Annotated in this window: 104 protein-coding genes, 1 tRNA gene, 1 CRISPR repeat array and 1 riboswitch (1 of these 107 cut by a window edge); of the genes, 41 read left to right on the top strand and 64 right to left on the bottom strand. The window is 64.1% G+C overall.

Translation table 11 applies throughout. From position 1 onward, the window contains the following. Window positions 1-190: hypothetical protein (locus tag L2I41_RS09000; protein ID WP_237153210.1), on the top strand; the 190-nt coding region annotated here is incomplete at its 5' end. Between the two features lie 147 nt (window positions 191-337). Beyond that, window positions 338-2,023, top strand: a complete 1,686-nt coding sequence (locus L2I41_RS09005) for a DNA recombination protein RmuC (protein WP_237153211.1) — start codon at window positions 338-340, stop codon at window positions 2,021-2,023. Here L2I41_RS09005 and L2I41_RS09010 read toward each other — a convergent pair. Both L2I41_RS09010 and arfB read right to left on the bottom strand, forming a co-directional pair. Then, on the bottom strand, window positions 2,005-2,421 hold the full coding sequence (locus L2I41_RS09010) for a GFA family protein (RefSeq protein ID WP_237153212.1): 417 nt from the start codon (window positions 2,419-2,421) through the stop codon (window positions 2,005-2,007). The genes L2I41_RS09005 and L2I41_RS09010 overlap by 19 nt on opposite strands. Then, window positions 2,421-2,843: an alternative ribosome rescue aminoacyl-tRNA hydrolase ArfB gene (gene arfB, locus L2I41_RS09015; RefSeq protein WP_237153213.1), complete on the bottom strand. Its 423-nt coding sequence runs from the start codon at window positions 2,841-2,843 to the stop codon at window positions 2,421-2,423. Before arfB ends, L2I41_RS09010 begins: the two co-directional genes overlap by 1 nt. A gap of 261 nt (window positions 2,844-3,104) precedes the next feature. Between arfB and L2I41_RS09020 the strand changes: the two genes are divergently transcribed. Further along, window positions 3,105-4,196 (top strand): CehA/McbA family metallohydrolase, encoded by a 1,092-nt coding sequence (locus L2I41_RS09020; protein WP_237153214.1) that lies wholly within the window; start codon window positions 3,105-3,107, stop codon window positions 4,194-4,196. Window positions 4,197-4,476: 280 nt separating this feature from the next. On the opposite strand, the gene L2I41_RS09025 is transcribed toward L2I41_RS09020, so the two are convergent. Then, window positions 4,477-4,698, bottom strand: a complete 222-nt coding sequence (locus L2I41_RS09025; RefSeq protein WP_237153215.1) for a hypothetical protein — start codon at window positions 4,696-4,698, stop codon at window positions 4,477-4,479. Window positions 4,699-4,755: 57 nt separating this feature from the next. After that, the gene (gene rpsU / locus L2I41_RS09030) at window positions 4,756-5,031 is read right to left on the bottom strand and encodes a 30S ribosomal protein S21 (protein ID WP_237153216.1); all 276 of its coding nucleotides are present in this window, start codon (window positions 5,029-5,031) and stop codon (window positions 4,756-4,758) included. Window positions 5,032-5,708: 677 nt separating this feature from the next. On the opposite strand from rpsU, the gene L2I41_RS21525 reads away from it, so the two are divergent. Further along, on the top strand, window positions 5,709-8,096 hold the full coding sequence (locus L2I41_RS21525) for a HAMP domain-containing methyl-accepting chemotaxis protein (protein WP_304610549.1): 2,388 nt from the start codon (window positions 5,709-5,711) through the stop codon (window positions 8,094-8,096). Between the two features lie 107 nt (window positions 8,097-8,203). Here the strand turns inward: L2I41_RS21525 and L2I41_RS09040 are convergent, their stop codons facing one another. From L2I41_RS09040 to L2I41_RS09080, 9 genes are all read right to left on the bottom strand, one after another. After that, a complete protein-coding gene (locus L2I41_RS09040) occupies window positions 8,204-8,371 on the bottom strand; it encodes a hypothetical protein (RefSeq protein WP_237153217.1) in 168 nt (55 codons plus the stop codon). 77 nt (window positions 8,372-8,448) lie between these two features. Further along, window positions 8,449-11,046 (bottom strand): ATP-dependent chaperone ClpB, encoded by a 2,598-nt coding sequence (gene clpB / locus L2I41_RS09045; protein ID WP_237153218.1) that lies wholly within the window; start codon window positions 11,044-11,046, stop codon window positions 8,449-8,451. Between the two features lie 195 nt (window positions 11,047-11,241). Next, window positions 11,242-11,634, bottom strand: coding sequence for a DUF2147 domain-containing protein (locus tag L2I41_RS09050; RefSeq protein WP_237153219.1), 393 nt, complete (start codon window positions 11,632-11,634; stop codon window positions 11,242-11,244). Window positions 11,635-11,682: 48 nt separating this feature from the next. Further along, complete coding sequence (locus tag L2I41_RS09055) at window positions 11,683-12,771, bottom strand: DUF4167 domain-containing protein (protein ID WP_237153220.1); 1,089 nt, start codon at window positions 12,769-12,771, stop codon at window positions 11,683-11,685. Window positions 12,772-13,384: 613 nt separating this feature from the next. After that, the gene (prmC, locus tag L2I41_RS09060; RefSeq protein WP_237153221.1) at window positions 13,385-14,275 is read right to left on the bottom strand and encodes a peptide chain release factor N(5)-glutamine methyltransferase; all 891 of its coding nucleotides are present in this window, start codon (window positions 14,273-14,275) and stop codon (window positions 13,385-13,387) included. After that, a complete protein-coding gene (prfA, locus tag L2I41_RS09065) occupies window positions 14,272-15,345 on the bottom strand; it encodes a peptide chain release factor 1 (protein WP_237153222.1) in 1,074 nt (357 codons plus the stop codon). Before prfA ends, prmC begins: the two co-directional genes overlap by 4 nt. A 9-nt stretch (window positions 15,346-15,354) precedes the next feature. Next, window positions 15,355-17,625, bottom strand: coding sequence for a phosphoenolpyruvate--protein phosphotransferase (gene ptsP / locus L2I41_RS09070; RefSeq protein WP_237153223.1), 2,271 nt, complete (start codon window positions 17,623-17,625; stop codon window positions 15,355-15,357). 121 nt (window positions 17,626-17,746) lie between these two features. Next, complete coding sequence (locus L2I41_RS09075; RefSeq protein ID WP_237153224.1) at window positions 17,747-19,000, bottom strand: aspartate kinase; 1,254 nt, start codon at window positions 18,998-19,000, stop codon at window positions 17,747-17,749. Between the two features lie 172 nt (window positions 19,001-19,172). Beyond that, window positions 19,173-20,102, bottom strand: coding sequence for an alpha/beta hydrolase (locus L2I41_RS09080; protein ID WP_237153225.1), 930 nt, complete (start codon window positions 20,100-20,102; stop codon window positions 19,173-19,175). A gap of 312 nt (window positions 20,103-20,414) precedes the next feature. On the opposite strand from L2I41_RS09080, the gene ubiG reads away from it, so the two are divergent. Further along, on the top strand, window positions 20,415-21,161 hold the full coding sequence (gene ubiG, locus L2I41_RS09085) for a bifunctional 2-polyprenyl-6-hydroxyphenol methylase/3-demethylubiquinol 3-O-methyltransferase UbiG (protein WP_237153226.1): 747 nt from the start codon (window positions 20,415-20,417) through the stop codon (window positions 21,159-21,161). 44 nt (window positions 21,162-21,205) lie between these two features. Here ubiG and L2I41_RS09090 read toward each other — a convergent pair whose 3' ends face one another. The 4 genes from L2I41_RS09090 to L2I41_RS09105 all read right to left on the bottom strand — a co-directional run bounded on the left by L2I41_RS09090 (window position 21,206) and on the right by L2I41_RS09105 (window position 23,724). Next, complete coding sequence (locus L2I41_RS09090) at window positions 21,206-21,676, bottom strand: DUF1178 family protein (RefSeq protein ID WP_237153227.1); 471 nt, start codon at window positions 21,674-21,676, stop codon at window positions 21,206-21,208. A 78-nt stretch (window positions 21,677-21,754) separates the two neighbouring features. Beyond that, on the bottom strand, window positions 21,755-22,597 hold the full coding sequence (locus L2I41_RS09095) for a carbon-nitrogen hydrolase family protein (protein WP_237153228.1): 843 nt from the start codon (window positions 22,595-22,597) through the stop codon (window positions 21,755-21,757). A 30-nt stretch (window positions 22,598-22,627) separates the two neighbouring features. After that, complete coding sequence (gene grxC, locus L2I41_RS09100) at window positions 22,628-22,882, bottom strand: glutaredoxin 3 (protein WP_237153229.1); 255 nt, start codon at window positions 22,880-22,882, stop codon at window positions 22,628-22,630. A gap of 74 nt (window positions 22,883-22,956) precedes the next feature. Further along, on the bottom strand, window positions 22,957-23,724 hold the full coding sequence (locus tag L2I41_RS09105; protein ID WP_237153230.1) for a ComF family protein: 768 nt from the start codon (window positions 23,722-23,724) through the stop codon (window positions 22,957-22,959). A 265-nt stretch (window positions 23,725-23,989) separates the two neighbouring features. On the opposite strand from L2I41_RS09105, the gene L2I41_RS09110 reads away from it, so the two are divergent. Beyond that, complete coding sequence (locus L2I41_RS09110) at window positions 23,990-24,877, top strand: methyltransferase domain-containing protein (protein ID WP_237153231.1); 888 nt, start codon at window positions 23,990-23,992, stop codon at window positions 24,875-24,877. Between the two features lie 19 nt (window positions 24,878-24,896). Here the strand turns inward: L2I41_RS09110 and L2I41_RS09115 are convergent, their stop codons facing one another. The 5 genes from L2I41_RS09115 to L2I41_RS09135 form a co-directional block, all read right to left on the bottom strand. Next, window positions 24,897-25,094, bottom strand: coding sequence for a Flp family type IVb pilin (locus tag L2I41_RS09115; RefSeq protein ID WP_237153232.1), 198 nt, complete (start codon window positions 25,092-25,094; stop codon window positions 24,897-24,899). A 161-nt stretch (window positions 25,095-25,255) separates the two neighbouring features. After that, the gene (locus L2I41_RS09120) at window positions 25,256-25,507 is read right to left on the bottom strand and encodes a hypothetical protein (protein WP_237153233.1); all 252 of its coding nucleotides are present in this window, start codon (window positions 25,505-25,507) and stop codon (window positions 25,256-25,258) included. 163 nt (window positions 25,508-25,670) lie between these two features. Beyond that, entirely contained in the window at window positions 25,671-26,075 is a 405-nt protein-coding gene (locus L2I41_RS09125) for a (deoxy)nucleoside triphosphate pyrophosphohydrolase (protein ID WP_237153234.1), read from the bottom strand. Window positions 26,076-26,085: 10 nt separating this feature from the next. Beyond that, a complete protein-coding gene (gene argJ, locus L2I41_RS09130) occupies window positions 26,086-27,318 on the bottom strand; it encodes a bifunctional glutamate N-acetyltransferase/amino-acid acetyltransferase ArgJ (RefSeq protein WP_237153235.1) in 1,233 nt (410 codons plus the stop codon). 117 nt (window positions 27,319-27,435) lie between these two features. Further along, on the bottom strand, window positions 27,436-28,326 hold the full coding sequence (locus tag L2I41_RS09135) for a peptidylprolyl isomerase (RefSeq protein ID WP_237153236.1): 891 nt from the start codon (window positions 28,324-28,326) through the stop codon (window positions 27,436-27,438). A gap of 226 nt (window positions 28,327-28,552) precedes the next feature. On the opposite strand from L2I41_RS09135, the gene secA reads away from it, so the two are divergent. Together secA and rirA are read left to right on the top strand one after the other, a co-directional pair. Then, window positions 28,553-31,318 carry a preprotein translocase subunit SecA gene (secA, locus tag L2I41_RS09140; protein WP_237153417.1) on the top strand — a complete coding sequence of 922 codons (2,766 nt, stop codon included), beginning with the start codon at window positions 28,553-28,555 and terminating at the stop codon, window positions 31,316-31,318. 264 nt (window positions 31,319-31,582) lie between these two features. After that, window positions 31,583-32,050, top strand: coding sequence for an iron-responsive transcriptional regulator RirA (gene rirA / locus L2I41_RS09145; protein WP_237153418.1), 468 nt, complete (start codon window positions 31,583-31,585; stop codon window positions 32,048-32,050). A 97-nt stretch (window positions 32,051-32,147) separates the two neighbouring features. Here the strand turns inward: rirA and L2I41_RS09150 are convergent, their stop codons facing one another. The 3 genes from L2I41_RS09150 to typA form a co-directional block, all read right to left on the bottom strand. Then, window positions 32,148-33,818: a methyl-accepting chemotaxis protein gene (locus tag L2I41_RS09150; protein WP_237153237.1), complete on the bottom strand. Its 1,671-nt coding sequence runs from the start codon at window positions 33,816-33,818 to the stop codon at window positions 32,148-32,150. Between the two features lie 405 nt (window positions 33,819-34,223). Further along, window positions 34,224-34,904 carry a DUF1868 domain-containing protein gene (locus L2I41_RS09155; RefSeq protein ID WP_237153238.1) on the bottom strand — a complete coding sequence of 227 codons (681 nt, stop codon included), beginning with the start codon at window positions 34,902-34,904 and terminating at the stop codon, window positions 34,224-34,226. A 193-nt stretch (window positions 34,905-35,097) separates the two neighbouring features. After that, on the bottom strand, window positions 35,098-36,924 hold the full coding sequence (gene typA, locus L2I41_RS09160; RefSeq protein WP_237153239.1) for a translational GTPase TypA: 1,827 nt from the start codon (window positions 36,922-36,924) through the stop codon (window positions 35,098-35,100). 221 nt (window positions 36,925-37,145) lie between these two features. On the opposite strand from typA, the gene L2I41_RS09165 reads away from it, so the two are divergent. Beyond that, complete coding sequence (locus tag L2I41_RS09165) at window positions 37,146-38,330, top strand: multidrug effflux MFS transporter (RefSeq protein ID WP_237153240.1); 1,185 nt, start codon at window positions 37,146-37,148, stop codon at window positions 38,328-38,330. Here the strand turns inward: L2I41_RS09165 and L2I41_RS09170 are convergent, their stop codons facing one another. Beyond that, window positions 38,331-38,972 (bottom strand): LysE family translocator, encoded by a 642-nt coding sequence (locus tag L2I41_RS09170; RefSeq protein WP_237153241.1) that lies wholly within the window; start codon window positions 38,970-38,972, stop codon window positions 38,331-38,333. 214 nt (window positions 38,973-39,186) lie between these two features. On the opposite strand from L2I41_RS09170, the gene L2I41_RS09175 reads away from it, so the two are divergent. Next, a complete protein-coding gene (locus L2I41_RS09175) occupies window positions 39,187-39,666 on the top strand; it encodes a nuclear transport factor 2 family protein (protein ID WP_237153242.1) in 480 nt (159 codons plus the stop codon). 84 nt (window positions 39,667-39,750) lie between these two features. On the opposite strand, the gene L2I41_RS09180 is transcribed toward L2I41_RS09175, so the two are convergent. Further along, window positions 39,751-40,971 carry an argininosuccinate synthase gene (locus L2I41_RS09180; protein ID WP_237153243.1) on the bottom strand — a complete coding sequence of 407 codons (1,221 nt, stop codon included), beginning with the start codon at window positions 40,969-40,971 and terminating at the stop codon, window positions 39,751-39,753. Window positions 40,972-41,152: 181 nt separating this feature from the next. Here L2I41_RS09180 and L2I41_RS09185 point away from each other — a divergent pair, with 181 nt between their 5' ends. Then, the gene (locus L2I41_RS09185) at window positions 41,153-42,634 is read left to right on the top strand and encodes an ArnT family glycosyltransferase (RefSeq protein WP_237153244.1); all 1,482 of its coding nucleotides are present in this window, start codon (window positions 41,153-41,155) and stop codon (window positions 42,632-42,634) included. 34 nt (window positions 42,635-42,668) lie between these two features. Here L2I41_RS09185 and L2I41_RS09190 read toward each other — a convergent pair whose 3' ends face one another. Beyond that, window positions 42,669-43,478: a phosphatase PAP2 family protein gene (locus tag L2I41_RS09190; RefSeq protein WP_237153245.1), complete on the bottom strand. Its 810-nt coding sequence runs from the start codon at window positions 43,476-43,478 to the stop codon at window positions 42,669-42,671. A 150-nt stretch (window positions 43,479-43,628) separates the two neighbouring features. Between L2I41_RS09190 and L2I41_RS09195 the strand changes: the two genes are divergently transcribed. The 6 genes from L2I41_RS09195 to L2I41_RS09220 all read left to right on the top strand — a co-directional run bounded on the left by L2I41_RS09195 (window position 43,629) and on the right by L2I41_RS09220 (window position 47,749). Next, window positions 43,629-44,012, top strand: a complete 384-nt coding sequence (locus L2I41_RS09195) for a YkvA family protein (RefSeq protein ID WP_237153246.1) — start codon at window positions 43,629-43,631, stop codon at window positions 44,010-44,012. 229 nt (window positions 44,013-44,241) lie between these two features. Next, complete coding sequence (locus L2I41_RS09200; protein ID WP_237153247.1) at window positions 44,242-44,757, top strand: invasion associated locus B family protein; 516 nt, start codon at window positions 44,242-44,244, stop codon at window positions 44,755-44,757. Window positions 44,758-44,910: 153 nt separating this feature from the next. Then, entirely contained in the window at window positions 44,911-46,170 is a 1,260-nt protein-coding gene (gene rlmN / locus L2I41_RS09205; RefSeq protein WP_237153248.1) for a dual-specificity RNA methyltransferase RlmN, read from the top strand. Next, a complete protein-coding gene (locus L2I41_RS09210; RefSeq protein WP_237153249.1) occupies window positions 46,170-46,646 on the top strand; it encodes a hypothetical protein in 477 nt (158 codons plus the stop codon). Before rlmN ends, L2I41_RS09210 begins: the two co-directional genes overlap by 1 nt. A gap of 100 nt (window positions 46,647-46,746) precedes the next feature. Next, the gene (locus L2I41_RS09215) at window positions 46,747-47,124 is read left to right on the top strand and encodes a hypothetical protein (RefSeq protein ID WP_237153250.1); all 378 of its coding nucleotides are present in this window, start codon (window positions 46,747-46,749) and stop codon (window positions 47,122-47,124) included. Window positions 47,125-47,242: 118 nt separating this feature from the next. Beyond that, window positions 47,243-47,749: a DUF6803 family protein gene (locus tag L2I41_RS09220; RefSeq protein ID WP_237153251.1), complete on the top strand. Its 507-nt coding sequence runs from the start codon at window positions 47,243-47,245 to the stop codon at window positions 47,747-47,749. Between the two features lie 49 nt (window positions 47,750-47,798). On the opposite strand, the gene L2I41_RS09225 is transcribed toward L2I41_RS09220, so the two are convergent. Next, complete coding sequence (locus L2I41_RS09225) at window positions 47,799-48,440, bottom strand: LysE family translocator (RefSeq protein WP_237153252.1); 642 nt, start codon at window positions 48,438-48,440, stop codon at window positions 47,799-47,801. Beyond that, entirely contained in the window at window positions 48,440-49,033 is a 594-nt protein-coding gene (locus L2I41_RS09230; RefSeq protein ID WP_237153253.1) for a TMEM175 family protein, read from the bottom strand. The genes L2I41_RS09225 and L2I41_RS09230 overlap by 1 nt, the downstream gene beginning before the upstream one ends. An 82-nt stretch (window positions 49,034-49,115) precedes the next feature. Here L2I41_RS09230 and L2I41_RS09235 point away from each other — a divergent pair, with 82 nt between their 5' ends. Continuing rightward, complete coding sequence (locus tag L2I41_RS09235) at window positions 49,116-49,577, top strand: low molecular weight protein-tyrosine-phosphatase (protein WP_237153254.1); 462 nt, start codon at window positions 49,116-49,118, stop codon at window positions 49,575-49,577. A gap of 6 nt (window positions 49,578-49,583) precedes the next feature. Here L2I41_RS09235 and thpR read toward each other — a convergent pair whose 3' ends face one another. Beyond that, a complete protein-coding gene (thpR, locus tag L2I41_RS09240; protein ID WP_237153255.1) occupies window positions 49,584-50,123 on the bottom strand; it encodes an RNA 2',3'-cyclic phosphodiesterase in 540 nt (179 codons plus the stop codon). A gap of 171 nt (window positions 50,124-50,294) precedes the next feature. Here thpR and L2I41_RS09245 point away from each other — a divergent pair, with 171 nt between their 5' ends. The 5 genes from L2I41_RS09245 to L2I41_RS09265 all read left to right on the top strand — a co-directional run bounded on the left by L2I41_RS09245 (window position 50,295) and on the right by L2I41_RS09265 (window position 53,655). Continuing rightward, the gene (locus tag L2I41_RS09245; protein WP_237153256.1) at window positions 50,295-50,432 is read left to right on the top strand and encodes a hypothetical protein; all 138 of its coding nucleotides are present in this window, start codon (window positions 50,295-50,297) and stop codon (window positions 50,430-50,432) included. A gap of 147 nt (window positions 50,433-50,579) precedes the next feature. Beyond that, window positions 50,580-51,530 carry an N-acetyl-gamma-glutamyl-phosphate reductase gene (gene argC, locus L2I41_RS09250; RefSeq protein ID WP_237153257.1) on the top strand — a complete coding sequence of 317 codons (951 nt, stop codon included), beginning with the start codon at window positions 50,580-50,582 and terminating at the stop codon, window positions 51,528-51,530. A 22-nt stretch (window positions 51,531-51,552) separates the two neighbouring features. Further along, a complete protein-coding gene (gene leuD, locus L2I41_RS09255; protein WP_237153258.1) occupies window positions 51,553-52,158 on the top strand; it encodes a 3-isopropylmalate dehydratase small subunit in 606 nt (201 codons plus the stop codon). Window positions 52,159-52,287: 129 nt separating this feature from the next. Continuing rightward, window positions 52,288-52,674, top strand: a complete 387-nt coding sequence (locus L2I41_RS09260) for a RidA family protein (protein WP_237153259.1) — start codon at window positions 52,288-52,290, stop codon at window positions 52,672-52,674. 228 nt (window positions 52,675-52,902) lie between these two features. Further along, window positions 52,903-53,655, top strand: coding sequence for a DUF1223 domain-containing protein (locus tag L2I41_RS09265; RefSeq protein WP_237153260.1), 753 nt, complete (start codon window positions 52,903-52,905; stop codon window positions 53,653-53,655). A 63-nt stretch (window positions 53,656-53,718) separates the two neighbouring features. Here L2I41_RS09265 and ribH read toward each other — a convergent pair whose 3' ends face one another. The 4 genes from ribH to L2I41_RS09285 all read right to left on the bottom strand — a co-directional run bounded on the left by ribH (window position 53,719) and on the right by L2I41_RS09285 (window position 56,576). Beyond that, entirely contained in the window at window positions 53,719-54,171 is a 453-nt protein-coding gene (ribH, locus tag L2I41_RS09270; protein ID WP_237153261.1) for a 6,7-dimethyl-8-ribityllumazine synthase, read from the bottom strand. A 14-nt stretch (window positions 54,172-54,185) separates the two neighbouring features. Further along, window positions 54,186-55,388: a 3,4-dihydroxy-2-butanone-4-phosphate synthase gene (gene ribB / locus L2I41_RS09275; protein WP_237153262.1), complete on the bottom strand. Its 1,203-nt coding sequence runs from the start codon at window positions 55,386-55,388 to the stop codon at window positions 54,186-54,188. Next, window positions 55,364-55,975, bottom strand: a complete 612-nt coding sequence (locus L2I41_RS09280; protein WP_237153263.1) for a riboflavin synthase — start codon at window positions 55,973-55,975, stop codon at window positions 55,364-55,366. The genes ribB and L2I41_RS09280 overlap by 25 nt, the downstream gene beginning before the upstream one ends. 194 nt (window positions 55,976-56,169) lie before the next feature. Further along, window positions 56,170-56,322, bottom strand: a riboswitch (FMN riboswitch). Window positions 56,323-56,499: 177 nt separating this feature from the next. Next, a tRNA-Arg gene (locus L2I41_RS09285) sits at window positions 56,500-56,576 on the bottom strand. A gap of 262 nt (window positions 56,577-56,838) precedes the next feature. On the opposite strand from L2I41_RS09285, the gene L2I41_RS09290 reads away from it, so the two are divergent. From L2I41_RS09290 to L2I41_RS09300, 3 genes are all read left to right on the top strand, one after another. Beyond that, complete coding sequence (locus L2I41_RS09290) at window positions 56,839-57,681, top strand: thermonuclease family protein (RefSeq protein ID WP_237153264.1); 843 nt, start codon at window positions 56,839-56,841, stop codon at window positions 57,679-57,681. A 92-nt stretch (window positions 57,682-57,773) separates the two neighbouring features. Then, complete coding sequence (locus tag L2I41_RS09295) at window positions 57,774-59,264, top strand: M48 family metalloprotease (protein ID WP_237153265.1); 1,491 nt, start codon at window positions 57,774-57,776, stop codon at window positions 59,262-59,264. A 207-nt stretch (window positions 59,265-59,471) separates the two neighbouring features. Then, the gene (locus tag L2I41_RS09300) at window positions 59,472-60,176 is read left to right on the top strand and encodes a pirin family protein (protein WP_237153266.1); all 705 of its coding nucleotides are present in this window, start codon (window positions 59,472-59,474) and stop codon (window positions 60,174-60,176) included. A 194-nt stretch (window positions 60,177-60,370) separates the two neighbouring features. On the opposite strand, the gene L2I41_RS09305 is transcribed toward L2I41_RS09300, so the two are convergent. From L2I41_RS09305 to L2I41_RS09325, 5 genes are all read right to left on the bottom strand, one after another. Next, window positions 60,371-61,015: a hypothetical protein gene (locus L2I41_RS09305; protein ID WP_237153268.1), complete on the bottom strand. Its 645-nt coding sequence runs from the start codon at window positions 61,013-61,015 to the stop codon at window positions 60,371-60,373. A 115-nt stretch (window positions 61,016-61,130) separates the two neighbouring features. After that, window positions 61,131-61,727 carry a CarD family transcriptional regulator gene (locus L2I41_RS09310; RefSeq protein ID WP_237153269.1) on the bottom strand — a complete coding sequence of 199 codons (597 nt, stop codon included), beginning with the start codon at window positions 61,725-61,727 and terminating at the stop codon, window positions 61,131-61,133. A gap of 430 nt (window positions 61,728-62,157) precedes the next feature. Continuing rightward, the gene (gene fdxA / locus L2I41_RS09315; RefSeq protein ID WP_237153270.1) at window positions 62,158-62,496 is read right to left on the bottom strand and encodes a ferredoxin FdxA; all 339 of its coding nucleotides are present in this window, start codon (window positions 62,494-62,496) and stop codon (window positions 62,158-62,160) included. Between the two features lie 267 nt (window positions 62,497-62,763). Beyond that, window positions 62,764-63,138, bottom strand: a complete 375-nt coding sequence (locus tag L2I41_RS09320) for an RNA-binding S4 domain-containing protein (protein ID WP_390634053.1) — start codon at window positions 63,136-63,138, stop codon at window positions 62,764-62,766. 15 nt (window positions 63,139-63,153) lie between these two features. Beyond that, the gene (locus L2I41_RS09325; RefSeq protein ID WP_237153272.1) at window positions 63,154-66,192 is read right to left on the bottom strand and encodes a DEAD/DEAH box helicase; all 3,039 of its coding nucleotides are present in this window, start codon (window positions 66,190-66,192) and stop codon (window positions 63,154-63,156) included. 16 nt (window positions 66,193-66,208) lie between these two features. Between L2I41_RS09325 and L2I41_RS09330 the strand changes: the two genes are divergently transcribed. Further along, the gene (locus L2I41_RS09330; protein ID WP_237153273.1) at window positions 66,209-66,370 is read left to right on the top strand and encodes a hypothetical protein; all 162 of its coding nucleotides are present in this window, start codon (window positions 66,209-66,211) and stop codon (window positions 66,368-66,370) included. 656 nt (window positions 66,371-67,026) lie between these two features. On the opposite strand, the gene L2I41_RS09335 is transcribed toward L2I41_RS09330, so the two are convergent. Beyond that, entirely contained in the window at window positions 67,027-67,836 is an 810-nt protein-coding gene (locus L2I41_RS09335) for a DUF3108 domain-containing protein (protein ID WP_237153274.1), read from the bottom strand. A 487-nt stretch (window positions 67,837-68,323) separates the two neighbouring features. On the opposite strand from L2I41_RS09335, the gene rpmB reads away from it, so the two are divergent. Then, entirely contained in the window at window positions 68,324-68,620 is a 297-nt protein-coding gene (gene rpmB, locus L2I41_RS09340) for a 50S ribosomal protein L28 (protein WP_237153275.1), read from the top strand. A 93-nt stretch (window positions 68,621-68,713) separates the two neighbouring features. Beyond that, complete coding sequence (locus L2I41_RS09345) at window positions 68,714-69,262, top strand: queuosine precursor transporter (RefSeq protein WP_237153276.1); 549 nt, start codon at window positions 68,714-68,716, stop codon at window positions 69,260-69,262. Window positions 69,263-69,290: 28 nt separating this feature from the next. Here the strand turns inward: L2I41_RS09345 and L2I41_RS09350 are convergent, their stop codons facing one another. Genes L2I41_RS09350 through L2I41_RS09370 form a run of 5 tightly spaced genes read right to left on the bottom strand, consistent with a single transcriptional unit; the run spans window position 69,291 to window position 74,951 of the window. Continuing rightward, window positions 69,291-70,301 carry a small ribosomal subunit Rsm22 family protein gene (locus L2I41_RS09350; protein ID WP_237153277.1) on the bottom strand — a complete coding sequence of 337 codons (1,011 nt, stop codon included), beginning with the start codon at window positions 70,299-70,301 and terminating at the stop codon, window positions 69,291-69,293. Then, the gene (locus tag L2I41_RS09355; protein WP_237153278.1) at window positions 70,301-71,305 is read right to left on the bottom strand and encodes an esterase-like activity of phytase family protein; all 1,005 of its coding nucleotides are present in this window, start codon (window positions 71,303-71,305) and stop codon (window positions 70,301-70,303) included. The genes L2I41_RS09350 and L2I41_RS09355 overlap by 1 nt, the downstream gene beginning before the upstream one ends. Further along, window positions 71,302-73,233: a cobaltochelatase subunit CobT gene (gene cobT / locus L2I41_RS09360; protein ID WP_237153279.1), complete on the bottom strand. Its 1,932-nt coding sequence runs from the start codon at window positions 73,231-73,233 to the stop codon at window positions 71,302-71,304. The genes L2I41_RS09355 and cobT overlap by 4 nt, the downstream gene beginning before the upstream one ends. A 50-nt stretch (window positions 73,234-73,283) precedes the next feature. Then, complete coding sequence (gene cobS, locus L2I41_RS09365) at window positions 73,284-74,270, bottom strand: cobaltochelatase subunit CobS (protein ID WP_237153280.1); 987 nt, start codon at window positions 74,268-74,270, stop codon at window positions 73,284-73,286. A gap of 60 nt (window positions 74,271-74,330) precedes the next feature. Continuing rightward, window positions 74,331-74,951: a J domain-containing protein gene (locus tag L2I41_RS09370; protein WP_237153281.1), complete on the bottom strand. Its 621-nt coding sequence runs from the start codon at window positions 74,949-74,951 to the stop codon at window positions 74,331-74,333. Window positions 74,952-75,055: 104 nt separating this feature from the next. Between L2I41_RS09370 and L2I41_RS09375 the strand changes: the two genes are divergently transcribed. Continuing rightward, window positions 75,056-75,322 (top strand): BolA family protein, encoded by a 267-nt coding sequence (locus tag L2I41_RS09375; RefSeq protein ID WP_237153282.1) that lies wholly within the window; start codon window positions 75,056-75,058, stop codon window positions 75,320-75,322. 141 nt (window positions 75,323-75,463) lie between these two features. Here the strand turns inward: L2I41_RS09375 and L2I41_RS09380 are convergent, their stop codons facing one another. From L2I41_RS09380 to L2I41_RS09390, 3 genes are read right to left on the bottom strand one after another with little or no spacing between them, the layout of a single operon-like run. Further along, window positions 75,464-76,759: an HlyC/CorC family transporter gene (locus L2I41_RS09380; RefSeq protein ID WP_237153283.1), complete on the bottom strand. Its 1,296-nt coding sequence runs from the start codon at window positions 76,757-76,759 to the stop codon at window positions 75,464-75,466. Continuing rightward, complete coding sequence (aroB, locus tag L2I41_RS09385) at window positions 76,756-77,904, bottom strand: 3-dehydroquinate synthase (RefSeq protein WP_237153284.1); 1,149 nt, start codon at window positions 77,902-77,904, stop codon at window positions 76,756-76,758. The genes L2I41_RS09380 and aroB overlap by 4 nt, the downstream gene beginning before the upstream one ends. A gap of 3 nt (window positions 77,905-77,907) precedes the next feature. Beyond that, window positions 77,908-78,522 (bottom strand): shikimate kinase, encoded by a 615-nt coding sequence (locus L2I41_RS09390; RefSeq protein ID WP_237153285.1) that lies wholly within the window; start codon window positions 78,520-78,522, stop codon window positions 77,908-77,910. A gap of 152 nt (window positions 78,523-78,674) precedes the next feature. Here L2I41_RS09390 and L2I41_RS09395 point away from each other — a divergent pair, with 152 nt between their 5' ends. From L2I41_RS09395 to ppa, 6 genes are all read left to right on the top strand, one after another. Beyond that, on the top strand, window positions 78,675-78,857 hold the full coding sequence (locus L2I41_RS09395) for a hypothetical protein (RefSeq protein ID WP_237153286.1): 183 nt from the start codon (window positions 78,675-78,677) through the stop codon (window positions 78,855-78,857). Between the two features lie 4 nt (window positions 78,858-78,861). Next, window positions 78,862-79,794 (top strand): site-specific tyrosine recombinase XerD, encoded by a 933-nt coding sequence (locus L2I41_RS09400; protein ID WP_237153287.1) that lies wholly within the window; start codon window positions 78,862-78,864, stop codon window positions 79,792-79,794. A gap of 202 nt (window positions 79,795-79,996) precedes the next feature. Next, window positions 79,997-80,956 (top strand): acetyl-CoA carboxylase carboxyltransferase subunit alpha, encoded by a 960-nt coding sequence (locus L2I41_RS09405; protein WP_237153288.1) that lies wholly within the window; start codon window positions 79,997-79,999, stop codon window positions 80,954-80,956. 279 nt (window positions 80,957-81,235) lie between these two features. Then, window positions 81,236-82,771, top strand: coding sequence for a L,D-transpeptidase family protein (locus tag L2I41_RS09410; protein WP_237153289.1), 1,536 nt, complete (start codon window positions 81,236-81,238; stop codon window positions 82,769-82,771). 58 nt (window positions 82,772-82,829) lie between these two features. Beyond that, window positions 82,830-83,351: a GNAT family N-acetyltransferase gene (locus tag L2I41_RS09415; RefSeq protein WP_237153290.1), complete on the top strand. Its 522-nt coding sequence runs from the start codon at window positions 82,830-82,832 to the stop codon at window positions 83,349-83,351. Between the two features lie 108 nt (window positions 83,352-83,459). Then, window positions 83,460-83,993: an inorganic diphosphatase gene (gene ppa / locus L2I41_RS09420; RefSeq protein WP_237153291.1), complete on the top strand. Its 534-nt coding sequence runs from the start codon at window positions 83,460-83,462 to the stop codon at window positions 83,991-83,993. A gap of 74 nt (window positions 83,994-84,067) precedes the next feature. Here the strand turns inward: ppa and msrB are convergent, their stop codons facing one another. After that, window positions 84,068-84,472 (bottom strand): peptide-methionine (R)-S-oxide reductase MsrB, encoded by a 405-nt coding sequence (msrB, locus tag L2I41_RS09425; protein ID WP_237153292.1) that lies wholly within the window; start codon window positions 84,470-84,472, stop codon window positions 84,068-84,070. Window positions 84,473-84,736: 264 nt separating this feature from the next. Between msrB and L2I41_RS09430 the strand changes: the two genes are divergently transcribed. After that, complete coding sequence (locus tag L2I41_RS09430; protein ID WP_237153293.1) at window positions 84,737-85,918, top strand: acetyl-CoA C-acetyltransferase; 1,182 nt, start codon at window positions 84,737-84,739, stop codon at window positions 85,916-85,918. A 151-nt stretch (window positions 85,919-86,069) separates the two neighbouring features. After that, entirely contained in the window at window positions 86,070-86,798 is a 729-nt protein-coding gene (gene phbB / locus L2I41_RS09435; protein ID WP_237153294.1) for an acetoacetyl-CoA reductase, read from the top strand. A 102-nt stretch (window positions 86,799-86,900) separates the two neighbouring features. Here phbB and L2I41_RS09440 read toward each other — a convergent pair whose 3' ends face one another. Beyond that, window positions 86,901-87,593: a response regulator transcription factor gene (locus L2I41_RS09440; RefSeq protein WP_237153295.1), complete on the bottom strand. Its 693-nt coding sequence runs from the start codon at window positions 87,591-87,593 to the stop codon at window positions 86,901-86,903. A 120-nt stretch (window positions 87,594-87,713) separates the two neighbouring features. On the opposite strand from L2I41_RS09440, the gene L2I41_RS09445 reads away from it, so the two are divergent. Continuing rightward, entirely contained in the window at window positions 87,714-90,032 is a 2,319-nt protein-coding gene (locus tag L2I41_RS09445) for a sensor histidine kinase (protein WP_237153296.1), read from the top strand. Between the two features lie 30 nt (window positions 90,033-90,062). On the opposite strand, the gene L2I41_RS09450 is transcribed toward L2I41_RS09445, so the two are convergent. Next, window positions 90,063-90,278 carry a DUF3329 domain-containing protein gene (locus L2I41_RS09450; protein ID WP_237153297.1) on the bottom strand — a complete coding sequence of 72 codons (216 nt, stop codon included), beginning with the start codon at window positions 90,276-90,278 and terminating at the stop codon, window positions 90,063-90,065. Window positions 90,279-90,737: 459 nt separating this feature from the next. Between L2I41_RS09450 and L2I41_RS09455 the strand changes: the two genes are divergently transcribed. Beyond that, window positions 90,738-91,664: an HNH endonuclease gene (locus L2I41_RS09455; RefSeq protein ID WP_237153299.1), complete on the top strand. Its 927-nt coding sequence runs from the start codon at window positions 90,738-90,740 to the stop codon at window positions 91,662-91,664. Window positions 91,665-91,787: 123 nt separating this feature from the next. Here L2I41_RS09455 and L2I41_RS09460 read toward each other — a convergent pair whose 3' ends face one another. After that, on the bottom strand, window positions 91,788-93,281 hold the full coding sequence (locus tag L2I41_RS09460) for an ADP-ribosylglycohydrolase family protein (protein WP_237153300.1): 1,494 nt from the start codon (window positions 93,279-93,281) through the stop codon (window positions 91,788-91,790). A gap of 81 nt (window positions 93,282-93,362) precedes the next feature. Between L2I41_RS09460 and L2I41_RS09465 the strand changes: the two genes are divergently transcribed. After that, window positions 93,363-94,007: an NUDIX hydrolase gene (locus tag L2I41_RS09465; protein WP_237153301.1), complete on the top strand. Its 645-nt coding sequence runs from the start codon at window positions 93,363-93,365 to the stop codon at window positions 94,005-94,007. A 115-nt stretch (window positions 94,008-94,122) separates the two neighbouring features. Beyond that, window positions 94,123-102,202: a CRISPR direct-repeat array (repeat unit 29 nt; unit sequence CGGTTCATCCCCGCGTCTGCGGGGAACAC). Between the two features lie 92 nt (window positions 102,203-102,294). Here the strand turns inward: L2I41_RS09465 and cas2e are convergent. The 11 genes from cas2e to L2I41_RS09520 form a co-directional block, all read right to left on the bottom strand. Beyond that, window positions 102,295-102,588, bottom strand: a complete 294-nt coding sequence (gene cas2e / locus L2I41_RS09470; protein WP_237153302.1) for a type I-E CRISPR-associated endoribonuclease Cas2e — start codon at window positions 102,586-102,588, stop codon at window positions 102,295-102,297. A 4-nt stretch (window positions 102,589-102,592) separates the two neighbouring features. Then, window positions 102,593-103,555, bottom strand: a complete 963-nt coding sequence (gene cas1e / locus L2I41_RS09475) for a type I-E CRISPR-associated endonuclease Cas1e (protein ID WP_237153303.1) — start codon at window positions 103,553-103,555, stop codon at window positions 102,593-102,595. Beyond that, on the bottom strand, window positions 103,552-104,286 hold the full coding sequence (cas6e, locus tag L2I41_RS09480) for a type I-E CRISPR-associated protein Cas6/Cse3/CasE (RefSeq protein ID WP_237153304.1): 735 nt from the start codon (window positions 104,284-104,286) through the stop codon (window positions 103,552-103,554). Before cas6e ends, cas1e begins: the two co-directional genes overlap by 4 nt. Beyond that, complete coding sequence (gene cas5e, locus L2I41_RS09485; protein ID WP_237153305.1) at window positions 104,283-105,038, bottom strand: type I-E CRISPR-associated protein Cas5/CasD; 756 nt, start codon at window positions 105,036-105,038, stop codon at window positions 104,283-104,285. Before cas5e ends, cas6e begins: the two co-directional genes overlap by 4 nt. A 3-nt stretch (window positions 105,039-105,041) precedes the next feature. Beyond that, window positions 105,042-106,103 carry a type I-E CRISPR-associated protein Cas7/Cse4/CasC gene (gene cas7e, locus L2I41_RS09490; RefSeq protein WP_237153306.1) on the bottom strand — a complete coding sequence of 354 codons (1,062 nt, stop codon included), beginning with the start codon at window positions 106,101-106,103 and terminating at the stop codon, window positions 105,042-105,044. A gap of 28 nt (window positions 106,104-106,131) precedes the next feature. Next, window positions 106,132-106,689 (bottom strand): type I-E CRISPR-associated protein Cse2/CasB, encoded by a 558-nt coding sequence (casB, locus tag L2I41_RS09495; protein WP_237153307.1) that lies wholly within the window; start codon window positions 106,687-106,689, stop codon window positions 106,132-106,134. After that, window positions 106,682-108,334, bottom strand: coding sequence for a type I-E CRISPR-associated protein Cse1/CasA (gene casA / locus L2I41_RS09500; protein ID WP_237153308.1), 1,653 nt, complete (start codon window positions 108,332-108,334; stop codon window positions 106,682-106,684). Before casA ends, casB begins: the two co-directional genes overlap by 8 nt. 703 nt (window positions 108,335-109,037) lie before the next feature. After that, entirely contained in the window at window positions 109,038-111,740 is a 2,703-nt protein-coding gene (cas3, locus tag L2I41_RS09505) for a CRISPR-associated helicase Cas3' (RefSeq protein WP_237153309.1), read from the bottom strand. A 173-nt stretch (window positions 111,741-111,913) separates the two neighbouring features. Next, window positions 111,914-112,507: a hypothetical protein gene (locus L2I41_RS09510; protein WP_237153310.1), complete on the bottom strand. Its 594-nt coding sequence runs from the start codon at window positions 112,505-112,507 to the stop codon at window positions 111,914-111,916. Between the two features lie 293 nt (window positions 112,508-112,800). Next, complete coding sequence (locus L2I41_RS09515) at window positions 112,801-112,989, bottom strand: MerR family transcriptional regulator (protein WP_237153311.1); 189 nt, start codon at window positions 112,987-112,989, stop codon at window positions 112,801-112,803. Window positions 112,990-113,259: 270 nt separating this feature from the next. Beyond that, on the bottom strand, window positions 113,260-114,052 hold the 3' portion of the coding sequence (locus L2I41_RS09520; protein ID WP_237153312.1) for a tyrosine-type recombinase/integrase. It continues 440 nt past the right edge of the window; the window shows 793 of its 1,233 coding nt (coding positions 441-1,233); the start codon falls outside the window, past its right edge; it ends in the stop codon at window positions 113,260-113,262.

The following is a 114,052-nucleotide window of genomic DNA, read 5'->3' on the forward strand; positions in this document are numbered from 1 at the left end:
GCAAACCAACCGATCAACTCATCGTCAATCACCGGTCAACAGCTCTCCGTCAGCGCTCCGTCGCCGCAGCGCCGCCGTCGATGAACGTGCTTATAGAAGGCACACTCAGAACTGTCAACGAGGTTTTGTAAAAAAAAGCGCGTTCCGTGCATTTCTTTTGAAAAGCCCGGAAATCCGCCTGTTTTTCTGAGGGAAAATGCGAATGTCAGATAAGGCAGCTTAGGAAAAGGCGGTTTTCCCGGCCCGAGCCGCAGGCGATGCCGGCAAAAAATCCGCAAGCAAATGCCGCGGCAGCCGGTTATGGTGAACAAACCGTAAATATGAGTGGATTCGCAGCTTGCTTGAGACCCTGAACGCCGCCTTCGCCACCAGCGAACCCCGCCTTCTCCTATCTTATGCCGTCATCTTCGGCCTGATCATGCTCCTAGTGGGCGCCACGATCTGGCTGAGGGGGCATAATGCAACGCGCGAGGCTCTGGATGCCGCCGCAAGGGAAGAGCTGGCCCGCCTGCAGGAGCAAGTCGGACGCCTTGAGAAGACCGAACGCGATCTCTCCGAACGCACCGAGCGGCTCTATGCCCTGCAATCGGAACAGGCCGCACTCAGGGCGACCTTGTCAGAGCGGGACAATGAAGCGCGGCGGCTGGAGCAGGATCTGGGAGAGGCGCGGGTCGGGCTCACCGATTTTCGCAGCCGCATGGAGCAGGAGGTCAATGACCTCAAGGCCAGCCAGGCGGAACTGAGGGAAAGGCTAGCCTCGTCGACGGCCGACCATAGAGCCAAGGCGGACGAGGCCGAGCAACTGCGGGCCGATCTCAAGCAGGTCCGCGACCAGCGCGATGACCTGCAGCGCGTGCTGGGCGAGGCGCGGGTGGCAATGACCGATCTCAAGTCCCGCGCCGAGGAGGAGCGCCGCAGCCACGCCGAGAAGCTGGCCATGCTGCAGGAAGCCAAGGTGCAGCTGTCCGACCAGTTCAAGGCGCTGGCCAACGACATACTCGAGGAGAAGTCCAAGAGCTTTGCCGAGACCAATCGGGCGGCGCTGGGCGGCTTGCTGGAACCGCTGAAGACCCAGCTCGCCGATTTCAAGGGCAAGGTCGAGGAGGTCTATGTCAATGAAACCAAGGAGAGATCGGCGCTGGGCGAGCAGGTGCGCAATCTCATCAACCTCAATCAGCAGCTTTCCAAGGACGCCCATAACCTGACCTCAGCCCTGCGCGGACAGGCAAAGACGCAGGGAAACTGGGGCGAACTCATCCTGGAGCGGGTACTGGAAGCGGCCGGCCTGACCAAGGGGCTGCATTACGAAACCCAGGAAAGCCACGCCCGCGAGGACGGCAGCCGCATCCAGCCCGACGTCGTCGTCAAGTTGCCGGGCGAGCGATTCCTGGTGATCGACTCCAAGGTGTCGCTGAACGCCTATGAGGATTTTGCCAACGAAGACAGCACGGAAGCCGAGAAGGAGGCCGCGCTTCGGCGGCATGTGGAGAGCCTCAAAGGCCATATCCGCGATCTCTCGGCCAAGAATTATCACGACATCCACGGCGTCTCCTCGCTGGACTTCGTGATCCTCTTCGTGCCGATCGAACCGGCCTTTCTCGTTGCAATCACACGGGAAACCGAGCTCTGGTACCAGGCCTGGACCAAGAACATCCTGCTGGTCAGCCCCTCCTCGCTCCTCTTCGTCGTGCGGACGGTCGCCCATCTGTGGCAGAAGGAACAGCAGACCCGCAATGCGCAGGATATCGCCCGGCGCGGGGCGGAACTCTATGACAAGCTGGTGGGATTCGTCGAAGATCTCGACAAGCTCGGGCGCGGCCTGCAGCTGGCCCAGGACAGCTACGAGAAGGCCTACTCCAAGTTCACCTCCGGCCGAGGCAATCTGATTCGCCAGGCGGAAATGCTGAAATCACTGGGACTTAAGCCCTCCAAGCAGCTGGACCAGAGCCTTGTGGCCGAGGCCATGGAGGACGGCGAGATCGCCCTGCCCCCACCCGAGGACAGTCAATCCACCTCGTCGTAAGGGGGATCGGCGGGATAGCGGGGCAGGTCGTCGGAAAGGCAAAGCCAGCGCGGCCGCGAGCCATCCCAGCCATGGGCTGACAGGGTGACGGCGTCGGCATCGTCGAGACTGCCAACCGTGACACCGATGCTGTGACCGGCCGGATCGCTCATGAACAGCTGACCGCCGCAGCGGCCGCAAAAATGCCGCCAACCCTTTGACGACGATTGATATTTTGCCGGAACCCCACGCGTGAGGGCAAAGGCGGACGGCTTGACCTGCGCCCAGGCGACCGTGGCGCCGCCGGTGGATTTGCGACATGTGGCGCAATGACAGAGATCGACAACGGCTTCGCTCGCGTCAAACTCATAGCGGATGCTACCACACAGACAGCCGCCGGTGAGAACATGGCCCGTCATCAGTCGTCCATTCCCGGCGAGCGCCGGTCCTTCTTGACCGCGCCACGGCGCGACTTGGCGTCGACCCGGCGCACCTGGCTCGCCCGGGTGGGGCGGGTGGCGATGCGCGGACGCGGTGGCTCGACGGCGGCCTTGAGGATGCCGATCAACCGCTCAAGCGCGTCGGCGCGATTGCGCTCCTGCGTTCTATGTCGTTGGGCCTGAATGACAATTTCGCCAGCCTGCGTCAGGCGCGAACCGGCGATCCGGCTGGCGCGGACCTTGACCTCCCAGGGAATCCCCGAGGCATTGAGCAGGTCGTAGCGCAAGAGCACGGCACTGGCGACCTTGTTGACATTCTGCCCGCCGGGGCCGGAAGCCTGGATGAAGCTCTCGGAAATCTCCCGTTCGTCGAGATGGATATGCGGCGCGATTTCAATCATGACCAGAGGATAATGCGCCAAATCGCCCAAGGAAAGGCCCGGCGCCAATGTCACGGATATGGAACTTCAGCGCCGATCAGCCTGGCGCCAATGTCGCCCCTTCGTCGCAGCCCGCTTGAAAGCCCCGTAACCTTGCCCAAAACGGCAGCTCGCACTTTTGAATCCGGAGTGACTTCTTTCCAATCAGGTGATTCCACCTGATTGGAAAGCGCTCTAGAAGAGGGGCCGACGACCATACCGATGCATCAGACGGAAACGAGAATGCCTGATACGACTCCCGCCCTCGCCGCTCCAGATCGTGAAGGCCTCTGGCTGAAGGGCGACTGGCACATGCACTCGCGCCACTCCACCGATTCGTCCAACAACCCGATCGGCAAGATCATCGGCTTCGCCGAACGGGTGGGCTTCGACTATCTGGTGGTCACCGACCATGACATTCACGTCTGGGGCGACGTGGCGCACCACACCTGGGCCGACCCCGACTATCGTTCGGACAAGCTGCTGCTGTTCTATGGTGCCGAACTCACGGCGGCGCGCGGCCATATCAACATCATGGCGACCGCGCCCTATGACCATCAGGCCGTCTTCGATGCGCGCGACGCCCGCGACTGGGACCTGCTGGCGCTGAAGCGGCGGCTCGGGGTGCATTTCTCGGCCAACCACCCGAGCACCAAGAACCATTATGGCTATTCCTTCGATCTCGCCGATTCGGTGGAGATCTGGAACAGCTGCGTGTGGAGCAAGAATGTCCCTGGCCTCAGGATCTGGGACGACATGCTGCTGTCGGGCCGCATGCTCGGAGCCCGGGGCGGTTCTGATTCCCACCATGGCCTGCCGGACCGGCCGGAGCTGACAACACCGCAGTCGGTGGAAGCGAGCGCCAACTATGTGGGCACCCCGACCACCTGGGTGTTTGCCCGCGAGCGGACCGCCGCCGCCGCGCTCGAGGCTCTGGAGCGGGGCCGCGCCTCGGTGAGCGCCAATCCCTACAATCCGCGCGTCGAGCTTTGGGCGGACGCCGATGGCGACGGGGTGATGGAACTGATGATGGGCGACAACGCCCTTGCCACCGGCAAGCCGGTCACCTTCGAGGTGCGCCTTGTGGGCGGCTATCGGGGCATGCGCTACAAGGTGAAGGTGGTGAAGAACCGGGACGCCTTCGCGAGCTTCGAAATCGAAGGCGACAGCCTCCGCTTCTCGGACACGCCCGAGGCCGGCGGGCGAAGCTATTACCGCGTCGAGATCGAAGGACCGCAGACGCCCTATCCCGAGGTGCCCTACTCCATGGCCCAGAGCGGCAACATGGTGGCCCTCAGCAACCCGATCTATTTCGGCTACGACGAGAGCTTCTGAGGCGATAGGCAGACAGCAAGAAGGCCAACCGTGGCATTTGCGGCCCAAATATACGCGATTGGTCGGTCCGAAGGCTCTTGTCCGGCAGGGCGCGCGCGGCCGGTGGCTGCCCTGACGGCGAGGCCGGAGAAGCTGCCATCCCGTCCGGAGGCAAGCTGACGTGCGATGGCCGCCGGCGAGGACGTGACAGGACCGCCCATGCGGAACCGGTCACAGTCCCTCGACGGGGCTGCCGTGTCGTGCTGATGGGTGTGCTGGCGATGCCGAGAAGGGCGTCAGGTCACACCGGCGAGCGGCGAATGGTCTTGATCTCGCCCATGGGGCGGCCAGACTGTTCGGCGATCTGCCGGTCCTGAGCTTCCAGCGCTGCGCGAGCCGGTTCGTCGCCATCGAGTCCATCAAGGATCTCGCGGGGGACGCGGCGGTTCGACCGCTGGCTGCCGTCGTCATAGACGACATCGAAGAGCACAAATTCGCTTTTCGCCGAGGGTTTGCGGGCCACGATGTAGCTCTCCAAAAAGGCTGCGGCGCGCGGAGATCACCGCGCGCCTGCAGAAGATCACGCTTCGCTTTCGACCGCCACGGCGGCAGGACGCTGGCGAACCGGACCCTGCTTACGCTTGGGCATCGGCAGCAGGCCTTCGCGCTGCGCCTTCTTGCGCGCCATCTTGCGGGCGCGGCTGACAGCCTCGGCCTTCTCGCGAACGCGCTTTTCCGACGGCTTCTCATAAGCGCGACGCTGCTTCATTTCGCGGAAGACGCCTTCACGCTGCAATTTCTTCTTGAGGGCGCGAAGCGCCTGTTCGACGTTGTTGTCGCGAACCAATACCTGCACGGGATGTCCGATCAGCTGCCGATAAAGTGGGCGCACCGCGCCGGCAAGCGCGGTAACGAAGGGTGACGGCCCTGTTCCTGCAACGTCGGCACTACGCTGCGGGAACGAAAACCAATTGGGGCGGCAAACCCAAGCCTGCCGCCTCGCGGCGCCTCCTATAGGGCAAAATGACCGCGATGACCAGTATCACCATGCAAAATGCCGACGATTTTATCGGGACCAGCGGATTTTGGCGCAAAGGCGGCCGGTTTGGCCTCGACGGCCCGCGCAGGAACCTAGCAATAGCTCCGAGTGCAGGAACCTCTCAAGAGTTGCACATCTCAGGATGAGTATTAAAAACACCCGGCAAATCAATCGATTGAAGTTCCCGCCTCCGCATTGCGGCCCCCGACGGCCAAAACAGCATCCACAAATGCCGCGGAGAGGAAATGATGTAATCAAGTCAAAATGATAGCATGGTGCGCTGCAAAACGAAATTTGTTCAAATTCTACCCGTAGAATTCGCAATATCCATCATTTGTTAAGCATGCAATCGCACCTTCCTCCCAGACCTTGCGGCTTGCGGCATCATTTTGCCGCGGGGCCGGATGGCAACACGCTCCTCTCGACGAGGCTGCACCGGGATCATTGCCCCGAACGACCATCGGGGACGAACAGCACAAAGAATAGGGTTGGGAATGAAGCTCAAGGCCTTTGCCCCCAAGGGATCGATCTCCTTCAAGATCAGTGCCGGCCTGTTCTCGCTGGCAATGCTTGCAGCTGTTGTCGGAGGTGTCGGCTATTACGGCCTGAACCGACTGGGCGTCGCCGTGAGCCTGACAGGTCAGTCCGCCGGCATTCTCTCGGAGGTCAATGACGCCGTCGACGCGGTCAACGAGTTCATCCAATGGCGCGAGGACGCATCCATCGAGCGGGCGGAGAAGAGCCTCAATGTGGTCGAGGACGATCTCAAGCGCCTGGGACAATCCGACGGCACCTCGCTTGAGCAAGCCCAGCGGGCCATCGCCTCCTTCCATCAGGCAATCTCGGCGTTGAAGGCAGGTTCCGACAAGATCACCCAGGCCGCCGCCGACATGGACAAGACCGGCGCGGCGCTGCTGGACACGGCGGGAAAGCTGCAGACGGATGCCAAGTCGAAGGCCTCTGACCAGAGTTCGGTAGCCGAGACGCAGCAGACCAACGCGCTGGAAGCCGCGCAATTCCAGTCACTGGCCTTCCAGGCGCAGGGGCTGGCCGCGCAGGCGTCATCGCAGCTGGCCGCCTATGCCAACAGCAAGGCCCCCGCGACGCTGGCCGCCGCCCGCGCCAATGCCACAAAGGCCGGCACCACCGTGGCGCAGATCAGCGGCTTTGGCAGTTCCTATGTGCTGACGACGCAGTTGCAGGACGTCTCGACCAAGGTCAGCAAGCTGACCAATATCCTGGCGCAGCTCGACAAGGCCTCGGACCAGGCGGAGATCGACCGCCTGCGCACGGACGCCCTCGGCGCCATCGACACCTTTGTTGCGGCCACCGACACCATCGTCAAGGCCTCCGCCGAGCTGGTAACCACCGCCGGCAAGCAGGCCGAGGACGCCAGCAACGCCGCACGCAGTGCCAACAAGCTGTTCGCGGCGGGCATCACGCTCGGCGACAATGTCGACGCCCTGACCATCAAGGCCGATCGCTACCGCATGGACCCCAGTGACGAGACCGCCAAGGTCGTGCAGGATCTGGTCGCCGCCGCCGAGAAGACCGCCCAGAAGATCGTCAAGCTGGGAGCCCCCGACCCGACTGCCGACATCGAGAGCTTCAAGACCGCCTTCAGCACCCTGATGTCCGGCACCCGCGCCTTCCTGATGGCGCGCGACTCGGCCGTGGCCCAGGCCAAGGCCGTGGTTGCCGCTGTGAGTTCCATCAGCAAGCTGCAGTCCGATCTGGCGTCGAAGAGCCACGATTCGGCGTCGCTGGCCATGGTGGCCGCCATCGTTCTGGCGCTGGCCTTTGCCTTCGTCGTCGGCTTCGGCCTCACCCATCTGATCACCCGGCCGATCGTGTCGCTGACCGACGCCATGCGCCGCCTCGCCAATGGCGACACGGAAGTGCACCTGGGCGGCCATGGCCGCAGCGACGAGATCGGCGACATGCTGGGCGCCGTGCGCGTCTTCCGCGACAATGCCATCGAGCGGCGGCGCCTTACCAGCGAGAGCGAAGCCGAACAGCAGAAGCGCATCGCCCGCCAGCAGGCGATCGAGGGCCTGATCGAACGGTTCCGCAGCGACATCGCCGGCACGATCACCGCCGTCGCCGGCAATGCCGGGCAGATGGAGAAGACCGCCCAATCGCTGGCCACCATTGCCGAGGAAGCCAATCGCCGCTCGGTGGTGGCAGCCGACGCCTCCGGCCAGGCGAGCAGCAGCGTTCAGACGGTGGCCGTTGCCGCCGAGGAGCTGACGGCCTCCATCTCGGAGATCACCCGCCAGACAGAGAACGCCACCAAGGTGGCGCGGCAGGCGACCGTGGAAGCGCACAAGACCGACACCACCATTTCCAGCCTCTCCACGTCGGCCGAGCGCATCGGCGACGTGATCTCGCTGATCCGCGCCATTGCCGAGCAGACCAACCTGCTCGCGCTCAACGCCACCATCGAGGCGGCGCGTGCCGGCGAGGCGGGCAAGGGTTTTGCGGTGGTCGCCGGCGAGGTGAAGAGTCTGGCCAGCCAGACGGCCAGGGCGACGGAAGAGATCGCCTCGCAGATCGCCGAGATCCAGCGCGCCACCGATCTTGCCGTCGGCGCCATCCGCTCGATCGCCTCGACCATGGAACAGGTGGATCACACCACCAACGTCATCTCGACAGCCGTCAGCCATCAGGGCGCGGCCACGGCCGACATTTCCGCCAACGCGCACAGAGCCGCCAACGGCACGCGCTCGGCCGCCGAGGAATCCGACGCGCTGACCCGCGTCGTCGGCGACACCCGGCAATCGGCCATCCACGTGCTCTCGGTCTCCAACGACCTCAACGATCAGGCCGCCCGCCTGCGCGAGACGGTGGAACGCTTCATCGGCTCCGTCATGGCGGCGTGAGGGAGAGGACAGACACGACAAGGGGCTCGCCGGCGAACAGGCCGACGAGCCCCTGCCCTTTTTATGAGCCGGATGAAGCAAAGGCGGAGGGTACTCAGCCGCTGCGTTCAGTGATCGGTCCACCAGACCGAGCCGCCCTCGCAGGCCACCGTCATGAAATGCCAGCGCCCGGGCTGGTCGACGCAGCCGCGCGCATTGAGGCCATTGAACACTGCGGCAAGGACAATGCCGGCAATGACGACGCCAGCGACCACAAGGCCGTCTCGTACGCGCATGCCGTCACCCCCTCACCACGTTTGCGCCGGAGGCACCTTGCCAGGCGCCTCCTTGCGCATGCCACTCCAAAGGACGATCACGCCGCGCTCGGCACGTCCCGGATTTCAGAGAACAGCAGCCGGTCGCTGCCGCCGGTCACCGCCACCGTATCGCCGTCGAGCACATGGCCGGCGAGGATGCGTTCGGCCAGCGGATCCTGCACATGGCGCTGGATCACCCGCTTGAGCGGGCGGGCGCCATAGACGGGGTCATAGCCCTTTTCGGCCAGCCAATGGCGGGCGCTGTCGTCGAGCGACAGGGTGATCTTGCGATCCTCCAGCAAGGCTTCGAGCCGCTTGAGCTGGATGGTCACGATGGCCCCCATCTCCGAGCGCTTCAGGCGATGGAACAGCACGATCTCGTCGAGACGGTTGAGGAACTCCGGCCGGAAGTGGCCGCGCACCACGCCCATCACCAGATCGCGCACCGCGCTCACGTCCTCGCCTTCCTTCTGGTTCGACAGGAACTCCGAACCGAGGTTGGAGGTGAGGATGATCAGCGTGTTCTTGAAGTCCACCGTGCGGCCCTGGCCGTCGGTGAGACGGCCGTCGTCGAGCACCTGCAGCAGCACGTTGAACACGTCCGGATGCGCCTTCTCGATCTCGTCGAACAGCACCACCTGATAGGGCCGGCGGCGGACGGCTTCCGTGAGCGCGCCGCCCTCGTCATAACCGACATAGCCCGGAGGTGCGCCGATCAGCCTAGAGACCGAGTGCTTCTCCATGTATTCGGACATGTCGATGCGCACCATGGCGTGCTCGTCGTCGAACAGATAGGACGCCAGCGCCTTGGTGAGCTCGGTCTTGCCGACGCCGGTGGGGCCGAGGAACATGAACGAGCCGATGGGACGGTTGGGATCCTGCAGACCCGCGCGGGCTCGACGCACGGCGGTCGACACCGCGTGCACCGCCTCCGCCTGGCCGACGACGCGCTTGGCCAGCTCGTCTTCCATGCGCAGGAGCTTCTCGCGCTCGCCCTCCAGCATGCGGTCGACGGGAACGCCGGTCCAGCGCGACACCACATGCGCCACGTGATCGGGCGTCACCGCCTCTTCGAGCATGGACTCGACCGCACCGGCAGCCTCGACGGCCTTCAACTCGGCTTCGAGACCGGGGATCACCGCATAGGTGAGCTCGCCGGCCCGCTGATACTCGCCCTTGCGCTGGGCGACGGCCAGATCGTTGCGCGCCTCGTCGAGCTTGCGCTTGAGATCGGCGGCCTGGCCGAGCTTGTTCTTCTCGGCCTGCCAGCGGGTGGTGAGCTCGGTGGACCGCTGTTCGAATTCGGCCAGATCGCGCTCGAGCTTGACGAGGCGATCCTTGGAGGCCGTGTCGGTTTCCTTCTTGAGCGCTTCCTGCTCGATCCTGAGCTGGATCACCCGGCGATCGATCTCGTCGAGTTCTTCGGGCTTGGAATCCACCTGCATGCGCAGGCGCGACGCCGCCTCGTCGACAAGGTCGATGGCCTTGTCGGGCAGGAATCGGTCGGTGATATATCGGTTGGACAGCGTCGCCGCCGCCACCAGCGCCGCATCGGTGATGCGCACCTTGTGATGCTGCTCGTATTTCTCCTTGATGCCGCGCAGGATGGAGATGGTGTCTTCCACCGTCGGCTCGCTGACGAACACCGGCTGGAACCGGCGCGCCAGAGCGGCGTCCTTCTCCACATACTTGCGATATTCGTTGAGCGTGGTGGCGCCGACGCAGTGCAGTTCACCGCGCGCCAGCGCCGGCTTCAGCAGGTTGGACGCGTCCATGGCGCCGTCGGACTTGCCGGCGCCAACCAGCGTGTGCATCTCGTCGATGAACAGGATGACGCCGCCTTCGGCCGCCGTCACTTCCGACAGCACGGCCTTCAGGCGCTCCTCGAACTCGCCGCGATATTTGGCACCGGCGATCAGCGAGCCCATGTCGAGGGCGAGCAGTTCCTTGTCCCTCAGCGATTCGGGTACGTCGCCGTTGACGATGCGAAGCGCCAGGCCTTCGGCGATGGCGGTCTTGCCGACGCCGGGTTCGCCGATCAGCACGGGATTGTTCTTGGTACGCCGCGACAGCACCTGGATGGTGCGGCGGATCTCCTCGTCGCGGCCGATCACCGGGTCGAGCTTGCCCTCGCGCGCCGCGCGGGTCAGGTCGCGGGCATATTTCTTGAGCGCGTCATAGCCGCTCTCGGCCGAGGCCGAATCGGCCGTGCGCCCCTTGCGGATCTCGTTGATGGCCGTGTTGAGCGCGTTGGGCGTCGCGCCGGCATCCTTGAGGATCTTCGACGTGGCGGCATCGGGCTCGATGGCCAGCGCCACCAGCAGCCGCTCGACGGTGACGAAGCTGTCGCCGGCCTTTTCGGCCAGCTTCTCGGCCTGGGTAAACACCTTGGCAGTGGGCGCGGCGAGATAGAGCTGGCCCGAGCCGCCCGAGACTTTCGGCAGACCGTTCAACGCCTTGTCGACGGCGGCAAGCGCCGCCTCGGGACGGCCGCCGGCGGCCGTGATCAGGCCGGACGCCATGCCCTCGGCATCGTCGAGCAGGACTTTCAGCAGATGCTCGGGCAGAAACTGCTGATGGCCGGCGCCAAGCGCGCCGGTCTGGGCCGACTGGATGAAACCGCGAGCCCGTTCGGTGTATTTCTCGATATTCATGGGTCTGACATCCTTTTCCGCAGCCCGTCTCCCGCCGTCCGAAGCCCGGAGGAAAACGTCCTGGACATCAGGGGATAATCCCCGTCGGCCCCAATATGGGGGCGACGGGCCCGAAGGAAAAGAGGCGCCTTCCGACGAATTCCACCACACGGTCCAATGTGCAGGGACGAGGACCGCATGACGTTGAGATTGCGCCTATTTCAGGCGCGTCCAGTGCTGGGTGCCGCAGAAGATCGTGTAGGCACAACCGCGCAGGGTCAACCGATCGGCGCCGTCGAGCGACGCCAGTCCGCGATAGACACGGCCGCTGACCGGGTCCTTGAGCGACCCCGCATAACCACCGCTGCCAGGTGAAAGATCGTCGGCAATCACCGTGCCGGCAAAGGGACTGTCGATCAGGCGAATGCAGAACACGCGGCCGCAGGCATAGAGCGCCGCCGAAGCCCCCGATTCGGTCTTCCACACACCCTCGATCGGCGCCGCCCGAACAGGGCCACTCCACCATAGCGCCGTCAACAGAAGGACAGGCGCGAAAAACCTTGAGACCACTTCCCCCAAAGCCTCCAGCTCCTGCATGCCCTCCAACATGCAAAAGCCCCCGCCGGTCTCCCGGCGGGGGCTGAAACAACGATCGAATTATTCGTCCGACGGGGCCTTCTCGGCGCTCACGCGTGGCCGACGGGCGGCACGCGGACGCGGCGGCACCACATCGGCGTCAGGCGAGACGCCAACCGTGGTCGCGCGGCGACGCGGGGTGCGCTTGCGCTCACCGGCGCCTTCGCCCTCGGCCGACGCAGCTTCTGGAGCCGCTTCACGCACGGGCGCGGGAGCCGGAGCGGCCTCAGCGACGGGGGCCGGGGCAGGAGCCGGAGCAACCGCCGGCGCCGGCACATGCGGCGTGGTCGACGCCACATGAACCACCGGACGGTCCTTCACCAGCACCGGCTGCGGCACATCGGGGAAGCTCACGTCGGGCTGCGGCGCGTCGGCAAAGCTCGGCTGGATCATCGGCGCGGCACGCTCCGGACGATCCTGGCGCTCGGGACGCTGGTCCGGCTGGCCATTGCGATCGCCACGGTCGCGGTCGCGACCGAAGCGGTCGAAGCGCTGACGGCGGCCGTCGCGGCGATAGTCGCGATTGTCCTGCCGTTCGCCATTGTTGCGATCGCCGTTGTTACGGTCGCCGTTGCTACGGTCGCCGTTGGTGTTGTTCCGCTCGCCACGGTCGCCGTTGTTGCGATCCTGCTGGTAGCGTTCGTTGCGCTCGCCGCGCTCGGGACGATCGCCCTGCTCGCGCGGTTCACGCGGCTGGTAGCCGCCTTCGCGCTCGGGACGGACTTCAGACGGCTGGCGATTGCCTTCGAACTGACCGGGAGTCTTGATCTCGATCTGGCGCGGCTCGAAGCGATCCGACCCCATCGGCTCGAAATCGTCATCGGTCTCCTCGTCCTCGCGACCGAGCGCGGCTGCCGTCTGGGCAGCCTGGGCGGAGGCGATGATCCGGTAGTAGTGCTCAGCGTGCTGCAGATAGTTCTCCGCCATCACGCGATCACCGGAGGAAGACGCGTCGCGCGCCAACTGCGTGTATTTCTCGGCGATGTGCAGCGCCGTCCCACGGATCTTGATGTCGGGACCGTTGCTGTCGAAGGACCGGGTCAACGGGTTGGGAACCTTGCGGTTCTGGCGACCGCGCATCCGCTGCTTGTTCTGCTGATTCTGTCTCATATATCCGCTATCTCTTGTATCCGCGGGTTAACCGAACAGCCGCACCCTTTCGACGCCCCAGGCGGACCCAGCTTCGGGTCAGGGGCTGATACCATCGGAACTGTTCGCTTGATCTCATCTGTTCGCGTCTGCCCGCCGTTCGCGTTTCTTGCGACCACGGCCGGCGCGCCAAGCTTCACCCTCAACGATCTGTCAGTACGAGAACGGGTTCAGGCCTGATCGGAACCTCAACTGCCGTGGGCATCTGCCGCACCGCAGCGAATTTCGTGTCAGACTATCAGAGGATACGACGGGCATGAACGACCAAGCCTTTCCGGCAACGGTCTCAACTGTCCATCAGCGACAATCTGCCGTGTCGCAGATCGTTCCTCTTGAAAACGGCTTCGCAACGCTAGAGGCGTAACACGCAAAAATGAAGACACTTTTGCGGAAATGCTGGCCTGAGCCCTTTTTTAATGGGGCCTGAGACCTGTGCGCAAAATCGCGTCCCTTTTTGCGCACGACGCTTCTTGCGTCCGAACTATCCAATTTTCGAGCTGAAACTACCGGTTCCCTCGCCATTTTCCAAGGACATTTTTTACATCCGCGTAGAAATGCTGCAAAAAATGCACTGTTATCCGCAAGCACGCACTCCCAAAACCACACGATCAAGCCCACCAAGGTCGGAAAGGACTTCGATTTCACGCAAATCTGCCGCTTCGAAGAGGGCTTTCACCGTCTCACCCTGGTCAAAACCGATTTCGACCACAAGCATCCCCCGCGGCACAAGCAGAGCCGTAGCGCCGTCCGTCAGCGCCCGATAGGCCGTGAGGCCGTCGGCGCCGCCGTCGAGCGCCAGACGCGGGTCATGGTCGCGCACCTCCGGCGACAGGGTGTCGACCACGGCGCTCGCAATATAGGGCGGATTGGACAGGATCATCCCGAAGCGACCATCGAGCGGTTCGAGATAGGAGCCAGGACGAAAATCCAGCCGCTCGGCAACACCATGGCGGGCCGCATTGCGCTGGGCCACCTCGATGGCGCCGGGTGCGAGATCGGTGGCAACCGCCTGAGCCCCCGGCAGTTCCGTGAGCAGCGTGACCGCGATGGCCCCGGTGCCCGTGCCGATGTCGGCAAAGCGCAGGCCGGTGCCGTCGGCGGCAACGCCCGGAACAGCCCCGCTTCGCACGCGCCTGACAACGACGTCCACAAGCGTCTCGGTATCCGGACGCGGCTCGAGCGTATCCGGGCCAAGTTCGAAGTCGAGGCCGTAGAACTCGCGCGAACCGATGATGCGCCCGACCGGCTCTCCGGCAAGGCGGCGCGCAAGATACCCTTGCGCGCGAGCAACCACATCGGCTGTGGCCGGCGAGCCGCCCTCGACAACCAGACGCACGCGATCAAGCCCGGCCGCCGCCTCCAGCAACATGCGCGCTTCAAGTGCGGCCATTGCCAGACCGGCATCCTGCAGCGACAGGCGCAGGCGCAGAAGCAGCTGGTCGAGCGTGATCGGCGTCTCGCTCATGCTTCGGCTTCGGCCAGAAGGCGCGACTGATGATCGGTGATGAGACCGTCGATGACTTCGTCGAGATCGCCCTCCATCACCGCCGGCAGCTTGTAGAGCGTGAGGTTGATGCGATGGTCGGTGACGCGGCCCTGTCCGTAATTATAGGTGCGGATGCGCTCCGAACGATCGCCCGAGCCCACCTGACCGCGCCGCTCCGCCGCCCGCTCGCTGTCGGCCCGCTCGCGCTCCTGCTCGTAGACGCGAGCGCGCAGCAGCTTCATGGCCTTGGCGCGGTTCTTGTGCTGCGAGCGCTCGTCCTGACAGGCGACCACGATGCCGGTGGGCACATGGGTGATGCGAATGGCGCTGTCGGTGGTGTTGACATGCTGGCCGCCGGCGCCCGACGCACGGAAGGTGTCGACCCTGAGATCGCCTTCGTCGATGGCGATATCCACCTCTTCGGCCTCGGGCAGCACCGCCACGGTGGCGGCCGAAGTGTGGATGCGGCCCGAAGATTCGGTGGCCGGCACGCGCTGCACCCGGTGCACGCCGGATTCGAATTTCATGCGCGCAAACACGCCCTGCCCCGTCAGCGAGGCAATGATTTCCTTGTAGCCGCCGAGTTCGGCTTCCGACGCCGAGAGGACTTCCACGCGCCAGCCGCGTGCTTCCGCATAGCGCTGGTACATGCGGAAGAGATCGCCGGCGAACAGCGCCGCCTCGTCGCCGCCGGTGCCGGCGCGCACTTCCATGATGGCGCCGAGGTCGTCGGCGCGATCCTTCGGCAGGAGGGCGAGACGGATGGCGTGCCGCATCTCCCCGAGCCGCGCCTCGACCTCGGGCCGCTCCTCGCTGGCCATGGCGCGCATTTCGGCGTCGGTCTCGGCGTCGTCAAGGAGGTGGTCGAGGTCATTGAGTTCGCTCTCGACCGCGCGCAAGGCCCGGATGCGCGCCACCAGCGGCTCAAGCTCGGCATAATCGCGCGACAGCCGGACAAAGGTCTCCGAATCGGGGCCGCCGGACAGGCGCGCTTCGATGATCGCGAAGCGGTCGAGGAGCGCTTCCAGCCGGGAATCAAAACTGTTCATCACGTGAATCTAGTTGAGCGGGATGTCGTTGGCTTCGGCGAAATCCTGCAGCAGCTTGCGCAGCGGCAGTCCCTCGCGCCCGGCGAGCGCCGGCTCGATCACAGCCCTCAGTTCGCCAAGGTTGACCGAACGGATCATGTCCTTGACCGGGCCGATCGAGGTCGCGGCCATGGATATGGAGCGGAACCCGATCGCCATCAAGGCCATGGCTGACAGGGGGGTGCCCGCCAGTTCGCCGCAGAGCGTCGCCGGCTTGCCATATTCCGCCGACTTGGAGGCAATGACGCGCAGGGCGCGCATGAAGGGCGCCGACAGCGGATCGAAGCGCGAGGAGACCTTGGCGTTGCCCCGGTCCACCGCCAGCATGAACTGGAACAGATCGTTGGAGCCGACCGACACGAAGTCCACCTCGCCCATCAGTTCGTCGATCTCGAACAACAGCGAGGGCACTTCGATCATCGCGCCGAGCTTCAGCTGCGAGGGCGGCGTGTAATTGTGTTTGGCGAGGAAAGCGAGCTCGCGATGCACCATTTCGCGCGCACGGCGATATTCGTCGACGGTGCTGACCATCGGGAACATGATCTTGGCCTCGCGCCCGGCAGCGGCCTTGAGGATGGCGCGCACCTGCGTGCGGAGGATCACCGGCCGGTCGAGCCCGAGGCGCAGGGCACGCCAGCCCATGGCCGGGTTCTCTTCCTGCACCGAGCGGGTAAGATAGGGCAGCACCTTGTCGCCGCCGATGTCCAGCGTGCGGAAGGTGACGGGCCGGCCACCGGCGCCATCGAGAATGCGCGAATAGAGTTCCGTCTGCTGGCCGAGCTTGGGGAAGGCCGAGGCGATCATGAACTGCAGCTCGGTGCGGAACAGACCGATGCCATCGGCTCCGGACTCGTCGAAATGCGGCAGGTCGAACAGCAGGCCGGCGTTGATGTTGAGCGCGATGCGCGTGCCATCAAGCGTCACCGGCTCCTTGAAGCGCAGCTGGCGATAGCGTTCCTGCCGGCGGGCGCGGAAGCGCACCTTGGTGACATAGGCCTGCTCCACGTCGCCCGGCGGGCGCAGGTGCACGAAGCCGGACTCGCCGTCGACGATGATGGAATCGCCGTTTTCGGCCAGCGACACCACATTGGGCACCTGACCGACGGTGGCGATCGACAGGGCGCGCGCGACGATGGCCACATGGCTGGTGGCCGCGCCTTCTTCCAGCACCAGGCCGCGCAGGCGCGTGCGGTCGTAATCGAGCAGCTCGGCCGCGCCCATGGTGCGGGCGACGATGATGGCGTTGTCCGGCAGGGCCTTGTCCTTGCCGGTCTTGCCCATCAGCTCGCGCAGCAGGCGATAGGTGAGATCGTCGAAGTCGTGCAGGCGCTCGAGGAGGTAAGGGTCGGTCTGCCGTTGCATGCGGGCGCGCGTGTCGGACTGCACGCGCTCGACCGCCGCCTCGGCGCTGAGGCCGGAGCGCAGGATCGCCTCTTCCATGCGCCGGGCCCAGCCGCGGTCATAGGCGAACATGCGATAGGCTTCCAGCACATCGCGATGCTCGCCGTGATGGGCCACCTCGCCGCGCTCGATCATGTCGTCGATCGACAGGCGCAGGTTGGCGATGGCCGAGTTGAGGCGCTGGACTTCCTTGTCGGGATCCTCGGCGATGAAATTGGTCACCACCACGCGCGGCTCGTGCAGCACCACATGGCCGAGGCCGACGCCGTCCGACAGCGCCGAGCCCTCAAGATGCATGGGCCGCGCCAGATCGAGCACCGTCTGCTGCGCCGAGGCGAGGCCCGACACCTGACCGGAGGCGATGATCTCGGCGATGATCATGCCCGTGGTCTGGAGCGCCTCTTCCTCTTCATCGGAATAGCTCTTGCGGGCCCGGTTCTGCACGACGAGCACGCCGAGCGTGCGGCCGGCGCGCAGGATCGGCACGCCGAGGAAGGAGTGGTAGGCCTCTTCGTCGGTGCCGGGAATGTAGGAGAAGGCGGGATGTTCCTGCGCATCCGGCAGGTTGAGCACGCTGGCTTCGGCGGCGATCATGCCGACGAGGCCCTGGCCGAGCTTCAGGCTGGCCTTGTGCACGGCCTCGCGGTTGAGGCCTTCGGTGGCGAAGAGTTCGAGGACGCCATCGGCGCGCAGGACGTAAAGGGAGCACACCTCCGCGACCATGTTGGCCGCGATGGTCTGAACGATCTTGTCGAGCCGACCTTGCGCACTGATCGGCTCCGCCATCACTTCGCGGAGGCGGCGCAACAGCACGCGCGGTCCAGACAGTGCCCCCCGCATCATCCGCATCCTGAGTGGTCGCCGCCCGGCGGCCTCATGCCGCCGGATCAGCATCTTCGAGAATCAGGCCATCGAGCTGACCTGCCCGACGACCTTAGTGAATTGGCTTCACTCTACAAAATCAAGCCTTGTCGAGGCCATACTCCGAATGGAGGGTGCGAACCGCCAGTTCGGTATAGGCTTCGTCGATCAGCACGGAGATCTTGATCTCCGAGGTGGTGATCGCACGGATGTTGATGCCCTTGCTCGACAGCGAGCGGAAGGCCCGCGCGGCGACACCTGCGTGGCTGCGCATGCCGACGCCGATCACCGACACCTTGCACATGCCGGTGGTGCCTTCAAAGCTCTCGTAGCCGATCTCGGCCTTCTTGGCCGTCAGCACCGCCACGGCGCGCTCGTAGTCGATCGCCGGCAGCGTGAAGGTGATGTCGGTCTCGGTCCCGTTGGGCGAGATGTTCTGGACGATCATGTCCACGTTGATGTTGGCTTCGGCCAGCGGCACGAAGACCGCAGCCGCCACGCCCGGCTTGTCGGGAACGCGGCGAATGGAAATCTGCGCCTCGTCCTTGGAATAAGCGATACCCGTGACGACTTCCTGTTCCACGATCTCGTCCTCGTCGCAAATGAGCGTTCCGAACGGGTCGCCGTTCGGTTGGGTCTTGGGATTGTTGGGGTCTTCGAAGGAAGACCGAACGAAGGTGCGCACCTTGTGCACCATGGCGAGCTCGACCGAGCGTACCTGCAGCACCTTGGAGCCGAGGGACGCCATCTCGAGCATCTCCTCAAACGACACCTTGGCAAGCCGGCGGGCCTTGGGCACCACGCGCGGATCGGTGGTGTAGACACCGTCGACGTCGGTGTAGATGTCGCAACGGTCGGCCTGGATGGCCGCGGCAATCGCCACTGCCGACGTGTCCGAACCGCCACGGCCCAGCGTCGAGATGCGGCCATCCGGCGCCATGCCCTGGAAGCCGGCGATCACGGCGACGCGCCCCTCTTCCATCTGCGCGATGACGCGGCTGCCGTCGATCGACTGGATGCGGGCGGCGCCATGGGCCTGATCGGTGAGGATCGGCAGCTGCCAGCCCTGCCAGGATCGGGCATCGATGCCCATGGCCTGCAGCGTGATCGCGAGCAAGCCCGACGTCACCTGTTCGCCGGAAGCCACCACAGCGTCATATTCGCGGGCGTCATGCAGCGAAGAGGCGCCACGGCACAGCGCCACCAGTTCATTCGTCTTGCCAGCCATGGCGGAAACCACCACGGCCACCTGATGGCCGGCGTCCACCTCGCGCTTGACATGGGCCGCCACGTTGCGGATGCGGTCCAGGTCGGCGACCGAAGTCCCGCCGAATTTCATCACCAACCGAGCCATTTTCAGACGTCGTGCCTTGCGGGGCCAGGCCCCTTCTGGAGAAACGAAAATGCGGATGCCGGAAAGCCTCCGCAAGCGCGCCCTCCATACAGGAAGCCTCGCCCCGTCGCAACGTCGGAACTTCACGCGCCAGGAAATTAAGTCGGCGAGGCAGGAGACGCAAAAATGCGGCTCAAAGCGCGGCCACCGCCCGAAGCCAGCTCACGATCGCATCCTGCATCGGCGCCACGCAACGCACCTGACCATTCAGCCCGAGGCAACCATGGTGGAGACCGTTGAACCGCTGGAAATGCACCGGCACGCCGGCGTCGCTGAGCCGGGCAGCATAGGCCTCGCCCTCATCGCGCAGCACGTCGCATTCCGACGTCAGCACGCAGGCCGGCGGCAGACCGGAAAGGTCGTCGGCGCGCAAGGGCGAAACCCAAGGATTGCCCGCCTGTGCGGCGTCGGGAAGAAAGTGATCCCAGAACCAGACCATGTCGCTTCTGGTCAGGCCATAGCCCTCGGCAAACTCAGAATAGGACGCGTGCCCCGACGAGTAATGATCGGTTACCGGATAGACCAGGAGCTGGCCCGATACCAGATCATCGCCGCACTCATGGAGACGCAGCGCAGCCACCGCCGCAAGATGGGCTCCGGCACTGTCGCCGGCAACGATCACCCGACCGCCATTGCCGCCAAAGCTCGGTGACTTGCGCACCGCCCAGCGGACGGCCGACACCATGTCGTCGGAGGCGGCCGGAAAGGGATGTTCGGGGGCCAGGCGATAATCGACGGAGACAACCACCACGCCGGCGTCGGCCGCAATGTTGCGGCAGATGTTGTCATGGGTGTCGAGGTCGCAAATGACGAAGCCGCCACCGTGCGCATAGACCACCACTTGCGAGGCCCCGGAACCGAAGGGGCGGTAGATCCGTCCGCCGATCGACCCGCGATCGCCGGGAATGGACACGGCCTCGATCGAGGCAACCGGCTTGCCCTGCGGCCGGGCCCTGAGCCGTGCTCCCGCCCGCGCTTCGGCAACGCTGAGGCTGTCGAGAGACGGCAAGTTCAGGGCGTCAGCCTGTTCGATGAGGCGGGCGATCTCGGGATTCAGCGGCATTGAGCATTCCGAAGCAGGCGAGGAGGCATCACAATCGAGGGGTGTTCACCTTCGCAGGATGTCGTTCAGATGTAAATCTGAACATATCATTGGTAGACATATGCAAGGCGAACTATATACGAAAGCAGTAGTTTACCCCTGAAGCCAAGGCCTGCCCGAGGCAGCGCAGGCGCGGCAAACGGGGCGAACCCGGCAAGGCTGGAGCCGGCGGGCACGCAGGCGCTGAAGTCTTTCCATCTCCAGCCTTGCCATCGCGCCGCGCACGTGCGATCCGGAGTTGGAAGCAGAACCGCCATCATCGGGAGCCCTCGCATGTCGCCGACCGCCAGAACCGTAGACCAATCGGAAGTCGACCGTTTCTCGCGCATCGCAGCGGAATGGTGGGACCCCAAGGGCAAGTTCAAGCCGCTGCACAAGTTCAATCCGGCGCGCCTGGGCTATCTCAAGCGCGAAATCTCCGCCCATTTCGGCCGCAACGCTGACGCCGCCAACAGCTTCGAGGGGCTGACGCTGGTTGACATCGGCTGCGGCGGCGGCCTGATCTCCGAACCGATGGCACGCCTCGGCGCCACGGTGACCGGGATCGATCCTTCGGAAACCAACATCGAAGTGGCGCGCCTGCATGCAGGGCAGTCGGGGCTCACCATCGACTACCGGGCCGAGACCGCCGAGGCGCTCGACGCCGCCGGCGACCGCTTCGATGTGGTCCTGGCGCTTGAAGTGATCGAACACGTGGCCGACGTGCAGGCCTTTCTGGAGACGGTGTCGAACCTCGTCCGCCCGGGTGGCCTTCTCGTGGTGGCGACGCTGAACCGCACCATCAAGGCCCTCGGCCTTGCCATCATCGGGGCCGAATATGTGCTGCGCTGGCTGCCGCGCGGCACCCACAGCTGGGACAAGTTCGTCAAGCCCGAGGAAGTGGAAGCACCGCTGCAGGACTTCGGCCTGACCCTGCTCGACCGGTCCGGCATCGTCTTCGACCCCTTCCGCGATATCTGGAAGGAAAGCCGCGACACCGACGTCAACTACATGGTGCTGGCGACCAAGCCGAAGGCCTGAGACCGGCCGCAAGGTCCGTCAGACCCGTTCGATCGGGCGGGCCGTCAGTTCTGTTCGCCGGGCAGGGCCGGCAGGGGCAGGATGTCGATGCCATCCTCGATCAGGGCCTTGGCCTCATCGGCTGACGCCTCGCCGTGGATCGGCCGCGCCGGCGCTTCGCCAAAATGCACCTTGCGCGCTTCCTCGGCAAAGCCCTTGCCGACATTCTCCGAATTGGCGAGCAGCGCCGCCTTGATTTCCTTGAGCTTGGCCAGCGCTTCCTGCGCCTGCGGCGGAATGGCCGCAAGCGGCACCGGCGGCGCGGCCGGGGTCTCGGCAGGTTCCAGTGCAGCCATCGCGGCCTTCTGTTCGCCGGTCACCACGCGCGGCGCCATCAAGGCCTTGGTGATGGCACCATCGCCGCAATGCGGGCACGCCAGCAGGCCGCGCTGCGCCTGAGAATCGAAATCTTCCGAAGAGCGGAACCAGCCTTCGAAGTCATGGGCATTCGAACAGATGAGCGAGTAACGGATCATGGTGTCAAAATGGGGCCGCAGGGGCCGGCTGACAAGCCGGAAAACCTGAGCAAACCGGAAAGTTGCTTGGAAAGCGGATCAAACTTCGCCCGCGCTGGACGACAGGTCGAACGGGCGCTCGTTGAGGAGCGAGGGAATGCGCCCCCGCGCCACGGCGACTTCGTCGAGATCGATGTCGGCGAGGACCACCCCGGGGGCATCAGCCTCCGCTTCGGCGATCACCTGCCCCCAGGGGCTGACAATCAGCGAATGGCCGAAGGTCTCCCGGCCATCCTCGTGCGTGCCGCCCTGCGCCGCAGTCACCAGGAAGCAGCCATTCTCGATCGCCCGCGCCCGCTGCAGCACATGCCAATGCGCCTGCCCGGTCTGCCGCGTGAAGGCCGCCGGCGCGGTGATGACATGCACGCCCGCCTTGCCATAGGCGCGGAAGAGATGGGGGAAGCGGATGTCGTAACAGATGGCAAGGCCGAGGCGAACGCCGCCGATATCGGTGAGGACGGCAGACGTGCCCGGCGTATAGGTGGCGCTCTCGCGCCAGCTTTCGCCATTGGCCAGATCGACGTCGAACATGTGGATCTTGTCGTAGCGGGCGACGAGAGTGCCGTCCGGACCGAGCACGATGGCGCGATTGGCGATCTTGCCATCCGGCCGCAGGATCGCCAGCGACCCGAAATGCAGGGTGATGCCGAGTTCACGCGCGAGCTGCCGCCCCCGCGCGATGAAGGGATCGTCCGCCTCGGGCGAAATCTTCTGCAGCGCCACAGTGCGATCGCGTTCGAGGATGTTGGTCATCTCCGGCGTCTGCACATAGGTGGCGCCGGAAGCGGCCGCATCGCGGATCAACGCTTCGGCATCGGCCAGATTGGCAAGCGGCTCACGACCGCTGCGCATCTGAATGGCGGCAACACAGATCCTGGCCATGGGTCCCTCCAGAGCGTTTGCGACGGTGTCTCAGCCGGCGAGCAGCGCGTCCAGCTTGCCGGCGTCTTCGAGCGCATGCAGATCATCGCAGCCACCGACATGGGTGCTGCCGATGAAGATCTGCGGGAAGGTGTTGCGACCGGAGCGCTCCATCATCTCGGCCCGCTTGTCCGGCGTCGCCGTGGCGTTGAACTCGGTGTAGGTGACGCCCTTGGCGTCGAGCAGCGCCTTGGCGCGGGCGCAATAACCGCAGAAATCGCGCGTATAGATCACAACCGAAGCCATGAAAGCCGTCCTCTCGATGAATGTCCTGATGGCCATATAGACGAAGGCGCCGGCCGCCGCAAATCATGAGGGTGTCAGCCCGGATCGATGACACGCGCCAGCGTCAGCACGTTGACCGTGCGCGCCCCGGCGCGCAGCAGGACGCCGACGGCGGCATCCAGTGTGGCGCCGGTGGTCAGCACATCGTCGATGAGCAGGACGGCCTTGCCCGCGATCGCCCCTCTCTTGCGCTGCGGCACCAGGAAGGCACCGCGCAGATTGTCCGATCGATCGGTGCGGCCAAGGCCGACCTGCTGGCGCGTGCGCTTGACGCGCAGCAGAATGTCATGGCGTACCGACCGTCCGGCGCGACGTCCCACAAGACCGGCGAGAACGCCCGCCTGGTTGAACCGCCGCCGGGCAAGGCGGGTCCAGTGCAAGGGCACGGGGAGGATCAGGTCGGTTTCATCCAGAAGCTCGCCGGCGACGCGCAGCATCCAGGCCGCAAACATGGGGGCGAGATCGAGCCGGTCGGAATATTTGAACGCCTGCACCAGATCCGGCACCAGCCCGTCATAGACCACCGCCGAGCGGGCCCTGGCATAGCGCGGCGGGTTGGCGATCGCCTCCGCCGAGAGAACGCCGGGGCCGAGATCGAGCGACAGCGGCGTGCCGAGCCGCTCGCACCACGGCCTTTCGAGGAAACGCACCTTCTGCCAGCAGGTGAAGCAGAGGCCGGCGGGACTGCCCAGCAGCGTGCGGCACCCCGGACAGACGGGCGGCATCACCAGATCGACGGCCGAGCGCAGGAGGCGCTTGCCATGGCGCAGGGGCGCGCCGAACGCGGCGGCGATCGCCGGCATCGCATCGGTCCGCGAGGGGCGGCAATGGGCGGCAGTCCAGAGCGAGGGCGAGACCATGGCGCGGCGACAGGGACGACGAGTTGCAGAACGAGCTGGAGTGCACGCAGTATCCACGCACCGCATCTTCGACACAATCCCTCTGCAGGTCTGCGTCACAGAAAATGGCCCGAGCGGACCACCAGCAAATGTCTGGAGCACTCGCACCAGATTGATTTGACGGCACCGCCTCCGGCTTCTATTGAGCCGCCGACAGGAGCCCGTAGCCATGACGCCCGTGATCTTCGACCGCCACCAGCTTGCCCGCCGCAGAGCCCGCGCCCTCGCCCGTCCGACCGATGGCGCCGACTTCCTGCTGGCGCTTGCCGCCGAAGACCTCGCGGACCGGGTCATGGCCGTGGCGCGGCATTTCGAGCGGGTGCTGGTGATCGGCGATCCGACCACGCGCGTGGCCGACGCGCTGCGGGCGACCGGTCGCGTCGACACCATCACCTCGGCCGATCTCCTGGCGCCGGGCCTGCGCCCCACCGAGGAAACGCTGGTGGTCGACGACGAGGCCCTGCCCTTCCAGGCGGAGAGCTTCGATCTGGTGATCTCCGTGCTGACGCTGCACTGGACCAATGACCTGCCGGGCGCGCTGATCCAGATCCGCCGCATCCTGCGTCCGGACGGCCTGTTCCTTGGATTGATGGCCGGCGGCGAGACGCTGACCGAGTTGCGCCAGGCCCTGCTCGCCGCCGAGAGCGAACGCAAGGGCGGTGTCAGCCCGCGTGTCGCGCCCATGGGCGAAGTGCGCGATCTCGGCGGCCTGTTGCAGCGCGCCGGCCTCGCCCTGCCCGTTGCCGACCAGGACCGCCTGACGCTGCGCTACGCGACCCCGTTCCATCTGATGCGCGAACTGGCCGCCATGGGCGCCACCAACTGCCTGGCGGGCCGCGCGCGGGCGCTCACCCCACCGTCGCTGCTGATGCGCGCGGCCGAGATCTATGCCCGCGATCACGCCGACGCCGACGGCCGCATCCGCGCCACGCTGGCGCTGATCTCGCTGTCGGGCTGGGCGCCGCACGAGAGCCAGCAGAAGCCGCTGCGCCCCGGCAGCGCACGCATGCGCCTTGCCGACGCGCTGGGCGTACAGGAAAACAAGCTGGAACAGTGAAAGGGGCGGCAGACGCCGCTCAACGCATGGCGTTGGTCAGCAGGCCGTAGACGCGGTTCTGCGCGTCGGCGATTTCCGACAGTGTCGAGATGCCGGCGAGCGCGACCACGATCATCGATGCGAGAATGCCGTATTCAAGCGCCGTCGCACCGCGTTCGTCACGGGCGAACGCCGACACAAGGCGCAGGACACTGAACTTCTCGGCTTCACCCGGCATTGGCCATTCCTTGGCGTGCATCGAACGGCATGTGACGGCAGCGCCGCACGCGTTGATGACGCCAGCAAGCCAGAAAAAAGTGAAGATTCCCGTAAGCACCCCGGTTAACCCGCGGGAAATATGTGGCGGCAAATGCCCGATTGTTGCGGATGGTCAGGACATCAGTGGCCGTTGCCGATGAGCTGATGGCCGGCCACCTTCTCGACCTCTGTCCCCGATATGGCGGCCTTGAGCCGCTGAAGACCGTCGGACAGCCCATGGCCGCTATAGCTCGACGCAGTGCTGACCAGCAGCGCCAGCACGCCGCCGACAACGGCATATTCAAGCGACGTTGCCCCGGACACCGCCCGGACGAAGCCCATGCGCCGGCCGATGATCCGGCTTCGTCTTTCGAAGTGACCGTTGTCGCCCATGCCGCCCCGTAGAAACCCCTATGAGAAATCTTGCATAGGGCTAGCGGGGAAAGCTTAAATATTCATTCAAATTTGAAGGAAAGAGCGCCGCTAGTGGTTCCAATGATTGCGACATTTGCACGGCGGTTCGTATCAGACGGATGCAAAGGCCACAATCGAACCGCTAGGACCCAAGCAGATCCTGAAGATGCGGGATCAGCGGTTCGTCGGCCGCCGGCATGGGATAGTCCCGCAGCTTGCCCGGCCGCACCCAGGCAAGCACCTGTCCCTCGCGCGACTGGGCAATGCCCTCCCAGCGCCGACACACATAGAGCGGCATCAGCAAGTGGAAGGTTTCATAAGTGTGGCTGGCAAAAGTGAGCGGGGCGAGGCACGGCTTCCTGACCGTCAGCCCCAGCTCCTCGTCGAGCTCGCGGATCAGTGCGTCCTCGGGGCTTTCACCCGCTTCGACCTTGCCGCCGGGGAACTCCCACAGACCGGCCAGCGACTTGCCCTCGGGCCGCCGGGCAAGCAGGATGCGCCCGTCGGTGTCGACGAGCGCGCAGGCAACCACGAGAACCATTTTCATGGGCGAGGCCTCAGCTGCGATAGTCGCCGTTGATGGCGACATATTCCTTGGTGAGATCGCAGGTCCACACCCGGGCCTTGCCCGTGCCGAGACCGATGTCGGCGCGCACGATGATCTCGTCGCGCTTCATCACGTCGGACGCGGCCGCTTCCGAATAGTCGGGATCGCGGGCGCCTTCGACAGCCACGCGCACATCGCCGAACCAGATGGACAGGCGATCGCGATCGGCCGGCTCGCCGGCCTTGCCGACGGCCATCACCACGCGCCCCCAGTTGGCGTCCTCGCCGGCAACGGCCGTCTTGACCAGCGGCGAGTTGGCGATGGACAGAGCGATGCGCTTGGCCGAGGCGTCGTCGACGGCGCCCGTGACCTGCACTTCGATGAACTTGCGCGCGCCCTCGCCGTCGCGGGCGACCATCTGCGCGAGATCCTGCAGCAGGCTGTCGAGCGCGGCGCGGAAGGCCGGCAGGCGCGGATCGTCAAGGGCCGTCAGACGCGGCGCCGCGGCCTTCTGCGTGGCGAACAGGATCAGCGTGTCCGAGGTGGACGTGTCGCTGTCGACGGTGACCGAGTTGAACGAACCGTTGGCGCCCTTGGAAATCAGGTCCTGCAGGACAGGCGCGGCAATCGGCGCGTCGGTGAAGATGAAGGACAGCATGGTGGCCATGTCAGGCGCGATCATGCCGGCGCCCTTGGCCATGCCGTTGATCACCACGGGCACGCCGCCGAAATCGACGGTGCGGGTGGCGACCTTGGGGAAGGTGTCGGTGGTCATGATGGCGCGCGCGGCATCGATCCACGGACCGGCCGCCAGACGCGTGGCGGTCTCGCCCAGCACGGCGTCGAACTTGCCAGGATCGAGCGGCTCGCCGATCACACCGGTGGAGGCAAGGAACACGGTCTCGGCCGGCACGCCGAGCGCCTTCGACACGTAATCCGCCGAGAGCTGCACCGTCTCGCGGCCCTTGAGACCGGTGAAGGCATTGGCATTGCCCGAATTGACCAGAAGCGCCCGCGCCTTGCCCTGGGCGAGATTGGCGCGGCACCAGTCGACCGGCGCCGACGGGCACTTCGAGCGGGTGAACACACCAGCCACTTCCGAGCCCTCGTCGAGGGTCAGCAGCAGCACGTCGGTGCGGTTCTTGTACTTGATGCCGGCCTCGGCCGTCGCAAATCGCACACCGGCAACCGCCGGCATTTCGGGATAGGTCTTGGGTGCAAGCGGCGAAACGGCGTGGGACATCGGCTTTCTTCTTGGCTTTCTGGAAAGGAACGAACCCGGACGAAGGAATCGTCCGGGTCCGCTTTTACAGCATTTCAGCGACAATCACGCAAAATTGCAGTGACGCCGCACTCATCGTCACTGGGCCGGGGCAGGAGCGGGCTCAGCACCCGGGGCCGGCGTGGCGGCGGGAGCCGGCGGCGGCAGCAGGTTCTCGATCTTGGCCTCGCCCTTGAGCTTGGTGAGGATCTCCTGCGCCTTCTCGCGCTGCAGCACCTGCACGACCTGCTCGCGCACGTCCTCGAGCTTGGGAACCGGCTGGGTGCGCTTCTCTTCGACCTTCAGCACATGATAGCCGAACTGGGTCTTCACCGGCTTGGCCGACGTCTGGCCCGGCTGCAGCGAGAAGGCTTCCGTTTCGAACTCGGGAACCATCTGACCCTTGGCGAAGAAGCCGAGGTCGCCACCATTGTCCTTGGAACCCGGATCGAGCGACTTTTCCTTGGCAAGCGCCGCGAAGTCCTTGCCGGCGGCCAGATCCTTGATGATCTGGTTGGCTTCTTCCTCGGTCTTCACCAGGATGTGGCGGGCGTGGACTTCTTCCGGCGGGGTGTAGCCGGCAATGTCCTTCTCATAGCGGGCCTTGATCTCGTCATCGGTGATCTTGGCCTGCACCTGATCTTCAAGATAGGTGTTGCGCAGGGCCTGGGCATCGAGGAAGGAAATGCGCGCCTTGTACTTGGGATCGTCCTTGACGCCCGAAGCGGCGGCGGCATCGGCCAGCACATGCATGTCGATCAGCGCGTCAAGCACCATGGACTGCTTGGCGCCATCGGGCACCTGGGCGAGCTGCTGACCGAAAACGTCCATGGCCATGTCCACTTCGGCCTTGGTGATATCCTTGCCATTGACGCGGGCAAGCACGTCGCCGTCGGCAAGAGCCGGACCAGCCAGGGCGACGCCAGCCAGGAGCAGCGCCGGGATCAAGCGCAGGCCTTTGCGCGCGGTCGAAAGCATCGGAAAATTCATCAGGCAATTCCTGTTCTGCACGGCCGCCCGGACATCGGGCCGGCGAAATTGACGCCTGCGGTATAGCGCGGCTGTGCGCCAACTGAAAGACGCCACGTTGACATCCACCACACCCCAACATAGATGGAGCGTGGCTGAATAGGCCAATCGCTGAATTGCGGCATATTTGCGCCACATACGGCGGGTCGAATTCGGAAAACGGACTTTTATGAAGGGATGGGCTGCCATGGTCGGCCTCGGCGGTTTGGCACGGATGATTTTCGGTACGGCGAACGACCGCCGCATCAAGGGCTACCGCCCGCGCGTTCAGGCGATCAGCGCCTTGGAGGCCGAGGTCCAGAAGCTCTCCGACGAGGCTCTGAAGGCCAAGACCATCGAATTCCGCGAGAAACTGGCGTCCGGCACCAAGCTCGACGACCTTCTGGTTCCCGCTTTCGCCGTTGTGCGCGAGGCCGCCCGCCGCGTGCTCGGCCAGCGACACTATGACGTCCAGCTGATCGGCGGCATGGTGCTGAACGACGGCGACATCGCCGAGATGAAGACCGGTGAAGGCAAGACGCAGGTGGCAACCCTCGCAGTCTACCTCAACGCGCTCTCCGGCCAGGGCGTCCATGTCGTCACGGTCAACGACTACCTCGCCAAGCGCGACTCCGAGTGGATGGGCCGCATCTACGGCTTCCTCGGGCTGACCACCGGCGTGATCGTGCACGGACTGACCGACGACCAGCGTCGCGACGCCTATAACTGCGACATCACCTACGCCACCAACAACGAGCTCGGCTTCGACTATCTGCGCGACAACATGAAATATGAGAAGTCGCAGATGGTGCAGCGCGGACACCATTACGCCATCGTCGACGAAGTGGACTCGATCCTCGTCGATGAAGCGCGCACGCCGCTGATCATCTCCGGCCCGCTGGAAGACCGCTCCGAGTTCTACAACACCATGGACACCTTCATCCCCGGCATCGTGACCGAGGACTATGAGGTGGACGAAAAGCAGCGCACCGCCATCTTCTCCGAGATCGGCACCGAGCGCATGGAGCAGAAGCTGAAGGCCGCCGGCCTGCTGAAGGGCGGTTCGCTCTACGACGTGGAAAACGTCTCGGTGGTGCACCACCTCAATCAGGCGCTGCGCGCCCACAAGCTGTTCCAGAGGGATCGCGACTATATCGTCAAGGACGACGAAGTGGTGATCATCGACGAGTTCACAGGCCGCATGATGCCGGGCCGCCGCTATTCGGACGGCCTGCACCAGGCACTGGAAGCCAAGGAACACGTGCGCATCCAGCCGGAAAACCAGACGCTGGCCTCGATCACCTTCCAGAACTATTTCCGCATGTACGACAAGCTGGCCGGCATGACCGGTACGGCCTCGACGGAAGCGGACGAATTCGCCGACATCTACAATCTCGAAGTCGTGGAGATCCCGACCCATCGCCCGGTGTCGCGCATCGACGACCACGACGAGGTCTACCGGACGGTTGACGAGAAGTACAAGGCGATCATCGACACCATCCGCGAGTGCAAGGCCAAGGGTCAGCCGATCCTCGTCGGCACCACCTCGATCGAGAAGTCCGAAACCCTTGCCCGCATGCTCAGCGAGCAGGGCTTCGCCCAGCGCGAGTTCGACGTGCTGTTCGACGGCGACGACGGCAAGCTGGTGTTCCAGGTGCTCAACGCCCGCTATCACGAGCAGGAAGCCTATATCATCAGCCAGGCCGGCGTGCCCGGCGCGGTGACCATCGCCACCAACATGGCCGGCCGCGGCACCGACATCCAGCTCGGCGGCAACGTCGACATGCGCATCGCCCATGAGCTTGGCGACGTGCCGCCCGGTCCCGAGCGCGACGCGCGCGAGCAGAAGATCCGCGCCGACGTGGCGCGCCTCAAGGACAAGGCGCTGGCCGCCGGTGGCCTGTTCGTGCTCGGCACCGAACGCCACGAGAGCCGCCGCATCGACAACCAGCTGCGTGGTCGTTCCGGCCGCCAGGGCGACCCTGGTCATTCGCGCTTCTATCTGTCGCTGCAGGACGACCTGATGCGCATCTTCGGCTCCGACCGCATGGACGGCATGCTGCAGAAGCTGGGCCTGAAGGACGGCGAAGCCATCATCCATCCGTGGATCAACAAGGCCCTCGAGAAGGCGCAGCAGAAGGTCGAAGCCCGCAACTTCGACATCCGCAAGAACCTGCTCAAGTTCGACAACGTGATGAACGATCAGCGCAAGGTGATCTTCGAGCAGCGCATCGAACTGATGACCGAGGAGAGCGTCGCCGAGACGGTCGCCGACATGCGCCACGAGGTGATCGGCGATCTGGTGACCAAGCACATTCCCGAAAACGTCTACGCCGAACAGTGGGACGTGACCGGCCTCAAGGCGGAGATCGTCCAGTATCTGGCGATGGACCTGCCGGTCGAGGCCTGGGCCAAGGAAGAGGGCATCGCCGACCAGGAGATCGAGGAGCGCATCAAGAAGCTCTCCGACGAGAACTTCGCCGCGCGCGAAGCCCGCTTCGGCAGCGACACCATGCGCTACATCGAGAAGGCCGTGCTGCTGCAGACGCTGGACAATCTCTGGCGCGAGCATCTGGCCCATCTCGACCATCTGCGTTCGGTGATCGGCTTCCGCGGCTATGCCCAGCGCGATCCGCTCAACGAATACAAGACCGAGGCCTTCGCCCTGTTCGAAGCCCTGCTGTCGGACCTGCGTCGCCAGGTGACCGGCAATCTGATGCGCGTCGAAGTGCGTCAGCAGCAGCCCGAACCGGAAATGCCGCCGATGCAGGCCCATCACGTCAACCCGCTCACGGGCCAGGACGAGATGGCGGACGGCGCTGCCGCCGCCGCGCTGCTGCAGGCCGCCTTTGCGAACGAGGGCCAGGCCCGCGATCCCAACGATCCTTCCACCTGGGGCACGGTCTCGCGCAACGAGCCCTGCCCCTGCGGCTCGGGCAAGAAGTACAAGCACTGCCACGGCCAGTTCGCCTGACGGACGGATCGTGCCGGAGATTTCTCCGGTGATCGGGCTGGATCAACGTGAAAATGCAAACCGCCGCCCACGTGAAGTTGGCGGCGGTTTTGCCGGAAAGGCGTGTGCCGGCAACAGCTTCACTGCCGATTGTCTATCGGTGTTATAAATAGATCCATTTTCGAGTTAAGTACTGAACCGACTGTTGCGGAACGACAACTCGCCTTACCTTAAATTACCGAAATAAACTTGACCTTTTGGGTCAACTGGCCATATCTGGGTGTCATGCGCCTCACTCAAGCCACCAATTATTCGATCCGCGTGCTGCTCTATTGTGCAGCCAATCCCGACCGTCCGAGTCGGGTTGCGGATATCGCCTCGGTTTTCGACATGTCGGAAACGCACCTGTTCAAGATCCTGAAGGTGCTCGTGGACAACAAGTTCATCGAGACCATTCGCGGTCGTCACGGCGGGCTGAAGCTCGGTCGCCCGGCGGAGGAGATCCGCCTTGGCGACGTCATCTCGGCCACCGAGGAAAGCTTCATGATGGCCGAGTGCTTCTCCGAAGAGGGGCACAAGGACTGTCCGCTGATCCTGAGCTGCGAATACAACCGCGTGCTGCGCGAGGCGCTCGGCGCCTTCTTTGCGGTGCTGGACAAGTATACCATCGCCGACATCGCCAAGGACCGCGTCGACCTGCGCCACATGCTGGGTCTCGACCAGCCGCTGGCCAAGCTCGCGGTCGGCGCCTGATCGGCTCGGGCGGACGGCTTATCCGAGGTGCCCCATCCTTTGCATGCGGCGGACGGTGTCCGCCGCATTTGCTTTTGTGCCCGACAGCTGCCGCAGGTCAGGCCGCGGCGAACTGCTCGACAAAATTCTCGACCGTGCGCCGCAAGTCGCCGGCCTGCGCCGCCAGACCATCCGACAGCGTCATCAGCTGGGATGAGGCCGCCCCGGTCTTCTCGGCCGCGCCGCCGACGCTGGAGATGTTCTGCGTCACCTGCTGCGTGCCGCTGGCTGCCAGCTGACAGTTGCGCGCGATCTCGCCGGTGGCGGCGCCCTGCTGCTCGACGGCCGTGGCAATCGAGGCGGCGATCGCCTTGATGTCGCCGATCACCTTGACGATTTCGGTGATGGACCGGACCGATCCCTCCGTCGCCTGCTGGATCTCGCCGACGCGGGCGCTGATCTCACCGGTCGCCTTGCCGGTCTGATCGGCGAGCTGCTTGACCTCGGCGGCCACCACGGCAAAGCCCTTGCCCGCCTCACCGGCCCGCGCCGCCTCGATCGTCGCGTTGAGCGCGAGGAGATTGGTCTGGTCGGCAATGCCCTTGATGATGTTGACCACGTCGCCGATGGCCGTTGCCGCGCTGTTGAGCGCCCCGATGCGCTCGTTGGACACGGCCGCTTCGTTGAAGGCTGTGTCGGCCACGCGCGTCGAATGACTGGCCTGTGCGTTGATTTCCCGCACCGAGACGGCCATTTCCTCGGTCGCCGTCGCAACCGTTCCCACATTGGTGGAGGCTTCCTCGGCCGCCGATTCGACCACCCGCGACTGCTGCTGCGTCTCGCGCGCCGTCTGCGCCATTTCCCGCGCCGCGGTGGCAACGTCCCCCGCCGAGCGGGCAAAGCCCGAAGCGATCGTCTGCATGTCCGCCACGAAGGACGACGCCAGCTTTTCGCGGCGGGACAGCACGAGACTCTCCTCCCGCTGCCGCCTGGCACTGTCGGCGTGCAGATCTTCGGCCGCGCGCAGGCTTTGCCGCACGCTGTCGAGCATGCGCGCCATGGCGCCGAACTCGTCCTTGCGCGCCGCTCCTTGCGCCGGGGACGACAGCGAGCCGGCCTCGATGTCCTTCATCGACGTCATCAACCCGGCGACGCCCCCCGATACCGCCCGATCAACCTTGACGCTGACCCCGATCGTGACCAGGAGCGACAAGGCCATGACGATCATGGCCCCGAGCAGCACGCTGCCGGTCCGGCCGTCGAAATCGGCATCGGCCCGGCTGGCACGCGCCGTCGCCAGGTCCCTGAGCTTCTGGAACGGGTCGGTGACCGCCTGCACGAGATCGTCAATCTGTCCGTCGAGATCACGGGTGTGGGCGTCGATGACGTCGGAAGCCTCGATGACCGGCACCATGGCCGTCTCGTAGAGCCCCGCCAGGCGCCCGAGAGCGGCACTCGCCTCCTCGAGCAGCTGGCGCTCCTCGTCGACGACGACCCAGGTGCGGACCTGTTCGATCAGCGCCCGTTCGGTGTTGATCCCCGCCGCCCAATCCTTGCGAGACTGGACAAGATCATGGTTGATCTCCGAATCCGCAATGACCCGGTAGAGGCGCGCGCCCATCTGGCTGGCATAAGCGGCCTGCTCAGCTTCGCGGCTCGCCGCCGCCCCCTGATCCTGCAAGGCCCTGACGTCTGTCAGGACAACCCAGGCGCCAGCCCCGAGACTGGCCATCAGAACCGCAAAGAACACCACCAGAATTCGTAGCTGCAACTTGATCGTCAGCGCCATGTGCATACCCCCACCGTTCCCCTGTATTGAGGCTAGATGGGTTTGGTTAATCATGTGTTGTAGATGGATTGCACATGAAAATATCCGAAAGATTTCTACCAGCTGATAGAGAATATTACCAATCAGCTTGCATTGTTTTACTGCCCTAACAGAGTCTCCGACCGTTCAAGCGATATTCAACTGAATTCTATTTCAGATCGATCCATCTGCAGCGCGCACACGGCCCGCCGCGAGAGGCCGCAAAGCCGATAGGGGCGACGGCACCGCCGGGGACGCCCCCGGCGAGCAGGACAATGGCCGGAGCGATCAGTCCCGTTGCAGGTCCAACTCAGTCAGCGACGCCACATCCGGTCCGGCAGTTCAGTTGCGCCAAGCCGCCTGGACCGAGCCCTGGGCCGCCGCCGCTCAACGCGCCAACGAAACCCGCGGATGGAAGGCGTGCATGTCAGCGAAATGGCAGAAATCGGGCGCAGGGAGTTCAAGGCGCGGCAGGAGACGCAGCAACAGCTGCTCGATCCCCTGCTTTTCCACCAGCCACAGCTCGTCCTCAGGCCGGTCGAGCCAATAGCCGAGCGTCATGTGAAAGGCGTAGGTGGCGTGATCGGGCTTGCGAAGGCCGGTCGCCGTCGACAGACGATCGCGCAATGCCCTGAGATGGCCGTCTTCATCCTGGTCTTCGGCTTCGAGGCCGATCACCAGGCCGTTCGCCCAGGAGGTGAGACCGTTCACCTTCATCCGCAAGGGCGCGGCGATGCCGGCGACATCGGCGATCCGGTCCTCGAAATAGGCATGCGCCTCAGCGAGCGGCGCGTCGAGCGGCAGATCTGCCGGCCAGCGCTCGGCAACGCGATAGGCATCGCAGACGCCCTCGAACACCGTCATATGGTAGCTCGATCGCGGCAGCAGCGTCAGCCGGTGGCCAATGGTGCTGGTGCGCAGACGCTCGGCAATGTCGGCCACCACGGCCGATTCAGGCCGCTCGGACGCCAGCGCGGCCACGAAGGTGTTGCCGGCATAGGGCCGCGGCCGACCGTCGGCGAAGAATTTCACCGCAGTTCCCTGCGGCAGGCTGGCTTCAAAAGACATGTCCCGTCTCCCTCTCGGGAAACGGGACATAAATCATTCGCTTGACGAGTGCGTGACGGTGGCGCTTCAAGCCAACTCGCCCGGATGCTGACGCACGGGCTCGATGAACTCCTTTCAAACTTCTCATTTGCGTCGAGAGCCATGAGAAATTCAAAAGCGGAACATCGACTGCCCTTTGCAACGGCAGCAGATATCAGGCAGCGGCGCCGGCGCGCTCGTACTTCTTGCGCTCGTTCGGATCGAGATGCATCTTGCGCAGACGGATCGACTTGGGCGTCACTTCCACCAGCTCGTCGTCCTGAATCCAGGCCAGCGCGCGCTCGAGCGTCATGCGGATCGGCGGCGTCAGGCGGACGGCTTCGTCCTTGCCGGCCGAGCGGATGTTGGTGAGCTTCTTGCCCTTGAGCACGTTGACCTCGAGGTCGTTCTCGCGGGTGTGCTCGCCGACGATCATGCCCTGATAGACCTTCCAGCCCGGCTCGATCATCATCGGGCCGCGATCTTCAAGGTTCCACAGCGCATAGGCCACGGCCTCGCCGATGTCGTTGGAGATCAGCACGCCATTGCGACGGCCCGGCAGATCGCCCTTGTGCGGCGCATAGGCGTGGAACAGGCGGTTCATGATGGCGGTGCCGCGCGTGTCTGTCAGCAGCTCCGACTGGTAGCCGATCAGGCCGCGGGTCGGTGCGTAGAACACGAGACGCTGGCGATTGCCGCCGGAGGGACGCATCTCCACCATGTCGGCGCGACGTTCGCTCATCTTCTGCACGACGACGGAGGAATATTCCTCGTCGACGTCGATGACGACCTCTTCGATCGGCTCCAGGATCTCGCCGGTGGCGTCGTCCTTGCGGAACACCACGCGCGGACGCGACACGGCCAGCTCGAAGCCTTCGCGACGCATGGTCTCGATCAGCACGGCCAGCTGCAGTTCGCCACGGCCCGACACGAAGAAGGAGTCCTTCTCGGCGCTTTCCTCGATCTTGAGGGCGACGTTGCCTTCGGCTTCCTTGAGGAGACGGTCGCGGATCATGCGGCTCGTCACCTTGTCACCCTCGGTGCCGGCCAGCGGCGAGTCGTTGACGAGGAAGCTCATGGTCACGGTCGGCGGATCGATCGGCTGGGCGTGGATCGCCTCGGTGACCTCAAGCGCGCAGAAGGTATCGGCCACGGTGCCCTTGACGAGACCGGCGATGGCGACGATGTCGCCGGCTTCGCCGAGCTCGATCGCGGTACGCTCAAGGCCACGGAAGGCGAGGATCTTGGACACGCGGCCCTGCTCGACCACCGAACCATCGCCAGCCAGCACCTTGATGGTCTGGTTCGGCTTGACGGTGCCGGAGGTGATGCGACCGGTGATCATGCGGCCGAGGAAGGGATTGGCTTCCAGCAGCGTACCGATCATCTTGAAGGGGGCGCCTTCCTCGACGGTCGGAGCCGGCACATGCTTCATGACCAGATCGAACAGCGGCGACATGCCCTCTTCGGGGCCGGCATCCGGCGACAGGGCCATCCAGCCATTGCGGCCCGAACCATAGAGGATCGGGAAATCGAGCTGCTCGTCGGTGGCGTCGAGATTGGCGAAGAGATCGAACACTTCGTCGACCACTTCGTGAATGCGAGCGTCCGGACGGTCGACCTTGTTGATGGCGACGATCGGCTTCAGGCCGACCTTGAGCGCCTTGCCGACCACGAACTTGGTCTGCGGCATCGGGCCTTCGGCAGCGTCGACCAGAACGATGGCGCCGTCCACCATGTTGAGGATGCGTTCCACCTCGCCGCCGAAGTCGGCATGGCCTGGGGTGTCGACGATATTGATGCGCGTGTCCTTCCAGACCACCGAGGTGGCCTTGGCGAGGATGGTGATGCCGCGCTCCTTTTCGAGATCGTTGGAGTCCATCACGCGCTCGACGACGCGCTGGTTCTCGCGGTACGAACCCGACTGCTTCAGAAGTTCGTCGACGAGCGTGGTCTTGCCGTGGTCGACGTGCGCGATGATAGCGATATTGCGGAGCTGCATGAAAACTCTCGGATAGAAAAAGACGGACGGCCCGGAGCATACGTCCGGACCGTCCCATTGGGGCGCACTATACGAATCATTGTGACAGGAGCAAGAAAAACCCGACTGCAAAGTCGCCGGCCAGCCATGCAATTTGTAAAATTGCTTAAATGTGATGGTGAAACCAGGCCAAAGGTACCAATTGAGGCGGCTCCCGACCTGGGAAATGCCTGGAGACCAAGATGCATCCCCCGCGCCTCAGCGAACGCCATGTGGTGATTCTCGGATCGATCCTGATCGCCCTCGGCCCCATATCCATGTCGCTTTACACCCCGGCCATGCCGGCCATCGCCACGGCCTTCGGCGCCAGCACGTCGGCGGTGAAGGCGACGCTGACCTTCTATTTCGCCGGCTTCGCCTTCGCCCAGCTCGTCTGCGGCCCGCTGTCGGACGCCTTCGGCCGCCGCCCGGTGGCAATCGGCTTCCTGGCGATCTACGTGCTGGGCTCGCTCGGCGCCGTGCTGGCCCCGAGCGTCGAGATCCTGACGCTGGCGCGTCTCGTGCAGGGCATCGGAGCGGCCGCCGGCACCTCCATCTCGCGCGCCATCGTGCGCGACAACTTCACCGGTGAAGCGTCGGCGCGGGTGATGAACACCGTCGGCATCTTCCTCGCCATCGGTCCGGCCCTGTCGCCGACGCTCGGCAGCCTGATGATGCTGGTGGCCGACTGGCACGCCATCTTCTGGCTGATGGTGGTCTATGGCGTGGCGCTGGTGGCGACCGTGCTCGTCTTCTTCCCCGAGACCAACGCCAATCCCGACCCCGCACGCGCCAAGCCCCTGGAACTGGCCCGGGCCTATGGCCAGCTGATCACCGACCGCCGCTTTGCCACGCCGGCGCTCGCCATGGGCATCGGCGTCGGCGGCCTCTATGCGCTCGGCACCATGCTGCCTTTCCTGGTGATCGAACTGGCGCATCTGACACCGCAGCAATTCGGCTTCGGCATGCTGGCCCAGTCGCTCTCCTATATCGGCGGCGGCATCGCCACCAAGCTGATGATGCGCCACATGCGCGCGCAGAAGCTGGTGCTGCCGGGCCTCATCCTGTGCGCCACCGGCGGCCTCGCCATGACCGCATCGGCTCTCTGGCTGACGCCGAGCTACTTGTCGGTGATGGGACCGGTGGCGATATTTGCCTTCGCGCTCGCCCTGTTCATGCCGGACCTGTCGACCCGCGCCCTCGCCGCCTTCCCGGACAAGGCCGGGGCGGCGGCGGCACTGATGGGCTTCATCCAGATGGGCAGCGGCTTCGCCGGCTCCGGCGCGGCGGCACTGATCGGCACGCCGCTGACAGCCTTCGCCATCGTGGTGCCGGCCATGACGATTGCCGCGCTGGGTATTCAGCTGGCGGGACGTCCAAGGGACTGATCAGACCCGACGGTTGCCGATCAGCCCCGGCGCGGCGTGCCAGATAGCTTCGGCGGCAAAGCCCATGAACAGGAGGCCGGAGGCGCGGACGATGCCCAGTTCGTGCGCCCGATAGAAGCGGCGCACCAGCGGCGCACCGATCACCGCGATGATGATGACGTAGCCGGCGAGAAAGCCGACCAGCGCCGCGCCGAGCAGTTCGGGCAGGCTGCCGAAGGAGAGCAGGCGCGACGACCCGCCGATCAGCGCGGTATAGGTGGCGAGCGCCACCGGATAGCCCTTGGGATTGGTGAGGCCGAAGATCAGGCCGCGCCGGAAGGGCCGCTCGACGGTGATCACCGGCGCACCGGCCTCGCGCGGCCGGGCCCGAAAGGCATTCCAGCCGATGAAGGCGAGATAGCCGCCGCAAAACAGGCCGAGCACGTCGAACACCGTCTCGCCCACCACGCGCGCACCGACGATGGCGACCAGCGCCAGCGTGGTCCACAGAATGTCGCCTGCCAGATGCCCCGCCATGAACTTGCCGCCGGCCATGCGCCCCTGGCCGGCCCCGATGCCGAGCAGCGCCAGGAAGGCCGGGCCGGGAATGACGATATAGAGAAAGGCGGCGATGGCAGCGGAGAGAAGGAGCGAGAGCGGCACGGCGGACATCCCAAGCGGCGAGCCGGTCCATTCCGGTTTCGCCTGACGCCCGATGATGGACGAAGCATGCTTCGTCCGTCCAGCGGATTTGCACACCGGCGCGAGGTCACCGGTAAAAACGCGCCAACCATCGCGCATTCGTGATTTTGACAGTCAGGTTTTCAAACCTAAGGTTCGGGGCGACCATTCCATTTCCGATGAAAGGCAATCCTAGATGCGTTTGACGCTGACCGCTCTGGCCCTGACCGCCGGCCTGATGGCCACCCCTGCAGCACCGGCCCTGGCCGACGACACCGCGGCCATCCTGGCCAAGCAACAGGCCAACAAGGAACTGGTGGTGAAGGCCTATCAGGAACTCTTCGGCGACAAGGATATGTCGAGCCTCGACCGCTATTTCCGCGAAGACTATTTCCAGCACAACCCGACGGTGCCCTCGGGCCGCGAGGCCCTGAGGAAGGCCCTGCTCGACTGGGGCTTCGACAAGGCCCCCAAGACCAGGCTGAACTTCCTCCGCACCGCCGCCGACGGCGATCTCGTCTGGCTCTATTCCATCTATAACGACGGCAAGAGCGACAGCGCCGTGGTCGACATCTTCCGAGTTCAGGACGGCAAGATCGCCGAACACTGGGACGTCGCCCAGCCGATCCCGGCAACGACGGTCAGCGGCAACTCGATGACCGGCGACATGAAGTGAACGGACGTCGCTGAACGACCACAAAGACAAAGGCCCGCCGCTCCGGATGAAGCGGCGGGCCTGATTCTGAGCCGACTGATCAGATCAGCCCCGGTCGCGCTTGGCCAGCGTGCGCAGGCGCAGGGCGTTGAGCTTGATGAAGCCGGCGGCGTCCTTCTGGTCGTAGGCGCCCTGGTCGTCCTCGAAGGTGACCAGCGTCGACGAATAGAGCGTCTTCGGCGACGAACGGCCGGTGACGATGACATTGCCCTTGTAGAGCTTCAGCGTCACTTCGCCTTCCACATGCTCCTGGCTCTTGTCGATGAGGGCCTGCAGCATGTAGCGCTCGGGCGCAAACCAGAAGCCGTAGTAGATCAGCTCGGCATAGCGCGGCATCAGCTCGTCCTTCAGGTGAGCGGCGCCGCGGTCGAGCGTGATGGACTCGATCGCCCGATGGGCTGACAGCAGGATAGTGCCGCCGGGGGTCTCGTAGACGCCGCGCGACTTCATGCCGACGAAACGGTTCTCGACGAGATCGAGGCGGCCGATGCCGTTGTCGCGGCCGAGCTCGTTGAGCTTGGCGAGCAGGTCGGCCGGGCTGAGACGCACGCCGTTGATCGAGACGGCGTCGCCCTTCTCGAAGCCGACGGTGATGATCGTCGCCTTGTCAGGAGCTTCTTCCGGCGAAATGGTGCGCATGTGCACATATTCGGGCGCCGGCTGCGAGGGATCCTCCAGCACCTTGCCCTCGGACGAGGAGTGCAGCAGGTTGGCGTCGACCGAGAAGGGCGCCTCGCCCTGCTTGTCCTTGGCGATGGGAATCTGGTGCTTTTCAGCGAACTCGATCAGATCGGTGCGGCTCTTGAAAGTCCAGTCGCGCCAGGGGGCGATGATCTTGATGTCGGGGTTCAGCGCATAGGCCGAAAGCTCGAAACGGACCTGATCGTTGCCCTTGCCGGTGGCACCATGGGCGATGGCGTCGGCGCCGGTCTTCTTGGCGATGTCGATGAGGTGCTTGGAGATCAGCGGACGGGCGATCGAGGTGCCGAGCAGGTAGACGCCTTCATAGACCGCGTTGGCGCGGAACATCGGGAAGACGAAATCGCGCACGAATTCCTCGCGCACGTCCTCGATGAAGATCTCCTTGATGCCGAGCATCTCGGCCTTCTTGCGCGCCGGCTCGAGATCGCCGTCGCCCTGGCCGAGGTCGGCGGTGAAGGTGACCACTTCCGCGCCAAGCTCGGTCTGCAGCCACTTCAGAATGATCGAGGTGTCGAGGCCGCCCGAATAGGCCAGCACGACTTTCTTGACTTCGCCCTTTTTCATGGGAACTCCGCGAACGAAAAAACGCCGTCCCGAGCGGATCGGGCGACGCCGATGAAGATGGCGCGCAATTTAACCGGATATCGCGCCGACGCAAGGCGGGAAACCGCAAAGACAGGACGGCATTTCCCTTTTTGAGCGTTCGCGCTAGTTACAGGCGACGACAGCGCGCCGGAAGGACCTCATGCAGACACGTCACGCCCCTGAGCACAGCGATCGCACATGGCTGACCGCGACAATCGCCGTCCTCCTGGCCACCCTCGCCTTCCGCCTTGCCGCGCTCGCCTATGACGGGCTCGAACTCTATGTGGACGAGGCGCAATACTGGGCCTGGTCGCGCCATCTCGATTTCGGCTATTTCTCCAAGCCCGGCATGATCGCCTGGGTGATCGGCGCCAGCACCGCCGTCTGCGGCGACGGCACGGCCTGCGTGCGCCTGCCAGCACCGCTGCTGCATACCGCCACCGCCCTCGTCCTGTTCGTGCTCGGCCGCCGGCTCTATGACGCGCGCGTGGGCTTCTGGTCGGCGATCGGTTACGCGCTGATGCCGGCCGTCGCCTTCTCCTCGCTGCTGATCTCCACCGACGTGCCGCTCCTGCTGTTCTGGTCCCTCGGCCTCGTGGGCATGTGGAGCCTCTATCGTCACCCGACGCTCCGAGCCGCCATCCTCACCGGCCTTGCCATCGCCCTCGGCATCAACGCCAAATACGCGATGATCTATCTGCCGCTCGCAAGCCTTGCCCATGGCCTTGCGAGCCGCCAGGGCCGCGAACGGCTCAAGGGCCGGCATTTCTGGATCGCCGTGGGGATCGGCCTCGCCGGCTTCCTGCCCAATCTCTACTGGAACATGACGCATGACTTCGTCACCTTCCACCACACCGAGGGCAATACCGGCCTCGCCCATGCCGGCCTGAAGCCCGGCCAGACGCTGGAGTTCCTCGTCTCGCAACTGGGTATAGCCGGTCCGATCCTGCTCATGGCGGCGCTGGCGCTGTTCGTCCCCCGCTTCAAGCTGCGGCGCGAACGGCAGGCAAATGCCGACCGCTTCCTTGTCTGGCACAGCCTGCCGATCATCGCCGTCGTCGCCGCCAACTCCCTCTTTGGCGGCATGAACGCCAACTGGGCCGCCACCGCCTTTCCTGCCGTGGTGGTCCTGGGCACGGCGGTGCTGCTGCGGGCGCAGAGGAAATGGCTCTATCTCTCGGTAGCGACGGGAGTGGTCGCGACGCTGGTGATCGGCCTCGGCGCCATCGCCTTCCGCTGGGTCGAGCCGCCGAAGCTGGTCGCCCAGGCCAAGCGCATGATCCACTGGAATGACCTTGGCCGCGAACTCGTCGCCGCCGCTCCCGCCGACCGGCGCGTCATCGTCATGGACGGTCGCATGCTCGCCGCCGAAGGTCTCTACATCCTGCGCGACACCGATTTCACGGTAAAGGCCTTCATGCGCGCCGGCACGCGCCCGGAAGACCATTTCCAGATGACCATTCCCTGGACCTCGGCCGACACGACCCCGGTGCTGCTGCTGAGCGACAGCACGCCGGAAGCACTCGGCATCGATCCCAGGCGCGCCAGGCCGATCCGCACGATCGAAAGCGGCGTCTATCCCGCCCGCGGCGGACACCTGATCCTCTATGAGATTTCGCCGCCGACAGCTCCAGCCGGGTGAAGCCCGTTCTGGCCCGATCTGCCGGCAACCGCCTTCACGACCTGCGGCCCAGCCATCCGGCGCATCTGGCGCCGAAGCGACCGAGCCAGGCGGCCATGCCGTCGTCGGAGAGGTTGGAAGCAGGGTGACTGATGGCGAGGAAGGCGATGCTGAAGCAGAGGATGCTGAGGCACCAGCTGACCAGCACGTCCGACAGGAAATGGCCGCCGAAGGCAATGCGGTTGAGCGAGAGCAGCAGTGCGAGAGCGCCGGTGACCGCCGCCGTGGCGGGACGCCAGGCACGCGGCACCGCCAGTACCAGCGTGAGGAACAGGATCGACGACGACCCTTCGCCGGACGCAAAGGAGCAGTTGGAGGCGCAGTTGCCGGCGATGACCCAGACCTTGGAGAAAGGCGCAGTTCCGCCGAACTCCAGCAACTGGACCGGACGGGCGCGCCCCCAGTGATCCTTGAACAGCGCATTGACCAGCAAGCCCGGCCCGGTGACGGCGGCGATCAGCACGGCGGCACTCCAGCGCGGGGGCGCGAGAAACTGCCGACCGCCAGTGACCAGCGGCACGATCAGCCCCAGCGCAGCGGCGGCGAGCAGCAGCGTGAAGTCGTTGACGCCCATCTGGCGAATGCGCCGGAACAGCTCCCAGTCGGCCAGCACGAAGCCGTCGCCCGCGCGGTAGAACCAGCGGGACACCGCAAGATCGACCTCCGGGCAGGCGTAGAAGAACAGGCTGACGGCGCAAAGCGCGAGCAACGCATAGAAGCCGCAGAGACCGGCGATCTCATGCGGCTGGCTGCGCACGAGCCAGCCCTGCCGCACGGCGTCTTCTTCAGGCTGGGGCCCTGACATGCGCTCTCCTTGGATTTTCCGCCTGCCTTGTCTTGCGAAGGCCGGAACCCATCGCCATCTGGCGTGATATATCGGGTTGGGCTCGGCGTTGCCAGACAAGCTCGACCGAAAAGCTGTTTGCCTTCACCCGTCCCATTGGAAGGAGTCGCCATGTCTGACCGCCATTACGCCGACCCCGAGATCATCGGCCCGGAAAAGGGGCGCGAGGAGCGCGTGCGCAAGGGCTTCTGGCGGACCGTGGCCAAGGCCGCCGGGCGCATTCCCTTCATGGACGAAGTGGTGGCCGCCTATTTCTGCGCCCTCGATCCGGCAACGCCGCTGCGCGTGCGGGCCATATTGCTGGCCGCGCTGGCCTATTTCGTCATGCCCTTCGACGTTGTGCCGGACATGCTGCTGGGCATCGGCTTCACCGACGATCTCACCGTGCTGGCCGCTGCCATTGCCTCGGTTCGAAGCTCCATGACCGACAGCCACAGGGCTGCGGCACGCACGGCTCTCGGCATCGACGGGGATAGACAGCGGGAAAGTCAATGAAGTCAGCGGTTTGGTCGCAATATTGCCCCAATTTGACTTGAGCGTTGGTGGAATGTTTCATGGCCGCTGTGCCGATGGCTGCACGCATTCCCGAACGGATGCGATGCCCCCAACGGAAGTGCGGCAAGGAAACCCTTTGGTAACCCTAACGCCCTAACCTGTTGGCAGTCTTGATGCAGGGTGGCCATTTGCGCCGTCCAAGCACGCCCACACGACCCAAGGTGATTTAATGACGAACGCGCGCATCCTAGGCTTGGCCTTTTCCATGGTCCTCGGCGCAGTGTCGGTCGCCAGCGCCCAGCAGCAGACGCCGACCCCGCTTCAGCAATATGAAAAGTGGTCGACCTACACCTACACCGCCGCCGGCGCCAAGGTGTGCTATGCCGTGACCCAGCCGTCCGACATGCAGCCGCAGGGTGTCAACCGCGACCCGGTTTTCCTGTTCATCACCAACCGCCCCAAGGAAGGCGTGAAGCACGAAGTGTCCGTGATCGCCGGCTATCCCTACAAGGACGGTTCCAAGACGTCGGTTAAGATCGGCAACGACAGCTTCGTGCTTTACACCAAGGATCAGGGCGCCTGGGTGGAGAATGCCGCCGACGAAAGCCGTCTGATCGCCTCCATGAAGGGCGGCTCGGACATGCAGGTCACCGGCACCTCGCGCCGAGGCACCGTCACCACCGACACCTATTCGCTGAAGGGCGTCTCCGCCGCCTTGAAGCGCATCGACGGCGAGTGCAAGTAATCGCCTTCAAAGCCGGTTGGGTTTGCCGCGCTTTTCTGCTATAGCAGCGTCTGCCGGGAACGGTCGGGGCCTCAAGGCTCGCGGCCGTTCTTGCCATTTTGGGACCCCAGCTTGCTTGCCGCAAGCGCCAACGACCGAATGCCCGACGCCCCCATGTCCATCACGCTCGACATCAGCCATAGCTCTCCCGCCGCCGAAAAGGCCCGCACGGACACCGAAAAGCCGTCGCTGATCGGCATGAACCGCGAAGACATGGCCGCAGCCCTGATCGCCGTCGGCGTTGCCGAGCGGCAGGTGAAGATGCGCATCCAGCAGCTCTGGCACTGGATCTACGTGCGCGGCGTCACCGAATTCTCCGCCATGACCAACGTGGCCAAGGAGCTGCGCGCCACGCTGGAGCGGCACTTCACCATCGCCCGTCCGGAAATCATCGCCGAACAGGTGTCGCGCGACGGCACCCGCAAGTGGCTGATGCGCTTTCCCCCACGCGGCGCCGGCAAGCCGGTCGAGATCGAGACTGTCTACATCCCCGAAGAAGGTCGCGGCACGCTCTGCGTTTCGAGCCAGGTGGGCTGTTCGCTCAACTGCTCCTTCTGCCACACCGGCACGCAGATGCTGGTGCGCAACCTGACGGCCGAAGAGATCGTGGCGCAGGTGCTGGTGGCGCGCGACCGCCTCGGCGACTATCCCGACGCCACGCCCAACCAGGACGCCGCCATTCCGAGCGAAGGCCGCCTCGTCTCCAACATCGTGATGATGGGCATGGGCGAGCCGCTCTACAATGTCGACAACGTCAAGAAGGCGCTGCTGATCTTCACCGACGGTGACGGCCTGTCGCTGTCCAAGCGCCGCGTCACGCTGTCCACCTCCGGCGTTGTGCCGAAGATTGCCGAGATCGGCGAGGAGACCGGCTGCATGCTGGCCATCTCACTGCATGCCACGCGCGACGATCTGCGCGACGTGCTGGTGCCGATCAACAAGAAATATCCGCTGAAGGAACTGCTGGAGGCCTGCCGCGCCTATCCGGGCCTGTCCAACGCCCGCCGCATCACCTTCGAATATGTGATGCTGAAGGGCGTCAACGACAGCCTGACCGACGCGCGCGACCTCGTGAAGCTTCTGAAGGGCATTCCCGCCAAGATCAACCTGATCCCCTTCAATCCCTGGCCGGGCAGCGAATACGATTGCTCCGAATGGGACCAGATCGAGACCTTCGCCCAGTTCGTCAATGACGCCGGCTATGCCTCGCCGATCCGCACGCCGCGCGGCCGCGACATTCTCGCCGCCTGCGGCCAGCTGAAGAGCGAGACCGAGCGCCTGCGCAAGAAGGAGCGCGAGGCACTGGAATCCGTTGGGCTCAATGAAGCCGATCTCGCCATGCGCGCCATGGTCGCCGGGCACGGGGAAGACTGATGCGCGCGATCGGTCGGGTCTTCGCCTGTTTGATCGGCTTCATGCTGGCAATCGTCGCCGCCGGCCTGTTCCTGTTGATCGCTCGCTCCGAGGGCGCCCCGACCGATCCGGCCGACGCTTTCGTCTACTGGGGCCACTTTGTGCTGAGCGCGGGGCTGACGATCAGCATGCTCGGCTTCACGGCCCTGATCCCGTCGGCCATTGCCATGGTCGTCAGCGAAACCTTCGGCCTGCGCTCGCTTCTGTTCTATCTTGCCGTCGCCGGTGCCATGGGGGCGGCTGCCGTCTTCGGCATGTCGAGCCTGATGCGCGAAGCCACACACGATCCGCAACGTGCAACCATGATGCTTGCCGCAAGCTTTGTCGGCGGCTTCGTCTACTGGCTGATCGCCGGCCGCATGGCCGGCCTGACGCCGCGCGCGGCACCCGCAGCCGGCCCGCAGGCGCCGGACCAAAATCCGCCATCCGCCGGATAAGTATTCCCGGCCAATTGACCTTTGGCGGCGGCAGGCCGATCGTCCGGTTCTCACAAGGCGCGCCCCCTTGGCCGCGCCTTGCCGGACCCAATCGTCTCCCATGCGCTTCTGGCTGCGAACCCTGTTGATTGTGATCGGCCTGACGCTGCCCACCTTGGCGGCGGCGCATGAGCACTGTGCGCAAGCGACGGCAATGACGCAGGCGGCTGGCACGATGGCCGACATGCGATTGGCGCGCGCGGACAGAGCCGTTGCCGTCTGGACGGCGCCAAGCGGATCGACGCAAACCGGCTGCATCCCCTGCACATCAAGCGGCCATGGCGCCGCCGGCTGCGACTGCATGGCCACCTGTTGCGCCGTTCCCTCGTCTGCCGACAACGGTGCCCGGGCCGCTTACCAGACCGTCGTGATTGATTCGCCCCCGGGCTGCCTGACGGCCCGCCCGCACCAGCCGCCGACACCGCCACCGCGCGCCTGAAGAGCTCCGAACCGGCGGACGCCCATCGAGCGGCGCCGCTCCTTTCCCGACATCAATCGCAATCCGAAAGCCGCGTGAACGCTGGTCCTGCGGGACGCCGCGCGGCGGGAGACATCCCATGCCCATGACCCATTACATGCAGCTTCTGGCCAGCAACCAGCCCTGGAATCTCATCCTCTTCATGGCGGTTCCCGTCATTGCCGCCGAGACCATCGCCATCAGCGAGCTCTACCTGCTCTACACACGGGCGGAGACCGGCACGATCAAGACCCTGAGTCGCGCCGCCGGCATCCTCGCCGGCGTCTATTTCACCGGCGTCTTCCTCTATCTCCTCGTCACCGCGGTGATTCCGCTGACGAGCGGGGGAGAATGGCGCGGACCGGCCGACATGATCGCCGTCGGCGCCTATCTTGCCGGCGTCATCCCGCTCGGCGGCATCGCGCTTCTCGATCTCGGCTGGCTCTATGGACGGCGCGACGCAGAGGCCAGGCTGAAGCTGCACGCCACCTTCGTCGGCCTGTTCCTGATCGTCGCCCATGTGGCGATGATCTTCGGCATGCTCGACCCGACCCTGCTGCAGGGCAACGTGCCTGACATGGGCGGCATGCAGATGATGCAGCCGTGACGATAGGCGAAAGGACCGGGCGGCAACGCCCCGTCCTCTTCGCCCGGTCTCACTTCGCCCGGGCGAGGAGCAGCTTGAGCGCGAAGGCGGCCATGACGCCGGCAAAGCAATAGTCGATCAGCCTGATCACACCGGGCTTGCGCTTGAGAAAACCCGCCAGCCCCTCGGCGCCGAGGATCAGCGGCAGGGTTGCCGGCACCGACACCACCAGGAACCACAGGCCGAGGAACAGGAACTTGCCCTGGGCATGCGGATCGGCTGCTTCGACGAACTGCGGCAGGAAGGTCAGGAAGAACAGGGCGACCTTGGGGTTCAGCACATTGACGCCGAGCGCCTTGAGATAGAGCCGTCGCAGCGGTTCGGCACCGGCCTCACCCCCGTCGACCGAAAACTGACCGCCATGGCGGAGCGCGCCATAGGCAAGATAGAGCAGATAGAACACGCCGATGATCTTCAGCGCCGTGAAGGCCATCACCGACGCCGCCAGCAGCGCCGACAGGCCGAAGGCCACCAGCAGCGTATGCACGAGGATGCCGCAATTGGTGCCGGCAAAGGCGGCGAGACCGGCCTTGCGCCCGCGGGCAATGGTGCTGCCGACGAACATCGCCATGTCAGGACCGGGCGTGTAGTTGAGAAGGACAACGGCCAGCGAATATTTGGCCAGCGTCGCAAGGTCGGGGAGGAAATCCATCAGGCGACGTCCTGTTCGATGGCGGCCATCAGGCGCTCGATGCGCCGGTCGGGAATGAGCCACATCAGTGCCACAGCGGCATAGAGGATGTTGGCCCCGGTGGTCCAGACGAAGCACAGGCCGATGGCCGCGAGATAGGCGACCACCGAGATGATGCCCTTGACGTCGACGCCGATGGCGCGCGCCAAGGTCGACTGACGCCCGTGGGTCCGGACAATGGACTGCGACAGCAGGAAATAGAACACGCCGCACATCAGGAGAACGAAGCCATAGGCAATCATGGGCTCGGCCGCGAAGTTGGATTCGCCGACCCAGGCCGTGGTGAAGGGCACCAGCGACAGCCAGAACAGCAGCAGGTTGTTGTGCCACAGGATCGGCGCGCTCACCTTCTCCACCGTGTGCAGGAGGTGATGATGGTTGACCCAGTAGATCGCCACATAAAGGAAGCTCAGCGCGTAGCTGTAGAACTTGGGCGCCAGCGGCAGCAGGCTTGTCAGTTCATGCCCCTCCGGCACTTTCAGTTCCAGCACCATGATGGTGATGATGATGGCGATGACGCCATCGCTGAAGGCTTCCATCCGTCCCCGGCGCATCCATACCCCTCCCCTTGAATTGCCTCAATCTTTGGGGCATGCCGGCAGAAATGCAATCAGTTTTCCATGAAGCGAGGGGTCCGTGCCGGCTGTCCTGTTCGTCTGCCTCGGCAACATCTGTCGTTCGCCCCTCGCCGAGGGCGTGTTCCGCAACCGCGTGCGCGCGGCCGGCCTTGCCGACACCTTCATCATCGACAGCGCCGGCACCGGCGGCTGGCATGCGGGAGATCCGCCGGATCCGCGCTCGATCGCGGCAGCCGCGCGCCGGGGCGTCGACATTTCCGACCTTCGGGCGCGCCAGGTCCGCAAAGCGGATTTTGGCACCTTCGACCTGATCCTCGGCATGGACCGGCAGAATGTGCGGGATCTCCTGCGCATCGCGCCGCCCGCGCATCAGGACCGAGTGAGCCTCTTCATGCAGACCGCGCTGCAGCTCGGCCAGGAGGTGCCCGATCCCTATTATGACGACGACCGGGCCTTCGACCGTGTGTTCGACATGTGCGACAAGGCGGCCGCCGCCCTGCTCGCGCAGTTGGTGCCCTGACAGACCTCAGGCCGCAAAGGGATAGGCTTCCTCGACGATATAGGGCCCGCCCCCCACCGAGGCGCGCGAGGAATAGAGCACGAAGCGATCGACCGCAAAGCTCGGACCATCGAAGGCGCCGTGCTCGGCCAGCCAGCGGGCGACATCGGTGGCCGTGGTGCCGCGCAGGCGCGCAAGCGTGACATGGGGAATGTAGCGGCGCCCTTCCGGCGGCAGACCGAGGCGCTGCATGATCCGCTCGTGCTCGGCCTGCAACTCGATGAGCTGCGGTGTCGGCTCGATGCGTACCACCAGCGAATGCGGCACGCGGCCGGAGGCAAAGCAGTCGAAGCCCTTGAGCTTCAGTTCGAACGGTGGCCGATAGACCCGGTCGAGCGCATTGGCCACTTCGTCGGCCGTGCGGCCGTCGGTGTCGCCGATGAAGCGCAGGGTGACATGATAATTTTCCGGATCGATCCACCGGGCACCGGGCAATCCGCCGCGCAGGAGGGAGAGATGGAAAGCGGCCGGCTGTGGGATCTCCAGGGCCGTGAACAGTCTGGTCATGGGTGACCTCGCTCGAGATCTCTCATCCTTGGACAACCGCTTGCTGGGCAGGGTCGCCGACGTCTTGAGACAATGCTGAATCATGCAACAATGCCTTGGCAAGCCCTTTCGCCACCTTGGACGGCGTCCGGCTTCAGTTATATACAGTTCATCCAACCCGCGGAGCAGGCCATGCCCTTTCGAGATCCGGCCAATGACAATGACGACCCCACGGTGATCCTGGCGCGCAAGATTGCCCGGGTCATCGGATTCGTTGTCGTGGTCGGCCTCGCCATCTATCTGTTCCGCACCTACGTGACGCCATCGTGACGGCCGTGCGGACACAAGATGGCGAGAGCTTTTTCGTCCGCTACCGGCTTGAGGCATGACAATCCGGCCAATTTGGTATAAGAGCCAGCGCCTGTTCCCATGAACGGGACCGGCCCGACTTGCGGCGACAACTTCAGTGGTGATGCCATGACACGCGCAAAGATCTTCATCGACGGTGAAGCCGGAACGACCGGCCTGCAGATCCGCGAGCGCCTGGCCACCCGTACCGACATCGAGCTGCTGTCGATTTCCGCCGACAAGCGCAAGGACAATGACGAGCGCAAGCGTCTGCTGAACGCCGCCGACGTTGCCATCCTCTGCCTGCCCGACGACGCGGCCAAGGAGTCGGTGTCGCTGATCGACAACGACACCACTGCCGTGATCGACGCCTCCACCGCCCATCGCGTGGCGGACGGCTGGGCCTATGGTTTTGCCGAGATGACGGCCGATCAGGCCGGTATCATCGCCGCCTCCAAGCGCATCGCCAACCCCGGCTGCTGGCCGCATGGCCTGATCGGCACGGTGCGTCCGCTGGTCGAGGCGGGCCTGGTCGATGCGGCAACGCCGCTGACCTACAACGGCGTCTCCGGCTATACCGGCGGCGGCCGCAAGATGGTCGAGGACTATGAGGCGGACGCCGACGCCGCACCGCTGATGCCCTATGCGCTCACCTTCAAGCACAAGCACCTGCCGGAAATGCAGCGCTATGGCCTGCTGACCAAGGCGCCGCTCTTCGTGCCGACGGTTGGCAACTTCGCCCAGGGCATGCTGACTTTCGTGCCGCTGCAGCCCGAGATGCTGGCCACCGGTACGACGGCCAGGCAGGTGCATGCCGCCATCGCCGACCGTTATGCCGGCTCGACCTTCGTCACCGTGGCGCCCTATGCCGCCGTCGACAAGCTGCCGGTGCTCGACCCGCGGTCGCAGAACGGCACCAACAACATGCAGATCTTCGTCTTCGCCAATGAAGCGAGCGGCCAGATCGTCCTGGTCTCGGTCTATGACAATCTCGGCAAGGGCGCTTCGGGCGCGGCCGTCCAGAACCTCAATCTCGTGCTCGGACGGGCGGTCGACCTCGGCCTCCGTGCCGCAGCCTGATCTCTTCCGGAAAGGAACCGCCATGCAGAAGTTCGACGTTCTCACCGGTGTCGCGGCCCCGCTGCCGATCATCAACATCGACACCGACATGATCATCCCCAAGCAGTATCTGAAGACCATCAAGCGCACCGGCCTCGGCAAGGGCTTGTTCTCGGAGATGCGCTACAAGCAGGATGGCTCGGAGAACCCTGATTTCGTGCTCAACAAGGACGCCTATCGCAAGGCTGAGATCCTGGTGGCCGGCGACAACTTCGGCTGCGGTTCCTCGCGCGAGCATGCCCCCTGGGCGCTGCTCGACTTCGGCATCCGCTGCGTGATCTCCACGAGCTTTGCCGACATCTTCTACAACAACTGCTTCAAGAACGGCGTCCTGCCGATCGTCGTCTCGCCCGAAGACCTCAAGAAGCTGATGGACGACGCCGAGCGCGGCGCCAACGCCACGCTGACCGTCGATCTCGTCAGCCAGACCATCAAGGGCCCGGACGGCGGCTCGATCTCCTTCGAGATGGACGCCTTCAAGAAGCACTGCATGCTGAACGGCCTCGACGACATCGGCCTGACGCTCGAAAAGGCGTCGTCGATCACCAGCTTCGAGCAGAAGACTGCCACGAGCCGCCCCTGGGCTTGATCGCCACGGAACGGCCTTGTCACATGGCCCTTTCCCGGCGCGATCGGGGAAGGGCTTTTTCATGCAAGAGCGATTTCCTTTCGATCAGGTTGGTTCAACATGATCGGCGGGTCCTCCAGGAGAACAGCCATGCCGCGCAAGCTCATTTCCTCCGGCTCTCCCTTCGAGAAGGTGGCCGGCTATTCACGGGCCGTTTCCGACGGCGACTGGTGCTGGGTGGCCGGGACCACCGGCTATGACTATGCCGCCATGGTGATGCCCGACGATGTGGGCGCCCAGACTCGCAATGCCATGGAGACCATTGCGAAAGCGCTGGGCGAAGCCGGCTTTGCGCTGACGGATGTGGTGCGCGTCACCTATTACGTGACCGAAGCGGCCTTCGCCGATGTGGTCTTCCCCATCGTGGGCAGTTACTTCGCCGACATCCGCCCGGCTGCGACCATGCTGGTCGCCGACCTGATCAAGCCCGAGATGAAGATCGAGATCGAAGTCACCGCCCGCAAGCGGCCGGCGTGATATCTCTTCACAACCGCAATCATCAAGCACACGTGAGTGGCTTGTTATTGTTCCTGAGGCTATAGGATCAAAATACAGAGCGGGTGTGCGCCTGATGCGATTGCACTTGCGTGAAAGACGCAGTGTCAAAAGCATAGGGTGGCTGGCCCCGCGAGAGACCTTTTACTTGGATTGGAGCTGGTGAGCGGCATGTACGTGTGGATGCAAGACTGGCGGGACAAGACGAGGATGACTTCGGTCGTACTTGCCACCTGTTGCGTCGGACTGACCTCCGTCGCCACTCCGGCTCTGGCCGACCCCAGCGTCGTCGAACTCTTCACTTCGCAAGGGTGCTCCTCCTGCCCGCCGGCCGACGAGATCCTCGGCAAGCTCGCCAACGACCCCAACCTGATCGCGGTTTCCTTCGCCGTGGACTATTGGGACTATCTCGGCTGGAAGGACGGCTTTGCCCACCCCGAATTCACCAAGCGCCAGCGTGCCTATGCCAAGGCGCGCGGCGATCGGGCCGTTTTCACGCCGCAAGTGGTGATCAACGGCCGCGAAGCGGTGGTTGGCAGCCGTGAGGACGAGATCCGCGCCAGCATCGACCGCATGAAGGCGGACGCATTGGCCCCCTCCGTACCCGTCCTGGTGAAGCGGAACGGCGACCATATCGTCGTGTCGGTGCAGGGACTGAGTGCCGACGGGCGCGAGTCCTCGCCCCAACACGCCGCGCTCTGGATCGCCAACTATGTCAAGCCGCAGACCGTGACCATCGGCAGTGGCGAGAATGTCGGCAAGAAGGTCACCTATTACAACATCATCAACCGCTGGCAGGTTCTCGGCATGTGGGACGGCGGGCCGATGACGGTGGAACTGGCCCTGTCGGACATCGCGACCGACGATTCCGCTGGTCTGGCGGTGATCCTGCAGTCCAAGGACGATGGCATGCCCGGGCCGATCCTCGGCGCCGCCAAGCTGGATCTGCAAAGCGGGACCTGATCCTCAGCCTGTTTTCCCGAGAAGACCGCGGCGCTCCGTTCGAAGCGCCGCGGTCTTTTTGCGTCAGCCGATCGCCTTCAGCACGGCCAGCGACTCCACGCAAGCCGCCGCCGCCTCGCGCCCCTTGTTGTGGGCGTCGTCGCGGCTGCGCAGGATCGCCTGCTCGTCCGTATAGGTGGTGAGGATCCCGAAGGTGAGCGGGACGCCCGTGGCAAGCGAGGCGTTCATCAGGCCCGAGCTCGCTGCCTCGGAGATATACTCGAAATGCGCCGTGTCGCCCTTGATGACGCAGCCGAGGCAGACGACGCCGTCGAAACGGCCGGTCTTGGCCAGGCTCTGCGCGATCAGCGGGATCTCGAAGGCACCCGGCGCCGTGTAGACATGTGCGAGGTCGACGGTGACGCCACGCTCGCCGAGTTCGAGAAGGGCGCCTTTGAGCAGCCCGTCGGTCACCTCAGCGTTGAAGCGGCTGACGACGACGGCAATCCGGAGCGAGGCGTTAAGTTCCTGAGTCATGTGGCTGAAATCCTTCAATGCCGGTGGCCGAGGTGATGGCCGAACTTCTCGCTCTTGGTCGCGAGATAGCGATGGTTGTGCGGGTTGGGCGCGATTTCCAGCGGGACGATCTCGCTCACCGTGAGGCCAAAGCCTTCGAGGCTGGCAACCTTGTCGGGATTGTTGGTGAGAAGCCGCAACGTCTCCACCCCGAGTGCCTTGAGGATATGCGCGCCGACGCCATAGTCCCGGGCGTCCGCATGAAAGCCGAGCGCCTCGTTGGCCTCGACCGTGTCGGCACCGCGATCCTGCAGCGCATAGGCCCGGATCTTGTTGGCAAGCCCGATGCCGCGCCCCTCGTGGCCGCGCAGATAGACGACGATCCCGCCGTCGCTTTCCGACACCTGCCGGAGCGCCTCCTGCAGCTGCGGCCCGCAATCGCAGCGCAGCGACCCGAGCGCGTCGCCGGTGAGGCATTCCGAATGGAGCCGCACCAGGGGCCGCGCCGGCAGCGGATGCTTGACGATGGCCAGATGCTCGATCCCGTCGATATCGCTGCGGAAGGCATGCACGGTGAACGGCACGTCGGAATAGGCCGACGGCAGCTCCGAACGGGCGATTTCCTGCACGTGCAGCTCGGTGCGCATGCGATGCGCCACGATGTCCCGGACCGTCAGGAGCACGATGCCATGCCGCTTGGCGAAGGCTTCGAGCTCGGGACGGCGGGCCATGTGGCCGCTGTCGGCCATCACCTCGCAGATGACGCCGGCCGGCCGGAGACCGGCGAGTTTCATCAGATCGACGGCGCCTTCGGTGTGACCGTTGCGCTGGAGCACGCCGCCTTCGGCCGCCCGCAGCGGGAACACGTGCCCCGGCGAGACGATGGCGCCGGGCTGAACGGCCGGATCGGACGCCACCGCGATCGTGTGCGCCCGGTCATAGGCGGAAATGCCGGTGGTGATGCCCTCGCGTGCCTCGATCGACACGGTGAAGGCCGTCGACCGGCGCGCCTTGTTGGCCGCCACCATCGGCGGCAGACCGAGGCGATCCACCTGCGCCGCATCGAGCGCCAGACAGATCAACCCCTTGCCCTCGCGGGCCATGAAGTTGATCGCGTCCGGCGTCACATGCTCGGCGGCGAGGATCAGATCGCCCTCGTTCTCGCGGTCCTCGTCATCGACCAGCAGGACCATGCGTCCCTCGCGAAGGGCATTCAGCGCTTGAGATAGGGCAGACATAGGCTCTCCACATATTTGGCAATGACGTCCACCTCGACATTGACGCGGTCGCCGACAGCGAGCCGTCCGAGGTTGGTATGCGTCCAGGTGTGCGGGATGATGGTGACGGCGACCGGAAACTCTCCGTCGGCGACGGGGCCGATACCGTTGAGCGTCAGGCTGATGCCGTTGAGGGCGATGGAGCCTTTTTCAACGCAATAGGCGGCAAGCGCCGCCGGCAGCGCGAAGGTGAGACGACGGGCTTCACCGTCTTCCTCCACCGCCACAAGGCGACCGACGCCGTCCACGTGCCCCTGCACCAGATGGCCCGAGAGACGCGTGTCGAGCCGCACGGCCCGTTCGAGATTGACCGCCCGACCGGCGGCCTGCTGGCCGAGATTGGTGCGGGCAAGGCTCTCCGGACTGACGAAGAAATCCGCCTGCCCGCCATCCCCCAGCGCGGCCACGGTGAGGCACACGCCGTTGACCGCCACGCTCTCACCAAGCGCGAGATCGTCATAGCCACTGCCGATGGTCAGGCGCAGCGAGCCGTCCAGCGGCTGAACGGCCTTAACCGCCGCCAGCCTTTCGATGATGCCGGAAAACATCAGGGCGCCCTCCCCGCAGTGGAGAGGACGTCGATCGAAGCCCCGGCCGGACCTGAGGTCCCGTCCGCCAGCTTCACGTCAAGAGTTGCAGATGATCTGCCCATGTTTCGCTCCTTCTTTGACAAGGAGACGCGGCAGGGCGCACGACAGCACGACACCCGCCGTCACAAGGACCGCGCGCGCCATGGACCGTCGTGAGTTCTCTTCCATCCGGACTATACCGTCGGCCCCGGAATCACACCGGATCTGCTGACCTTCTCCGGCAGAGCCGGAAAAGCGCTCGCGGGCTGACGCGCTGTCGCGCGATCACCGCCGGTGGGGAATTGCACCCCGCCCTGAGAACGTCATCCGACCGAAGCCGGACCTGTGACACATAGGCACCAAATGCAAGACCTGCAAGCCGCTGCCGTTCTCTTTTTGGTGTTCGGGTTGGAAAGACTTGCCTTACGGTGCACAAAGTGCATGTACAGACAACCGGCAATCGCCAGGCGCACCTGGCGCAATCATCTGAAATATATGGGAAATGGCGTCCCGGAAGGGATTCGAACCCCTGACCTACGGTTTAGGAAACCGTTGCTCTATCCTGCTGAGCTACCGGGACATCCGTGAGCCACCGGGAGCCCCCGGCGCCTTGTTTGCGTCAAATAGCAAATCATCCCGCGAAAAGACAGCCCAAATCCGCCGAGCCCCGTGTACAATGTGGCCAAGGCCAGTTCGGCGCGCAGGGCGGACAATGCCGGCGATGCCGGGCTGCTATGGTCGATCTGCAAGGTGGAACCGATCGCGTGGAGAGCCAGGACGGCATGTGCCGGCAGAGGATGTGTGTGCCGTGGCGGTCCTTGATCCGCGCAGCGCAGCGGACGATGTCGGCCCGCGGCAACTGGATGCATTTCAGGCTGCGACAGGCCGCTGTCCGATCCATTCTTGTGCTGCTCCTGACAACGCCGACGACGCCTGGCAGTGCCGCCGAAGCGCCCCCCGCTTGCGGTGCCGGCGTGTCGCTGACGGGGCGGATTGCCGGCATCGAGGTCGGCGTCGGCAGCGCCGTACCGGTGCTGCGTCTCTCCCCCAAGATGGGACCCCTGCCCGCAGGATTGCGTCTCTCCGGCCTCATTTTTCCCTCGGTTGCGGGAGATGCTGACCGCGCCCTGTTACAGCGTGAAGGCACCCGTCTGACGGGGCTTGAGGTGACGGTCGAGATTCCGCCGGGCAGCCGCTTCGATCGCCACGGTCGCCTGCCCGGTATGGTCAGATTGCCGACCGGCGAGACCCTGCAGCACCACCTGCTCGCCGCCGGTGCCGCTCTCGCCAGTGGCGAGAATGCGACATGCTGGAACGATTTTGTCGAAGCGGAGACCGATGCCAGGCGTGAAAGACATGGTATTTGGAACCATTCCGCACTAATTACTGCAGTGCGGGAGACGGAGCGGTTGCAGCTGCCCGATTTCGTGTTGTTGCGGGGACGCGTGGCGTCCGTGGGCAAGGCCGGCCGCTCGGTTTACCTGAACCTCGGCACCGATCGCCTGTCCGCACCGACCGTGCGCCTGACCGGCAAGGCCGTTGACGCCCTGGCCGCGCGCGGCGTGGACGCGGACAGCTTCGTCGGGCACCAGATCGAGGCGCGCGGCTGGGCGACAGCCCGGCGCGGCCTGCTGTTGACGCTGGATGGCGACGCCTTGGGCCTCGTCGAGGTCGACGGGAAATAGACGAACCGGGCAAATTGCGCCGGGTTCGTGATACAGTTGGATGGGCCGGCACGCAAAGACCGAGCGGACCGCCGGCAAATGGAATGGACGAGATGAACGGACGACTGTCGACGCGCCGCACCACGCGGCACTGGCTGGGCTTGACGGGGGCGCTGCTTGTGGCGGCGCTCGGCCTGTCCGCCTGCGTCGACACCATCGGCGGCGATGCCGGAACCATCACCGCCGTGCCATCCGCCGACACCTCGCAGCAGATCGACCCCAAGGAAGTGGCGATCGCCGAACGCGAGCACCCCAAGATCGTCGCAGCCTTCGGCGGCACCTATGAGGATCATCAGGTCGAAATCGCCGTAGCGCGCGTCGTCGGCCGCCTGGTGGCGGCGAGCCCCGAACCCTGGCGCGGCTATCGGGTGACCATTCTCAATTCCCCCGCCGTCAATGCCTTCGCCCTGCCGGGCGGCTATGTCTACGTGACGCGCGGCCTGCTGGCCCTCGCCAACGACACCTCGGAAGTTGCCGCGGTGATCGCCCACGAGATGGCGCACGTCACCGCCCGCCATGCCTTCCTGCGCGCCCAGCGCGCCGAAGCGGCGGAAGTGGCAACGCAAGCCGTTCAGGGCGTGGTTCAGGATCCGGCCGTGCAGCGCGTGGCGCTGGCCTCCACCCAGGTGTCGCTGGCGCGCTTCTCGCAGATCCAGGAGCTGGAAGCCGACCGCGTGGGCATCACCACGCTGTCCAAGGCAGGCTATGATCCCTTTGCCGCCGTGCGCTTCCTCACCTCCATGGCCCGCCTTGCCGCCTGGAAGAACGGGCTGCCCGAGGATGACACAGGCCAGACCGACTTCCTGTCCTCGCATCCCTCCACGCCCGAGCGCCTGACGCAGGCCGAGGCCGTGGCCGAGGCAACCGGCATCACCGACGGCGAACGCGACCGGGACGGCTACCTGTCGCGCATCGACGGTGTCATGTTCGGCGACGATCCGGTGGAAGGCTATGTGCGCGGCCGCGAGTTCCTGCATGCCAAGCTGGGCTTCGGCTTCACCGTGCCTGACGGCTTCATGATCGACAACACGTCCAAGGCGGTGCTGGCCACCAATGCCGAGGGCGTGGCCCTGCGCTTCGACGGCGCCGACGTGGCCGCCGGCGGCGACCTGGTCAGCTATCTGCAGTCGGGCTGGGTCAATGGTCTCGACAGTGCCTCGGTCCGCACCGTGTCGATCAACGGCCTGCCGGCTGCTGTCGCCTCTGCAAATGCCCGCGGCTTTGCCTATCGCATCGCCGTGATCCGCTTCGGCGACAAGACCTTCCGCTTCCTGTTCGCCATCCGCGGCGATGCCGGCAAGCTGGACGAGATCTTCACCAGCACCATTTCCACCTTCCGCGCCCTGAGCGATCAGGAAAAGAGCGAACTGGCACCGCTGAAGGTCCGCGTCGTCACGGTGGCTCCGGGCGACACTGCCGAAGGCCTCGCCCGTCGCATGGTGGCCATGGACCGGGCCCTTGTGCTGTTCCGGGCGCTGAACGGCCTTGCCGCCAACCAGCAGCCGCAGGTGGGCACGAAGGTGAAGCTGGTCGTCGACCGCTGAGAGACCCGGCGTCAAGGAACACTCAGGCTCCGTCGCACCCCCGAACGGGTGAGCGCGCGCGTCACCTGGCGATTGTTCACCGGGCATGAATAGTCTGATCTCATTCCCGCGTCTGGCAATTGGGAACGGAAACAGCCATTTCTGCTGCATCAGAGCGGACCGAGAGCCATTGGGGCTCTCCCGTGCCGCAGCAAGGATTGAGACATCATGATCACCCTTCGCAAGGCCGATGCGCGTGGGCGCGCCAACTTCGGCTGGCTCGACAGCCGCCACAGCTTCTCCTTCGGCCACTACTACGACCCCGATCACATGGGCTTCGGCCCGCTGCGCGTCATCAACGACGATCGCGTGTCCGGTGGCGGCGGCTTTCCCACCCATCCCCATTCCAACATGGAGATCGTTTCCTACGTGCTGGACGGCGCGCTGGAGCACAAGGACAGCCTGGGGACAGGCTCGGTGATCCGCCCCGGCGAGATCCAGCGCATGAGCGCAGGCACCGGCATCCGCCACAGCGAGTTCAACGCCTCGCCGAGCGATCTCGTGCATTTCCTGCAGATCTGGATCATTCCGGAGCGGGACGGCCTCACCCCGTCCTACGAGCAGAAGGCGATTGCCGTGGGCACGCAGCCCAACCAGCTGCACCTGATCGGTTCGCCGGACGGCCGCGATGGTTCGGTGACGATCCACCAGAAGGTCAATCTCCACGCGGTGCGCTTCACCGCCGGCAATGCCGTGACGCACGCGCTGGAAAAGGGACATTACGCCTGGGTGCAGGTGGCGCGCGGCTCGGCAACGCTCAACGGCATTGAACTCTCCGAGGGCGATGGCGCAGCGCTGGACGAGGCGGCGATCACCTTGACCGGCACGTCCGACGACGCCGAGGTGCTGCTGTTCGACATGTGGGCTCGGTAAGCCAAGCAAGTTAGCTACCACTCACCCGATCGAACAACTCCCCGACGTCGACTCCGTTGAGTCATTCTACGAGTCTAAAATTTGGATCTAGTGCCAGCAATCGGCCAAGCCGATCTGCTGGCATTTCCGCCAAAAGCCAGACAAACCCAATAATCAAATTGCGAGTTCAGTAGAACTGTACAAGATCCAAGCTATTAATTCCACCACTCCTCATATCCATCAAAGTACTCAGCATCGACGCGCACTTTCAATTTTGCAGGATCGTTTGAAACAGCTGATACTCTTCCTGCGCCAGCCGCATTCATAATTTTTAACGGCTGATAGCCATCAACAGAAAGCTCCGTTGCTAGTTCACTTACATAAGAAAGCATACGAGGAAAATGTCGATTTTTCCCAACCCGGATATTCAGATTTTGCAAAAATCTAGTTCTTACATCGGCAACCGCTAGACGAAAAACTTCCCCCAAAGGAACATCGACATACCGTTGATTGGCTTGACTGGAAATATCGCAAAATACCCGCAACAAACAATCATAAAATTGATTCGGCGTTACGTCGTCAAACTCCAACCTGCGTCTTATCGAATTCAAAATATCTTCGGAATCACCTGCAAAATTAGACCCAAACTCATCCCCTATTTCAGCTGAAAAGCGAGTTCCCTTCTCAAATTCAGATCTTATGATTTCCAAGATACTATGAAACCTTTCAGTCGGAGTGTTACCCCGAACCTCCAAGTCGTCAGAATAAACATCCCGGTAAACACCACATATTTGTTTAACAATTTTATTGATCGACTTAGAATGAGCTTCAACTCTTACTTTATATAAGGGATCTCTCATTTCAATACTCCGCCGAATACGTCACTAGAAACACACACCGCCAAGCACACAACAGAAAGCCGGAAGCTTTCGCTTCCGGCTTTCTCTCCTATTGGCATCAACGTGAAGCCGCCGATCAGGCCGCTTCGGCCTCGTCGTCCTCAGCTTCGTCAGCCACATCGGCTTCCGCAGCGTCGCCGCGCGCGGCAACACGGCGCGGGCTCTTGTTCAGGCTGTCCTCGATCCGACGAATGGCCTCGGTCTCGGTGATCTTGGAAACAGCCGAGATCTCACGGGCCATGCGGTCAAGCGCAGCTTCATAAAGCTGACGCTCGGAATAGGACTGTTCCGGCTGGCTGGAAGCACGGTGCAGGTCGCGCACCACTTCCGAAATCGCCACGAGATCGCCGGAGTTGATCTTGGCTTCATATTCCTGGGCACGGCGGCTCCACATGGTGCGCTTGACGCGCGCCCGGCCCTTGATGATTTCAAGCGCCTTTTCCACCGTGTCATCTTCGGCCAGCTTGCGCATGCCGACCTGCTCCGCCTTGGCCATGGGTACGCGCAACGTCATCTTGTCCTTCTCGAACACGATCACGTAGAGCTCGAGCTTCATGCCCGCGATTTCCTGCTCCTCGATGGCAACGATTTGGCCGACCCCGTGGGCCGGATAGACGATGTGCTCGTTGGTCTTGAACCCATTACGGACAGCGGGTTTCTTCGCAGTGGCCATTCAGTCCATCCACTCCTGGTGCCGGCGGCACGAAAAGACGATACCCCATCCGCCTTATGCAGGCAGTTACAAGCAAAGGGTACATCGTGATCTGCGAACCGCTACGTTCGCTCCGCCGACACGCTTTCGCGTTGTTTCCAGTCGATCCGGGTGACACCTGGTCAGGGAACGGAGACAGGCTGCGAGCAGGGCCGCGCCTGCCTGCCCGTCCATAAAAAAGCCCCCTCAAAGGGGCCCTCACGAGACCAGGAAATTTTGTCGACTGCCGAGCTTTGATATAGCACAAAATCCACAAAAATCAAAGCAATAAGAGACCCCACCACGACAATTCAGCGTGGAGGTCATGGCTGTCCTGCAGCAGATGCAACCCTCAGTCCGGGAATTGAGGCTTTTTCCTCACTCCACTTGGGCGAGACTGAGTTCGGTCGGTTCAGTCGCCCGAACCGGGCTTGTCGGAGAAATGATTGGCGAGCTTGTCGGCCACGCCGTCAAATTCCTTGGCTTCCGGCAGCGGATCGCGCTTGACCGTCAGATTGGGCCACTTGGCCGCAAACTCGGCATTGAGCGTCAGCCACTTCTCAAGGCCCGGCTCGGTATCGGGCTTGATGGCTTCCGCCGGGCACTCGGGCTCGCAGACGCCACAGTCGATGCATTCGTCGGGATGAATGACGAGCATGTTCTCGCCTTCGTAGAAGCAGTCCACGGGGCAGACTTCCACGCAGTCGGTATACTTGCAGCGAATGCAGTTGTCGGTAACGACGTAGGTCATGTGACTATTCCCGAACGAAGGCTGGCCGGCCACAAGCCGGGGAGGCCAAATCGCACCAGATCAGACGCAACAAGGCCGAACTCTGGCCGCTGGGTAGCGAACTTCGCCCCCCCTTGCAAGAGGGCAAAAGGCGCAAACCATGCATTTCCATCAACCTTTGGGGCCAACAAGCCCCGCAGGGGCGCTCTATCCGCATTACCACGTAAGCGCACAGAGGCTAGCGGCCAGCCTGCCGGGCTCTCTCATGCCGGTCACGGCCGGGCGCGTTCAATCAGGATCGGACATCCGGTCGAAGCGACGGCGGTCGCGCTTGGTGGGGCGCCCCTCGCCGCGCACCGTGTCGGTGCGCGCCACGTCGGGGATATCGGGGGCTGCCGGCGTCAGATCCTCATAGAGCTGGGAAGCCACCGCATAGGCGCCGCGACGCTCGGCGAACTCGAGCACCTTCAGCACCAGCACCCGCCCGCGCAGCCCGATGGTCAGGACGTCGCCCGCCTTGACCGGCTGCGACGGGCTGTCGATCTTGACACCGTTGATGCGCACGTGACCGGACGCGGCAAGCTCCTGGCTGAGCGTCCGCGTCTTGACGATGCGAGCGTAGACAAGCCACTTGTCGATGCGCTGCCGGTCCTCGGACACCAACGCGCCTCCCGAAGATCACTTCTTCTTGTTGTTCTCGAGGTTGGCCTTGAGGGCCAGAAGGGCGGCGAAGGGCGAGTCCATGTCCACCGGCTTCTCGCGCTTCTGCGGCCGTTCGGCCTGCGGTGCCGGGCGACGATCGTCGCGCCGTTCGAAGCCGCGACCACCCTTGCCCTCGTGATGGCCGCCGCGCGGCTGATGCTCGCGCTTGCCGGCGGGCGCACCCTGCCCTTCGGCCGGCGCCTGCGGACGCTGACCGCCGGCGCGATGCTGCGGCTGGCGGCCATGGGCGCCTTCACGGTGATCGGCGTGACGCGGACGCTCGACCCGGCCGGGACGCCAGATCTCGACTTCCTTGTCCTCGTAGGTGACTTCGGGCGCCGCGGCAGCAACCTCGTCGGCGGCAACAGCTTCGGCAGGTGCTTCCGTGACTTCGGGGACCGCAACTTCTTCGGCGGGCGCGCTGGCCTCGACGGCCTCGACAGCCACATCCGCAGCCTCAGCCTCTTCGGCCGGCGCCGTCTCCACGGCGACAACGGCCTCGGCGGCAGGCTTGGCTTCAGCGACCGGCTTCACCGGCACCTTCACCACGCGCTTTTCCACGCGATAGCCGAGACCCTTGAGGATCGAGGCAAAATCATCTCCCGAGCAGCCGAGCAGCGAGGTCATCGCCACGGTGACCGTGAAGGCACCGCCCTGGGCCAATGCCCCTTCGGGCGGCAGTGCGCCGTCGACCGACTTCCAGGCGATCAGCGGACGGATGATGTCGGCGAGACGCTCGAGAATGTCGAGGCGCACGGCCCGCTCGCCGGCGACACGGAAGCCGACCAGGCGATAGAGCGTACGGTCGAAGGCCGGGTCGACCTTGATCGAAGTGCGGCCCGAGGCGGAGAGCTGCGGCAGCTCGGCAAGGCCCGCCATCTCCAGCGAGCCGTGCTTGAGCGCCCACAGCTGGGCCACCAGCGCCGCCGGGGCCGGCTTCAGGAGGGCCGGAACGTAAATGTGATAGGCGCCGAAGCGGACGCCATACTTGCGCATGGCGGCGCGCGCCGTCTGGTCGAGCGCCTTGACGTCGTTGGCCACCTCGGTGCGATCGAGCGTGCCGAGCGCTTCCACCATGCGGAAGGCGACACCACGGGCGATGCCCTCAAGGTCGGCGGCCGTCTTGAGATCGAGGAGCGGCTTGAGCAGCGTGGCGATATGCGCGCCGACCCAGAGGTCGAGCCGGTCCTGCACCTTCTGCAGCGAGGCGCCGGTCAGCTGTTCGTCGGCGAGGAGCGCAACGCGCGGGGCCAGCGCATCTTCGCCGGCGACCAGGCGGCCCACCGGTTGACCGAGCCAGCGCAGCATGCCGTCGGACGACAGGACAACTTCGTCATTGGGGGCCTTGGACAGCTTTTCGGCGCGCTTGTCGAATTCGCCCGCGAGCGCCTGCGAGGCAGCGGCGCGGATCGCCTTGCCGTCTGCCGATTCAACCGACACGGTCTGATCGGCGGCGAAGCGAAACCCGAGCAACTCGCCGACATGCTGCCCCTCGACGAGCACAGTGCCGGTTGCGGTGATCTCAGCTTCGAGCATGGCGTTCTCTCTCAGTCTCTTCATAAGTACGGATGTACGGCGGTCCACAAAGCGTTGGGTCAGCCGTTCATGCAAGGCGTCCGACAGGCGATCCTCTATCGCGCGCGTCCGCTCTTGCCAATGGACAGGAGCAAACAGCCAATTTGGCCGGTTGGCGACAAAGGTCCAGGTCCTGATATCGGCCAGCCGACGCGACAGCGTATCGATATCGCCATCCACGCGATCAGACAACCCGACCTGACGCGCAAACCAATCGTCCGGAATCACGCCTTTTGCAATGAGGAATCTGAAAAGCGCGACGATCAGATCACCATGATGAGCCGGAGAAATCTTGCGGAAGTCGGGAACCTGGCAAACATCCCACAGAAGTTCCACCCGGTCAGGCCGGGTTGCAGCATCCGCTACATCACTGTCACGCAAGGCATATTCGAGCGCGCGCTGGTCGTCCGAGGGCAGAGCGCGCGTCAAGCCGTCAAGCGGCGGCAACAGATCGAGCGAATGGCGCAGCGCCGCCGTGGATGAAAAATCCAACGCAGCGTTGCGCCATTGAAACACGCGAAGCGGCTCGAAATCATGCGCTTCGATGGCCTGGACGATATCTTCATCGAGCGGCGCCACCTGGCCGGTGACACCGAAAGTGCCGTCATTGAGATAGCGTCCGGCGCGTCCGGCGATCTGCGCCAGTTCGGAGGGATTGAGTCCCCGAAACTGGAAGCCGTCGAATTTGCGCGCCTGGGCGAAGGCCACGTGATCGACGTCGAGGTTCAGCCCCATGCCGATGGCATCGGTGGCCACCAGGAAGTCCACATCCCCGTTCTGGAACAGGGCCACCTGGGCGTTGCGCGTGCGCGGGCTGAGTGCCCCCATCACCACCGCCGCGCCGCCGCGCTGGCGGCGGATGAGTTCGGCCACCGCATAGACCTCGTCGGCCGAGAAGGCGACGATGGCCGAACGCGCCGGCAGGCGGGTGATCTTCTTCGACCCCGCGTAGGTGAGCTGCGACAGCCGGGGCCGCGACGACACGACAATGCCGGGGATCAGCTTCTCGATCATCGGCTGGGCGATGGCCGACCCGAGCAGCAGCGTCTCGTTGCGCCCGCGCACATTGAGAATGCGATCGGTGAACACGTGGCCGCGCTCGAGATCGCCGGCAAGCTGTACCTCGTCGATGGCGACGAAGGCCACTTCGAGATCGCGCGGCATGGCCTCGACGGTGGCGACCCAGTAGCGGGCGCCGGACGGGATGATCTTCTCTTCCCCCGTCACCAGGGCCACATTCTGCACGCCCACGCGAGCCGTCACGCGCGCGTAGACCTCGCGCGCGAGCAGGCGCAGCGGCAGGCCGATGGCACCGGAACCATGCGACAGCATCTTCTCGATCGCCATATGCGTCTTGCCGGTGTTGGTCGGCCCCAACACGGCGGTGACATTGCGCGATCTGACGGGAGAAGGAAGAACCACCCGCTCTGAAATATTCATGGAGCCCGAAAGTTCCTTGAGCGACATCGACGCGGCGGCATCCGGCAGAGCCGAACACCGGGGACAATCCTTGGACGCGCAGACGCAGACGGCGAGCGGCCCGGATCTCAATGCGGGTTCCTACCATGTCACCGGCGATTCCGATACCGAAAATCCGCCCTGCCCCGTCGCGGGCTGATCCAACGGCGGAACAACAGGCGCAGGCCATCCCGTTGGATGGATCGGATTTTCTTTTGATATCAGATAGATGGGCCAAGCCCCGATCAACGGTAACCCCAGCCGCGCCACCTTCGCGAGCCGCACAAAGGAATCAAACGAGAACGAACACGGGGCGAATCGCTACTTTCCAGAGATTCCAGTTTCGTTCTCACTATATCTTGGTGAGCACAGAGTCTAACGCGCACGATGTTGAATCTGAAGACTCAAGCAACAGAGTCGATCGATTCGAGGTCAAAAACGCTGTCAATAGAAAAACTGCAGCAAGACTCAAAGAGAATTTATGGTTAACAAATTATACTAAGCCAGAGACGAAATCAACGCTGGCCGTTAACCATTTCAACGGACCGGGAACGGATGCCGCACGAATCAGCGAAACAACGGTGTTCCGCTTTCACCCCCTACAACATCTTGTCGGCAGGCGGGTCGCGACACCCAAGACCACCCCTTGGGGCGCCCCTCGTAGCAAATGACAATCACCGAAGCGTTAAGATCTGTGTCCCAATTCGGAACATTTGCCGGCTGCCCGAGCCAACACCTTGAATACAAACGAAAAGGGCGCCCCGGATGACCCGGAGCGCCCTTGAAGGACCGTCAGATGTGAACCGGAAGGCGGCCTCAGTTGTCCGCCTGGGCGACCGCCTTGCCGCCGGGTGCCGCATCGCCGAACTGCGCGGCCTGGATCAGCAGAACGCCGCGCATGGTCTTCACGGACACCTTGGAAGGCACCATCACGTCACCGCCGGCCATGGGCACGAACCAGACGGAAATATCGCGATTGTTGGTCATGAACTCGGTCGACTTGGACCCGCTGCGATGGCCCGCCACGGGAATCCAGCGCGCATCGCACTTGACGGCGTCGCCCTTGTAGCCGGGCACGTCGGCCGCCTCGGTGCCGCTGTAGCTCAGCTTGATGTCATAGCGCGTCCAGCCGTCGAACACCGGCAGTGTGCGATCGCATACTGCCTTGCCGACCTTGCCGGACACGGGAACCATGGCGGCCGAAAGCGGATCGACCACATTGCGCTTGGCGGCATTGGTCACCGGCACGCGGTCATCGCGCTCGGCCAGTTCGGGAATGGCCTTGAGGCTGCGGATGTTGCCGCTCGACAGCGACATGTCCACCTGCGTGATCTTGTCGCCGCGGCTCATCAGATCGTAGCTCGACGACATCATGGACCGGCCGACATAGCCCTTCGAGTTGACGTAGGTCTCCTCAGAGCTGACGATGCGGGCGAGACCCGACGTGGAGATATGCAGCTTGGCCGCATAGGCACCACGATCCACCTTCACTGCCAGCGACGCCTTGGCGATGCCGAAGCCCATGAAGGAAATATTGTAGAGCGCCTTGATCTCCTCGCCCTTGGCAGCAGTGGCGTCTACCGCCGACGTCAGCGAAAGCGCGCCCGCCAGCAGGGCGATCTTCATCGCGCCGGACGCTTTGAGGGGCGGGACTGGGAGAAAATGCACTGAAAGCCTCCGAAACCTGGTCAAACCAGACGACTGAACCTGAAAACCACGGGCGACCTTGAAGCTCTTGAAAAGGCCCCACCGCGCGGGGAGAACGAACCACGTCTCCCACAATGATTTCGCAAACATGGTAACCGGAGCGTTAATGGATGCCAGTCACTTTCATGGCCACCCCGGTTATTGACCCTACGGGTTGCCATGATGTCACAGTCGGCAAACCAATGCCCCGAACATGCCGTGCGCCCTCAATAGACATCATTCAAGGCGATTCTGTGCCGCAAAGCCGGCGCGGGGGTTGACGAAACCGCCTCCTCTGACTATAGCAGCGCAACTTCAATTGCGGTGCCGTCTGCGGGAAGCAGTCGGCGCTCCTGGTGTTTATGTCACGGCGATCGGCTTATCCAGTCTGGATTCCGTGCGAGAGAGAAAAGAAGAGGGTATCGCAATGTCCCGGCGCTGCGAACTGACCGGCAAGGCCGTTCTGGTGGGCAACAACGTTAGCCACGCCAACAACAAGACCAAGCGTCGTTTCCTGCCCAACCTGCTGGCCGTCACGCTGCTGAGCGACGCGCTCGGCCAGTCGGTGCGCCTGCGCGTTTCGGCCAACGCTCTGCGTTCGGTCGAGCACCGCGGCGGTCTCGACGCCTTCCTGGCCAAGGCCGATGTGGAAGAGCTGTCGCCGCGTGCCCGTCTGCTGAAGAAGCAGATCGCCAAGAAGGCCGCGGAAGCCGCTGCTGCCTGAGCCTGAAACTCGGGCCATTCTCGACATGTTGACCGCGAGCCCCATGGGTTTCGCGGTCTTTGTCATTGCCGTACCTGATCCAAGGACCTGCGCATGCTGAACACCCGCTTGCTCCCGTCGCTGATCGTGATGATCGCGATCGTCGTCGCCTCGAACATCCTGGTCCAGTATCCCTTCACGCCCTTCGGCCTTGGGGACATCCTGACCTGGGGCGCCTTCAGCTATCCCTTCTCCTTCCTGGTGACCGACCTCACCAATCGCTGGTTCGGACCGCTCCGCACCCGTCTGGTGGTGATCGCCGGCTTTGCCGTTGCCGTGGCGCTGTCGGCCTGGCTGTCCGAGCCGCGCATTGCACTGGCCTCCGGCCTGGCCTTCCTGTCGGCCCAGCTGCTGGACGTGACGGTTTTCAACCGCCTGCGCGCCTCGCGCTCCTGGTGGGCGGCACCGCTCGCCTCGTCCTCGATCGGTTCGGCGCTTGATACGACGATCTTCTTCTCGGTCGCCTTTGCCGGCTCCGGCCTGCCCTGGACCACCTGGGCCCTCGGCGATTTCTCGGTGAAGATTCTGGTGGCAGGCGTGTCGCTGATCCCCTACGCCCGCCTGATGAACTGGGTGAAGCCCTACGCCCCCGTCCGCGCCTAACGGCACGGCGGGCTGCCGCCTCTGAAAATCAGTCGATATCGCGGGCTGGCGAGAGCACATCTCCCCAGCCCGTTTTCTTTGCCGCCTTGAAGGCCGGCTTGTCGCGGCTCGGCACCTCGACGGAGCGCTGTCGACCGTCGGCAGCGCAGACATCAAAGACAATGGCCGCCTTGCCCAGCCGCGGCGGCTTCAGCACACGGCCCACCTCGCCTCCCTGAGACTGCGTGGCAGCCCCTGCGGGCGCCAGGACCAGATAGGAATAGGGCTCGTCCTCGAAGGGCACCGTGGCCGCCTTGAGGCGCATATGCGCCCGGCTGCGCGGCAGGCGTACGGTGAAATGGCACCAGTCACCGCCCCCGAGCGGACAGGGCTCCGCATGCAGGCAGGGAGCAACGACCGACGCACCGGCGGCAATTGCCGCCTGCCGCAAGGCCATCAGGCGACCATGATCGCGGGTGGTCCCCGGCTCCACAAGCACCAGATAGCCGCGTGTCGATCGCAGGAGCTCGCCGATCAGACGCTGGGCGACCGGCAGTTCCAGTTCGGTCAGCGCGTAGCTGACGATCGTGAGGTCATAGGCGCCGAAGACCTGCCGGAGATCGGCAAGATCTTCGGCCCGGATCTCCGCCTCGCGCAAGGCGACATGCGGGGCACCAAGCCCGAGATCGCGGGCAAGGCGAATGAAATCGCGGTTGTTCTCGATCATCGCCGCCAGGTCGATGTCGGGCCAGAGTTCCAGCGCCGCCCAGCTGGCGGTCCCGGGGCCAGCCCCCACATCCAGAAGCGTGCGCGGGCGGAAGTCCGGCCGAGCGTCGACAAGGCGGCCGAGCACCGCCGTCACGGCGGCATAGGTGGCCGGCATGCGGCTCAGCGCATAGGCGAGCGCATCCTCGCGCTTGCGCACGAAGCGGCTCGACGGCTGTCCCTCGCGATAGCCGAGCGACAGTCGACGCGCATCTTCGGCCAACGCGCTCTGCCCGAGCCCGTCTGCCGCAGCATCGATGGCGGACCTCAGATCCGCCGGCAATCGAACGTCCATCAGGACCCCGTCAGCCTGAACTCGAGATAGAGCGTACGCTCAAGAAAGGTGCGGTTGTCATCCGAGATCAGCGAAATCCGCGTCTCGCCCGACGCCGTGCGCCAGACGGACAGTCCTTCCATATTGTCGATCTGGTCGGCAATATCGGCCTCGAACAACACCTCGCCGTCGATTGTAGCACCCGGCTTGATCTGCGCCAGCGAGAAGCGGCGGATGCGGGTGGCAAAGTTGGTCAGCAGACCGAAGCGCCGTTCCAGCACATAGAGCCGGCCATCGGGCCCGACCTTGGCGTCGGTCAGATCAAAATCGTCGCTGCGATGGACGCGGAACATGAAGGGCGCCTTGCCGCCGAGCACCCAGCCGGGCTGATCCTCGGTCGGTGCCTTGCGTTCGGCCCGCTCCGCCAGCACGAGCATCGTGCCGTCGAGCCCGCTGCCGGCGGGCAGAGCCGCAAGCGATTCCAGTCCCTTGCTGCCGATGAGGCGCGAGGTTTCCTTGGGCAGGGCGATCGGCTTCAGCGGCCCCACAAGGCCGGTGCCGTCCAGCTTGCCGATCATCACCTGCGGCCTTTCCTCAAAGCTCACCGCAAGGAAGCCACCAGGCAAGAGGTCGATGGACTCGGTGTCAGAGGTCGCCTTGTCCACCAGGGGGCCACGCCCGTCGACGCGCATGCGGCGGATCAGGCCGTTGGCCAGACCCACCGGCACCCCGCCGCGACGGACGATATCGGCGCGCAGGATCAGGCCATCGTCGGATTGGGACAACAGCGACCCACCCTGATCGGGGACGACGAGACCGGAGAGGCCGCCCACCAGCGGGCTGTCCGCGTCAACCTCGAAGCCGCCAACCCACTCCAGCTTGCCAAACTGCGTCGTCTCGGGGTGGCCGATGGCAAAGGCGGAAAAGGGCTTCACGCTGAAGCCGACCTGCGTGTCGTCGGCCCGCGCGGCAGGCAGCACACCCAGCAACCCGGCGAGGGCGAGGCCCAGGACCTTGCCGTTCATCGCAAGCCCATTCCCGCCACATGGCGGGGACGGACGCCGACCGGACGCCCGCTCTTGCGGGCGGGGCGCGACGACTGGTCCTCGAACAGCGAAGCCAGCTGCTCGGTCATGGCACCGGCCAGCTCCTCGGCGTCGACGATGGTCACCGCGCGCTTGTAATAGCGCGTGACGTCGTGGCCGATGCCGATGGCGATCAGTTCGACCGGCGAACGCTCCTCGATCTCCTCGATCACATAGCGCAGATGCCGCTCGAGATAATTGCCCGGGTTGACCGACAGCGTGGAGTCGTCCACCGGCGCACCGTCGGAGATCATCATCAGGATCTTGCGGTTCTCAGACCGGCCAAGCAGCCGCTTGTGCGCCCAGTCGAGCGCCTCGCCGTCGATATTCTCCTTGAGAAGACCTTCGCGCATCATCAGACCGAGATTGCGGCGAGCGCGCCGCCAGGGCGCGTCGGCCGCCTTGTAGACGATGTGGCGCAGGTCGTTGAGGCGACCCGGCGTCGCCGGCTTGCCGGCCATCAGCCAGGCCTCGCGCGACTGGCCACCCTTCCAGGCCTTGGTGGTGAAGCCGAGGATTTCCACCTTCACGCCGCAGCGCTCCAGCGTGCGGGCCAGGATATCGGCGCAGGCGGCGGCCACCGTGATGGGGCGGCCGCGCATGGAGCCGGAGTTGTCGATCAACAGCGTCACCACCGTGTCGCGGAAATCGGTGTCGCGTTCCATCTTGAAGGCGAGCGGCGCCATCGGATCGGTGACCACGCGCGTGATGCGGGCCGTATCGAGAATGCCTTCCTCGATGTCGAAGTCCCAGCCGCGGTTCTGCTGCGCCATCAGGCGCCGCTGCAGGCGGTTGGCAAGGCGCGACACTGCGCTCTGCAGATTGGCAAGCTGCTTGTCGAGGAAGCCACGCAGGCGATCGAGCTCGGCCGCATCGCAGATGTCCTCGGGCCGCGTCACCTCGTCGAACTTGGTGGTGTAGACCTTGTAGTCGCTGACCGGCGGCAGGTTGGAGAGCGGCATTTCCGGCCGCTTGGCCTCGCCCGGATCCTTGGCCTCGTCGGTGGCGTCCTGGTCGGTACTGTCGTCGGACATGTCGGCGTCGACTTCGGTCTCGCCGGCCTCCTGCTCCTCACCGGACGCATCCTGCTCTTCCGGCGCAGTCTTCTCGGACTGCGCGTCCTCGTCGGCCTCGCCCGAGCTCTCGGCGTCTTCCGGCTCGTCGTTCTCGCCGTCCTTGTCCTCGTCGTCGTCCTCGGGCTCGCCGCCGAGTTCATCGCCCATGTCGAGATCGACAAGCACATGGCGCAGCGCCTTGGCAAAGCCCTTCTGGCTGGAGATCACCTTCTCCAGACCGTCGAGCGAAGGGCCGGCCTTGTCCTCAATGAAATCGCGCCAGACGTCGACCACGCGCGACGCACTGCGCGGTGGCGCCATGCCGGTGAGCTTCTCGCGCACGATCAGTGCCAGCGCGTCTTCAAGCGGCGCGTCGTCGCGGCTTTCCACATGCTGGTAGTTGCCGCGGAAATAGCGGTCCTCCAGCATGGCCGTGAGATTCTGGCCGACGCCGGGCATGGCGCGGGCGCCAAGCGCCTCGCAGCGCGCCTGCTCGACGGCGTCGAACACGGCGCGAGCCTTCTGTCCTTCCGGCACATAGTCACGGTGCACGCCGTCGTCATGGCAGGCAAGCCTGAGAGCCAGCGAGTCGCCGGTGCCGCGCATCACCGCCACGTCATGGGCGGTCGGCTTGCGCGGCGGCTCCGGCACGCGCGCCCGGTGCCCGGCCAGCGACGGCCGGTCGGTGGCGAACACCACCTCAAGCTCGGCGTCGCCGGCCATGGCGCGCATGGCCCCGACCACCGCCTTCTTGAGCGGTTCGATCGCCGGCGGCTGCGGCTTGACCGGGGACGACGGATCGCGCGTTGCCATGAACCAGTCCTGTCTTCAGATCTTCAAACGCGGATGAGGCGACGAAACGGTCAGCTCATCACGATGTTGGCGGCGCTTTCCGGCAGTTCCTTGCCGAAGCAGCGCTGATAGAACTCGGCCACCTGGCCGCGCTCGATCTCGTCGCACTTGTTGAGGAAGGTGACGCGGAAGGCAAAGCCCACATCGCCGAAGATCGCCGCATTCTCGGCCCAGGTGAGCACCGTGCGCGGGCTCATCACGGTAGAGAGGTCGCCGTTGATGAAGGCCGAGCGGGTCATGTCTGCGACACGCACCATCTTGGAGATCTGCGACCGGCCTTCCTCGCCCGTGAAGGACTTGGCCTTGGCGAAGACGATGTTCACTTCCTGGTCATGCGGCAGATAGTTGAGCGTGGTCACGATCGACCAACGGTCCATCTGGCCCTGGTTGATCTGCTGCGTGCCGTGATAAAGGCCCGAGGTGTCGCCGAGGCCGATGGTGTTGGCGGTCGCGAACAGGCGGAAGGCGGGGTGAGGACGGATGACGCGGTTCTGGTCGAGCAGCGTCAGCTTGCCCGCCACTTCCAGCACGCGCTGGATCACGAACATCACGTCCGGACGGCCGGCGTCATATTCGTCGAACACCAGCGCCACGTTGTTCTGCAGCGCCCAGGGCAGGATGCCGTCGCGGAACTCGGTGACCTGCTTGCCGTCCTTCAGCACGATGGCGTCCTTGCCGACCAGATCGATGCGGCTGATGTGGCTGTCGAGGTTGACGCGCACCAGCGGCCAGTTGAGGCGCGCTGCCACCTGCTCGATATGCGTCGACTTGCCGGTGCCGTGATAGCCGGACACCATGACGCGGCGGTTATGGGCGAAGCCGGCGAGGATGGCGAGCGTGGTGTTGCGATCGAACAGATAGTCCGGATCAAAATCGGGGACGTGTTCGTTGGCCTCCGAATAGGCAGGCACTTCGAGATCGGTATCGATGCCGAAAACCTCGCGGACCGAGATCTTCAAATCCGGAAGGGACGCGGCATCATTCTTCGACTGGACCATGGAACCTCCTGGGCAGCGACGCATCGGGTCGCCACCGAACAAGCGAATTTCGGAGCCGGATCAGACAAAACCGGCGGTCTTGAGGTAATTATAGGCTTGGATGATCTCCCGCAACCGCTCCTCTGAGGAACGGTCGCCGCCATTGGCGTCGGGATGATGGCGCTTCACCATCGTCTTGTACTGCGCCTTGATGTCGTCCTTGCTGGCACCGACATCGAGATGCAACGTATCGAAGGCGCGTTGGGTCATGGGCGAAACCCGACGCTTGGGTTCTTCCACCCGCCCGGCGCCGCCGGCACGCGAGCCATGGAAGACGCCGAAAGGGTCGTTGTAGGCCGGCTCCTCGGGGCGCTTGGAGCGCCCGGCGTTGGGATCGGTCTGGCCCCATTTGTTGACCGACACGTTCCAGGTTGGCCTATGACCGGTCAGCGCATCCTTCTGATAGGCCGCGACCGCATCATCTCCCATGCCGGAGAAGTAGTTGTAGGACTTGTTGTACAGCTGCACATGCTCAAGGCAGAAGTGATGAAACTGGCCCTCGCGACCGCGACCCTTGGGCGCGCGATAGGCGCCGGCATTCTCGCAGCCAGCCCATTCGCAGCGCGGATGGGATTCGCGCGCGGCCTGTTCCTTGTCGGGCTTGACCCGTATCTTGTCGAAAAGTTTGGAGAAGGATTCCATGGTCGGTCGATTATGATGACTTCGATGCATTGCGGCAAGCCGTTGACATCGCCGCGAATATCCCGCCCAATACGAGATTGTCCCACGTTGACGGAATGAAGCCCATGAGCCGCGCAGACCGCATGCAAGCCGCCCTTGAGGCAAGTTTCGCCCCGTCACACCTCGTGATCGAGGACGAATCGGCGCGGCACCATGGCCACGCCGGCCATCGTGAAGGTGGCGAAACACATTATCGCATCGAAATCGAATCAGCCGTCTTCGCTGGCAGACCGCGCGTCGCCTGCCACCGCCTGGTGACCGAAAGCCTCGCCGCGGAATTTCAGTCGGGCCTGCACGCCCTGTCGCTGGTCACGCGCGCGCCGAGTGCGTAATACCAAGTGGCATTGAAAATGACTCTTGGTATTCCATATTCGAATTTCTCATGCCTTTGACGCAAATGAGAAATTCGAATTGTTGTCAATGAGCCAATGCGTCAGCATTCTGGCGAGTTGGTATAAGCCACCGCCGGCAGGTCAGGCGCCGTCGCGCCGCACGCGTTCCACCGGTGTCACCTTCAATGCCGTGATGCGATTGCGCTGACGCCGCAGCACGCGGAAGCGGAAGCCGTGGAAGGTGAAGGACTGGCCGGGATCGGGGATCATCCGCGCCTCGTGGATGACGAGACCGGCGATGGTGGTCGCCTCGTCGTCCGGCAGGCGCCAGTCCATCATGCGATTGAGGTCGCGCACGGGCACCGATCCATCCACATTGGCCGATCCGTCGGGGAAAGGTCGAACGCCCTGCACTACCACGTCCTGCTCGTCGGCGATCTCGCCGACGATTTCCTCGATGATGTCCTCGAGCGTGACGAGGCCCTGCACGTCGCCATATTCGTCCACCACCAGCGCCATGTGAATCTTGCGCTTGAGGAAGGCGTTGAGCTGGGCGTCCGCATTGGTGGTGTCCGGCACGAACCAGGGCGGGCTCGCCAGCTGTGCCGCGTCCACCTTGCCATGGTCGCCATCGGCCCGATCGATGGCGCGCACCAGATCCTTGGTATGCAGCACGCCGACGATGTTCTCCGGCTCGTCGCGATAGAGCGGGTGCCGGGTATAGGGGCTCGCGAGCACGGCGCGCAGGAGTTCGCGCGTCGGCAGGCCGGCGTCGAGCATCACCATCTTGGTGCGATGAACCATCAGGTCGGCCAGCGTCAGATCCGGCAGGTCGAGCACGCCGCCGACCATGTCGCGATCGGACTTGACCACCTCGCCCTCGCGATGGAGGAGGTCCACCGCCTCGCGCAGCTCCTCGTGGGCCGTCAGCTCTTCATCCTTGGCCTCGCCCCGGAAGGCGCGGATCGGCCGCGTCACGATCACCTCGATGGCGTCGATCACCGGCCCCAGCACCAGGCTGCAGGCTTCGATCAGCGGCAACAGGCGCAAGGCCGATCGCTCGGGCCTGAGCGCCGCCACCACGCGCGGCACCATGTCGAGCAGGACCGCCAGGAGCACGGCCACCAGAGCGAAGAGGCACAGGCTGAAGGCGTCGTCCTCATAGGCGAGGATCGCGCGCATGCCGAAGACGGTCGCCAGCACCGTGGCGATCAGGCGCGCAAGACGCACCGCCGACACCGGATGCGCCTTGTCTGCCGTCAGGGCCACAAGGCGCACCACGCGCGGATCCCCCGACCGCTCCATGTGATGCAGCTTGGTGCGGTTGGCGCCGAGCAGCGCACCACCCGCCGCGGACAGCAGAATCATGAACAGCACGAACACCGCCACCGGCACCGCCACCAGCGTGACGTCGACCAGGGAGGAGGACAGGCTCATCCGGGGAATTCCTTGGCAAGTTCATCGGCCAGGAAGGACTTCACGGCTTCCGCCGGCACATCCTTGGCGATGAAGGACTGACCGATGCCGCGCGACAGGATGAAGGTCAGCGCCCCGCGCTGCACCTTCTTGTCCTGCGCGATCAGCTCCATGAAGCCGTGGACGTCGGGTACACCGCCCGGCACTTCGCTGAGACGCGTCGGCAGGCCGACGGCGCGCAGATGGGCACGGACGCGATCGGCATCGTCCGGGCTCATCTGGTTGAGCCGGGCCGAGAAATCATGCGCCAGCACCATGCCGATGGCGACGCCTTCGCCATGCACCAGCTTGGTGGAGAAGCCGGCCGCTGCCTCGATGGCGTGACCGAAAGTGTGGCCGAGATTGAGGAGCGCACGATCGCCGGTCTCCTTCTCGTCGCGCGCGACGATGGCCGCCTTCGAGCGGCAGGAGACGGCAATGGCTTCCGTCCGGGCCGGACCACCGGCAAACACCTCACGCCAGTTGGTCTCCAGCCAGCTGAAGAAGTCCGCCTTGTCGATCAGGCCGTATTTCACCACCTCGGCATAGCCGGCGCGGAAATCGCGTTCCGGCAGTGTGTCGAGCACGGTCGTGTCGGCCAGCACCAGATCGGGCTGGTGGAACACGCCGACGAGATTCTTGCCGTGCCGGGTGTTGATGCCGGTCTTGCCGCCCACCGAGCTGTCCACCTGCGCCAGCAGCGTCGTCGGGATCTGCACGAAGCGCATGCCGCGGCGCACGACGCCGGCGACAAAGCCGGAGAGATCCCCGACAACACCACCGCCGAGTGCCACGATGACATCGCCGCGCTCATAACGGCCACCGATCACCTGATCGATCACCTGCTCGAAGATGTCGAAGGACTTGGACGCCTCGCCCGGCGGCACGACGATGGCGCTGGCGGTAATGTCCACCTGCCGCAGCGCCTTCTCCAGCGTGCCCAGATGCACGGCCGCCACATTGGAGTCGGTGATGATGCAGGCCTTGGATTTCGGCAGGCTGGCGCGGATCAGACGGCCGGCGTCCTCGATCACGCCCTTGCCGATGACAATGTCATAGGACCGCTCACCCAGCGCCACCGGCACCGTCAACGCTTCACTCGTGCCGGTCTTGCCCTCATCCGCCATTGTTCAAGCTCCGTTGGCTTCCTTTTCGAGCCACGCATCGAGCGCAGCCAGCACCGCATCCACCATCTGCTCGTGCGGAACATCGCGCGAGAGTACCGTAATGTCAGCTTCCGCATAGACGGGATAGCGGATCTCCACGAGCCGCCGCAACGTGCCCTCGGGATCCTCCGTCTGCAGCAGCGGCCGGTTGGCCCGCCGCTTGACGCGGTCGAACAGCAGATCCCACTCGGCCTTCAGCCAGATGGAAATGCCGGTTTCGTGGATCGCCTTGCGCGTCTCCGCATTCATGTAGGCGCCGCCGCCGGTGGCGATCACCTGGCAGCGATCGCGCAGGAGACGGGCGATCACCCGCTTCTCGCCCTGGCGGAAATAGTCCTCGCCATGCTCGGCGAAGATCTCCGGAATCGTCTTCTTGGCGGCGGCCTCGATTTCCACGTCAGCGTCGGCAAACTCGACGCCGAAACGCGTCGCCAGCCGCTTGCCGACCGAAGTCTTGCCGGCTCCCATCATGCCCACCAGCACGACACAGCGCCCGGCAAGGCGCCGAAGCACACGTGCGGCCATGTCTTCGCCTGTGGCCGGGCCATCCCCGGCGGGAAGGGTTTCGAGATCGTTCATGAATAAGTGTCTTGGTTGGGCGGACCGGCTCTGTCAAGACGTGCACCCCCGGATGCGGTCCTCGCCCCCGTCTTTCCATGAGCTGAACGCGACGACGGCGGGACGTTGCAGGTTCAGCAGAGCGTTAACCTCATCCGCCCATAATCGGCTCCATGCCTTCGCTGATGCGCTTTCTGAGAACTGTTCTGCTAGGGGCGCTGGTCATCGCCGGCGTGCTGCTGGCGCTTGCCTATCTGGTGCAGCCGCGCACGCGCCCCATGACCGAACCGGTGGACAACGCCCCCCTGCACGCGCCAGCCGCCGGCCCGGTCAACACCCCGCAAGAGGCGAGATGACAGCATGTCCGACCAGCATCTGATCGAGGCCTTCCTGGAAGCGGCCAGCGTCGAGCGCGCCGCCTCGCAGAACACGCTCGACGCCTATACCCGCGATCTCGACGACTACACCACGTTTCTGGCCCCGCGCGGACGCACCGTGATGACCGTCGGACGCGAGGACGTCGCCGCCTATCTCATCGATCTGTCGCACCGCGGCTTTGCCCGTTCGACCCAGGCGCGCCGCCTGTCGGCCATCCGCCAGCTGCACCGCTTCCTCTATGACGAGGGGCGCCGCACTGACGACCCCACGACCACCGTCGACCGGCCGAAGGCCCAGCGCGCGCTGCCCAAGGTCCTGTCCATGGACGAAGTCGGCCGGCTGCTCGATCTGGCGGGTGAAAACGCCCTCCGCCCGACGGAAAGCGAGCAGGACGCCCTCAAGGCCACCCGCTTTGCCGCCATGCTGGAGATCCTCTACTCCTCGGGCATGCGCGTATCGGAACTGGTCGCCCTGCCCGCCACCGCCGTCCGCGCCGACACGCGCGCCATCACCATCACCGGCAAGGGCAGCAAGGACCGGCTGGTGCCGATCGGCGGCAAGGCGCGGACCGCCATGCTCGCCTTCCGCGATCGCCTCAGGCAGGCCGGCAAGCACGCCGGCAGCCCCTGGGCCTTTCCCGCCTTCAGCGAGAGCGGGCACGTGACGCGCCAGAGCTTTGCGCGCGAACTGAAGGATCTCGCCGCCAGCCTCGGCATTGCGCCGGCCAAGGTGTCGCCGCATGTGATCCGTCACGCCTTCGCCAGCCACCTGCTGTCCAACGGCGCCGACCTGCGCGTGGTGCAGGAACTGCTGGGCCATGCCGACATCGGCACCACGCAGATCTACACCCATGTGCTGGAACACCGGCTTGCCGCGCTGGTGGCCGACCACCACCCGATGGCACAGGCAGGATAACTCCTGACGTCGCGGACAACGAACCCGACCCGTGCTATGGTCCCGCCCGAAAAGGCGAACGACAAGCCACAGAAATGCCCCGTTTCGGGTGTGATTGCCGTTGACAGGACGGCAATCCGAAGCCAGTGTGCGCCGCCGCGAAGCCGGCCCCTTCCCCTCCCCGGAAGACGGCCCCGCACGTAGCCACGATTGTGAGTACCGGATGCGAAGCTACCTCGACTTTGAAAAGCCCGTCGCCGACCTTGAAGGCAAGGTCCAGGAGCTGAAAGCTCTGTCGCAGAGCGGCGATGCCGTGGCGATCGGTGACGACATTTCCAAGCTCGAGGCCAAGGCTGCCCAGGCGCTGATCGATCTCTATGCCAAGCTCACCCCCTGGCAGAAGGCACAAGTCGCCCGCCACCCGGACCGTCCGCATGCCGTGCATTACGTCGGCCAGCTGATCGAAGACTGGACGCCGCTCGCCGGTGACCGCAACTTCGGAGAGGACGCCGCCATCGTCGCCGGCCTCGGCACCTTCCGCGGTCGCCCGGTGGCCGTGCTGGGCCAGGAAAAGGGTCACGACACCCAGACCCGCATCAAGCACAATTTCGGCATGGCCAAGCCCGAGGGCTACCGCAAGGCCATCCGCATCATCGAGCTGGCCGACCGCTTCGGCCTGCCGCTGCTCTCCTTCGTCGACACCGCCGGCGCCTATCCGGGCATCGGCGCCGAGGAGCGCGGCCAGGCGGAAGCCATCGCCCGCTCGACCCAGGCCTGCCTGCGCGCCGGCGTGCCGGTCGTCTCGGTGGTGATCGGTGAAGGCGGTTCGGGTGGCGCCATTGCCATCGCCACCGCCAACCGCGTCTTCATGCTCGAACACGCCATCTACAGCGTCATCTCGCCCGAAGGCGCCGCCTCCATCCTGTGGAAGGATTCGGCCAAGGCGCAGGACGCGGCCATGGGCATGCGCATCACAGCCCAGGATCTGTCCAAGTTCGGCATCATCGACGGCATCATCGCCGAGCCCGTCGGGGGCGCCCATCGCGATCCCGAAGCCGTGGTGACCGCTGTCGGCAACGCCATCGAGAAGGCATTGGACGAATTCAAGTCCAAGTCGCCCGACGAGATTCGCAAGGCCCGTCACGCCAAGTTCCTGGCCATCGGGCGCGACCTCAAGGCGTAAACAGCCTGTCTGATCAGGGGCTTGTCCGGATATCAGCCGCTCCTTGGTGGAGCGCGGGCGCCAACTTGCAACAAAATTTGATGCCACGGACACCGCCGGGCATTATATGCGGTAACCATTCGCTAACCATGACGGATGAGGATGGCGTACTGTGAAAGCGTGGTGCACACCGCCGCGCTGTTGCCGCATCTTCCGCCTATGGACGGGGGCAGTTGCAAATCGCGCGGATCGCGCGCACTGTTGGAACAAGCCTTGGACAAAGCCGCTCAGATATCGATCATGCCCGTTTCTTCCAAGCTTCAGGACAGCGTTGGCACGCGTCCATTGTCGGCCGTCAAGAGCGCGATCCGCCCGCTGCTGAGCCGCATTGCCCGGATCGGAGCCGCCGTCACGGTAGCCGCCCTGCTGGCTGCCTGTCAGGCCGACGAGATGGGCTATGGCTACGGCCCGAAGGACCAGCGACCGGTCTCGCGCAGCACCCAGGCGCAGATGGACAAGCTCAACATGAGCTCGTCCTCGCCAGTACTGATGCGAATCTTCAAGGAAGAGAACACCTTCGAAGTCTGGAAGATGGACAAGACGGGGCGCTACGCCCTGCTCAAGAGCTATCAGATCTGCAAATGGTCAGGCAAACTCGGCCCCAAGGTCAAGGAAGGCGACCGCCAGGCGCCGGAAGGCTTCTACCCGATCTCGCCGGGCCTGATGAACCCCAACTCGGACTGGTATCTCGCCTTCAACACCGGCTTCCCCAACGCCTATGACCGCGCCAACGGACGCACCGGCACCGCGCTGATGGTGCACGGCTCCTGCTCCTCGCGCGGCTGCTACGCCATGACCGACCCGCAGATCCAGGAGATCTATGCGCTGGCGCGCGACGCCTTCAAGGGCGGCCAGAAATACTTCCAGCTGCAGGCCTTCCCCTTCCGTCTGACGGCGGAAAACATGGGCAAGCACTGGGACGACCCCAACATGCCCTTCTGGAAGATGCTGAAGGAGGGCTATGACACCTTCGAGCTGACCCATCAGGAGCCGAAGGTCGACGTCTGCGGTCGGAAATACGTGTTCAATGCCAATCCCGCTCAGCCGCTGAACACCATCGAGGCCTGCCCGGCCGATCTCGGCCAGCCGCCCGCGCTCTTGGCCTCGCTGCAGGCCAAGGCCAAGGCCGACGAGGCCAAGGCGGTCACGCTGTTCGCCGAGCTTGAGGAAAAGCGCAAGGCTGACGAAGAGCACAAGATCCAGATCGCCCAGGCCGCCGAGGAAGCCAAGCGCAAGGCCGAAGAGCGCCGGCTTGCCGCCGAGCGCAATCCCGGCGTGCTGAACTCGCTGTTCGCCTCCGCCGCCGATCCCGATGCCGGCATCGCCGTCGGCCCGGTGATTGTGCCGGCCACCGGCGCACCGATTCCCGCCACCGATCCGCGCGGTTCGGCCCTGCACGCCATGGCGCTCGCAGAGCCCGATGCGCCGCAGCAGCAGTCGTCCACGTTCTCGCGCCTGTTCTCCTTCGGCTTCGGCGATGACACCCCGGCTCAGCCCGTGGTGCAGCCCGTGGCAACGGCGCCGATCGTTCAGGCGCCGGCCGTGGGGACGCCGACGGTTATGGCGCCGGTGACCGCAAAGGCGGGCAAGCCTGCGCCTGCACTTCCCGGCGTCGCCGCTCCGCAGGTCATGGCCGCCCAGCAGCCGCAACCGGCCTGCGCGCCGCCGGGGGCCATCGCCGCCCCGGGAACGCCCTTCTGTGCCGTCAGCGTGCCTGCCGCGCCGCCGCCGCAGGAGAACAAGGGATTGCTCGGCCATATTGCCGGCTGGTTCTGATCACCCGGCCTGCAACTTTCCCCTTCCGCTCGCGGGCGGGCCAAGTTAAGCTTCGGCCATGAGCATAGTTTCGATCGATGTCCGTCGCGCCCGAACCGAGGATGCCGCCGAGATCGCGGCCGTCCACGATGCTGCCTGGCGCTATGCCTACCGCGGAATCCTGCGCGGGATCGACCTTGAGCGCATGATCCAGCGCCGGGGCCCGGCCTGGTGGGAAAAGGCCCTGAAGCGGAATGTCATGATGCTGGTGGTCGAGGTGCAGCACCGCATCGTCGGCTACGCCACCCTCGGGCCGAGCCGCATGCACAACCTGCCCTTCGGTGGCGAGATCTACGAACTCTACGTCACGCCCGAGTTTCAGGGCGTCGGCCTCGGGCGGCGCCTGTTCGAAGCCGCCTTCGAGACGCTGGAACGCATCGACCTCAAGGGCCTCGCCGTTCGCGCCGTCAAGGCCAATGACCTGGCCGTTGGCTTCTACGAGCATCTGGGCGGCCGCCCGGTGGCTGAATCAGGTGAAACCATTGGCGATCGCGAGTTGGCTGTGGCCATTTTCGGCTGGCCGCCGATCAACGCCGATTGATCCCGTAACGTTCACTGTGCTGCGTCGCACAAGGTCCGACTTGCCTTTGTGAACCGATTGCGGATAAGAAATTCTCCGGACGGACACATTTTTCCCCCAGGAGCCAAAATGCGTATTGACGCTGTACCGATCGGCAAGAATCCGCCGCATGACATCAACGTAATCATTGAAGTGCCGCTCGGTGGCGAACCGATCAAGTATGAAATGGACAAGGAAGCCGGCGCCATGTACGTCGACCGCTTCCTCTATACGTCCATGCGTTACCCAGGCAATTACGGCTTCGTGCCGCACACCCTGTCCGACGACGGCGACCCGATCGACGTGGTGGTGATCAACACCCGCGCCATCATCCCCGGCGCCATCATGAACTGCCGCCCGATCGGCGTTCTGAAGATGCAGGACGAGAGCGGCCATGACGAGAAGATCATCGCCGTCCCCTCGTCCAAGCTGACCAAGCGCTACGAGAAGATCAAGGGCACGGCCGACCTGCCAGAGATCACCCTGCAGCAGATCGAGCATTTCTTCGAGCACTACAAGGATCTCGAGCCCGGCAAGTGGGTCAAGGTCATCGGTTGGGGCGACGCCGAGGAAGCCGGCAGCCTGATCCTGCAGGCCATCGAGAACGCCAAGACCAAGAAGTGATTGCACTTCGTGTCTGAAGCTCGGAACGCCCGGCCTTTGCCGGGCGTTTTCATTTGCAACGCAGCCAGATCGGATCACGCCGCCGGCACGAAGGTGAGCGCAACGCCGTTGATGCAATAGCGCAATCCGGTGGGCGGCGGCCCGTCGGGGAAGACATGGCCGAGATGCGAGCCGCAGCGGGCGCAATGCACCTCCGTCCGCACCATGTAGTGGCTCGTGTCCACCTGCGTCTCGACCGCGCCATCGACCGGATCGTTGAACGACGGCCAGCCGGTGCCGCTCTCGAACTTGCCGCCAGACGCAAACAGCGGCTGGTCGCAGCCGGCACAGACGAACTGCCCCTGCCGCTTCTCGCGCAGCAGCGAACAACTGCCCGGCGGCTCGGTCCCATGCGCCCGCATGATGCGATATTGTTCGTCGGTGAGGCGCTGCCGCCATTCGGCTTCGGTCCTCGTCACGGGAAAGACTTGCTCGGACACGATTGAACACCCTCCATTTCGTGGCTTTCGCCCATCATCATTTGGGCTAATACGCATATGTCGCAGTTCGACCTTAGCAGCAAATTCCGCCTGCTAACTACGACTTCAGGCGCAGGTTATCTGCCAAATATGGTGTCGACGCGAGACATCACCGCCTTCGGCCAAGTTGACATCCGCGTGAATGCTGACTGTACTGTTCCCAAGAACCGCGGACGCGAGCCAAGACGGCGACCGATCGCAAAGCAATCTGCCGGGAGGAAATCAATGAGCAGCAGGACCGACATCGTCATCGTTTCAGCCGGCCGTACGGCTGTGGGCGCCTTCAATGGCGCCTTTGCCGCGACACCAGCCCATGACCTCGGTGCTGCCGTCATCGCCAATGTCGCCGCCCGCGCCGGTGTCGCCCCGACCGAGATCGATGAAGTCATCCTTGGCCAGGTGCTCACGGCCGGCCAGGGCCAGAACCCGGCCCGTCAGGCTGCCATCAAGGCCGGCCTCGCCATCGGCTCGACTGCCTGGAGCCTCAACCAGGTCTGTGGCTCGGGCTTGCGCGCCGTCGCCCTTGGCGCCCAGCAGATTGCCGTCGGCGACGCCACCATCATCGTGGCGGGCGGCCAGGAAAACATGTCGCTGGCCCCCCATTGCGCGCATCTGCGTGCCGGTGTGAAGATGGGCGACTATTCCATGGTCGACACCATGATCAAGGACGGCCTGTGGGACGCCTTCAATGGCTATCACATGGGTATCACCGCCGAGAACGTGGCCAAGGCCTTCGAGATCAGCCGCGAAACGCAGGACCACTATGCGGTCGCCTCCCAGAACAAGGCCGAGGCTGCGCAAGCTGCCGGCTTCTTCAAGGAAGAGATCGTTCCGATCACCATCAAGGGCCGCAAGGGTGACACCATCGTCGACGCCGACGAGTATATCAAGCCCGGCACCACCTATGACGCCATCGCCAAGTTGCGCCCCGCCTTCGCCAAGGACGGCACCGTCACCGCCGGCAACGCCTCGGGCCTCAACGACGGCGCGGCCGCCGTTCTGCTGATGAGCGCTGCGGAAGCCGATCGCCGCGGCCTGACGCCGATCGCCCGCATCGCCTCCTGGGCGACCGCCGGCGTCGATCCCGCCGTCATGGGCACCGGCCCGATCCCTGCTTCGCAGAAGGCGCTCGCCAAGGCCGGCTGGTCGGTCGGCGATCTCGATCTGGTCGAAGGCAACGAGGCCTTTGCCGCCCAGGCTTGCGCCGTCAACAAGGCCATGGGCTGGAACCCCGACATCGTCAACGTCAGCGGTGGTGCCATCGCCATCGGCCATCCGATCGGCGCCTCGGGCTGCCGCATCCTGGTCACCCTGCTGCACGAGATGACCCGCCGCGACGCCCACAAGGGCCTTGCGACGCTGTGCATCGGCGGCGGCATGGGCATTGCGCTGACCGTCGAGCGCTGATCCCTGTCTGCAGTCCCCGAGCGCGCGCCTGGCGCCGATCGGGGACTGCGCCAGATTGAGTGGCTTGAGCAGACCACGCTCCAAGGCTTGAACATCGCAATCAATAAATAACTGGCTTCGCGTTCAAACGCAGCCGGAAGAGGGGAAAACCATGTCCAAGGTCGCAGTCGTCACCGGTGGAACCCGCGGCATCGGCGCCGCCATTTCCAAGGGGCTGAAGGAAGCCGGCTATACCGTCGCCGCCACCTTCGCCGGCAACCGCGAAAAGGCCGAAGCCTTCAAGGCAGAGACCGGCATCCACGTCTATCAGTGGGACGTTGCCGACGAAGCCGCCTGCAAGGCGGGCCTCGCACAGGTCGAGGCCGAACTCGGCGCTGTCGAGGTTCTGGTCAACAACGCCGGCATCACCCGCGACGGCATGTTCCACAAGATGACCTTCGACCAGTGGAAGGCCGTCCTGTCGACCAATCTCGACAGCATGTTCACCATGACCCGTCCGGTGATCGACGGCATGCGCAACCGCGGTAGCGGCCGCATCATCAACATTTCCTCGATCAACGGCCAGAAGGGCCAGATGGGCCAGACCAACTATTCGGCCGCCAAGGCCGGCGTGATCGGCTTCACCAAGGCGCTCGCCCAGGAAAACGCCTTCAAGGGGATCACGGTCAACTGCATCTGCCCGGGCTATATCGACACCGAGATGGTGCAGGCCGTTCCCGAGGATGTGCTCAAGAAGATCGTCGGCCAGATTCCCGTCGGCCGTCTCGGCAAGGCCGAGGAGATCGCCGGCCTCGTCGCCTATCTGGCGTCCGACATCGCCGGCTTCATGACCGGCGCCGTGCTGACCATCAACGGCGGCCAGTATATCGCCAACGGCTGATCGCGATCAGCATCGGCTGGTCGGGCTGCGGTTCGCTCGCCAGGGCCTTGAAACCGGCAGCCCTCGGGAAGCTTCGGTCGCCTTCGCGACCGGAGCTTTTCCTCAATCGGTCCCGGCCTTGGCGCGAAAGGCAAAACCCACACCCTGCAGGGTCTGCAAGGGCAACGCCGTGCCGGTACGGAGCTTCACCTTCGAGCGCAAGCGCGACAGGAGGACGTCGAGCGCTCGCCCGGAGGAACTCGCATTCCCCGGTTCCGAGATCAGCGCCTGAAGTTCCGCCCGGGTGACAACGTTGCCACCGGACAGCACGATGCGATTGAGCAGCAGGGCCTCGCTCCGCGTGAGACGGACGCGCGCGCCATCGGGCGCAACCAGCTCGAGCGCCGCCCGGTCGAGAACCCAGCCGTCAGCGCCCGCCAACCCCGGCTTGCTGGGGCGGCGTCGTTCCGCAAGGCTGTTGATCGCGGCGGCCAGCTCACGGCAATCCACAGGCTTGACCAGATAGAGATCGGCACCGGAATCATACCCGTTGACGCGATCATCGGTGGAATGCCGAACCGTCACCAGGATCAGCGCAAGATCGGTCTCCGCCCGCAACTGGCGGATCAGCGAAAAGCCGTCCTCGTGCGGCAGATTCACGTCGACCACCGCGACATCGAAGGACTCGGAGGAGACCCGCATCATCAGATCAAGGCCGCTACTCAGACCCACGACTTCGTGCCCAACCAGGGAAAGATAGTCGACAAGGCTGTCGCGCAAATCGGTGTCATCCTCGACAACAATCACCCTCGGCATCGTTTATCCTCGGCAAGTCAAGGCATTGGAGTGTTGCGGCATCGATTTTGCCCCACCTAAAGCCACACATCCCCTCGGGGTTAAGCCCAAATACCTCACCTCAAACTGAAATGCAAATAATTGCATCGACTAAATCATAGGCGCGAGGATCTGAAATTTTTTCCCGATGTCAATGTTTTACGTCGGCAAGATCATGGCATCGATGATTGTAACATACATGAAATGCACTCAATCAGGGTATACGTAGATTCTGCCATCTCCGATGTTGCAATGGATCCTGCGGCAGGCAAGAAAGAGAATCCGGGCATCAATGAGTTTCACACAATGTTGCGACTGCTGCTGCGCCTTTTACCTCTGATCGCAACCATCCTGATGGCAACCAACGCAGGTGCCACCGTAGAACCCGCACGAATCAATCTGGCGGATGGGGCGGAAAGCTGGTCGCTCATCGGCCATGCCGACTTTTTCCAGCAACCGCACTCGTCACTGACCCTGGACGACATCCTCGATCACGGCGACACGCTGGACTTCCAACCGATTGTCTCCCCAATCTCTCTGGGACTGGTCGACGCCGATGTCTGGATTCGCATGGTGATCGACGGACGCGGCAATGCGGCGCCTGTGTATCTGGCGATTCAGCCGGCCGTTCTGAGCGGCATCACCATATTTGTGGAAAACGGCAAGGATGGCGCGGGACGCCCGACCTTCCTTCCGCAAGAGATCGGCAACGATACGCCTCTGCCCGTTCGAGCCCGTTTTGCCGCGGTCCGCGCCGCAGAGATCATACCGCTTGAAGATCGTCCTACTACGGTCTTCCTGAAGGTCTGGGCACGGACCAATCTCAGTGTCCACGGGACGGTCTACAGCAGCAACGCCTTTATGACACAGGTATCATACTACAACCTGAGCATTGGCTTCTTCGTTGGCTGCTTCGCCATCCTGACGATCCTGAACTTGATCCATTGGCTCTATATCCGCGACCGCGATTACGCCCGCTATGGCATATTCACAGGCGCGATGTGCCTCTTCATGATCTGCTCCGTCGGCATCGGCCCTGACATCACCAGCAGCCTCAACAGCGAACTCATCCGCGAAATGCTGCTGCCGCTGACAATCATCCTGACGGGGACCGTCGTTGCCGGGGCCTTGAACACGCGCCCCTCCCGCCTTGTGCGCTACGGCCTCCGGTTTTGCCTGCTGGTCACCGGCACCTGCATGCTGTTCTGGCCCTTCGTCGGCATCAAGCAGATCATGATCTATCTCTATGCGCCGGCGATCATCGTGCTGCTGATTGGCATGATCGGCAGTTTCCGCCTGGCCCTCGTTTCGCGCGCCATGATCGACTGGCTCGGCGTTGTGGCCTTCTCAGCGCCCTTCGCTGGCATCATCGTGCTGCTGTCGCGCGAAAGGGGGCTGCTCCCCGCCGAAGTCTGGACCGACCTCGCCTTCCAAAAGGGCGTGCTGATCTTCGCCTGCTACCTGACAGCCTCCATGGCCATCAAGACCCATCGTCTGTGGAACGAACAGAAGCAGGCAAAGGACGAGGCCATCCGGCTGTCGCGCCTGTCCGAGATCGAGGCGCTGCGCCTTGTGGAGACTCGAACGGCCGAACTGCGCCTCGCCAAGGAAACCGCAGAACTGGCGCTTGCCGCCGAACAGGCGAGCAAGCACGAGCAAATCCGTTTCATCGACGTCGTTGCCCATCAGTTCAAGACACCGCTCGCCATCATCAAGTCCAACACGGCCTCGATCATGATGTCACTGGCCCCGCTGGGGAGCGACAACCAGGCGCGTTTCACACGCATCGACCGGGCCATCGGCAGGCTGGTGAAACTGCTCGACATCACCGCCCATCGCAGCCGGCTCAGCGGCTTTGCCGCCAAGCCGGCGCACTGTGCCGTGAAACTCTCGAACTTCACCCGCGACATCGTCGCCACCAAGTTCGCCCTCATGGGGGAAGGTCGCAGCATCAGCATCGCCGGGCACCTGCCGGAGGTGACTGTCCTTTTCGACCCCACCTACCTGGAACTTGTGCTGGCCAACCTGATCGACAATGCGGTCAAATTCTCACCGCCCGAAGCACCGGTGGTGATCACCTGCAGCTATGTCGGCGATATCGTTGAATGGACCGTGACCGACGAAGGCATCGGCATTCCCGAAGAAGAGCGCGCCCGCCTCACCGAACGCTTCTTCCGGGCAAGCAACTCCGGCAACACGGTAGGCATGGGCGTTGGCCTGCACATGGTGGAAGTCGCCGTGCGCGCCCACGACGGCGAGGTTCAGTTCCATCGTCGCGAGGATCGGGGCAGCATGGTCGTCGTCCGGATCCGCGCAGCGGAAGTGCCGGACATGGGGGACGTGTTCACCGATCCGCCGGAACGACCGCAGACAGGCGGCCCGCAGCCCACGCTTCACAACGAGTCTTCCGGACACGCGTGATGCCATGCGCGAAGGTTGATGAACCGGCGCTCAGTCCTTCGTCCCATCGGCCTTCTCGCTGCCATGCGGCCAGCGCACCAGGAACAACAGGGCGGCGTAGACAAACAGGGCGCCGGTGATGATCATCCAGGTGCTGTCGCGAAACACAAAGGTCTCAATCGCCGTCCAGACGCCAAGCGCCACCACCAGCACCACACGCCGCCAGAGCGGCCGATAGAACGGATGGTCGACATCAACAATCTTCATGGCCCGACCTCGCGCCTGGTCCGCAACAATAACCAGCGCCGTCGCGAACGCCCAGATAAGGAAACTTGGTGCCCAGGCCGGACTCGAAAAGACCAGGTAACCAATTGATTCTGCAGGCCCCATATAACTCAACCTCTCCAGGATACCCCCATTTGTACCCCCGAAGGGAAGAGGTACCCCGATGCCTGAAGCAGTTGGGACGCGCTGAAACTGAGTAACCTCTCGACGTTACAAATGCAACGCAGATGGAACACGTGCCGAATCAGGTCGCGAGAAACTCCTCGCGCGCGTGCGCGCGCGTTTTTTGGGCGCGGAGACCCTTTCGCCTTGACATGCATTTCCATGATATTCCCCGAGCATGGCGGGCGAGGGAGTGACGGGGACGCAAACGGCAGGCTCTGGAAGCTGCCGGGCTTCCGATGTCCTTGACAGGGGGGCCCTGGAAGCGATGATTTTGCAATGGCAAAGGCAATTCTGACCACCAAGGTCGACCCGACCTACGACGACCGCCCGGAGGAGCGCTATCATTTCCCGCGCACCTATCTTCGGCAGGTCGAGGCCGCTCTTGGCGACTGGATCATCTACTACGAGCCAAGGCGGGCCTCAGGCGACGTGATGAGCCGGGGCGGCAGGCAGGCCTATTTCGCCACGGCCAGGCTGGACGCGATCATCCCTGACCCGGTGCGCGCCGATCATTTCTATGCGCTGGTCAGCGACTATCTTGAGTTCGAACATGCCGTACCGTTCAGAGAGGCTGATGCGACCTATGAAGGGGCTTTGACCAAGTCGGACGGCAGCACCAACAAGGGGCAATTCGGGCGCGTCGTGCGTAAGCTGCCGGATTTTGAATATGACCGCATCCTGCAGGCTGGCTTGGCGTTCACCTTGGGCCGAGAGCCCCGGATGCGGCCGGACGGCGATGTGCCAGAGGAGCTGGTTCCTGGTTTTGCCCACCCCGCCCAAGCGGACTATGAAGTTGAAAGGCGCATCGTCGAACAGCTGGTCTCACGTCCTTTCCGCGAGCGCGCCTTCTCGACTGCCGTCAAGGCAGCCTACATCGACACCTGCGCGATGACCGGCCTCAAGATCATCAACGGCGGCGGCCGCTCCGAGGTACAGGCCGCTCACATACGGCCAGTCGCCGACCGCGGTCCAGATGCCGTCTCCAATGGCTTGGCCCTATCGGCCACCATTCAGTGGATGTTCGACCGAGGCCTTGTATCCGTGGATGACGACTACAGCCTGCTGATTGCAGGGAACACAGCACCGGATACGGTGAGCCGCCTGCTGGTGCCTGAGCGCAAGCTCCGGCTTCCCGCCCGGCCCGAGCTTTGGCCTGCCCAGAAGTATCTCGACTATCACCGGCAACACGTCTTCAAGGGATGAGGCTGGCAGAGGCGCAATGGCCGGTCGGCCGCTCCGACGCCTGGTCTGTCCAACGGGCTGCCATTTGCGTGATATTCCATGCATTTCCGTGATAATCCCCGGCCCTCACCGTGATGGCGATTATCACGCCCGTGATTCACAGGCTTTCCGCCAAAGTCCCTCGGCCATGCCCTCGATACGCGGACGCCAGGCGAGTTTGTCGCGCCACTCAGGCGGGATGGCCCGGAGTCCATAGAGCGCGCCGGCGAGCTGCCCGGCGATTGCGGCGGTGGTATCGGCATCATCGCGCAAGTTTGCGGCCATGAGGATGGCCTCGCGGAAGGACATCGTACTGCCGATACACCAGAGGGCCGCCTCCAGGGCGTCGACCACGTAACCGCTGCCCGAGATGGCGTTGCGGTGCTTGCCACGCCAACAGCCCGCGGCAATCGCCGCGATGCGTTCGCTTCCTGCAAAGCTGCGCGGGGCGAGCACGGCTTCGCGAGGCGCGCCGGCGATCGCCTCGGCCAGCATATCGGCGAACAGCACGCAGGCGTCCACCGCCTCGGCCGCACCATGGGTCGTCTGGCTTTGCCCGGCGGCGACAGATCGCCGAACCTCAGGGTCGTTCCAATGACGGATGGCGACGGGGGCAAGGCGCATCAGGCTGCCATTGCCGGCGGAATGCGGGTCTGTCGAGCCGGCCATGGGATTGCCGGTCGCCATCCATTCGCGGATTGCCGCGCGCGTCGTGTTGCCGATGTCGAAGCAGACGCCTGTATGGATATAGTCACCCTTGGCCATCCAACCCTCGAAGCGCTGCATCAGGTCACGGGCATCGAAGCTTTCGCAAACCTGGAGGCTGTCGGTCAGTGCGAGAGCCATGGCCGTATCGTCGGTCCAGCCGCCCGGCTGCAGATGAAACGGACCGCCGCCGATCATGTCGGTCAGGCGTTCGGCCTTGTCGTTACGGCGGGCGAACTCCAACGTGGTGCCGAGTGCATCGCCGACGGCCAGGCCGACGAGCGCCCCAACCGCCCGGTCCATGCGAGACGCCTCGTCCTGCGCCGGCGCCGCCTCCATGACCGGCATGATGGCCAGCACGTGGCCGAACTGGACAGTTGTCTCGATCGCCCCCTTGCGGACAGCCCGCACCTGTTCGACCGCCGTCTGAGGTGCCATGCCCAGTTCGGCAGCCAGCCGCGCGGCAATGGTTCCCGCTCGTCCGAGGCCGCCCTTGCAATGAACCAGGACGTTGAAGCCATCGCGCAGCCGGGCGCGGATCCCCGGGCCATGCACATGCCACAGAGCCTCGAAGGCCGCCCCCGGAGCGGTCACATCGGCAATGGGCAGATGCAGCCACGCCATGTGCCGCCGCTCCACTTCCCTGCCAAGCATGGGCACCTTGAGGTCTTCCAGCTCGTGGGCTTCCACCAGCGTGACGATTGCGGACGCACCCCAGGCGGCGATGGCGTCGAGATCCACCCCGAGGTCACGATCCCAGGCGCCTGTCAGCGCCTGCGGATCCTTTTTGCCAGGGCAGAAGGTAATGCCGATGCGCCCGAAGCCAGGCCCCACCACAAGCTCGGCAATCTGCAACGGATGGTTCTTGCTGGTGCGCGCGGCAGCGTGGGACATCGGAATTCCTCCCCCGATTGTGGTCCGATCGATCATCTTGGTGTATGAATGACACTAACACGACCGAATGTAAGTGTAAACATGACACAAACACCGTACACCTACGCCCCCCCCCACCCTGCCATTGCCACCGACATCGTCGTGCTCGCGCTTGAAGGTTCAACGCTGGGCGTGCTGCTGATCGAGCGGGGCGAGGAGCCTCACAAGGGCGCCTGGGCCTTGCCCGGCGGCTTCCTTCGGCCCGATGAGACCGTTGAGGCTTGCGGCATGCGCGAACTTCAGGAGGAGACCGGCATTCGAGCCGAGGTCGACCTTGTCGGCGTCTTCTCGGATCCGACGCGCGACCCGCGCGAGCGTGTGGTTTCCATCGCCTATGTCGCCTGCGTTGATCACCGAACCACCCGCCTCAGAGCTGCCAGCGACGCCGCGGCCGCGCAATGGTGGCCCGCTACCGACCTGCCTCCCATCGCTTTCGACCACGCGTCCATCCTCGCTGCCGCCCTCGCCAAAGCCGCCGACCTCGCCCGCCACCGCCCCCTCGCCGCTCGACTACTGCCGGAGAGCTTCACGTTGGCCGAGCTGCAGGAAGCCCAGGAGGCCCTCACCGGCCGGAGGGTGGACAAGCGCAACTTCAGGCGAGAGGTGCTGGAGGCTGGATGGGTGAGATCGACGGGAGAGATGAGGCGCGGGCAGCATCGGCCGGCGGAGGTGTGGCGAGTGGGGTAACAATGATTGAGTCGAGAGGTCACAGCGTGACGGTTGCCCTTGAATGAGCCGGATAAGCTCAGTTTGCTCCCGACTGAGACCGAACAACTTGCACCGCTCCTCCCACCCCATCGATCGATTCATCCCCGCGTCTGCGGGGAACACATGCGCCCATCCTCATAGGTGCCGACGGTGGCCGGTTCATCCCCGCGTCTGCGGGGAACACCTGCACAAACAGCGCCTGGCCCTCGATATCGACGGTTCATCCCCGCGTCTGCGGGGAACACGCATCTAAGACCCTGACCAGACGCGCCGCCTGCGGTTCATCCCCGCGTCTGCGGGGAACACCTCAGGTCGTACCGCGAGCGCTACGCAAACGCCGGTTCATCCCCGCGTCTGCGGGGAACACCAGAAAATCATATTGCCGGATACCATTCGCAACGGTTCATCCCCGCGTCTGCGGGGAACACGTTTCGGTGTAGGGAAAGGCATGGTGTCAATCCGGTTCATCCCCGCGTCTGCGGGGAACACTAGCCCGGCATGGCTGAATGCAGCGCCTGGTGCGGTTCATCCCCGCGTCTGCGGGGAACACTTCCTGCAGATCGGCCAGCAGCTCAGCCAGCTCGGTTCATCCCCGCGTCTGCGGGGAACACATTGACCCTCCGGTCTGCCGCCTAAGGGCGGCCGGTTCATCCCCGCGTCTGCGGGGAACACTTCTGCAGCGTGCGCCGGCAGTATGGGCGTGACGGTTCATCCCCGCGTCTGCGGGGAACACTCGACGGTGACTTGTGCATCGTCGGCTATGTCCGGTTCATCCCCGCGTCTGCGGGGAACACTGCAGCACGCGGCGCACCACTCCATTCCGGATCGGTTCATCCCCGCGTCTGCGGGGAACACGGCGCCGGCGTGACGGCGGCCACCACCGATCCCGGTTCATCCCCGCGTCTGCGGGGAACACTCGTCAGGCGAAAGCAGCGGCGTGATCGCCGCCGGTTCATCCCCGCGTCTGCGGGGAACACTCGGCCCGCTTCCATACGCTCGGCGCCGACAACGGTTCATCCCCGCGTCTGCGGGGAACACGCAGTTGCCAACACTATGCGGTTTTCGAAGGTCGGTTCATCCCCGCGTCTGCGGGGAACACCCAGGAGTAGCGGATCACGCCGTCGGCGGTGTCGGTTCATCCCCGCGTCTGCGGGAACACGTTCGCCATCATGTCGGCCAGATCCTGGTAGGCGGTTCATCCCCGCGTCTGCGGGGAACACGTGGCCGATTGCCTCGGCACGCCGCCGCAGATCGGTTCATCCCCGCGTCTGCGGGGAACACTCACCGGCGGCACGATGACGGGACCGTTGACACGGTTCATCCCCGCGTCTGCGGGGAACACATTGGATCCCCATAGTAGGTTGTCACACCGTCCGGTTCATCCCCGCGTCTGCGGGGAACACGGATGCCATAGCTTTCACATGCTGATCGCGGGCGGTTCATCCCCGCGTCTGCGGGGAACACTCTGTTGGGCAAGGTCGCCGCGCATGATCAGGCGGTTCATCCCCGCGTCTGCGGGGAACACGGGGCAATCAGGGCGAGGCGGAGCCACGGATGCGGTTCATCCCCGCGTCTGCGGGGAACACTCTTCAGGGAAGAAGGATTCTACCCGATTGACCGGTTCATCCCCGCGTCTGCGGGGAACACGCAATACCAGGGGCGGCAAGGGGTCCAACTCCCGGTTCATCCCCGCGTCTGCGGGGAACACGTCCGCCAGCGCATCCCGATCGAACAGCTCATCGGTTCATCCCCGCGTCTGCGGGGAACACGGAGCAAGCAAAAAACCAGATGCTGATGCAGGCGGTTCATCCCCGCGTCTGCGGGGAACACTTCACGGTGAAGTTTCTGAAGGTGGTCAGGATCGGTTCATCCCCGCGTCTGCGGGGAACACTACTCTCGATAGATCGGTCGGTAGCGCAGGATCGGTTCATCCCCGCGTCTGCGGGGAACACATTGCAATAGACGCAATATTCCCTGACCAGTGCGGTTCATCCCCGCGTCTGCGGGGAACACCACGTTGAATACGAGTGGTGCCTGTCCGCGGTCGGTTCATCCCCGCGTCTGCGGGGAACACACTAATGCGACTATTTCAGAGGACACAGCGGACGGTTCATCCCCGCGTCTGCGGGGAACACCGATTGACCGCCGCAGAAACATCGTCTGCAGCCGGTTCATCCCCGCGTCTGCGGGGAACACGCGGTGCCGCATCTCGACACCATGACCTTCCGCGGTTCATCCCCGCGTCTGCGGGGAACACTAGACGCTCATGTAATCCTGTGACGCCACGGTCGGTTCATCCCCGCGTCTGCGGGGAACACTCATAGCCCGTGAGCAAGGTGCGGATATCCGCCGGTTCATCCCCGCGTCTGCGGGGAACACGCGCCAATCTGCTAACGCGCGGCGATTATGATCGGTTCATCCCCGCGTCTGCGGGGAACACTCATCGCACAGTTGCGTCTCGGCACGGTCGAGCGGTTCATCCCCGCGTCTGCGGGGAACACCCGTCGACATAGATGCGATTGGTGCCAGAGCCCGGTTCATCCCCGCGTCTGCGGGGAACACCGCAGCCCGAGGGCCCCTCCCCGCTCGTTTATCGGTTCATCCCCGCGTCTGCGGGGAACACGCGATGTACCAGGAGTCCGACAAGCGCCGGTTCGGTTCATCCCCGCGTCTGCGGGGAACACATTGATCATGCTACAGTAGCCATCTCGTACATCGGTTCATCCCCGCGTCTGCGGGGAACACCGAACGGTTCGATTGGGACAGGCAAAATCAATCGGTTCATCCCCGCGTCTGCGGGGAACACCCGCTTCGACGCGAGCCGGATGGCCGTCCAGCCGGTTCATCCCCGCGTCTGCGGGGAACACTACGAAGAAATGCAAGGTTTATCGAAATCTCTCGGTTCATCCCCGCGTCTGCGGGGAACACAACTATGACGCCGAGATGGACGAGTTCCACGGCGGTTCATCCCCGCGTCTGCGGGGAACACCGGAACGTCTGGCAGGTCAGGCAAGAGAGCATCGGTTCATCCCCGCGTCTGCGGGGAACACTGCCGATCTGATGGCTGCCGAGGCGGCTTGACCGGTTCATCCCCGCGTCTGCGGGGAACACCTCACCCAGCGCCTTGTCTCGCACCTCTGTGACGGTTCATCCCCGCGTCTGCGGGGAACACTGGTCTAGCCACCATTGCAGCCGGTGCAGCGGCGGTTCATCCCCGCGTCTGCGGGGAACACCGGGTCGCCGGGGCCGTGGAGCGAACCGGCAACGGTTCATCCCCGCGTCTGCGGGGAACACGCGTTGGCAATGGCGGTGAGCGCTGTTGACACCGGTTCATCCCCGCGTCTGCGGGGAACACACCCGTACGCGGGGCCCCAACTTTTTTGGGTCCGGTTCATCCCCGCGTCTGCGGGGAACACATCCGGAAAGAGACAAAGGGTGCCTCAAGTCTCGGTTCATCCCCGCGTCTGCGGGGAACACACTCTCTTCGGCGCCGACGCTCGCGCTACCGCCGGTTCATCCCCGCGTCTGCGGGGAACACTTGTTCACCTCCTTGTCGTTCATGTCCTCCGCCGGTTCATCCCCGCGTCTGCGGGGAACACTCTGCATTGTACCAGGGCTCGGCATCCACATCCGGTTCATCCCCGCGTCTGCGGGGAACACTCCTGTCGGGCGTGGAGAGCAGCAACGGCACGCGGTTCATCCCCGCGTCTGCGGGGAACACTATCACCTATCGTCCATTGCCGGTTCCTGGGGCGGTTCATCCCCGCGTCTGCGGGGAACACATGGCTTTGGAAAGCACCCGCGATGCGCGCGACGGTTCATCCCCGCGTCTGCGGGGAACACAGGATATGCGCCCCGAGGTGACTGCCCCGGACCGGTTCATCCCCGCGTCTGCGGGGAACACTTGAGCTGCAGGTAGCCGGCGGCGGCGAGCGACGGTTCATCCCCGCGTCTGCGGGGAACACCTTCGAAGGTCTACGTGCGCAAGGTCTACGCCCGGTTCATCCCCGCGTCTGCGGGGAACACTCAATCTCGCGCTGCAGCTTGTCCAGGCTGTCCGGTTCATCCCCGCGTCTGCGGGGAACACGCGGATCTGAGCGACGAGCAATATGTGGCTCGCGGTTCATCCCCGCGTCTGCGGGGAACACGCCGAACGCGATCAGTTGACCGGGCGTGGTTCCGGTTCATCCCCGCGTCTGCGGGGAACACGGAAGAGAGGCGTTACTTTATGATCTCCTGCACGGTTCATCCCCGCGTCTGCGGGGAACACTTGTAACGCTTAGAATGGAAGAATCAGATGTTCGGTTCATCCCCGCGTCTGCGGGGAACACTTCGACGTGGTAACGCCGCCCGTGTACAACATCGGTTCATCCCCGCGTCTGCGGGGAACACCCGTCTGAGCGGTTAGGCACCAAATACAAATGCGGTTCATCCCCGCGTCTGCGGGGAACACCCGACCGAGGAGCTGCAGGCTCATCGGCATGACGGTTCATCCCCGCGTCTGCGGGGAACACTCAGGCGCAAATAAATTAATTAAATCATCTAACGGTTCATCCCCGCGTCTGCGGGGAACACCGGCTATTCGTGAGCGGCTGGAAGCATTTGCACGGTTCATCCCCGCGTCTGCGGGGAACACCGGCAGATGGCATTGAAGCTCATGTTATTGGTCGGTTCATCCCCGCGTCTGCGGGGAACACGCATCGGCAAGCTATGACGTCGCGGACAACATCGGTTCATCCCCGCGTCTGCGGGGAACACGACAAAAAGCGCAATCCGCCGGTGGGCAACAGCGGTTCATCCCCGCGTCTGCGGGGAACACGCGTCAGACCAGGGCAGCGTGATGAAATCGGCCGGTTCATCCCCGCGTCTGCGGGGAACACGGCAGCCTCGAAGACTGGGAGACCGAGCTTGGCGGTTCATCCCCGCGTCTGCGGGGAACACCGCACTGCGTCTAAAGCCGCCTCGATCGCGGCCGGTTCATCCCCGCGTCTGCGGGGAACACGCTTCTTCGGTCGCCTGATGGACCATGAGCGGCGGTTCATCCCCGCGTCTGCGGGGAACACGCCCTCACGGGACGGTCGCCCTTCTCAATGGACGGTTCATCCCCGCGTCTGCGGGGAACACGTTTGGCGAGCGAGTGGACCCTTTAGCCCAGACGGTTCATCCCCGCGTCTGCGGGGAACACCGGCCAATGATGTAACGAGTTCAACCGGCTATCGGTTCATCCCCGCGTCTGCGGGGAACACGCTGGGCGAGACGCATCGGTTATTTGCTAGGTCGGTTCATCCCCGCGTCTGCGGGGAACACTCCGGCGGCATCGTCCCCGCTGTCGGACCCGGCGGTTCATCCCCGCGTCTGCGGGGAACACGGACCGAAGGCGAGCTTTCCAGATCGTCCGCGCGGTTCATCCCCGCGTCTGCGGGGAACACGCGTCCTTGGGGGAGCCATTGCCGAGGAAGGACGGTTCATCCCCGCGTCTGCGGGGAACACTCGGAGTGGGAAACGCTGGTCGAATGCAAGACCGGTTCATCCCCGCGTCTGCGGGGAACACTTGCACCGCGCCGATAAGCAACCTCAACGGCGCGGTTCATCCCCGCGTCTGCGGGGAACACATTGGATTGGCCCGCGTGGATAGCATGCCACGCGGTTCATCCCCGCGTCTGCGGGGAACACTTCGCGCCGGTACACCAGGGAGAATGAAGATCCGGTTCATCCCCGCGTCTGCGGGGAACACGATGCACGTAAATGCATCCGGGATCAGGTCTGCGGTTCATCCCCGCGTCTGCGGGGAACACTGATGGTGCCGTCCGAATTTCTGCGCTGCGCGCGGTTCATCCCCGCGTCTGCGGGGAACACCCAGCCCGCCACGGAGATCTCATCTACCCGTACGGTTCATCCCCGCGTCTGCGGGGAACACGACAAAGCCGGTCTTGAAGTTGAGTACAGAGCCGGTTCATCCCCGCGTCTGCGGGGAACACACTCCCGCCTAGCCGAAGCGTCAAAAATTCTTCGGTTCATCCCCGCGTCTGCGGGGAACACTCGACCACGACAAGCACGAAGACCGCGTTTGGCGGTTCATCCCCGCGTCTGCGGGGAACACTGGCCAAGGCCACCAAGAACGGCGAGGATCTGCGGTTCATCCCCGCGTCTGCGGGGAACACAACAACGGCAAAGATGTTCGCAATGACCGTTTCGGTTCATCCCCGCGTCTGCGGGGAACACAACTGCGTGGCCTCAGTGGCGCTCAGCCGCCCCGGTTCATCCCCGCGTCTGCGGGGAACACGTGTTGGCAAAGCGCAGCACATAGGCGGTGTGCGGTTCATCCCCGCGTCTGCGGGGAACACTGTCGGCATTGATGGCATTGGGGTTGAAGGCGCGGTTCATCCCCGCGTCTGCGGGGAACACGCGCTTGGCCCGATCCCCGACGGTGCCGACATCGGTTCATCCCCGCGTCTGCGGGGAACACGCGTGCAACGGCATATTGCAGCGCTCGAAAAGCGGTTCATCCCCGCGTCTGCGGGGAACACGAGCTGGCCAACGCCCTCGGCAACGACGCGAACGGTTCATCCCCGCGTCTGCGGGGAACACCGATCTCTCGTGCTCATCACACAATCGATCGCCGGTTCATCCCCGCGTCTGCGGGGAACACACACCACCCCAAAGCCGCACAAAACTGCCATCCGGTTCATCCCCGCGTCTGCGGGGAACACCATGGCATGACGTGACAACGTGCTAAAAAAGGCGGTTCATCCCCGCGTCTGCGGGGAACACCAAGCGATATCAATGGTTTATCAGTGTCCAACCGGTTCATCCCCGCGTCTGCGGGGAACACAGTCCGGCGCTGCGCCGGGCTGATCTGACTAGCGGTTCATCCCCGCGTCTGCGGGGAACACGATAGCCATCACGCGTTCCTTCCGATGACAAGCGGTTCATCCCCGCGTCTGCGGGGAACACCCAAGCGCTACGCCGAGTTTTTTCGCGTCCCACGGTTCATCCCCGCGTCTGCGGGGAACACTTTTCCCAAGGAAAAAATCACAGGAGATTTTCCGGTTCATCCCCGCGTCTGCGGGGAACACGACGCTGAAAGGCGGACCTATCGGCGAGCTCACGGTTCATCCCCGCGTCTGCGGGGAACACCGCTGCGATCATCAAGCCGGCCCAGAAGCAGGCGGTTCATCCCCGCGTCTGCGGGGAACACCCCCGCGCCGTATGTCGCATGATCACGCCACCCGGTTCATCCCCGCGTCTGCGGGGAACACGCGATCGCGGCCGGCCTTCTGCAGCGTGTCGTCGGTTCATCCCCGCGTCTGCGGGGAACACGCCTCCTCGGCCTGCCTGGCCTGATATTGCGTCGGTTCATCCCCGCGTCTGCGGGGAACACACCAGCATGTCCTCGGCCAACATGCGCACCCACGGTTCATCCCCGCGTCTGCGGGGAACACTCGGCGATGATCACGCGCGAGCCTTCAGGGCACGGTTCATCCCCGCGTCTGCGGGGAACACGGCAGGCATCGAATGCCGCCGAATATGCCGGCCGGTTCATCCCCGCGTCTGCGGGGAACACGCCAGCTTCACGGGCGCGATCTCCGCAACGGCCGGTTCATCCCCGCGTCTGCGGGGAACACTTGCAGCCCTGTGGCTCCTGGTGGCAGAGCTTCGGTTCATCCCCGCGTCTGCGGGGAACACCCGGCAAGGGCTCACGACGCGGGACGACATCCCGGTTCATCCCCGCGTTTGCGGGGAACACGACGCGCTCGTGGCCGGGCCGATGTCCGTCGTCGGTTCATCCCCGCGTTTGCGGGGAACACTTGGTGCTGTCCTGGCCGGACACGAGCTGCAGCGGTTCATCCCCGCGTTTGCGGGGAACACCCATCCAGGAACGGGCTCTTGATGATGCCGTCCGGTTCATCCCCGCGTTTGCGGGGAACACCGCGCCGCAGGCTATGACGTACGGTGCCGTGCCGGTTCATCCCCGCGTTTGCGGGGAACACGCCGGTGCCGGGGCGTTTCTGCTGCCGGTCTGCGGTTCATCCCCGCGTTTGCGGGGAACACCTCCGCCCAGAAGCAAGCGGGGCATATAGCCACGGTTCATCCCCGCGTTTGCGGGGAACACATCGGCGTGCATCGCACCTGGATCGATGCCAACGGTTCATCCCCGCGTTTGCGGGGAACACTCTTGCAGCAGACTATTGTTTTCACATCTTTTTTACTGTGTCAAAGAACCCACCGGCTTTTCGGTGCTTTTCCAGTTGGCTTGCCAGGACCATCAGGATGCGTTGGCGGCCTCGGGAAGAAACGAGACGAGGGAGAAGCCGTCGAAGTCTACTGGCCTACGGCGGTTCTCGCCGCAGGTTTCGAAGGTGAAGCCAGCGTCGGTGGGACTTGCGAAGACCAAAACGGCGTTGCCTGTGCCGATGGCGCTCTTGACCTCGTCCCAGATGCGCTCGCGCGTGCGGCGGCCATAGTTGCCGACGTAGACGCCTGCGCGAACTTCCAGGAGCCAAACCGCAAGGCGGCCACGCAGACGCGGCGGTGCGTTTTCGACAACGATCGTCATCATGACTCTACCCCCTGTGCCCTGGGTCGCCTGATGGCGCTTCGTCGATGAACTGCGGCGGCTGGGCTTCCTCCGGCGGGTCGGGCGGCGCAACCCCGGCAGCGGAGAGCACGTCCTCAATGGTTGGAATGATCCGCCCGAGCAGACCGGTCTTGCGAAAAACATCGCGACAGGCCCGGCGCACGGCCCGGTCGGCCGGCTCGTCGAGCCGCCCCTTGGCGGCGCGGCCGGCCACCTCGAAGGCGACTGGCACAACCGTATCGAACTTGAAGAGGTCGGCCACGTCGTAGACGAAAGACAGCGGGCGACCAACGTGCAAAAAGCCGATGGCTGGCGCGTAGCCCGCGGCAAGGATTGCCGCTTCCGACAGGCCGTGCAAACAACTGGTCGCCGAGGACAGGCAGCGGTTTGGTATGTCGGCCGCATCCCAATCCCCCCGGTCGTAGGCCCGGCGGTTCCACTTCACGCCGTGACGTTCGGCCAGCAGCTCATACATGCGCTTGACGCGCGCGCCTTCTATGCCGCGGAGCTGGTCGACAGACCGGCGCCCGGGCGCCTCTTCACCGAAGCGAAGCTCGAACATGCGCCGCACCACCTTGAGCCGCAGCGCCTCGTCGAGGGCCAAGCGCGCCTGATGCAACAGGCGATCGGCGCGGGCGCCGCCGGGTTGCCCGGACGAATAGACCCGGACGCCGGCTTCGCCCACCCACACCAGCAAGGTGCCGGCCCTTGCCGCCAGCGCTGCCGCGGCGTGGCTGACCCGTGTGCCCGGTTCCAGCATGATACAGGCAAAGCCGCCGACCGGAATGTGGGTGCGCACGCCGGTCTTATCGACGACGACAAAGGCCCCGTCGATGACGTCGATCTGGCCGTATTCGACGAAGATGATCGACGCGCGTTCCTTCATGGGGATCGGAGCTGGCGGCGCCAAGCCCGGCATGCCGGAGGTGGTCGATCCTTCTCCGCTCATGTTGCTGGCCTCCGGATCAGCATCAGGCCGTGGCCGAAGGCACGGGCGCGGCCAAAGCCCCTGCCGATCGCCTCCACGAAGAGCGCCGGATCGACCACCTCGAGTTGCCCCTCGAAATCAAGCCGGCTGTGACCGGGCTGCCGCTGGGAGCGAACGCGGCGCCGGCCCTCGGGGTCGGCGTCGAACTGCTCATAGCCATCGACATGAACGGCCTCCGGATCGACCAGGCGAAAGCCCGCCCGCTCGCCCTGGCGCGCCAGCCAATCGAGACCGGCCTTGCGGATGAGCTCCGGGCGCACCTTGGCCCGGTCGGCGCTCGGTACGTCGTGAAGGGCGTGCATCACCACGTCGAAACGCCGGGTCTTGCGCTGCCCTTCCTCCATTTCCGACTTCTGCACCGTGGGATTGGCGCGCAAACTGAACTGCAGGATGTCGCCAGGAACAAGGCACGGTGCGAAAGGCTTGGTCTCAAGGCGGAACAGGCCACGGTCGTCACGGGGAGCGATGGAGGAAAGGATGTAGAACTCTCCCCGCGCGGCGCGTCCGCGTGCCTGAGACGGGGCGGTTTCCCGATAGAGGAAGGGACGCTCCTTGAGGTCGGGCGGGAACAGGGTCCAGACCAGACGATGGGCGATGGCCATCTTGTGGGCGGGATCGGCCGGAAAGAGCACCGGGCCCAGCACATCGAAGCTTTCGGTCAGCGAAGCGCGCGTGAGAAAGAGTTCGGTCATGTCGCCCCCCCCAAACGATCAAGACCGCCGATCTCGGCCACGGTTTCGCTACGCAGGTCGAACTGCCAGGGCTGGTGGCTGACACGACTGTCGCGCCGCACTTCGGGCCGGAGAATCGTCAGCCCAATGGTCGCCTCCACGGGCAGGCGAGCATCATAGGCGATCTCGCAGCCACGGGGCGACGATACGAAAACATCCGGTCGGTGCTCGTCGAGCCAGGCTTCATAAGCCGACAGGGCATCAACCAGACTACCCGCCCGCAGGACCGTGGCACAAAACGGAGCGCCTACGGGACAAGACCGCCGCCCCGCAAAAGGCGTAAAAACGGGCCGGTTAAGAGCGTCGGCGATGGACTGTGCTGGCCATGGCAGCGCCGCAGTAGGCCAGACCACGATGGTGAAGGCCATGTCGGTCCAGTAGTCGCGGCGCGACACGATCGTGCCGAGATCGTCCTTGTCGGCAAGCTCGGCGCGCCGCGTGGCAAAGTGGCGCCCCTTGCGTTGCGGCGGCGTCTGCGCGGTGTGGAAGTCGGCAAGCGGCGCTCCGACATGATCGGTTCGGACAGCGAGCAGGATGCCCGCCGTCAGTTGCGCAAGCGCGGGGTCCTCGCGGCCATAACCAAGGGCACCGGCGATCAGGCCGACAAGGGCCGAATGCGAGGGGCGCTGATGGCTGCCGCGCCGCTCACCCGGCGCCAGATCGCCAAAGGCGGCCATCGGCGCCTCCAGGCGGAAAACGACGAGTTCGGTCATGGGTCAGGCCTTCCAGTCAGTCGCGAAGGCGATGATGTCAGCCAGCGCACCCTCGCCTTCCTGAAGATCCATTACGCAGCTCGCCGTGTCGCTGTCCGCATAGGCCTTGGCGAACTTGTCCCGCATGGCCAACAGGCGCTTGTGGGACGTCTCCATGGCCACCTTGGGCTCAACCGCCTTGGCAAAGGCGCTCGCGAGGGTGCGGGGCTGATCGGAGCCACGTTCGGCGAGGATGAAATGGCTGCGAACGCGGCTGGCAAAGCTTGCCTGCTTGCCATTGGGGGCGACGGTGGCCGCCGCCTCGACCAGGGCAGCGATTGCCGACTTGGCAAGCTCCTCGTCACCGCCGAGGTTGCGTACCAGCGCTCCCGTGTCGACGCAAAGATAAAGGTAGAACACGCCCGAACCGAAGCCTGCCTCACCGACAAAGCCAGCACCAACATTCTCGCGGCCTTCGTTGAGATCGTCGACGGCGGTGTAGTAGTCGTCCTCGACTGCCACGCGATGAGTGGTGATGGCATGAGCGACCTGCACGGCCGCCTCGCGGTTGAAGTCGGGATTGTCGGCAAACATTCGGCCAAACATGGCAATGTCGGCGGCGGTGTCGGCCCGCTTCAGGACCATGGCGGCGAGCTTCTTGTCATCGACATCCGCGCCAGCGGCGATCTTCTCGGCCAGTTCGAGCGCGGCAGTCTTTTCGGCCTCAGAGATGAAGGCGAGCTGCTTGGTGTAGGTTTCCTTGGCCTCGACCTTGCTGTCTTCGGGCTTGCCAAAGACTTCGATGACCTTGCGCGTGGCCTTGAGGGCAATGTCGGAGGGCACGCCCTTGCCGATGAGCTTCTCCCGGATGTGGTCGCCGAAGCGCTGGGTGCGGCTGCCGAGGTGATCCTTGAGACGGCTCTCAAAGACCTCGGACGTGCGCCAGGCCCGCTTGAGACTCTGAGATGACAGACGCAGGCGTGTATCGCCGCCGACATTGGCGGTCTTGGGCGTACCGGTATCGTCGCGGTTCAGATTGGACGGCGGAACGAAGGTGAGAAGATGCAGCTGGATGAAGATGGTCATGACGATGGCTTTCTGAAAATGGAGGTGTTCAGGCGTCTGCCGTATGGATATCGGGAGCATCGCCAGCCGAGGCTGCGGCGCCGAAATAGCCGAACGCGAACCTCGCCCGGTAGTCGGCGGCCCGATCCTCGTCGGTCCAGTTGAGCAGGAGATCGGCAAGGTCGCGCACGTTCGCAGCTCCGTCGAGGAGATCGACGGCGCGCCGGAACTGTCTGACGATCTCGTCATTGGCCTCGGCCTGCAACAAGCGCTTGAGGCGCAACGGCTTTAGCGGAGCATTCTCGCCTCCTGCCCCCAACGCTGGCCCGACCCGCTCCTTGCGGTCCTCCCGCACATGGGCAAGAACCAGAGCGACCCGCATGGCCAAGACCATGTTGTCGAGCCGATACTGGGTGGAGAACAGCCGTCGGTAGAGATCCATGATGGTCTCGTCGGCCGGCAGCTCGTCGGGTCGAGCCCGCCGCAAGCGCGCAAGGGCTGCCCGGTCGGCGCGCGGGTTGGGCTTACCGCCACGCGTGTCCTGCAACTCGCGCCACCAGAGCGCAGCCTTGTCGGCAGGCTTCAAAGTCGATTCGGGTTCACTCATTTTGCGCCTCCCTTTTGGCCTTCTTGGCTTGCTTCGGCGGCTCCGCGCCGGTCACTGCCTTGACGATGTTGCGGCCCGACGGCCCATGCCCGCTCAGTGCAGCAGCTACAATCCGCCGGGCATCGGCGATATGCTGAAATGCCTTGATGTCGGCGATCATCACCACAGCCTTGGCGTCCACATGTGCATCGAAGACGTCCAACGCCTTTGGTGCCAGCGTCCGCTCAAGCCAGAGCTTGCCGAGATCCACAAGCAGTTCAGGGTGCTCCTCGTCATCGGAGGTTGCCTCGATGGCTTCGAGCCCTGCGGACAGGCGCCCGAAGAAGGCGCTTTCGGTTTGCTTGAAGAAGGTCTCGCGGATCAGATCGAGCCCGCTGACATTGCCTTGATAGGCGGCCTTGATCTGGCCGATCAACAGGCTCGCCACCTCCGTGGCTCCGTCGACCATGCGCGCCGCCAAGATGGCCAGCTTGTCGCGCTTGCGATCGGATGACGCCACAAGGAACGGCATCTCGGTCTCCACGAAGCCGCGCGCCTTCATGTTGTCCATATCATAGCCGAACAGGGACAGGCGCTTCGAGCCCTGGAGGCGTCGCTTTGCAGCCACCACACAGCTGGCCGGACTGGCCCTCGGTCCCTCCTGCACGTATCCCAGCCATTGGCGATAGGCGATGCCGCCGGGCTGCGGATGAACGGGCAACAGCTCGACGTCGCCCGGCTTCACCCGGTAGTAGGGCGTCAGCGGATGACGGACGGCCGCATAGTTCACGCCGTAGGGGCGAGTTCGATAATTGCGCACGATGACCGGCTCGACCTCGCCGGTGATGTCGCAGGGCAAACCATCGACATTGTCTTCGAAGACGAGATTGATGCGGCGCGGCATGCCCCAGAAACACTGAACCGGATGCATGTCCGATCCCGTAGTCACTACGCCCGATTTGTCGGACAGACGGGTGTCGCCGAGCCAGGGAAAAGCCGCTTCAGGCGTTTCCAGTGGCTCGCCATGTTCGAGGGCATCATGCAGCCTCGTCACGTTGAGCCAGAGCTTGTGCCAGAGCGTGGCGTGAACGGTGTCGTCCTGCCCTGGCAGCGCAAGCGAGGTCAAGGGGCCACCGCCGCGCAGACTGGTCCGATGGCCGGCACCACCGGCGGGGGCGAAAGCCTGCAAGGCATAGAGTGCCATGGCTGCTGTCCTGCGTCCCAGCACCTGCACCTGGCCCCGCTTGACGAACAGATCGGCGTTGTTCTTTTCGGTGTTCGACCCCGGTTGATCGATCAGCAGTCCCGCGATCGGACTCACTTCGTTGCCAAGATCACCGCGATCCTGAAGAAAGCGGGGACCAGACCCATCGAGGGAAAAGGCCGAGGCAAACGGGTCAAACCGTGCACTCAGGTCAGTCGGAGATGGTGGCTGATCCCACCGAAGCTTCCAGTCGTCATCATCTTCGGGCGGGCACGCGGTTGCCAGAAGACCGATCAGAAACTCCAGACTTGCGCCGCGAAAATCGGCACGCGGCCAGACGATGTCAGTGACCGGGTCATCTGCGGCATCGATCGTCAGTTCGGAAGGACGGATCCATCGTCGCTGACGCGAACGGGTGACGACGGGAATCCAGGGATCGTGGACGAGATTGAATGAGGGCATAATAATCCCCAAACGCCAGCGCGAGGGCTAAGCGAGAAGCAAAGAGTTGATTTTTCAAAAGAAAGATGGGATAAATGCCGTATGGGAGAAGGGCCTCCCCCTCCCATACGGCTCAACCTAACAACACAGGCTTGAGCCACATAGCCATCACTCCTGACTTCGGAAAGCTCCGATCTTGAGCTGGCGGCTTGGAGCCGGTCAAAGTTTGCAGACCTACAGCCGGCATCCACCCATTAAAGGCGTTGCGTGCACTTTTATCGAGTGTTAGCGACGCCTTTTATCGTTTGAGCATGTATTTTGAGTCTCGTCAAGCGCCAGACTAACTTTTATTCTCGTCGCTTAAGCTTCTCGCACTAGCTTATAAAGGTACCTACCCGCGAATCTCATATTGTCTCAACCTAGTATTAACTATTTAAGTTTGTAAAAAACAACTTGTGGTTGTTCATAATCTATCTCGATAGGCAGAGGTGTCTAGAAATGCGTTTCCTCGGAGGCAACTTGGCTCCGCAGCCCAAAGGAAACGCATTTTCTCAAAAATCGATCCAATCGGTATGCAGCTCATCCCCGCGTGCGCGGGGAACACTCGGACGCTCAGGCCACTCGGACTAGCGGTTCAGCCCCAAAATGGGGAACGAGTAAATCTAGATTAGTATAATTCGCGGATCAACCCCGAGACCTCGCCAAGAGTTGCTTACTAAATATTCTATCCTTGGTTGACGACATCTTTGAACACAAGCCCAAACACAGGGTCGCAAGAAACGCTCACCGAAGCAGTGCGCTTAATTGCACTGCCCTCAAATGTACCACTGCTAACTAGCCCCACCAATGGGAGCACCACACATCCGGCCATCTCCCCCCACGCGCGCTCCAGCCTTCCGGCCGCTCGATCAATATCGGCGGCGTAGGTTCCGCGCCCGGTGGCGCGGCTCTTGCGCACGGCCACCTCCGATTGCGCCCACAGATGCTCGACCTCGCGCGGCGTCATAGAGGCATCTATGTCGCCAGCCCAAGGCTGTAGTGATGCGCCATCCCAGCGAGCGAGCCGGAAGATGGTCCGCTCCTCGCCTGTTCGGGTGGGCGTATGAATCTCCGGGTTCCAAGCAGCCTCCTGAGCATAGCCCTCACGGAATTTCAGGAGGTTCATGCCGGCAAAGCTCTTCTCACCGGCAGCCTTGCCCTCCGCGTCGAGGCGGCTGCGCTCAAGGGCCTTTGGCGCCCTGTCCAGCGCGTCGAGGGCATAGACTGCCTCGACCATGGGACGCACGCTCTCCGGCGATACGATTTTCCCATGCGCGAACAGAACTTTAGCGGTCTGCCACATCAATGCGTGATTGCCGTAGACATAGGATGTTCCGCGCAGCGAAGACGACAGCCAGTCAGCCGCAACCTCGTCCTTCGGTTCCGGCGAGATCACCAGCAGGCGGGGCGAGGTCACCGCGCGGGCGCGCCCGCCGTGCCGCCACAGGCGCCCTGCCCGCTGGATCAAGAGATCGATCGGCGCCAGATCGCTGATCATGACGTCGAAGTCGACGTCGATCGACTGTTCGATTACCTGCGAGGCGACGATTACCCGGCCGCGTCGATCCTCAACTGTAGACGCCGGACCAAAGCGGGCGACGACATCGGTCTCGATCTTCTGGCGGTCGCACATGGCAAATCTGGCATGAAAGACGATCGCTTCAAGGCCCCGCTCGCGCAAGGCGGCATGCGCGGCCAGAACATCGTCGACTGTGTTGCGGATCAAGGCGACGCATGCGCCCCGATCGACAGCCGCGGCGATTGCCTCAATGGCGGCTTCAACAGTTGCGAGGCGTTCAACCTCGACCGTTCGCGGCAAGCCCATGCGAGGAGCGAGCGGCGCCTGGGTTGCAGCGCCCTCCCGGTCGATCGTGGAGAATAGGGGATAGTTGGGCATCCAGGGCACGGCCGCTCCTCGTAGCCCCCGACCCAACCGCCAGGCATTAACCAATCGGTCCTTAACGCGCGCCGGCAAGGTTGCCGACAGCGCAATGACGGAACCGCCACGCCCACTGTGAAACTCCACAAGCCGGGCAAGCTCCTCCCCTTCATAAGCACCATAAGCATGAATTTCGTCCAGGATCAGAACCTTGCGAGCCAAACCCAACATGCGCAGCGCCGCGAACTTGACCGGCAATACCGAAAGGAAGGCCTGATCAATTGTTCCCACGCCGACTTCGGCAAAGACCGAGCGACGGCGATCGGATCCGATCCATCCGGCGCAGGAGGCCGATGCGGTCACGTCGTCATCCACATTGCCACCGTAGGAAACTTCGGGGCGACCGACATCGAGAATGCTCTCCTGAAATCCTTCATGCAGTGCGGCACTGCCGTGCGCTAGTGCCAGAGACGGTTTGGCCTCCTCGGCGAACAGACGGCGATAGATTGGGCCGAGGCGCGCATACATGGCATTGGCCGTAGCTTGGGTCGGTAACGCGACAAAGATGCCGTCGGCGCGTCCCTCCTGAAGAAGCCGATGGGCCAGGATCAGTGCAGCTTCGGTCTTGCCTGCGCCGGTCAGATCTTCGACCAGATAGAACGCACCGCCGTCCGGCAGCACACAGCCTTGCATATGCGCCTGCAATGGGCTGGGCTGTTCGCGACGCCCGGTCAAAGCGGCAAAGCCGGAGTTGAGGCTCGCTGGTGTCAGCTGCAGGCCGGCCGCAGCCACCGCCGCACGGGCGCGCGGCTGGGCAATGTCTTCCCAATAGTTGTCGATCTCGACATCGGGCGTCTCATAATGGAAGAACTGCTGATTGGATCCGATCCAATCGGCCAGGTTGATCACACCAGCGATGGCCCAGGAGACGCGTTTGGCAGCGGCTTGGTTCAGCTCGCCAACATATGCATCACCGCCAATAACTTCCAAAGCCGCTTGAGCATATTCGAGCGCGCAGGCGATGGCCTTGCGACCAATCTCGTCTTCGTTGCAGGGCTCGATGGGCGCAGTGGGGCGGCCATGGTGCCCGGCAACGGCAATAGCGACCTCTCGCCGCGCATAGTCGCCCAGGCGAGGCGCCAGCACCTCCCACAACGACGTAAAATCGGATCGCAACAGCAGTGTGCAGCCGATGGCCGTATGGTCACCGAGACGCGCGGATACAGGCTTGCCGGCCAGGGCCGGAAAGCACTGCGGCACCTTGACCTGAAAACCGAACGCGAACTTTCCAAGGTCATGCAACGCCGCAAGACGCACGATAAACCGCCGCGCGGTCGTTTCGTCTGCGCCGGTCGGCGCGGCCAAGAGGGCGACCAACCACGGCATCTGATCTAGCAGAATTGACGTGACAGCAGCTACATCCAGGCTATGCCAAGCGATCGGGTGCCAGGGAACTCCCCGGATATCCAGAGGTTGGGCTTTGCCCCAAAAGAGCATGTAGTCCAGCATGCCAACACCCGAAGCATACAGAATGAGAGCGTTACGCCAATGCCAACTGTATCCCAGAATTTCGGCGCGTAGACAGTTTCAAGATGCAAAAAACTTTCCGAGGAGATCCCGCGACAGGATCGAAATATCGGAGAGTTACAGTCGAGATTGCGCTTCTTAGCAAGGCCACACCATCACTCCTGTCTCCGCCTAAACGCCCTCCGCCGCATCTCCCGCGCCTTCAACACCTCCGCCTTCTCGCCGCGCAAACTTTGCGAACAGCCCCAGCGCGCACCGAAGATCGTGCCGCCCTTGACCCGTCGCCAGGCTGCTCGGAAGTTTGCGCGGTGGTCCATCTGCTTGGCCATGTAGTGCAAAGCCGAGTGCAGCTTGCCGTCCTCGGCCTTGCTGATCCGGTAACTGGCCGCCGCGATCTGGATTTCGTTTCCGGGTAGCCAGGCATTCGCGAGCCGTTTGAACTTCCGAAACAGGTGCCTGGGCACATGCGCCAGGATGTGCAGATGCTCACCCGTGTTATCGACACCGATCTCGCGCGCCCAGATGTAGACGATCGGAAAGCCTTCGCGCCGAGCAAATTGGCCGAGATTGTCGAGGATGCGCCGGTTGGCGTCCGCCTTGTCCTGAGGCGACAAGGCATCGAAATCGAAGATGTTCACTGTGACAAAGGCCGTGAGCGGCGCGCCAATCTTGGCAGCGTGGTGCCATAGATGATCCATGGCGCGAACGTCGTCGCCCGTCAGGGCTTTGACGGGTCGGCGAACATGCATGACATGAACTCTTGAAGTGGGCTTTTCGGGAAAGACGCGCAGGGGAGCGCATAACCAATTGAGAAAATTGGCCAAATGCCAACGGCGAAGAAAACTATCGCGTTGGACTTTTGACTGGCGGCCTCAGGCTGCCGAAGGCAGGGTTTGAGTACGCGGGTCTGCCTTCCCATCGTCGAAAGGAACTGGCCTGATGGGGGCTCTTGTCACCGGCCTGCCGCGGTGAGATACGCCTTGGGTGGGACGTCAAAGACGTCGTTACTTAGCCGTGAAATCTGGCGGCGATTGCCGCAGATTCAACAACGCTTCTCAGCGTAAAACTTGAGCCAGGCTTCAGCGTCCTCGATCCTGATTCGCCGCAAGCCGCAGACCATGACGGAGCGCAAGCGCCCCGAAGCCATTTCCTTGAAAGCGGTCGTACGACCGATCGAATAGCGCTCAACGAAGTCGGCGACGGATAGCAGGCGCTTGGCATCCTGTGACATGTGGAAACTCCAATGCAAAAAGGCCACCAGCGGAATGCGGGCGGCCTTGGGTGATCACGTTGATTTGGGTAACAAAAAACCCGCGGTGCGGACACGGCGGGTTTCGTCAGGTCGCAATTGCGACGACAAAACAAATGAACCGCACGAGTGCTCAGATGTCAATCCGAATGTGGACGCGGATGAACACTTCTGTGCACGGACGGACAGTTTATTGATTATAAAAGACTTTTTCTCTAGCTGCTTTCAACAAGCTCATTTTTCTTCCGATTATCATGGAAATGATATTGCCTTACCGGGAAGAGCAATCACCTCCGCACCGCGCCGCATGATTTCGACGCGCCCAGCCCACCAATCCAACATGGCTCGACGTTCTTCAAGCAGCTCGTGCCGGGCATATCGGCCACGAATTGTCGAACCATCTTCATGCGCGAGCGCCTTCTCGATGGCGTCAACCGACCACTTACCGCTCTCGTTGGCCATGGTCGAAAAGCTGCTGCGGAAGCCGTGAGCAGTGTGTTGGCCACCGCCATATCCCAAGGCCGCCAAAGCGGCATTCAGCGTGTTCTCGCTGAGAGGGCGACCATTTCTTGCTCCAGGAAAGACGAGGGTGGTCCCAAGATCGGCATCATCGGCAAACTCAAGAAGCCGCTTGAAGATGGCCAGAGCCGCTTCGGACATCGGAATGACGTGATCCCTTCGCATCTTCATGCGCCGGGCTGGGATGCGCCATTCCCGCCTTTCCCAGTCGAGTTCACTCCATTGTGCCCCACGAACCTCACCAGGGCGAGTGGCGGTCAGGGCAAGGATCTCCAGGGCCGCACGGACCACGACGTTCGGATGGCTGGCGATGGCCCGCATAAGCGCGCCAAAACCTTCTGGGTCGACAATAGCATCACGCGGCTGGGCTGGAACATTGATAAGGGCACCACGCAAATCACGCGTCGGATCAGCGGTGGCCCGCCCGGTGGCAATGGCATAGCGGCAAGCCTCGCCGATGATACCGCGCAGCTTGTGCGCTGTCTCATGGAAGCCTTGCCTCTCAACCGCGCGGAGAACCGTCAGA

Origin of the sequence: Oryzibacter oryziterrae, assembly GCF_021864535.1 — a bacterium.
Taxonomy (GTDB): domain Bacteria; phylum Pseudomonadota; class Alphaproteobacteria; order Rhizobiales; family Pleomorphomonadaceae; genus Pleomorphomonas; species Pleomorphomonas oryziterrae.

Excerpts from the sequence above, each read along its gene's own strand:
- L2I41_RS09175 (WP_237153242.1), top strand. The coding sequence starts at position 39,187 with ATGCGTTTGACGCTGACCGCTCTGGCCCTGACCGCCGGCCTGATGGCC.
- L2I41_RS09290 (WP_237153264.1), top strand. The coding sequence starts at position 56,839 with ATGTCGGCCCGCGGCAACTGGATGCATTTCAGGCTGCGACAGGCCGCT.
- L2I41_RS09280 (WP_237153263.1), bottom strand. The coding sequence starts at position 55,975 with ATGTTTTCCGGCATCATCGAAAGGCTGGCGGCGGTTAAGGCCGTTCAG.
- thpR (WP_237153255.1), bottom strand. The coding sequence starts at position 50,123 with ATGACCAGACTGTTCACGGCCCTGGAGATCCCACAGCCGGCCGCTTTC.
- L2I41_RS09515 (WP_237153311.1), bottom strand. The coding sequence starts at position 112,989 with ATGTCACAGGATGCCAAGCGCCTGCTATCCGTCGCCGACTTCGTTGAG.
- prfA (WP_237153222.1), bottom strand. The coding sequence starts at position 15,345 with ATGAACAGTTTTGATTCCCGGCTGGAAGCGCTCCTCGACCGCTTCGCG.
- L2I41_RS09390 (WP_237153285.1), bottom strand. The coding sequence starts at position 78,522 with ATGAACGATCTCGAAACCCTTCCCGCCGGGGATGGCCCGGCCACAGGC.
- cas2e (WP_237153302.1), bottom strand. The coding sequence starts at position 102,588 with ATGATGACGATCGTTGTCGAAAACGCACCGCCGCGTCTGCGTGGCCGC.
- rlmN (WP_237153248.1), top strand. The coding sequence starts at position 44,911 with ATGTCCATCACGCTCGACATCAGCCATAGCTCTCCCGCCGCCGAAAAG.
- L2I41_RS09050 (WP_237153219.1), bottom strand. The coding sequence starts at position 11,634 with ATGTTGGAGGGCATGCAGGAGCTGGAGGCTTTGGGGGAAGTGGTCTCA.
- clpB (WP_237153218.1), bottom strand. The coding sequence starts at position 11,046 with ATGAATATCGAGAAATACACCGAACGGGCTCGCGGTTTCATCCAGTCG.
- L2I41_RS09165 (WP_237153240.1), top strand. The coding sequence starts at position 37,146 with ATGCATCCCCCGCGCCTCAGCGAACGCCATGTGGTGATTCTCGGATCG.
- ubiG (WP_237153226.1), top strand. The coding sequence starts at position 20,415 with ATGTCGCCGACCGCCAGAACCGTAGACCAATCGGAAGTCGACCGTTTC.
- L2I41_RS09200 (WP_237153247.1), top strand. The coding sequence starts at position 44,242 with ATGACGAACGCGCGCATCCTAGGCTTGGCCTTTTCCATGGTCCTCGGC.
- L2I41_RS09080 (WP_237153225.1), bottom strand. The coding sequence starts at position 20,102 with ATGCCGCTGAATCCCGAGATCGCCCGCCTCATCGAACAGGCTGACGCC.
- L2I41_RS09120 (WP_237153233.1), bottom strand. The coding sequence starts at position 25,507 with ATGGGCGACAACGGTCACTTCGAAAGACGAAGCCGGATCATCGGCCGG.
- fdxA (WP_237153270.1), bottom strand. The coding sequence starts at position 62,496 with ATGACCTACGTCGTTACCGACAACTGCATTCGCTGCAAGTATACCGAC.
- L2I41_RS09215 (WP_237153250.1), top strand. The coding sequence starts at position 46,747 with ATGCGCTTCTGGCTGCGAACCCTGTTGATTGTGATCGGCCTGACGCTG.
- L2I41_RS09225 (WP_237153252.1), bottom strand. The coding sequence starts at position 48,440 with ATGGATTTCCTCCCCGACCTTGCGACGCTGGCCAAATATTCGCTGGCC.
- L2I41_RS09245 (WP_237153256.1), top strand. The coding sequence starts at position 50,295 with ATGCCCTTTCGAGATCCGGCCAATGACAATGACGACCCCACGGTGATC.
- ppa (WP_237153291.1), top strand. The coding sequence starts at position 83,460 with ATGCGTATTGACGCTGTACCGATCGGCAAGAATCCGCCGCATGACATC.
- ribB (WP_237153262.1), bottom strand. The coding sequence starts at position 55,388 with ATGTCTGCCCTATCTCAAGCGCTGAATGCCCTTCGCGAGGGACGCATG.
- rirA (WP_237153418.1), top strand. The coding sequence starts at position 31,583 with ATGCGCCTCACTCAAGCCACCAATTATTCGATCCGCGTGCTGCTCTAT.
- L2I41_RS09260 (WP_237153259.1), top strand. The coding sequence starts at position 52,288 with ATGCCGCGCAAGCTCATTTCCTCCGGCTCTCCCTTCGAGAAGGTGGCC.
- L2I41_RS09055 (WP_237153220.1), bottom strand. The coding sequence starts at position 12,771 with ATGAGACAGAATCAGCAGAACAAGCAGCGGATGCGCGGTCGCCAGAAC.
- ribH (WP_237153261.1), bottom strand. The coding sequence starts at position 54,171 with ATGACTCAGGAACTTAACGCCTCGCTCCGGATTGCCGTCGTCGTCAGC.
- L2I41_RS09300 (WP_237153266.1), top strand. The coding sequence starts at position 59,472 with ATGATCACCCTTCGCAAGGCCGATGCGCGTGGGCGCGCCAACTTCGGC.
- casA (WP_237153308.1), bottom strand. The coding sequence starts at position 108,334 with ATGCCCTCATTCAATCTCGTCCACGATCCCTGGATTCCCGTCGTCACC.
- L2I41_RS09110 (WP_237153231.1), top strand. The coding sequence starts at position 23,990 with ATGACGCCCGTGATCTTCGACCGCCACCAGCTTGCCCGCCGCAGAGCC.
- ptsP (WP_237153223.1), bottom strand. The coding sequence starts at position 17,625 with ATGCGGGGGGCACTGTCTGGACCGCGCGTGCTGTTGCGCCGCCTCCGC.
- L2I41_RS09395 (WP_237153286.1), top strand. The coding sequence starts at position 78,675 with ATGCCTTCGCTGATGCGCTTTCTGAGAACTGTTCTGCTAGGGGCGCTG.
- L2I41_RS09210 (WP_237153249.1), top strand. The coding sequence starts at position 46,170 with ATGCGCGCGATCGGTCGGGTCTTCGCCTGTTTGATCGGCTTCATGCTG.
- argJ (WP_237153235.1), bottom strand. The coding sequence starts at position 27,318 with ATGTCCCACGCCGTTTCGCCGCTTGCACCCAAGACCTATCCCGAAATG.
- L2I41_RS09345 (WP_237153276.1), top strand. The coding sequence starts at position 68,714 with ATGCTGAACACCCGCTTGCTCCCGTCGCTGATCGTGATGATCGCGATC.
- L2I41_RS09040 (WP_237153217.1), bottom strand. The coding sequence starts at position 8,371 with ATGCGCGTACGAGACGGCCTTGTGGTCGCTGGCGTCGTCATTGCCGGC.
- cobT (WP_237153279.1), bottom strand. The coding sequence starts at position 73,233 with ATGGCAACGCGCGATCCGTCGTCCCCGGTCAAGCCGCAGCCGCCGGCG.
- L2I41_RS09010 (WP_237153212.1), bottom strand. The coding sequence starts at position 2,421 with ATGACGGGCCATGTTCTCACCGGCGGCTGTCTGTGTGGTAGCATCCGC.
- secA (WP_237153417.1), top strand. The coding sequence starts at position 28,553 with ATGGTCGGCCTCGGCGGTTTGGCACGGATGATTTTCGGTACGGCGAAC.
- L2I41_RS09305 (WP_237153268.1), bottom strand. The coding sequence starts at position 61,015 with ATGAGAGATCCCTTATATAAAGTAAGAGTTGAAGCTCATTCTAAGTCG.
- grxC (WP_237153229.1), bottom strand. The coding sequence starts at position 22,882 with ATGGCTTCGGTTGTGATCTATACGCGCGATTTCTGCGGTTATTGCGCC.
- L2I41_RS09125 (WP_237153234.1), bottom strand. The coding sequence starts at position 26,075 with ATGAAAATGGTTCTCGTGGTTGCCTGCGCGCTCGTCGACACCGACGGG.
- L2I41_RS21525 (WP_304610549.1), top strand. The coding sequence starts at position 5,709 with ATGAAGCTCAAGGCCTTTGCCCCCAAGGGATCGATCTCCTTCAAGATC.
- rpmB (WP_237153275.1), top strand. The coding sequence starts at position 68,324 with ATGTCCCGGCGCTGCGAACTGACCGGCAAGGCCGTTCTGGTGGGCAAC.
- L2I41_RS09020 (WP_237153214.1), top strand. The coding sequence starts at position 3,105 with ATGCCTGATACGACTCCCGCCCTCGCCGCTCCAGATCGTGAAGGCCTC.
- L2I41_RS09155 (WP_237153238.1), bottom strand. The coding sequence starts at position 34,904 with ATGTCTTTTGAAGCCAGCCTGCCGCAGGGAACTGCGGTGAAATTCTTC.
- cas6e (WP_237153304.1), bottom strand. The coding sequence starts at position 104,286 with ATGACCGAACTCTTTCTCACGCGCGCTTCGCTGACCGAAAGCTTCGAT.
- L2I41_RS09105 (WP_237153230.1), bottom strand. The coding sequence starts at position 23,724 with ATGCCGGCGATCGCCGCCGCGTTCGGCGCGCCCCTGCGCCATGGCAAG.
- L2I41_RS09135 (WP_237153236.1), bottom strand. The coding sequence starts at position 28,326 with ATGAATTTTCCGATGCTTTCGACCGCGCGCAAAGGCCTGCGCTTGATC.
- L2I41_RS09415 (WP_237153290.1), top strand. The coding sequence starts at position 82,830 with ATGAGCATAGTTTCGATCGATGTCCGTCGCGCCCGAACCGAGGATGCC.
- L2I41_RS09410 (WP_237153289.1), top strand. The coding sequence starts at position 81,236 with ATGCCCGTTTCTTCCAAGCTTCAGGACAGCGTTGGCACGCGTCCATTG.
- argC (WP_237153257.1), top strand. The coding sequence starts at position 50,580 with ATGACACGCGCAAAGATCTTCATCGACGGTGAAGCCGGAACGACCGGC.
- typA (WP_237153239.1), bottom strand. The coding sequence starts at position 36,924 with ATGCAGCTCCGCAATATCGCTATCATCGCGCACGTCGACCACGGCAAG.
- cas5e (WP_237153305.1), bottom strand. The coding sequence starts at position 105,038 with ATGACCGAACTCGTCGTTTTCCGCCTGGAGGCGCCGATGGCCGCCTTT.
- L2I41_RS09095 (WP_237153228.1), bottom strand. The coding sequence starts at position 22,597 with ATGGCCAGGATCTGTGTTGCCGCCATTCAGATGCGCAGCGGTCGTGAG.
- L2I41_RS09400 (WP_237153287.1), top strand. The coding sequence starts at position 78,862 with ATGTCCGACCAGCATCTGATCGAGGCCTTCCTGGAAGCGGCCAGCGTC.
- leuD (WP_237153258.1), top strand. The coding sequence starts at position 51,553 with ATGCAGAAGTTCGACGTTCTCACCGGTGTCGCGGCCCCGCTGCCGATC.
- L2I41_RS09150 (WP_237153237.1), bottom strand. The coding sequence starts at position 33,818 with ATGGCGCTGACGATCAAGTTGCAGCTACGAATTCTGGTGGTGTTCTTT.
- cobS (WP_237153280.1), bottom strand. The coding sequence starts at position 74,270 with ATGGTCCAGTCGAAGAATGATGCCGCGTCCCTTCCGGATTTGAAGATC.
- L2I41_RS09325 (WP_237153272.1), bottom strand. The coding sequence starts at position 66,192 with ATGAATATTTCAGAGCGGGTGGTTCTTCCTTCTCCCGTCAGATCGCGC.
- L2I41_RS09380 (WP_237153283.1), bottom strand. The coding sequence starts at position 76,759 with ATGAGCCTGTCCTCCTCCCTGGTCGACGTCACGCTGGTGGCGGTGCCG.
- phbB (WP_237153294.1), top strand. The coding sequence starts at position 86,070 with ATGTCCAAGGTCGCAGTCGTCACCGGTGGAACCCGCGGCATCGGCGCC.
- aroB (WP_237153284.1), bottom strand. The coding sequence starts at position 77,904 with ATGGCGGATGAGGGCAAGACCGGCACGAGTGAAGCGTTGACGGTGCCG.
- L2I41_RS09115 (WP_237153232.1), bottom strand. The coding sequence starts at position 25,094 with ATGCCGGGTGAAGCCGAGAAGTTCAGTGTCCTGCGCCTTGTGTCGGCG.
- prmC (WP_237153221.1), bottom strand. The coding sequence starts at position 14,275 with ATGAGCGAGACGCCGATCACGCTCGACCAGCTGCTTCTGCGCCTGCGC.
- L2I41_RS09350 (WP_237153277.1), bottom strand. The coding sequence starts at position 70,301 with ATGGACGTTCGATTGCCGGCGGATCTGAGGTCCGCCATCGATGCTGCG.
- L2I41_RS09375 (WP_237153282.1), top strand. The coding sequence starts at position 75,056 with ATGAGCCGCGCAGACCGCATGCAAGCCGCCCTTGAGGCAAGTTTCGCC.
- L2I41_RS09455 (WP_237153299.1), top strand. The coding sequence starts at position 90,738 with ATGGCAAAGGCAATTCTGACCACCAAGGTCGACCCGACCTACGACGAC.
- L2I41_RS09195 (WP_237153246.1), top strand. The coding sequence starts at position 43,629 with ATGTCTGACCGCCATTACGCCGACCCCGAGATCATCGGCCCGGAAAAG.
- L2I41_RS09450 (WP_237153297.1), bottom strand. The coding sequence starts at position 90,278 with ATGAAGATTGTTGATGTCGACCATCCGTTCTATCGGCCGCTCTGGCGG.
- L2I41_RS09310 (WP_237153269.1), bottom strand. The coding sequence starts at position 61,727 with ATGGCCACTGCGAAGAAACCCGCTGTCCGTAATGGGTTCAAGACCAAC.
- L2I41_RS09510 (WP_237153310.1), bottom strand. The coding sequence starts at position 112,507 with ATGCATGTTCGCCGACCCGTCAAAGCCCTGACGGGCGACGACGTTCGC.
- L2I41_RS09230 (WP_237153253.1), bottom strand. The coding sequence starts at position 49,033 with ATGCGCCGGGGACGGATGGAAGCCTTCAGCGATGGCGTCATCGCCATC.
- L2I41_RS09430 (WP_237153293.1), top strand. The coding sequence starts at position 84,737 with ATGAGCAGCAGGACCGACATCGTCATCGTTTCAGCCGGCCGTACGGCT.
- L2I41_RS09465 (WP_237153301.1), top strand. The coding sequence starts at position 93,363 with ATGACACAAACACCGTACACCTACGCCCCCCCCCACCCTGCCATTGCC.
- L2I41_RS09405 (WP_237153288.1), top strand. The coding sequence starts at position 79,997 with ATGCGAAGCTACCTCGACTTTGAAAAGCCCGTCGCCGACCTTGAAGGC.
- L2I41_RS09335 (WP_237153274.1), bottom strand. The coding sequence starts at position 67,836 with ATGAAGATCGCCCTGCTGGCGGGCGCGCTTTCGCTGACGTCGGCGGTA.
- L2I41_RS09370 (WP_237153281.1), bottom strand. The coding sequence starts at position 74,951 with ATGGAATCCTTCTCCAAACTTTTCGACAAGATACGGGTCAAGCCCGAC.
- L2I41_RS09190 (WP_237153245.1), bottom strand. The coding sequence starts at position 43,478 with ATGTCAGGGCCCCAGCCTGAAGAAGACGCCGTGCGGCAGGGCTGGCTC.
- L2I41_RS09355 (WP_237153278.1), bottom strand. The coding sequence starts at position 71,305 with ATGAACGGCAAGGTCCTGGGCCTCGCCCTCGCCGGGTTGCTGGGTGTG.
- L2I41_RS09295 (WP_237153265.1), top strand. The coding sequence starts at position 57,774 with ATGAACGGACGACTGTCGACGCGCCGCACCACGCGGCACTGGCTGGGC.
- L2I41_RS09180 (WP_237153243.1), bottom strand. The coding sequence starts at position 40,971 with ATGAAAAAGGGCGAAGTCAAGAAAGTCGTGCTGGCCTATTCGGGCGGC.
- L2I41_RS09220 (WP_237153251.1), top strand. The coding sequence starts at position 47,243 with ATGCCCATGACCCATTACATGCAGCTTCTGGCCAGCAACCAGCCCTGG.
- L2I41_RS09090 (WP_237153227.1), bottom strand. The coding sequence starts at position 21,676 with ATGATCCGTTACTCGCTCATCTGTTCGAATGCCCATGACTTCGAAGGC.
- cas7e (WP_237153306.1), bottom strand. The coding sequence starts at position 106,103 with ATGACCATCTTCATCCAGCTGCATCTTCTCACCTTCGTTCCGCCGTCC.
- L2I41_RS09185 (WP_237153244.1), top strand. The coding sequence starts at position 41,153 with ATGCAGACACGTCACGCCCCTGAGCACAGCGATCGCACATGGCTGACC.
- casB (WP_237153307.1), bottom strand. The coding sequence starts at position 106,689 with ATGAGTGAACCCGAATCGACTTTGAAGCCTGCCGACAAGGCTGCGCTC.
- L2I41_RS09460 (WP_237153300.1), bottom strand. The coding sequence starts at position 93,281 with ATGTCCCACGCTGCCGCGCGCACCAGCAAGAACCATCCGTTGCAGATT.
- cas3 (WP_237153309.1), bottom strand. The coding sequence starts at position 111,740 with ATGCTGGACTACATGCTCTTTTGGGGCAAAGCCCAACCTCTGGATATC.
- L2I41_RS09265 (WP_237153260.1), top strand. The coding sequence starts at position 52,903 with ATGACTTCGGTCGTACTTGCCACCTGTTGCGTCGGACTGACCTCCGTC.
- arfB (WP_237153213.1), bottom strand. The coding sequence starts at position 2,843 with ATGATTGAAATCGCGCCGCATATCCATCTCGACGAACGGGAGATTTCC.
- L2I41_RS09440 (WP_237153295.1), bottom strand. The coding sequence starts at position 87,593 with ATGCCGAGGGTGATTGTTGTCGAGGATGACACCGATTTGCGCGACAGC.
- cas1e (WP_237153303.1), bottom strand. The coding sequence starts at position 103,555 with ATGAGCGGAGAAGGATCGACCACCTCCGGCATGCCGGGCTTGGCGCCG.
- L2I41_RS09075 (WP_237153224.1), bottom strand. The coding sequence starts at position 19,000 with ATGGCTCGGTTGGTGATGAAATTCGGCGGGACTTCGGTCGCCGACCTG.